The sequence below is a fragment of the Microbacterium sp. 8M genome, from assembly GCF_902506375.1.
Lineage (GTDB): Bacteria > Actinomycetota > Actinomycetes > Actinomycetales > Microbacteriaceae > Microbacterium.
The window spans coordinates 3,141,258-3,252,602 of sequence record NZ_LR733284.1 but is presented as its reverse complement, the minus strand read 5'-3'; the positions used below and the strand labels follow the sequence as shown (position 1 = coordinate 3,252,602).

Genomic DNA, 111,345 nt, shown 5'->3' with positions numbered 1-111,345 from the left:
ACTGGCGCTCCCACTGCTCGGTGTTCGCGGGCAGACCGGCCGTGAAGTAGACGATGTCGCTGCCCGCTACAGCCTCGGCGGTCTGCCGGGCGTCGAGCAGGTCGGCCTTTCGCAGCTCGTCGCCCGCGTTCACCGCATGCGGGTTGCGGCTCACCAGCCGCAGCGGGCCCGACCCGCGGCGATCCAGCTCCCGCGCCAGCTCCACGGCGATCTGACCGTTGGCTCCCAGGATCGTCTGCACGGCTCCTCGACCTCCATCCGTTCCCGCTTCACGGGTCTATGTGTACACTGCTTACATCAGGGTACGGAGGGAAGTAAGCGGTGTCAACATCGACGAGGGCGTATCACCACGGCGACCTGCGCGCTGCGCTGCTGCGGGCTGCGAGCGAGAGCCTCGAAGCGGGAGAGCCGTACTCGATGCGCTCCGTGGCGCGGCGCGCCGGGGTATCGCCTGCGGCGCCGTACCGGCACTTCGCCGACCGGGACGCCCTCGACGCGGCCGTGGCCGTCGAGGGGTTCACCCAGCTCCGCGACGAACTCGCCGCGGCACTCGCGCAGGTGCCTTCGTCGGCATCGGCTGAGGACGCCGTCTCCGCGCTCGGTCTGGCGTACGTCGGATTCGCACTGCGGCGCCCCGCCGTGTTCCGGCTGATGTTCGGCAACCCGTGCGATCCGGCCGATGACGAGCGCGTCCGCGCGGCGGACCAGCTGCACGTGGTCCTGGACCGGGCGATCGCCCGGCTGTTCCCGGAGGTGCCGTCCGCCGGTCTCTCGGTCGCGCTGTGGAGTCTCGCACACGGCCTCGCGTTCCTGCACCTCGACGGCAAGCTGAGCGCGGAGCCTGCGACCGATGTCGGGGACCGCGTGAGCGCGGCGGTCTCTGCGGTCTTCCGGATCGGCAGGGCGATCCCCGAGAAGAACACGGCAGCGAAAGGCTGAACATGACCACCCGGATCCTTCACGTCGTCACCAACGTCGGCCACTACGACGATCCCTCCGAGCACCCGACCGGCCTCTGGCTCTCCGAGCTCGCGCACGCGTGGGAGGTGTTCGCCGAGCACGGCTTCGAGCAGACGCTGGTGAGCCCGAAGGGCGGAGCCGTGCCTCTGGAACCGCGCTCGCTGAGCTTCCCGAACTATGACCGGGTCGCCAAGGCATGGCACTCCGACCCCGCGAAGATGGGGCTGCTGGAGAGCACCGCGAGCCCCGACCAGATCGACTCCGCCGAATACGATGCGATCTACTTCACCGGGGGCCACGCGGTCATGTACGACTTCCCCGACAGCGAGGGCCTGCAGCGGATCACCAGGGAGATCTGGGAGCGCGGTGGCGTCGTCTCCTCCGTCTGCCACGGTTACTGCGGCCTGCTCAACACCCGCCTCTCCGACGGCACGTTGCTCGTCGCCGGCAAGCACCTCACGGGTTTCGCCTGGCAGGAGGAGGTCCTCGCCCGCGTCGACAAGCTCGTCCCCTACAACGCCGAGGAGGAGATGAAGAGCCGCGGCGCCCTTTATCAGAAGGCCCTGCTCCCGTTCGTCTCGTACGCGGTCGTCGACGGGAATCTGGTCACCGGCCAGAACCCCGGATCGGCGAAGGAGACCGCGCAGAAGGTCTCCGCGCGTCTCCGCTCCGCTTGAGCTCGAGGACCGAGGGCCGAGCGAAACGCCGCGCGCATCCCTGACTACGATGGGCGGCGTGGCGGAGTCGGCACCCCGGATCGAGACCTTCGGTATCATCGGCGCAGGCCGGGCCGGAAGCGTGCTCGCCCGGCTGGCGGTGGCCGCCGGCTATCGCGTGCTGATCGCGGGGTCGTCGGATCCGTCGAGGATCGCCCGGACGGCGGCCGCGATCGGGGCGACCGCGGTGGACGTCGCCGAGCTCGTCCGCCGCGCCGACGCGGTGCTGCTGGCGCTGCCCTTGGGCAGGCACACGGAACTGCCGGCGGAACTGCTGCGCGGCCGGCTCGTGATCGATGCCATGAACTACTGGTGGGGTGCGGACGGCCTGCGCGCCGACCTCGATGATCCGCGCACGTCGACCAGCGAGATCGTGCAGCGGTTCCTCGCCGGATCCCGCGTCGTGAAGGCGCTCAACCACATGGGCTACCAGGACCTCGAGGACGATGCGCGTCCCGCGGGCGCCCCCGATCGCAAGGCCATCGCCATCGCCGGAGACGACCCCGCCGACGTGTCGCGGGTGGCCCGGCTCGTCGACGACCTGGGGTTCGATCCCGTGGTCGCCGGAGACCTGGCCGCGGGGATCATGCTGGAACCCGGGGCGGAGGCATTCGGTGCCGACGTCGACGCCGCCGAGCTGCGCGCGATGCTCGAGCGCTTCCCGGCCTCGCAGCGCGGCATCGTCGTCGCGCGGGCGCGGGGCGCCGGCTCACGCCATTGACAGGGCGCGCTCGACGCCGAATACTGCGACACAGCCTGAATCCGAACGACGGCAGAGGGAAGCGGCAATGAAGCTCACGGTCAGCCTGCAGATCACGCTCGACGGCGTCGCCCAGGCGAACGGCGGCAACAACGAGGAGATGGATCCGGGGTTCACGCGCGGTGGATGGGCGATTCCGTTCAACGATGAGGAGGTCGTGCAGGACATCCTCGACACCTGGCGGCGGCCGGACGCCTTCCTTCTGGGCCGGAAGACGTACGACCTGTTCGAGAAGTACTGGGGCAGCCGCAGCGACGACGGCGGATTCGGCGAGGCGATCAGCTCGAAGCCGAAGCACCTCGTCTCCACCACGGTGAAGGATCCGGCATGGGAGCACACCACCGTGATCTCGGGCGACGTGGCGGCGGGGGTGCGCGAGCTGAAGGCCCGGCCCGGCGGCGAACTGCTCGTCGTGGGCAGCGCGGCGCTGGCCCGGTGGCTGCTCGAGAACGAACTCGTCGACGAGCTGAACCTCGTCCAGTTCCCCGTGATCGTCGGGGAGGGGCAGCGCCTGTTCCCGTCGGAGGGCAAGGACTTCGCCCTCGACCTCGTCGACTCCCGGGTGTTCCGCACCGGCATCATCGCCCTCACCTACCGCGTCGGTGGCCGACCTCAGTACGCCTGACGGCTCGTCGATGCTCGTGGCGGCCGCGCCGACGACGGGCGAATGCACCACGACGGGCCGGCGCTCGCAGTCGGCGCCGGCCCGCGCCGGTTCACCCCCAGGCGGCGGCGCGCGGCACCACGAGCACGGGCACGCCGGCGTTGCGGACGATCTTCGTGCCGTGCGAACCGAGGAAGACCCGCGCCAGCGGATTGAGGGAGCTGGATCCGACGACGAGCAGATCGCCCTCGCGCCAGCCGACATCGTCGATGGCGGCGGCCCACGACGCGCCGACGCCGATCGCGAGGCCTTCCACCGTGAGCTCGGGCTCTGTGAGCTCGCCGAGGATCGACGACGTGTGGGCGCGGATGCGCTCCTCCCACTCACCGAGCACCGGGTCCTCGGCGCGGCCGCCCGCACCCGCGAGGATGCCCATCTCGGCGTCGGGCCGCACGGCGAACGACGCGACCCGGAGGCTCACGCGACCCAGCGCCGCCACCGACGCCGCGCCTTCGATGAGGTCCTGTGCGACGGCCGACCCGCCATACGCGACGGTGAGACGGCGGAACCGACCGTCGAGCGGCGCGCGATACCCGACCGGGGCGATGGCCACCGGCACGGGGGAGGCGTGCAGCAGCGCCTCGGACACGGCCCCGAGGGCGACGCGCCCCGGTTCCCCGCGCACGGCCGACCCCAGCACGAGCGCGTCCGGCTTCTCCTGCTCGGCCAGCTCCAGCAGACCGCGCCGGGCAGACGCCGCCTCGTGCACCACATAGCGCGCGGCCACGTGGCCGTCGAGCACGGTGCGGGCATGGTCCAGCACCAGCTCCGCTGCGGCGCGGTTGTGCTGCTGCCACTCGTGGTCGACGCTCGCTCGCGACGGCGGCCACACGGTCGCGACCACCGCCGCGACCACGAGGTCGGTCTGCAGCGAGTTCGCGAGCTCGGCGGCCAGGGCGAGCACGGACGCGGAGCGGCGGCCGGTGTCGACGCCGACGAGGACGCTCATCGCTCGACCCCATCGCGGGCGTGCGGCTGGCGCACGACGGACGTGAACGGCACGTCGGGGTCACCGAGATCGTTGCCGGGCTCGAGGATGGAGCGTCGGCGGCCGTAGAAGAAGTAGAACACCAGGAACACGGCCACCCAGATCGCGAACACCGCGATCGTGATGGGGCGCAGCTGGGTGATGATCCAGATGCAGCCGACGATCGAGAGGATCGGCGTGATCGGGTACAGCGGCACCCTGAAGCCGCGCTCCAGCTCGGGCTCGCGCACGCGGAGGATGATCAGGCCGACCGACACCACGAGGAAAGCGGCGAGGGTGCCGATGCTCGTCATCTCGGCGAGGAAGTTGATCGGGATCACACCGGCGAGCACCGCGACCACGGCCGACACGATGATCGTGTTCCGGATCGGCGTGCGGGTGCGCTCGTTGACCTTCGCGAAGACCTTCGGGACCATCCCGTCCCGCGCCATGGCGAACAGGATCCGGGTCTGCCCGTAGATCGTCACGAGGGTGACGCTGAAGATCGAGATCACGGCTCCGGCCGCGAGCACCGTGCCGGGCCAGGAGCTGCCGATGACGTGGGCGAGGATCTCGGAGAGTCCCGCTTCCTGGTTCTCGAACTGCTTCGGCGCCTGGGCCCCGATGCCGACGACGGCGACGCCGATGTAGAGCGTGATGACGACCAGGAGCGCGCCGATGATCGCCAGCGGCAGGTTGCGGCGGGGGTTCTTCGCCTCCTCTCCCGCGGTCGAGACCGCGTCGAGCCCGACGAACGAGAAGAAGATCACGCCCGCGCCGGCTGCGATGCCGCCGATCCCGTAGGGGGCGAAGTCGGCGAAGTGGTCGGAGTTCCAGCCGGTGACGCCGACGGCGATGAAGAACAGCAGCACGCCGATCTTGATGCACACCATGATCGCGTTCGTCAGCACCGACTCCCGGGTGCCGCGGATGAGCAGGACCGCGCAGAGCGCGACCAGGATCACCGCGGGGAGGTTCACGACGCCGCCCTCCTCGGGTGCGTTGCTGAGCGCTGCAGGCAGGTGCCAGCCGAACAGGTTGCCGATGAGCTCGTTGACGTACTGCGACCAGCCCACCGCCACGGCCGCGGCGGAGACGGCGTACTCGAGCAGCAGGCAGGCGCCGACGACCATCGCGGTGCCCTCGCCGAGTGTCGCGAAGGCGTAGGAGTATGTGGATCCGGAGACCGGAACGGCCCCCGCCAGCTCGGCGTAGCAGAGCGCGGTGAGCCCGGCGACGATGCCGGCGATCACGAACGACCACACCACGGCGGGGCCTGCCAGCGGCACGGCCTGCGACATGATGAAGAAGATTCCCGTGCCGATCGTGGCGCTGATGCCGATCGCCATGAGCGGGAAGAGCCCGATCGTGCGTCTGAGCGGGGAGTCCCCGGACTCCCGGGGTATCGGTTTGCGTCGCAGGAGCTGCTGGGCGATCGATGTCATACGGGTACCTGTTCTTTCCGGGACGACGGCTTCGCTGCGCGTCGCATCGTGGTTCTGATGTGCTGTTCGATCCTGCCGGATCGTGTGGCGGCCGCACGACTCGCGTCGTCCCGGTCGCACTTCTCCTCGACGACCACCCGCACGCCGTCGACCAGCGCGTCGGCGGCCCCGCGGACGTAGCCGCCCGGCATCGCCGCGATGCCGCGCAGGAACGCGATCGTGTCGGCGGTGAGCAGCTCTCCCGGCAGCACGTTCGGGATCCCGGGCGGGTACGCCGCCAGCGAATCGGCGGAGACACGGCCCTCGGCGTCGGCCGCGGCCACGATCTCGGTGTGCGCGAAGGCGGCGTCGCGAGGACGCATCACGGCCTCGCCGGTCTTCGGCAGCGCGACGACTCCGGCGCCGCTGCGGGCGGCGAGCTCGCCGACGGGCTGCAGTGCCTCGAGGGCGGCGACGAAGCGGGCCGGATCCGGAGTCGTGCCGGGGCCGACGAAGGCGACGATGCAGGATCCGGTCGAGATCTCGGTCATGATCCCGGCGGTGCGCAGCAGCTCCTCGCGCACCGCGTGTCCGTAGAGGCCCGCCGCGCCCACGTCGATCGATACGCGCAGCGGGTCGTGGCCGACGATGTCTTCGAAGGCGCCGAAGCCGTCGCTCACGATGGGGAACCGGCCCGTCGCGCGCACCGCGTCGCGCAGCTCGGCGGCGGCGGCGATCGACGCCGCGATGCGGTCGTGGCCGTCTTCGAGCGTCGCGCGCGCCAGATCGAGCGAGGCCAGCAGCAGCGAGCTCGCGCTCGTGGACTGGGTGAACATGAAGGCGCGGTCGATGAGCGGCTCCAGCTCCTCGGCGTACGGGCTCTCGGCCAGGTGCAGCATGGCGGACTGGGTGAGGCTGCCGCCCATCTTGTGGGTGGACGAGACCACGAGGTCGGCGCCCAGCGCGATCGGGTTCGCCGGGAGGTCCGGGTGGAACCCGAAGTGGGCCGCCCACGCCGCGTCGACGACGAGGGGCACGCCGGCCTCGTGGCAGACCTCGGCGATGCCGGCGACATCGGCCACCGCCCCGAAGTAGCTGGGGCTGATGATGTACGCCGCCTTCGCGTCGACGTCCCGGAGCGCTTCGCGCATGGCCGCCGGCGTCACGCCGTGGTTGATGCCGTGATGCTGGTCGATCGTCGGCTGCACGAACCGCGGGTCGAGCCCGCCGAGGATGATGCCGTCGAAGAAGCTGGAGTGCGCGCTGCGCTGCGCGACGACGATCTCGTCCGGGGTGCGGAACGCGGCCAGGGCCAGGGCCGTCATCCGGTTCGCCTCGGAGGCGCCGTTGGTGAGGAACCAGGTGCGGCGGGCGCCCCACGCGCGGGCGGCCGCTTCGCGGGCCTGCTCGAGCGGGTTCTCGACGCCCTTGTCGATGCCGTCCAGCAGCGGTTCCACGTCGTAGCGCAGCACGTCCTCGCCGAAGAAGTCCGCCATCAGCGGGGCGGCCGCGGGGTCGGCGCCGTGCCCCGGCACGTTCAGGCGCTGCAGGTCGCGCGCGGCGAATCGGCGGATGGCGTCGGCGTAGGGGGTCGTGGTCACGGATCGATTCTGGCCGCCGAGGGTACTATGAGGAATGCAGAGATCTCTGTGATCCTCAATAGTCACTATGGAGCGCCGATGCTGGATCTGAGGCAGCTCCGCGCGCTGGAGGCGGTGGCGGAGCACGGATCCGTCGTCCGCGCCGCCGAGGCGCTCCGCTGGAGCCAGCCCACCGTGACCCATCACCTGCGCGGCCTGGAGCGGGTGCTCGGGGCCGAGGTCGTGACGAGCGGATCCGGAGGCACCCGCCTCACCGCCGTCGGCGAGGCGATGCTGTCGCATGCGATCGCCATCCTCGACCGGTCGGAGCGGGCCGTCGACGAGATGACCGAACTCATCGCCTCGGGCCGGCGGCGCATCGCCATCGGCGTGTTCCCCTCGGCCGGCGCGCGGCTGCTGCCGCAGGTGGTGCGGGCGCTGCAGGAGGCCGGATTCCAGCCGGACGTGGTCGAGGCCGAGCTCGACCCGCTGATGACGGCCGTCGTCGGCCTGCGCCTCGACGCTGCGATCGTGTACGACGCGCCGGGGCGACCGACGGTCCTGCCGCCGGGCTTCCGGATGATCCCGGTCCGGCAGGAGCACCTGTCCGTGATTGTGCCCGCGGGGCACCCGCTCGCGGGCCGCACGGGGGTGCCGCTCGCGGGGCTCCGCGACGACGGCTGGATCGCGGGTGCGACCGAGGCGGATCCGGTCGATGCCGCGCTGGCCCGTGCCGCGGAGCAGGCCGGGTTCACGCCGCGCGTCGCGATGCGCAGCGACGACTATGCGGTCGTGGCGGCGTACGTCGCCGCGGAGTTCGGGGTCGCACTGGTGCCGGAGCTCGCCCTGCCGGTGCACCTGGACGCCGTCGCGACCGTCGAGATCGCCGACGCGGTGTTCGAGCGGCGCATCTTCCTGGTCACGGCGCCGACGGTCGGGGCGCCCGCCCGTGCGGCCCTGGAAGGCGCGCTGCGCACCGTTCCGGCAGTCGAGCCGCGCAATCCGCGCCGCGGGCACGGCGCTTCCTGACGCACGCGCCCCGCATTTCCGAGACCCGGCGTCGAGGCGGGGCGGCGAGCCCCAGCTCGGCGCAAGCCCTTGACGCGTCTGCCTCAGTGAACAAGCGTGGAGCGAGGCCGGCGCTCGCGTCTCGATCTGGTGCGAACGCGACCGGAAACGGAGAGCACGGTGATGACGAACCTCGAACCCACCCCCACGACGCCCGCCGACGCAGACGAAAGCGTCGTCACCGACGCGGATCTCGCGAGCATCGATGCCTGGTGGCGCGCGGCGAATTACCTCAGCGCCGGACAGATCTACCTCCTGAACGACCCGCTCCTGCGCCGGCCGCTCGTGCCGGAGGACGTGAAGCCGCGACTCCTCGGACACTGGGGCACCACGCCCGGCCTGAACTTCCTCTACGCGCATCTGAACCGCGTCATCCGCGACCGGTCGCTGAGCTCGATCTTCGTCACCGGGCCCGGCCACGGCGGCCCCGGCATGGTCGCCAACGCCTACTTGGACGGCACCTACTCCGAGGTGTACCCGCACGTCGGGCGCGACGAGGACGGCGTGCGGGCGCTGTTCCGCCAGTTCTCCTTCCCCGGCGGCATCCCGAGCCACGTCGCGCCCGAGACGCCCGGGTCCATCCACGAGGGCGGCGAGCTCGGCTACTCCCTCAGCCACGCTTTCGGCGCGGCCTTCGACAACCCCGATCTCGTGGTCACCTGCGTCGTGGGCGACGGCGAGGCGGAGACCGGGCCGGCGGCGACGGGCTGGCATTCGAACAAGTTCCTGGATCCCGTGCAGGACGGCACGGTGCTGCCGATCCTGCACCTGAACGGCTACAAGATCGCGAACCCGACGGTGCTCGCCCGCATCCCCGAGCGTCGCCTGGTCGAGCTGTTCCGGGGTTACGGCTACACGCCGTTCGTCTTCACGGCCGGCTTCGACGGGGAGGATCCGATCAGCATCCATCGTCGGTTCTCCGCGCTGCTCGAGGCGGTGTTCGACGAGATCGCGAGGATCCGAGCGGAGGCGCGCGCGGGCCGGTACCACTCGGACGACCCGGTCATGGCGACGCCGGAGTGGCCGATGATCATCCTGCGCACCCCGAAGGGCTGGACCGGTCCGCGCGAGGTGGACGGCGTGCGCGTGGAGGGCACGTACCGCGCGCACCAGGTGCCGCTCGCCGGCGCACGCGACACCCCGGAGCACCTCCGGATCCTGGAGGACTGGCTGCGGCGGTACCGGCCCGAGGAGCTCTTCGACGCACAGGGAGCGCCGGTCGCGCTCGTCCAGCGCCTCGCACCGCAGGGGGAGCGCCGGATGAGTGCGAACCCGGTCGCCAACGGCGGGCTGCTGCGCACGCCGCTGGAGCTGCCGGACTTCCGCGAATACGGCGTGGACGTGCCCTCGCCCGGCGCCACCACTGCCGAGGCGACGCGGGTGCTCGGCGCCTGGCTCGCCGAGGTGATCCGCCGCAACCCGCGCACCTTCCGGATCTTCGGCCCGGACGAGACCGCCTCCAACCGGCTCGCCCCCGCCGTCTACGAGGCCACGCAGAAGCAGTGGGGCGCGCAGATCCTTCCCTCGGACGACCATCTCGCTCGCGTCGGCCGGGTGATGGAGATGCTCAGCGAGCACCAGTGCCAGGGCTGGCTGGAGGGCTACCTGCTCACCGGCCGCCACGGTCTCTTCAACTGCTACGAGGCGTTCATCCACATCGTCGACTCGATGTTCAACCAGCACGCCAAATGGCTCAAGGTGACCCGGGAGATCCCGTGGCGCCGCCCCGTATCGAGCCTCAACTACCTGCTCACGAGTCACGTGTGGCGGCAGGACCACAACGGCTTCAGCCATCAGGATCCGGGATTCATCGACCACGTGGTGAACAAGAGCGCCGAGGTGGTGCGTGTCTACCTCCCCTTCGACGCGAACACCCTGCTGTCCACGTACGACCACTGCCTGCGCTCTGTGGACTATGTGAACGTCGTCGTGGCGGGGAAGCAGCCGGCCGCGAACTGGCTGACCATGGAGGAGGCCGTCGCGCACTGCACGCGCGGACTCGGAATCCTGGAGTGGGCGGGCACGGAGGTGACCGGACAGGATCCGGACGTGGTGCTCGCCGCGGCCGGGGACATCCCCACCCTGGAGGTGCTCGCAGCGGCCCAGATCCTGCGAGACGCGCTTCCCGACCTGCGTGTGCGCGTGGTCAACGTCGTCGACCTGATGCGCCTGCAATCCGAGAGCGAGCACCCGCACGGCCTGTCGGACCGGGAGTTCGATGCGATCTTCACCACGGACAGGCCGGTCATCTTCGCGTACCACGGGTACCCCTGGCTGATCCACCGGCTGGCCTATAAGCGCCACGGTCACGACAACCTGCACGTGCGCGGCTACAAGGAGAACGGCACGACGACCACGCCTTTCGACATGGTCATGATGAACGACCTGGACCGGTACCGGCTCGCGATCGACGCGATCGACCGGGTGCCCGGGCTGGCCCAGCGGTGCGCCGGGCTGCGCCAGGAGCTGCAGGACGCCCGGCTGCGTGCACGCGCCTACACCCGCGACCACGGCGAGGACATCCCCGAAGTGGCGGAGTGGACGTGGGATCGCGTGTCCGCAGAATGAATCCGGAGAAATCCATCGGCATCATGCTGTCGAGAAACGAGCGACGGCTCCGACCACATACCGAGGCGGGCATCGGCTCGCCCGACGGAACAGAAGGAGAACGGCCGTGAAGTACATGATTCTGATGCAGGTGCGCCAGGACGTCCTGGATGCGCTCACCGCGGAGCAGATGCAGGCCATCGGGGAGGGGCACCAGGCGTTCATGGACGCGATCACCGCATCCGGCGAGCTGCTGGGCACCATCGCGCTCGCCGACCCCAGCCAGTCGAAGGTCGTTCGGGCGGCCGGCGGCGTCCCCGAGGTGGTCGATGGGCCCTTCGCGGAGACCAAGGAGTTCATGGGCGGCTACTACCTGATCGAGGTGGAGTCCGAGGAGCGCGCCGTCGAACTCGCCCAGCAGATCCCGGACGCGGCGATCGACGGGCTCGCGCTGGAGATCCGCCCGGTGATGTTCTCGGCCGGCCCGGACGCGTGACCCACAGCGACTTCGAGGACCTGTGGCGCAGCACCGCGCCGCAGGTCCTCGCTGCGCTGCTGCGCCGTTACGGAGCCGCACAGCTGGACCTGTGCGAGGACGCCGTGCAGGAGGCGCTGCTGGCCGCGCACCAGCAGTGGCCCGCAGAGGGCGCCCCCGCCGATGCCAAGGGCTGGCTGCTGACCGTCGCGCGGCGTCGTCTGATCGACCGGATCCGCAGCGAGCATCAGCGGCGCGAACGCGAGCACGTCTACGCCGACGCCTGGCGTCCGCTCGCGGAGCCGGAGACGGCGCACACGGACGACAGCGTGCAGATGCTGCGGCTGTGCTGCCACCCCGCCCTGAGCGTGCCGGCGCAGGTGGCGTTGACGCTGCGCGCCGTCGGCGCACTGTCCACGGCGCAGATCGCCCGCGCCTACCTGCTTCCGGAGGCGACGATCGCTCAGCGGATCAGCCGTGCGAAGGCTCGGATCCGCGCCGCGGGGGCCGCCTTCCCCGAGCCGTCCGACGCCGATGATCGTCTGGACGCGGTGCTCTCGGTGCTCTCCGTGATGTTCACCGAGGGGCACACCGCGACAGAGGGGCCAGAGGTCGGCGACGTGCGGTTGAGCGACGAGGCCATCCGCCTGGCCCGGATGCTGCACCGCGAACGCCCGGGCGACGTGGAGGCTGCGGGGCTGCTCGCCCTCATGCTGCTGACCGACGCGCGCCGGGCCGCGCGCACCGGGCCTCGCGGCGAGCTCATCCCGCTCGACGAGCAGGACCGCACCCGGTGGGACCGGGATCTGATCGCCGAGGGCACCGGCATCCTCGACGCCGCGCTCGCCGCAGGGCGCCACGGCCCCTACGCGATCCAGGCGGCGATCGCGGCGCTGCACGACGACGCGCCCAGCACCGAGACAACGGACTGGCCGCAGATCCTGGCGCTCTACCGCCTGCTCGAGCTCGAGACCGGCAACGCGGTCGCGACGGTCAATCGCGCCGTGGCCCAGGCGATGGTGCACGGCCCGGAGTCCGGGCTCGCCGTGGTCGACGGGATCTCCGATCCGCGCGTGCGCGGCGATCGGCGGCGCATCGCCTCGGTGCGCGCACACCTGCTGGAACGCGCAGGCCGCCACGACGAGGCCATCGCCGAGTACCTCGAAGCGGCGCGGGCGACGCTGTCGATCCCGGAGCGGGACTATCTGCGGGCGCGAGCAGCCCGGCTCCGGCGCTGAACCCGGTCTCGCTCACGCCGGCCCGTACGGCGCTGGAGCGGGGTGCAGCGGGCCTCGGCCGTTGCGCAGGCCGCCGTCACGGATCCTTCTCCTCCCGCAGGTCTCCGCCGCGGAGAGCGCCGTCCGGGTCGGGCGACGGGACCTCATCGGATGCCGGGACCTCGGATGCGAGCGCAGGCAAGTCCGCAGTCACCCACCTGATCACTGCCAGATCCCAGGCTGCACCCTTGACGATCGGTCGCCGCGGCAGGTCTACGTCGTCGTCCTCGGACCGGGCGTCGGGCATCTTCTTTCCCCTCGTGCCGCCCCCGGGCATGGGCAGCACGGCGATGCTACGAGGTGCGCCTTCACAGCCTGACGTCCCCGGTGTGAAAACGCCGGTCGCCCACGGACGGACGCTCGGGGTCCCTCGGGGCGCCGCCGTGTTGTAGAACTGGGGTCGGCGGGCTTCGCGGGGAGGTGGCTGTGGCGGACGAGTCGATGTCGCATGCTGAGACGTTTGCGAGCACGCTGCGTCGCGCTCTCGATGCCAGGGGGCTGACGCTCACCGCCGTGCACGCCCTTCTCGCCGACCACGGCAATCCGATCTCGATCGCGACGCTCAGCTACTGGAGATCCGGTCAGCGGCAGCCCGAAGCCGCCGCATCGCTCAGCGCGGTCGACGACCTGGAGCACATTCTGGGCCTGGATCCGGGAACCCTGTCCTCGCTGGTCAACCCCACGGCGCGACTGGGCGTGCAGCCTGAGCCGCTCGTGCCCTTCCAAGAGCGGGCGCGTCGGGAGACGGAGGAGACGTTCGCGGCGCTGGGCGCCGCCGCACAGGCGGACATCCGCGAGATCTCGACCCACATGACCGCGTACACGCATCGGGACGGGACCGTGGACCGGACCGAGTTCGTCTCCGTGGTCCAGGTGGTCCGCGGCGTGGTCACGGAGCTGCCGCTCATCGACGTGGCGCCGGCGGAGACCGATGCGATGAGCAGGATCCTAGACGTGGTCGGAGGGCGTCTCGTGCGCGAGTACCAGCATCCGGGCCGCCTGGTCTCCGGCATCGTGATCGAGCTCGACGAGGCCGCGACCGCGGGGTCCACGTTCACTCTGCAGTTCACGGAGGAGCTTCCCCGGGACTACCCCTCCCGGAGGAGCGCGTGGCATGCGACGGCGCGTCCGACCAAGGAGACCCTGATCCGCGTCGTCTTCCCCGCGGGGGCGGATCCCGATTGGTGTGAGGAGTACGTGGAGTCGGACACGGGCGACGAGGTGTGGGCGCAGCGGGCGGTGATCCACGGCCGCATCGCGCATGCGATGCGGCACGGCTTCGGCCCTGGCGTCCTCGGCCTCCGCTGGGGAGGCTCGTGAGAGCCGCCCCGCCGCAGGACGCGAACACGGACGACAGGGCGGGCGTGATGCGGCTTCCGCGTCACTGCGTCCAGTGGCGCGTCGGGATCCTCTGGCGCCTGTTCCTTCCGGGGGCGGTCACGCCCGCCGGTATTGCGCGGCCATGGGGCAGTCGAACGGGTCGCGCGCGGCCAGGCCCACGCGGTTCAGGTAGTCGATGACGATGGCGTAGGAGCGCCAGAGCGACGTCTCGGTGTACGGGACGTCGTGCGCGTCGCAGAAGTCGCGGACGATCTCGCGGGCCTTGCCGAGGTGCATCCGAGACATGCTCGGGAACAGGTGATGCTCGACCTGATGGTTCAGGCCGCCCATCAGCACGGTCGCCCACCAGCCGCCGCGGATGTTGCGCGAGGTGCGCACCTGCTTCGTGAAGAAGTCCAGCCGCGCATCGGGCGCGATCACGGCCATCCCCTTGTGGTTCGGGGCGAACGAGGCGCCCATGTAGACGCCGAACACCGCCAGCATGACGCCGACGAAGGCGGTCGCCATGCCGAGCGGCAGCAGCAGGAAGATCGGTGTCAGCACGAGTGCGAAGCGCGCCGCGATCATGCCGATCTCGGCCCAGCGGGCCTTCACCGGCTGCCGGCTGACGAGGTGCCTGACGCCGAGGTAGTGCAAGTTGAGGCCCTCGAGCGTGAGCAGGGGGAAGAAAAGCCATCCCTGACGGCGCGTGATCAGTCGTCGGAGCCCGCGCGCCGCGGCGGCGTCCTCGTCAAGGAACGAGATGGTGTCGACCTCGATGTCCGGATCCTTGCCGACGCGGTTCGGGTTCGCGTGATGCCTGCTGTGCTTGGAGTCCCACCAGGAGTAGCTCATCCCGACGACCGCGGCGAGGATGCGCGCGAGCCGGTCGTTCGCCGGACCGCTCGAGAGGATCTGCCGATGGGCCGCCTCGTGTGCGAGGAAGGCGACCTGCGTGAACAGGATCCCGAGCGCGGCGGCCACGAGCAGCTGCAGCCAGCTGTGGCCGAGCAGGACGGATCCGGTCACGACTCCGCCGAACCCGGCCGCGATGACGAAGCCGATCAGGGCGTAGAAGCGCGGAGTGCGGCGCATCAGCCCGGTCTCCCGCACGACGCGGGAGATGTCGACGTAGGCGCGGGCGATCGGCGGGAAATCCTCCTGTCGTGCATACGTCTGGCGCACGGGGCCCAGGCGGGAGGGACGGATGTCGACGGGTGCGGCGGTCATGCGGCGGGGCCTTTGCAGATGTCCGGGGAAGACCCGGGGCGGAAGCCAAGGGCGGACGCCGTTCGCTGAGCCTCACGCTACGCGCACGTGTATGCGCCGAGCGGCATGCGTGCGCCGCGTCGGCTGCGCAGCACGGGATCGGCGTCAGCCGGCGCGCCGGGGATCGATCATCGTCATCCCGGCCACGGTGGCCCGGTCGAACTCGGGCAGGAGCCGTGCGGCCTCCTCGAGCCCGATGGTGCGCTCGATGAGGCGCTGCGGGGCGAGCGCGCCCTGCGCGATCAGCGACATCATCTCGGGGTAGTCGGAGGCGGCCATGCCGTGGCTGCCGAGGAGGTCGAGCTCCCATCCGATCACGCGGTCCATCGGCACCCGCGGGTGGCCGTCGACCGGCGGGAGCAGGCCGATCTGCACGTGCCGCCCGCGCCGCCGCAGACCGAGGACCGCGTCGGCGAGGGTCTGCTCGCTGCCCACGGCGTCGATCGAGACGTGCGCTCCGCCCCCGGTCAGCTCGGCCACGGCGGCGGGGATGTCGGCGCCGTCGGCGAGCAGCGCGTGCTCCGCGCCGACCTCGCGCGCCACGGCCAGCGCCTCCGGATTGCGGTCCACGGCGATCACCCGGGCACCGCGCGCCCGTGCGATCATCACGGCGCTCAGCCCCACGCCGCCGGCGCCGATGACGGCCACCCATTCGCCCTCGCGCGCGCCCGCGCGCCCCACCACGGCGCGGAAGGCGGTGGCGAAGCGGCAGCCGAGACTCGCGGCCGTGGCGAAATCCACCTCGTCGGGGATCGCGACGAGGTTCACATCCGCGGCATGGAGTGCGACGACTTCGGCGAACGAGCCCCAATGGGTGAAGCCGGGCTGCTGCTGGTCGGGGCAGACCTGAGCGTTCCCGGACAGGCACCACTGGCAGCGTCCGCAGCCGCAGACGAAAGGCACCGTCACCCGGTCGCCGACGTGCCAGCGCGTCACCGCGGGCCCGGCCGCGATGATCGTGCCGGCGAGCTCGTGGCCCGGCACATGGGGGAACGCGATGTCGTCGTGGCCTGCCCAGGCGTGCCAGTCGCTCCGGCACATCCCCGTGGCCGCCACCGCGACCAGCACGCCGTCCGCAGGGAGCGCCGGCTCCGGCACGGTCCGCACCTCGGGCACCGCACGGACCTCATCGAACACCACAGCACGCATGGCTTCATCCTCTCAGGCCGCCGCCGCCTTCCTGCTCGGCACGGGACCGCGGGATGTGCGCATCGCATCGACCCCATCCGGACGCTGTAACGAGGTGTTCACGTCCCGCGCGCATCCCGAAACGCCCCGGAAACACAGCGCGCGTCGACGCGAAACGCGCCGGTGGGAACCTGGCTGGACCCGACGCTGCAGGAGCGTTCTCGTTGAGAGAGGAGCGGACCCATGGATCAGGGGAATACCGCCTTCGTTTTGATCAGTGCAGCACTCGTGCTGCTCATGACGCCAGGTCTGGCGTTCTTCTACGGCGGCCTCGTCAAGGCCAAGAGCGTGATCAGCATGATGATGATGAGCTTCGGCGCGATCGGGCTGATCGGCGTGCTGTGGGTCGTCTTCGGCTACGCGATCGCCTTCCCGAGCGGCAAGGGCCTGATCGCGCCCTGGACGATCGACTGGTCGGAGATCGGCCTGAGCAGCCTGCTCGAGGTGCCCAAGGGCGCCGCCTACCCGCCGCTCGCCTTCGTCGCATTCCAGGCGACGTTCGCGATCATCACCGTCGCGCTCGTCTCGGGCGCCATCGCGGACCGCGCGCGGTTCGGATCCTGGATGGTCTTCGCCGGCATCTGGGCGACCGTCGTCTACTTCCCCGTCGCGAGCTGGGTCTTCAACTTCGGCCTGGACAATGACGGCAGCTACGCCTACGGCGGCTGGGTGACCAAGGGCCTGCAGGACTGGCTCGGCGTCGGGGCGATCGACTTCGCCGGTGGCACAGCGGTGCACATCAACGCCGGAGCCGCAGGTCTCGCGCTCGCACTCGTCCTCGGCCGCCGCATCGGCTTCCAGAAGGGCGCCGACGTGCCGCACAACCCGCCGTTCGTGCTGCTCGGCGCCGGTCTGCTGTGGTTCGGCTGGTTCGGCTTCAACGCGGGCTCCGAGCTCGCCGCGGACGGCACCGCCTCGATCGCCTTCGTGAACACCCTCGCCGCCCCGGCCGCCGCGCTGCTCAGCTGGCTCGTGATGGAGAAGATCCGCAACGGCAAGCCCACCTCGGTCGGAGCCGCTTCGGGCGCCGTCGCCGGTCTCGTCGCGATCACCCCTGCCTGCGCCGCCCTCACCCCGATCTGGGCGGTCGTGCTGGGGCTCCTCGCCGGCGCGGTCTGCCAGCTCGCGATCGACCTGAAGTTCCACCTCGGGTTCGACGACTCGCTCGATGTCGTCGGCATCCACCTCATCGGCGGTATCGTCGGCACGCTGTACCTCGGCTTCTTCGCCAACGGCACCGGCCTCATCTACAGCGGCAGCTTCGCTCAGCTCGCGGCTCAGGCGCTCGCCGCCGGCGCGGTCCTGGTCTACTCCTTCGTCCTCGCGGCCGTGATCGGCTTCGTGGTCCAGAAGACCATCGGCTTCCGCGTGAAGGACGAGGACGAGATCGCCGGCCTCGACACCGTCGTCCACGGTGAAGAGGGCTACGTCCTCATCGGAGCGCGGGTCTGATCCGATGACGATGGCAACCTTCGTTCCGGGGCCGGCCCCGACCAGGCTCACACGCCTGCGGGACCTGCCCCGGCGGGGGCTCGTCGCGGGGGGTGGACACGTCCGCGAGATCTGCGGCCAGTGGGGGGTCAACGGGGAGCTGCACTGGATGCTGCAGCTCGTCGAACTGCGGGGGCCGGAGGGTGTGCTCCACCTGCCCCCGGACGCCGCCCACGTGCTCGCCGGCATCGGCGGCCCGCAGGTGGGCGTCGGACCGGGAGCCGCCGTGGGACTGCGCAAGGAGCGCGTCCTGCACTACGCGGGAGCCTTCCTGGAGCTGCGTCGTCCGCAGCTGCGCGCCGCCGAGCTGAGCCGGGTGCTCGTGCTCTCCTCGGTGCCGGCGCGGGCGACGCCCTCCCTGGTCTTCTCCGATCTGCACGGTACGGCTCCGCTGCCCGCGGACGTCCGGGCGATCGTGGTGCGGTCGGGGAGAGTGAGCGCGGGCGGCAGCACCGCCACAGCGATGGAGGCGCTGGTGCTGCCGGACGCGACGAGGGGCGACGGCGCCGTCGCTTCAGGACCCGGGGCCGTCGCCGACGACGCCCGGGTCCTCATGGTCATCGGCTGACGGTCCGAGGGCCGGCGGGCGGAGGGCGGATCCGATCCCGACGGATCCGCCCTGACAGCGCTCGGCCCGGCCGCGTCGCCGCGAAGCGGGTACCGCAGCGCGCAGCGCCGCCTCCGCGAAGCGGGGAAGCGGGCACCGGGGCGATCAGCCCTGCAGGCCCGCCACGATCGCGAGGTGGTCGCTGCCGCCGGCCGCGGTCGTCCTGGCGGCCGCCGTGGTGAAGCCCCGCTGGAAGACGTGGTCGATCCGGACGGCCGGGAACGCCGCGGGCCAGGTGAAGGCGGGGGCCACGCCGCCGAAGCGCACCTCGCCGAGCTCGCCGGCGATCCCCGCGAGAGCCGGATCCGTCGACACCGCGTTGAAGTCGCCCAGCGCGATCAGGCGCGGGCTGCGGTCCTCGCGGATCCGCTCGCCGAGGGCCGACAGCATGCCGTCGCGAGCGCCCTGCACGCCGGGGCGCAGCGACGCGGCGTGCACGACGTACACGCTCACTGCGCCCCCGGGCGCATCCACCTCGACCCGCAGCGCGCGATTCCAGCCCAGGCCCAGATCCAGCGACTCCTGGTCGAGGATCGGATACCGGCTCCACACGCCCACGGTTCCCACGCGGTAGGCGTGCGGGTAGGCGTGGGCGAGTTCGTCCGCGATCGCCGAGCCCGAGTCGGCGTCGAGTTCGGTGAACGCGAGGATCCCCGCGCCGTCGGCCGCGAGGGCGCGCGCGGAGGCCGCTCCGGTGCCGGATCCGGCCTCGACGTTCTGCGTCGCGACCAGCAGCCCGCCGTCGCCCGCGGAGGGGCCGGCCTGCCACGGAACCGGCAGGAACCCCCACAGCGCCACGGTCCAGGCGAGCAGCGGGATCGCGGCGGTCCACGCGGTCCTCGGCCGCACCACCAGCGCGCCGATGACGAGCGGCACCAGGACGAACCCCAGCCACGGCAGCACCACGGCGACGGCGGTGCCGAGCGGGCCGGGCACCGCGCCGAGCAGGACGACGACGGTCAGCGCGACCGAGGCCAGCAGCAGCACGACGATCGCGCCGCGGCGCGGCGCCGCACGCCGAGCCCGGACCGGTTCCTGCGTCGCCTGGGTCATGCCTCCCATCCTTCCGGCACCGTTCTGGGGAACGGCTGACGGTCGCCCGCGGGCACGGGGACCGTCGTCCCCGGGTCGACTGTCGGCCGTCGTGCGCAGAATGGAGGCGAGCCCGACCGAGCGAGGAGCGAGATGGATCCGTTCTGGGAGCCGCGCAGCCGGCGTCGACGACAGCAGCCGATCATCGCCGTGCACCCGGCGGACGACGCACCCGCGCCGAGCGCGGAATGGCCGGCCGGCATCCCCGCGGTCGCCCAGGTGCTGCGCGAGGGGCTGGACCTGGACCCGGGTGTCACGTTCCTGGTCGGCGAGAACGGCAGCGGCAAGTCGACCATCGTGGAGGGCGTCGCGATCGCGTACGGACTGTCGCCCGAGGGCGGGTCCCGGCAGGCCCGGCATCGCACCCGTGCCAGCGAGTCGCCGCTGTCGGACTGGCTCCGCATCCAGCGCGGAGTCGGGGCGAGCAGCTGGGGCTTCTTCCTGCGCGCCGAGACGATGCACTCGTTCTACACGTACCTCGAGGAGAACCCGACGAAGGCGCCGGAACCGCGCTACCACGAGATGAGCCATGGCGAGTCGTTCCTCGCCCTGCTCGAGACCCGCTTCGACGATCCGGGCTTCTACTGCCTGGACGAACCGGAGGCGGCCCTGTCGTTCTCGTCGACGCTGAGCCTCATCGCGGTGCTGCACCGCATCTCCGACGAGGGTGGACAGGTGCTCTGCGCCACGCACTCGCCGGTGCTGGCGGCGCTTCCCGGAGCGCGCATCCTCGAGGTCGGGGAGTGGGGTCTGCGGCCCGTGGAATGGCAGGAGCTGCAGCTCGTCCAGCACTGGCGCTCGTTCCTCGACGCGCCCTCGCGCTACACGCGCCACCTGCTGGACTGAGTCGGTCAGGGCGCGTCGCGCACCGAGACCAGGAACCCGTCGAGATTGCGGAGGTGCGCCCGCACGCTCCGTTCGGCCTCCGCGGCGACCGATGCGGGGTCGTCCGTGGACGTGACGACCGCGTCGCCCTCCAGCCGGTGCCCGACCCAGCGCAGCCGCACCCGCTCCACCGCGTGGATACCGGCGATGTGCGAGAGCGCGTGCTCGGCGCGTTCCACGAGCTCGGGCTCGACCCCGTCGAGCAGGCGACGGCCGATGCTGCGCACCGTGCCGATGAGCAGCACGAAGATCGCGACCGAGATGAGCACGCCGACGATCGGATCCGCGAGCGGGAAGCCGGCCAGCACGCCGAGGCCGCCCAGCACGACCGCGAGCGAGGTGAAGCCGTCCGTGCGGGCGTGCACGCCGTCGGCGACGAGCGCGGCGGAGCCGATGCGGCGGCCGACCCGGATCCGGTAGACCGCCACCGCCTCGTTGCCGAGGAACCCGATGATCCCGGCGACGATGACCCAGCCGATGTTGTGCAGCGGCTGCGGGGTGATCAGTCGCTCGATCGACTGCCACGCGGCGACGATCGCCGACAGCAGCACCACGAACACGATGAACAGACCCGCCAGGTCCTCCGCCCGTCCGAATCCGTAGGTGTACCGGCGCGTGGCCGTGCGGCGGCCGAGCACGAACGCGACCCAGAGCGGGATCGCCGTGAGCGCGTCGGAGAAGTTGTGCACCGTGTCGGCGAGGAGGGCGACCGAGCCGCTGACGAAGAAGACGGCCGCCTGCAGGATCGTGGTGACCAGGAGGATGAGGAGGCTGACCTTCAGCGCTCGGATGCCGGCAGTGGACGCCTCCATCGCGTCGTCGATGGCGTCGGCGGCGTCATGCGTGTGCGGCACGAACAGCCCGTGGAGGAAGCCGCGGAACCCGGCCGGGTGCGAGTGGTGGTGGTCATGTCCCGGCTGCTCGTGCTCGTGCAGCCCGTGCGCGTGGCCATGGCCGCGGTGCGGGTGGTCGTGACCGCCGTGCGGGTGGTCGTGCCGCTCGTGCCGGTGGTCCTGCATCACGACTCCCGGTCGGCGTGGTGGTGTCGCGGTGTTCCGCCCAGCGAGTGCTCGGCCTGGAAGATCGCGTCGGCAACGAGCCGGGACGCGTGCTCGTTCTCGAGGCGGTAGAAGACGCGCTGGCCGTCCTGCCGGGTCGAGACGATGCGCGCGAGGCGCAGCTTCGCCAGGTGCTGGGACACCGCGGCCGGCGACTTGTCGACGATGTCGGCGAGATGGTTCACCGAGAGCTCGCCGGCCTCGCCGAGCGCCATCACGATCCGCACCCGCGTGGCGTCGGCCAGCATCGAGAACACTTCCACGGCCAGCTCCACGTACGGGCTGTCTGGGGAGTATCCGCACGCCTGCTTATCTGCGCTCATACGCAGATACTAAGAGATGCGGATCCCGCTGTCGATTCCTCGGCGAGGCGAGGCGAGGCGATGTCAGAGCACGTGGGCGAGCTTGGCGGGGTTGCATACCTGGCGGAGCCCGTGGATGAGGCCGTCGGCGCCGAACTCGAGCGTGAGCACGTCGGTGCGTCCCGAGTGCGTCAGGGCGATCGCAGGCTCCCCGTTGACGTCGAGCAGCGCCGCGCCGAAGGGCAGCGATGGGTCGGCGGCCGCCTTCTGCAGCACGCCGACGAGGAACCGCCGCACACGGTCGGCGCCGAAGATGGGGTTGCGCGCGGCTCGCACCCTGCCCCCGCCGTCGCTCCACAGGATGGCGTCGTCGGCGAGCAGGGCGAGCACGCCCGAGACGTCGCCGTGCTCGACGGCGGTGAGCAGGGCGCCGAGCGCGGCCGGATCCGCCGTGCGCGTCCGCGCCGGGTCGTCGGCGAGGCGCAGGCGCCGCTCGCCGCGCGAGATCAGCTGACGGACGGCCGCGGGGCTCTTCTCCAGGATCCGCCCGATCTCCACGGCCGACATCCCGAACGCGCGGTGCAGCACCACGGCCGCGCGCGCGTCGGGCGCGAGCTGCTCGGCCATGTGCAGCAGCGCGAGGGAGAGCAGTTCCCGGTCGGCGACCGCGTCCTCGGGAAGACGATCCGTGGCGACCGGCTCGGGCAGCCACGGCCCGATGTACTCCTCGCGCACCGCGGCGAGAGCGCGCACCCGGTCGATCGAGCGGCGCACGCACACCGTCGTCAGCCACGCGGGCCAGGAGCGCACCGGCCGCGGGGTCACCGGATCGTCGGCTTCGACGCGCTCCTGCTGGAGCGCCTCGATCGCGACCTCGGACACCACGTCCTCGGCGTGGCCGTAGTCGCCGAGCATGCGATAGGCGATGCCGATCAGCCGCCCTCGCTCCGCCTGCCACGCGCGCGTGGCGGGGGAGACGAGGGTCATGGCTTCACCGTAGCGCCCCGGTTGCGCCACGGCTCAGACGATCGGGTGCTTGTCGTCGATCGGCGGCGCCATCTCGGTGGCGATGGCCACACGGTTCCAGACGTTGATCGTGCAGATCGCCAGCACGAGCGCGCCGAGCTCGCCCTCGTCGAAGTGCTGCGCCGCGGCGTTCCAGATCTCGTCGGTCACCGTCTCCGGACCGAGACGGGTGACCGCATCGGTCAGGGCCAGCGCCGCCAGCTCGCGCTCCTCGAACAGGCCCTTGGCGTGCTGCCAGGCGCCGACCGCATGCAGTGTGCGCTGCGGGATCCCGCGCCGGGCGCCCTCGGTCGCATGCATGTCGACGCAGAATCCGCACCCGTTCAGGATCGAGGCGCGCAGCTTGATCAGCTCGTACAGCCGCGGTTCCACGCTCTTGCGGGCGTACGCCTCCAGTCCGAGCACCGCGGCGTAGCCGAGCTTGTTGGTGCGGCCCATGTCGATCCGGGTCATCGTCATTCCTCTCCGGCCACGACTGCGACGGATCTCGTCGGCTTGCCTGTGGCTCTCATCAGGGATGTCGGATCCGGTCGCGGAAGTGTGACACCCCCTTCGGGTTGCCATGTCGGATGCCCGGCGTACGATCGGCGCGTGACGTTCTCCGCTTCGATCGCGACGCCCGTGGGCGTGCTCGAGGTGCACAGCGACGGGGTCGCGATCCGCCGGGTGACCTGGCCGCGTGCCCGACGTGCGACGGCTGCCGGCTCCGAGGTGTCGTCCGGTCGCGCGGAGGATCCGCTGCTCGCCGATGCCCTCGCCCAGCTGCGGGGGTATTTCGCCGGCGACCGCTCGACGTTCGACCTGCCGTTCGATCTGGGTGTGCAGTCCGATGTCACGGCGGCCGTGCTGCACGCGCTCTACGACACGGTGGGACTCGGCGAGACGGTGACCTACGGCGAGCTCGCGGCACGCAGCGGCACAGGCGTGCCGGCGCGGGCGATCGGCTCGATCATGGGCGCGAACCCGATCCCGATCATCGTCCCGTGCCACCGGGTGGTCGCCAGCGACGGACTCGGCGGCTACTCCGGAGGGAGGCCGGGCGAGGGGCTGGTGACGAAGCGCTGGCTGCTCGAGCACGAGGGGGCGCTTCCCGCGGCGCTCTTCTGAGTCGCTGCCGGCGCCTGCCCGCGAGCCCGATCCCGACAGCGTCGACCTTCCCGGATCTGTGGAGCACCCCTTCCGTTGCCACTCCACGGCTCACTGCGCGACGAAGAACGGGATCGCACCGGTGAGGATCCCCACGGCGAGCATCACGAGGGACACGACCGCCGCCCGCCAGAGCACCTTGCGGTGGTGGTCGCCGAGGTTGACGCTCGCGAGCGACACCAGCAGCAGGATCGCGGGCACGAGCGGGCTCTGCAGGTGCACCGGCTGGCCGGTGATCGACGCCCGGGCCATCTCGACCGGATCGATGCCGAAGTGCGCCGCGCTCTGGGACAGCACCGGCAGGATCCCGTAGTAGAACGCGTCGTTCGACATGAAGAACGTGAACGGGATCGACAGGATGCCGGTGATGGGCGCGAGGAACGGTCCCAGCGCCGGAGGCAGCACGTTCGTGATCCAGGACGCCATCGCGTCGACCATGCCCGTGCCGGTGAGCACGCCGACGAGCACGCCTGCCGCGATGACCATCGACACCACACCGACGATGCTCGGCGCATGGGCCACGATCTCGGCCGCCTGGTCCTTGAGCTTGCCGAAGTTCACCACCAGCGCCAGGGCGGCGCCGACCATGAACACGTACGGCAGCGGCAGCACGTCGGCGATGAGCAGCACCATCACGGCGACGGTCAGGGCGAGGTTGAACCAGATCAGGCGCGGACGCAGGGTCGCGCGGTTCGGGTCCAGCATCGTGTCGGCCATCGCGGTGTCGGTCGGATCCACTCCGCCTGCCGACACGGGCTCGTGGCCGCCGGCGACGGTGACGATGTTCCCGGTGCGCAGCGACGCGCGTGCTCCCGGCTTGGCGTCGGCGCCGCGGAAGATCGCGGGCACGGAGGCGAACACGCCGCCCTCCGCGGTGCCGGTCAGGCGGGTCTCGTCGAGGGAGCCGAGGCGGTGGCGCTCCTGCAGGCCGAGCATCCACGCGAAGCCGAGGGAGACGATCAGTCCGACCCCGAGCGAGGGCAGCATGGGCACGAAGATGTCGGTCGGCTGCAGGCCGAGCGCGGTTGCGGCGCGCACGGTCGGACCGCCCCACGGCACGATGTTGAGGGTGCCGTTCATGAGCCCGGCGACGCATGTGAGCACCACGGGGCTCATGCCCAGGCGCAGGTAGATCGGCAGCATCGCGGAGGTCGTGATGATGAAGGTCGTGGAGCCGTCGCCGTCCAGGGACACCGCGCCGGCGAGCAGAGCCGTGCCGATCACGACCTTGGCCGGGTCGTCGCCCAGCACGCGCGTGATCAGCCGGATGAGCGGGTCGAACAGGCCGACGTCGATCATGATGCCGAAGAACATGATCGCGAACATCAGCAGTGCGGCCGTCGGCGCCATCTTCCCGATCGCGTCGAGGATCATGTCGCCGAGTCCCAGGCCCGCGCCCGCGAAGAGGCCGAACACGGTGGGCACCAGGATGAGCGCGACCATCGGGGTGAGGCGCTTGGTCATGATCAGCGTCATGAAGACCAGCACCATCGCGAAGCCGAGGATCACGAGCACCCACTCCGGGGGTGCGAAGGCGATGTCGTACGAGGGCTTGTCGTCGGCTGCGGCGAGCAGACCGCTGAGAACCATGGGCATGAGCTGACTCCTTCGTCATCCGTCAGTCGTCTTCGACGGACCTCGTCGAGGTTAGGGAACGGGCACGCAGCGGATCCGGTAAGTCGCATTCCGGCGCGTTGTGCGCGTAGCGTGACTTCTGCGCATATTGCTCAAGGAGGACCGATGCCCCGCTCACGCCGGATGCGATTCGCCACGCGGATCCTTCTGCTGCAGCTGTCGACGGTGGTCCTCGTCGTCGCGCTCTGCACGGGCGTCTACCTGTTCCTCGCCGCGCAGCAGCTGCGCGCACAGGCGGAGTCCTCCGCGCTCGGGATCGCGCGGACCCTGGCCGAGCAGCCTCAGATCCGGGAGGGCGTGGCGACGGCGTCCGCCGACCCCGGAACCCCGCGCGCCGAGGACCTGCGCGACGGCGTGCTGCAGCGCATCGCCACCGCGACCGCCGGCCGCACCGGCGCCCTGTTCGTCGTGATCACCGATGATCACGGGATCCGGCTCGCGCACCCGGATCCGGCGCGGCTGGGCCAGGAGGTGAGCACACCGTTCCAGGACGTGCTGGCCGGGCACGAGGTCGTGGAGTGGGACACCGGCACGCTGGGCGAGTCCGCTCGGGCCAAGGTGCCCGTCCGCAGCGCGACCGGCGCGCCGATCGGCGAGGTGAGCGTCGGCTTCGCACGGGCGGGCGTGTTCGACGACCTCCCGCCCCTGCTCGCGGTGATCGGCCTCGCCGCGGCGGGCTCCCTGCTGCTCGCGGGCGTCGGAGCGGTGCTGCTGCGCCGGCGCTGGGAGCGGCTCACCCTCGGCGTGCAGCCCGAGGAGCTCGTCGCCCTCGTCCAGAACCAGACCGCGGTGCTGGACGGCGTGGCGGACGGCGTGCTCGCGGTCGACGAGGCGGGTGTCGTGCGGGTCTGCAACGCGGCCGCCGAGCGGCTGCTCGACGTCCGGGATGCGGTGGGCCGGCCGCTGGCGCGGATCGGGCTGCCCGACGCGGTGCGCGATGCGGTCTCCGGGGAGCGCACCCTGTCGGAGGCGGTGCTCGGCGACCGCGTGCTCTATCTCGAGACGCGCCCCGTGGAGCGGGACGGGAGGCCGCTCGGCACGGTCGCCGTGATCCGCGACCGCACCGAGCTGGTGGCGCTGTCGGAGCGCCTGGAGACCGTGCGCACCATGACCGCCGCCCTGCGCGTGCAGCGCCACGAGTTCGCGAACCGGATCCACGTCGCCGCGGGGCTGCTCGACGCGGAGCGCGTGCAGGATGCGCGCGACTTCCTCGCCCAGCTCGCGGATCGCGGATCCGTCGACTTCCCCGTTCCCGGCATCGCGCGGCTGCGGGATCCGTTCCTGCGATCGTTCCTCGGGGCGAAGGCGCTCGAGGCGTCCGAGCGCGGGGTCACCCTGCGCATCGCGGAGGAGACGCACCTCCTCGGCGCGGTGAGCGAGGCGGAGGACGTGGCGGCGGTGCTCGGCAACCTCGTCGACAATGCGGTAACCGCTGCCGTCGGCGGTGCGCAGCCGCGCTGGGTCGAGGTGTCAGTGCTGGACGATCGAGACGCCCTGGTGGTCACCGTCGCGGATTCCGGCGCCGGCCTGGACGGGGGCCCTGGCACGGCGCCGGAGGATCTGGACGGGGGCTCCGGCACGACCTCGGAGGATCTGGACGGGGGGCGCACCGGGGCGGGCGGCGAGGCCGAGGCGGGCCCGGTGCACGGGCACGGCGTGGGACTGCGACTGTCCCGCGAGATCGCCCGGCGCGGAGGCGGCGACCTGTGGATCATCGACCGGGGCGGCGGCGAGCACGGCGCCGTGTTCGCCGCGCGGCTCGGCGGCGTGGTGACGCCGACCCGCGGGCGTGACCCGCAGGGCCGCGAAGACGATGCCCGGATCGACGAGGAGGAGAACCGATGACGGATCCGATCCGTGCGCTCGTGCTGGACGACGACTTCCGCGTCGGCCGGCTGCACCACGCGATCGTCGAGGAACGCCCCGGCTATCTCGCCCTGGAACCGGTCCGCACGATCGCCGAGGCGCGTGCCGCCATCCGCGATCTCGCACCCGATCTGCTCCTCGCCGACGTGTACCTGCCCGACGGCGACGGGATCGCGCTCGTCCACGAGGCCGGCATCGACGCGATCCACATCTCCGCGGCCGACGACCCCGCGACGATCCGGCGCGCCCTGCGCGCGGGAGCGCACGCCTACCTCATCAAGCCGTTCGAGCAGCGCGCCCTCGTCGGAGCCCTGGACCGCTACGCCCGCTTCCGCAACCTCCTGGCGGGAACCCGGCCGCTGCAGCAGAAGGACGTGGACCGTGCGCTCGCGATCCTGCACGGCTCGTCGGATCCGGTCTCGACCTCGCGGTCGGCGACGGAACAGCTGGTGCTGGCCGCTCTCGGCGACGACGAGGCGTCGGCCGCCGAGATCGGCGAGCGGGTCGGCATCTCCCGCGCGACGGCGCAGCGGCACCTCGCAGCCCTCGCCGAGCGCGACGCGGTCGAGGTGCGGCTCCGCTACGGCGCGACCGGGCGGCCGGAGCACCGGTACACCCGGAGGGGGTGAGGTGAGACGGCCCTGGCTATCCGCTCAGCCGCGGCCGAAGAGCGCGCCCCCGTTGACCTGCAGGATCTGGCCCGTGGTCCAGCCGCCCTCGGGGCCGGCGAGATACGCCACCGCCCCGGCGACCTCGTCGGGCGTGCCCGCGCGGTTCATCGGCACCTGGGCGAGGCGCGATGCCACGATGTCCGGCGTGCGCCGGCCGTCCCAGAACCCGGTGTCGGGCACGTAGCCCGGAGCCACCGCGTTCACCGTCACTCCCTCGGGCGCGAGGTCGGCGGCGAGCCCCATCATCCAGCCGTGGATCGCGGCCTTCGCCGCTCCGTATCCGTTCGCCCCGCGCAGCGCCGCGATCGAGCTGATGGAGATGATCCGCCCGCCCGGGCGGACGATGCGCGGCAGCAGCGCCTCGGTGAGCAGCACCGCGGTGAGCACGTTCAGCCGCATGTTCGCCTCGTAGTTCGCTGCGATCCCGGCGAGCCCCTCACCGCGATCCAGTACGTTGCCGCCGGCGTTGTTGAGCAGCACCTGCACCGGTCCCTCGACCTCGCCGGCGGCGCGCTCCACCTGCGCCGGATCCTGGAGGTCCGCGGCGATCGTCTGCACTCGCGCAGCGGGCGTCTGCTCGCGGATCCGCGCCGCGGCGGCGTCCAGCACCTCGGTGCGCCGCCCGATCAGAGCCAGGTCGAACCCGTCCCGCGCGAGGCGGAGGGCCGAGGCGAGACCGATGCCGGTGCCTCCGCCGCTGATCACGGCGAGCGGGCGGGCGGATCCGGAGTGGGGGATGCTCATGGCCCCAGCCTAAGCGGGCCGAGCGCCGGGATGGCGGGGCGAGCGCCGGGATGGCGGGGCGAGCTCCAGGACCGCGGGGCGAGTGCCAGGCGCCCTGCACCCCGGCGCGACGAGCGCCCACCGGCCCGGTACCGGCGGAGCGGGCGGTCGCGGCTAGCATGGCGGCGATGAACGACGTGCCCCCCATCGCCGAGCGGCTGAGCCGGATGATCCAGCTGCCGACGGTGTCCGCCGAGCTGGACGAGCGCGGGACCGCGCCCTTCGACGACTTCGTGACGCTCCTGGCCGAGCTCTATCCCCGGGTGCACGCCGCGCTGACCCTCGAGCGGCACACCGAGTTCGGTCTGCTGTTCCACTGGCGCGGTCGCCGTTCCGCGCCCGATGGGCCGCTCGTGCTCATGGCGCACTACGACGTGGTCCCGGTGGACGAGTCGGACGACTGGACGCACCCGCCGTTCGCCGGCGTGATCGAGAACGGATCCGTCTACGGCCGCGGTGCGCTCGACGACAAGGGCCCGCTCATCGTGATCCTCGAGGCCGTCGAGAGCCTCCTCGCCGACGGGTTCACGCCCGCCCGCGACGTCTATCTCTCCTTCGGCGGCAACGAGGAGACCTACGGATCCGCCGCGATCGCGATCGCCGCGGCGCTGCAGGAGCGCGGCGTCGTTCCCTGGCTCGTGCTGGACGAGGGCGGCGCCGTCGTGGACGCGCCGCTGCCGTTCGTGCCGGGACGCGCCGCCATGATCGGCGTCGGCGAGAAGGGCGTGATGACCGTCCGGCTGTCGGCCCGCGGCGACGGCGGGCACGCCTCGGCACCGCCCCGCCGCACCGCGGTGCGCCGCATCGCCCGCGCCGTCGAGCGACTCGGCCCCGGCACCTTCCGGGCGCGCACGCCGCGGGCCGTCTCCCGCATGCTCGCGCAGCTGGCCGGATCCGTCGCGGGTCCCGCGCGGCTGCTGCTGCGCCTGCTCGGGGCGCTCCCGCCGCTGTCGGCGCGGATCTTCGCCGCCCTCGGCGGGGAGGCGGCGGCGCTCGTGCGCACCACGGTGGCGCCCACGATGCAGTCGGGTGGCACGGCGGCGAACGTGCTGCCTTCGCAGGCCTCGGCGACGCTGAACCTCCGCATCGCGCTCGGCGAGACCGTGCAGAGCGCGGCCGCCCGGTTGCGCCGGCGCATCGCGGACCCGCAGGTCGCGGTCGAGGTGCTGGAGGGCAGTGATCCGTCCCCCGAGTCGGCCACCGACAACGCGCAGTTCGCGCTCCTCGCCGAGGCGCTCGGCGTCTCCCACCCGGGCGTGCCTGCGGTGCCGTACGTGATGATGGCCGCCACCGACTCGCGGCACTTCCACCGCTTCGCGCCCGCCGTCTACCGGTTCGCGCCGCTGGAGATGTCCAACGCCCAGCGCGCCGCCATCCACGGCGTCGACGAGAGCGTGGAGATCGCCGCGCTGGAGCGCGGGGAGCGGTTCCACCGGGCGCTCCTGCAGCGGCTACAGTGAGCTGACCCGTCCACGACGCCGGCGTCGGCAGGTCCGCGGAGCCGCGGGTCGAGGACGGGCAGGCCCGTGGAACGACGGGCCTGGGGGTCGGCAGAGAAGGAGCTGCGATGTCGCGAAAGGCCATGGGAGGGGCGCTGGTCGCCGTCGTCGGCTTCCTCGCCTTCGTCGAGTTCACCAGCGGCGTGCTGCAGGGCTACTACACGCCCATGCTCAGCGACATCGCGCGGCACCTGCGGATCCACGACGCCGACGTGAACTGGTTCGAGGGTGCGCAGCTGATGCTGTCGGCCCTCGTGGTGCCGGCGTTCGCGAAGCTCGGCGACATGGTCGGCCGCAAGCGGATGCTCCTGGTCTCCACGGCCCTCACCGCGCTGGCAGGTTTCGCGCTGCCGTTCACCGACGTGTTCGGCGTCTTCCTCGCGGCGTGGGCGCTGATGGGGTTCTACGTGGTGTGGCTGCCCCTGGAGATCGCACTCATCTGGTCTCGGGCCCGGCGCCTCGACGGCAGCTCCGCGATCACCGCGAGGGCGGCGGGCGTGCTCGTGGCCGCGCTCGAGGGCGGCGCGATCATCGGCGCGCTCGCCGGAGGCGCCCTCGTCGACGTGCTGCCGCTCACGGTCGTGCTGCTGGTGCCGCCGGTGCTCATCACCGCGTGCTTCTTCGTGATCCTGTTCGGCGTGCGGGAGTCGCCCGAGAAGACCGGCGGGGCTTTCGACACCGTCGGGCTCGTGCTCATCTCGCTGTCGCTGATCGGGCTCACCGGCGGACTCAGCCTGCTGCGCCTGCCCGGCGGCGTGGCGAACCCGCTGTCCTGGCTGGTGATCGGAGCCGGCGTGGTGCTGCTCGTCCCGTTCGCGGTGTGGGAGCTGCGTCAGCCGGATCCGCTCATCGACGTGCGGATGTTCCGCAGCCCGGCTCTCGGCCCGGTGTTCCTCACGGCGGGCCTGTTCGGCGTGAGCGTGCTCGGCGCCCAGGCCCCGCTGTCGACCTTCGCCCGCACCGATCCCACCGCATACGGGTACGGACTGGGCACGTCCGGCTTCCAGACCTCGCTGATCATCGGCCTGTACCTCATCGCGATGATCGCCGGTGCACTGCTGTTCCCCCTGATCGCGCGCCTGGCCACCCCGCGGGTGACGCTCATCGGCGCCTCGGTGCTCGTGGGCACCGGGTTCCTGCTCTTCCTCCCGTTCCACGGCGCCTACCTGCAGGTGGTGACGAACATGATCGTCGTCGGAATCGGATCCGGGGCTCTCGTCGCAGCCCTTCCCGCGGCCGCGGCCTCGGCCGCTCCGCACACCCAGACCGGCGTCGCGACGGGTCTCACGAACTCCGTGAAGACGGTGGGCGGCGCGATCGCCTCGTGCGTGTTCGGGATCGCGCTCATGCACGCGGTCGCCGGATCCGCCGCGGCCGAGGGCACCGCAGGCTCCTTCTCGGGCTATGTCACCGTCTGGGTGGTGTGCGCGGTGACCGCCCTGGTGGCGGCCGTGCTGCTGCTGTTCGTGCCGAAGCAGGCGTTCACCGATCGCGCCGGCCACGCTGCCGCCGCCGAACCTGCGATCGGCTGAGACGGGGCTGGTCCGGGGCTTCGGTCAGCGCTCCCCGCGCGACAGCTTCGACGGCCACCACACCGCACGACCCACGTCGTGCACGAGGGCGGGGACGAGCAGCGAGCGCACCACGAACGTGTCGAGCAGCACGCCGAACGCGACGATGAACGCGAGCTGGGCGAGGAACAGGATCGGGATCACCGCGAGCGCGGCGAAGGTGGTCGCGAGCACGAGACCGGCCGACGTGATCACACCGCCGGTGATCGCGAGACCGCGGCGCACCCCTTCCCGCGTCCCATGCCGGCGCGACTCCTCCCGCACCCGCGTCATCAGGAAGATGTTGTAGTCGATCCCGAGCGCCACGAGGAAGACGAAGCCGTACAGCGGCACCGCCGGATCCGCCCCGGGGAAGCGGAGGATCCCGTTGAACACGAGCGCCGAGACACCCATCGCGGTGCCGAACGACAGCACGGTCGTCACGATCAGCAGCACGGGGGCGACGATCGCCCGCAGCAGCATCATCAGGATCAGCATGATGACCACGAGGATGACCGGGATGATCAGCGCGCGGTCGTGCAGCGATGCGTCGTCGGTGTCGAGGGACGTCGCGGTGACTCCGCCGACCACCGCATCGGAGCCCTCCAGCGCGGAGCGGAGCCGCCGCACCGTCTCCTCGGCGGCGGACGAGTCCGCAGCGGCGGTGAGAGTGCCCTGCAGCATCACGTCGCCGTCGACCACGGTCGGCTCCGGTGCCGGCGTGCCCGGGCGGCCGACGGGCTGGACGCCATCGTCCGTCACCGGAGCCGTGCCGCTCGGCGAGTCCTCGGCGACCACGGTCACGCCGTCGATGCCCTCGTCGGCGAGCAGCGCGTCGGCCGCCCTCTGCAGGGAGCCCTTCGCCACGACGACCTGGACGGGGCTGCCGGAACCCCCGGGGAAGTGCTCGCCCAGCACCTTCTGCCCGTCGCGCGCCGGCGAGGAGCCGAGCACGAGGTCGGACTGGGGCACGCCGGAGGCGTCCAGCTGCAGCACCCCGAGCGTCCCGGCGGCGAGCACGAGCGTGGTAGCGATCCAGATCACCCGCGAGCGCCGCCGGATCAGGCCGGCGAGCCGCGCCCAGACGCCGGTCGTGGGCATACCGCCCTCCGCCGCGACGGCATCGGGGTCGAAACGCGGTCGCCGCGGCCAGAACGCCGCGCGACCGAACGCCATGAGCAGCGCGGGCAGGAGCGTGAGCGCGGCGAGCATCGCGAACACGATCCCGATCGCAGCGACCGGGCCGAGCGCACTGTTCGACCTGAGGTCGCTCAGCAGCAGGCAGAGCAGGCCGGCGATCACCGTGCCGCCCGAGGCGAGGATCGGCTCGAACGCGCCCTTCCAGGCGGAGAGCACTGCCCGCCCCCGATCCTCCTCCACGCGAAGCGCCTCGCGGAAGCGGGAGACGAACAGCAGCGCGTAGTCGGTGGCGGCGCCGATCACGAGGATGAACAGGATCCCCTGGGTCTGCCCGCTCAGCAGCAGCACGCCCCACTTCGCGAGCCACCACACCACGAGCAGCGCGGTGCACAGGGCGAACATGCTCGTCGCCAGCACGACGACCGGCAGCAGCAGGGACCGGTAGACGAGCACCAGGATCACGAGGACGGCCGCCAACGCGACGCCCAGCAGGATCCCGTCGATGCCTGCGAAGCCCGCGACGAGGTCGGCGCTGAAGCCCGCCGGACCCGTCACGTACACGGTCACCCCGCTCGGGGCCGCGTCGTCGAGGTGCGCACGGATGTCCGTCACGACCTCGCCGAGATCGGCATCGGAGCGGATCGGCACGAACGCCTGCACCGCCTTTCCGTCGTCCGAGGCGAGCGCGGGGGAGACGTCATCGTCCACCCCTGGGATCTCCTTCGTGGCGGCGACCGCCTCGGAGAGCGCGGTGCGCTGCGCCTCGGTCAGCTTCCCATCCGATGCGGCGACGACGATCGCCGGGATCTCGTCGGACCCGGCGAAGCGGGTCTGCAGCTCCTGGACGCGTGCCGAATCGGACGAGGAGGGCAGATAGGCCGTGCGGTCGTTCGACGAGACCTCGTCCACCTTGCCGAACAGCGGTCCGCCGAAGGACGCGGCGACCAGCCAGCTCAGGATGATCAGCGCCGGCAGCAGGATGCGCAGCAGGCGTCCGACGCGGCGGGGGCGTGCAGGGTGCTTCGGCGCGGTCATCGGGATCCTTCCGTCACCTGCAGGATAAGCCGAGTTTAGCTAGCTTGGCAAGTAATTAACTTAGCGTGAAATATGGTCAGGAGTACGATGACGGCATGGCGGCGGATCGGCACAGGCACAGCGGCGCGCCACGCGCCGCGCGCCCTGCCGACGCGTCGGCGCCGGACGGCGTGAAGGCGAGCGCCGTCTACGACATCGAGGCCAGCGACCCGGACGGGATGCTTCTCGACCGGAGCGGCGTCGACGCGGATGCGATCCGTCAGATCACCGGTGTGATGGCAGCGCTCGCGGAGCTCCGCGACGCGGAACAGCGGCTCGCCGAGGCATCCCGCCGCTACATGAAGCTCAACGAGACCGACATGCGCGCCCTGCACTACCTCATCGTGTGCGCGAACACGGGCGCGGTCGCCACCCCCGGCGGGATCGCTCAGCACCTCGGGATCTCGACCGCCTCGACCACCAAGCTGCTCGATCGGCTGGAGCGCGCCGGGCATGTGGTGCGCGCCCCGCACCCGTCCGACCGGCGTGCCCTGGCCATCTCCATCACCCCGGAGACCGCGAAGGCGGCGATGGAGACGGTCGGGCGCCAGCAGGCCCGCCGCTTCCACGCCGCCGCGCGTCTTTCCGCCGAGGAGCGCGACGTCGTCATACGCTTCCTCCGCGACATGACCCAGGAGCTCCGACTCGACGGGGTCGATTGGGCGGAGGAGGGGAAGGCGGGCGTCGCGGGGGACGCGACCGCGGCCGAAAGCGTCACCCGCACGGAGGCGGACGGCGCGGAGCGCTGAGCCGGCGAGCCCAGCGCTCCGAGGCGGATCAGGCCTGGCTCTGGCCCGCCGAGAACATCCAGTCGATGCCGAACTTGTCGGTGAGCATGCCGAACTGGTCGCCCCAGGGCGCGGGGCCGAACTCCTGCGTGATGGTCGCGCCGTCGGCGAGCTTGTCCCACGCGGCGCGGATCTCGGCCTCGTCGGTCCCGCTCAGCGACACCGAGACCCCCTGCGGCGCCTTGTACTCGTAGTGCGCCGGCGTGTCCGACGCCATCAGCACCAGACCGCCCGGGGTGGTCAGCATCGAGTGCATCACGAGCGACTGCTCGGCCTCGTCCTGGACCATGCCCGGCATGTCGCCGAAGGTCATCACCTGCAGGTCGCCGCCGAGCGCCTGCTGGTAGAACTCCATCGCCGCGCGGGCGTCGCCGCGGAACGAGATGTACGGATTGAGGATGGTCATGACTGTTCTCCGTGCTCGGATCGACGACGCCGCACCGGCGCCGCACTCAGTCTGAGGCCGCCCACCGACAACGGCAACGGTGTGTCGCGGATCAGGCGTCGGCCGCGTCCCGGGGCGGGTTGTGCACCACCTCGAGACGGATCCCGTTGTCGTCCTCGAGGAAGGACGCGTAGTAGCGGTCGCTGAAGCGCGGGTACTCCTTGGGTGCCCGCACGGGCGTCCAGCCCGCCCCGAGAGCGATGGCGTGCACGCGATCGACCTCGTCCCGCGAGCCGACGGCGAACGCGAGGTGCTGCCAGCCCACCTTGCCGTGCTCGTGCGGTCCGTCTGCGTTCTCGCGTGCGGGGTAGAGCAGGATCTCGGGCTGACCGTCCTGCCGCCAGTACGCGAGATCTGGAGCGTCATGCGTGCGGGTGTAGCCCAGTGCGCGGAGCACGGGATCGAACTGCGCCGAGGCGCTGGGGACGTGGTCGACACTGATGCCGAGGTGGTCGAGAGAAGCCATGACACCAGCATCCCGGATGCCGCGGACATCCCTCCGGGTGGAGCGAGCGGACGGCGTCACCGCCGTGAGTCATTCCCGCGCGAGACCTTCCAGTATGTTGGTCACCGGCCCGCCGGATCTGTCGACGGCCGCTCCCTCGTCTTCTCGAGGACCCGTTCTCTCTCAAGGACTCCACCATGGCCTCTGCGCATGACTTCTTCCTCGTGGGCGACCACGGATTCGCGCGTCAGTTCGTCGCGTCCACCCTCGGGTCCGAGGGCTTCGTCGTCAGCACCACTCCCACAGGCGGACTGCTCGCCAAGCGCGGCAGCGGAGCCGCGACCCTGTGGCTGGGTGCTCTTGCCGGCAAGAACTTCCAGATCACGTTCGTCGTGGACTTCATGGTCGACGGGCAGGGCCGGCTGGTCGCACGCCTGATCCGCAACATGACCGGCGGCGCGCTCAAGGGCGGCGCGCTGGGCGCTGCCAAGACCGACACGGCGTTCAAGGAGACGGCCAACGCCCTCGCGAGCGCCCTGCACGACGCGGGCATCCTCGCCGAGAGCATCTCGCAGTAGCGGGTCTCCTCCTGCCGTATCGCCCTGCCGTCGTGCTCTCCGGATCGGGATGATCGACCGCCCTGCGGCGCGGAGCTGCTACGGCTGACCGGCGTCCTGCCGCGGCGGGTTGTGCATGAACTCGATCCGGATCCCGTTGTCGTCCTCCACGAAGGAGGCGTAGTAGCGGTCGGAGAAGCGCGTGAACACCTTGGGATCCCGCACCGCCGTCCAGCCCGCTGCGAGCGCGATGTCGTGCAGGCGCTCCACCTCGGCGCGCGAGTCGAGGGCGAACGCGAGGTGCTGCCAGCCGACCCGCCCATGCCGATGCGGTTCGCCGCCGGGCCCGGGGGCGCGGTACAGGATCAGCTCGGTCTCGTCGTCGCGTGACCACGCGATCCCGCCCTCGAACTCCTCGCCGTTGCTGCTGCAGCCGAGGGCCGTCAGCACCGGGTTCCACTGGGCGTACGCACGGTCGAGATCGGCCACGGTGAGGCCGAGGTGATCGAAGAGGGGCATGGATCCAGTCTGCCCGACGGGTGGGAACCGCCCGGTGCGCCAGACTGTCGACATGACCGTCGTAACCCTGATCCGTGCCGCAGAGCTGTCCGATGTCGCGCAGTACGCGTATGCGGCGACCGCACCGGCCGGAGCGCGGTTGATCTTCCTCGCCGGCGCGTGCCCGTTGAACCGCGACGGAAGTACGGTGGCGGTCGGAGACTACGTCGGGCAGGCCGCGGCCTGCATTGAGAACCTGCGGGAAGCGCTCGCCGCGGCAGGGGCCGAGCTGACCGACGTGATCAGCACGCGCGTGCTCGTCGCGTCATCGCGTCGGTCTGATCTCGGCGCAGCATGGGCCGTGGTACGCGACGCGTTCGGCGAGCATGACGTGCCCAGCACGCTGCTCGGGGTGACGGTGCTCGGCTATGAGGAGCAGCTCGTCGAGATCGAGGCGGTCGCCGCCGTCATGGATCCGTCCTGAGCTGCGAAATCGCTACTCCCGGTCGAGGCCGAAAGTGCGCTTCACGAGCGCTTGCACATCGCGATCAAGCCCGTCCATGCGGACGTTGACCGCGTCGAAGCGTGCGTTCATCTCGTTGCGCAGACCGCCGATCTGACCATTCATCTCGGACCGGAGCCCGCCGATCTCGGCACGCACGACGCGGACGAACAGCGTGGAGATGACCGTGAGCATGCCGATCATCAGGGCGGTGAAGGCCCCAATCATCGTCCAGATCTGCGCGTCGTTCATGAATCCCACTCCGTCATGGTCGCACCCATCCCCCGATGATGCCAGCGGCCGCGCAGCGATGCCGACGTGCCCGTGCGATCCGTGAAGAACCGTTCGGATCCGCAGGATGTGTGGATCGAATTCCTTCGAGCCGGCTCAGTGCGGCGCGTGGTATTCGGCCTCGCCGCGCCGCCAATAGCCCTTCACCACCGCCTGGGCCGGGTCGACCCCCCAGCGCTCCAGCAGGGCGCGACCGGGCTTCACGATCGAGGCCTCGGCCGCGATGAAGACGAACGGCGCCTCGCCCGGTCGGTCGGCGGCGCGCTGCGACTCCAGGAAGGACGCCAGGGCGGAACCCGCGGGAGCATCGCCGCGGTGGATCCACTCGATCGGGACCGGGGCGTCGATCGCCAGCTCGTGCTCGGCGGAGCGCACCTCGATCGCGATGCGGGCCGGCACGCCCGCGGGGACCCGCGCCGCGAAACGGCGGATCGCGGGGATCGCGGTCTCGTCGCCCGCGAGCAGCCAGCCGTCGGGCGCGCCCTCCAGCACCATGGATCCGCGCGGGCCGCCGACGCCGATGACCGAGCCCAGCGGAGCGGTCGCCGCCCAGCGAGCTGCGACGCCCTCGTCCCCGTGGACCGCGAACTCCACGTCGAGCCAGTCCTCGCCCCAGGCCAGCGGTGTGTACTCGCGGCTCGGCGCCGCACGCAGTTCCTCGACCGAGTCGGTCGGTGCGTCGACGAAGAACAGCCGCATGTGGTCGTCTGCGCCGAGCGAGTCGAAGCCGGCGAGATCAGGTCCGGACAGCCGCACCCTCACGAAATCGGGGCCGAGCCAGTCCCGCGCGGTGAGGCTGAGCGCGCGGAAGCGCAGCTCGAGAGGGCGTCGCGTCAGGGTGAAGCCGGATTTCGCGAAGTTCATAAGGTAAGGCTAGCCTTAGTGCGACTCAGAGCGAAGTTAGGTAACCCTAACCCGAATCGCCGAGTCTCGCACCGCACATCCCGCAGAACAGGAGCATCTCCATGTCCGTGCCTCGGATCCTCACCGCCACTGCGCTCGGCCTCGCCGCCGCCCTCGCTCTCACCGGATGCGCCTCGGGCCCCGCCGCCGCGCCCGCGGAAACCCCGACCGCCCGCACCGTGACCGTCGAGGACAACAACGGCGAGCACACGCTCTCCGCGCCTCCGGCCTCGGTCGTCGCCACGGACAACCGCACATTCCAGACGCTGGCCGACTGGGGCATCCCTGTGAAGGCGGCGGCCGTGTCGCTGATGCCGGACACCGTGTCGTACGTGAAGGACAAGAGCATCATCGATCTCGGCACGCACATGGAGCCCGATCTCGAGGCTGTCGTCGCGGTCGACCCCGACCTCATCGTGAACGGGCAGCGCTTCACCCAGCACCACGACAAGCTCGCCGCCCTCGTCCCGGACGCGACGATCCTCGAGCTGGATCCGCGCGAGGGGAAGCCTCTCGACGCCGAGCTCAAGCGACAGGTGACGGTGCTCGGCGAGATCTTCGGCAAGCAGAAGGAGGCGAAGAAGCTGGCCGCCGACTTCGACAAGGCTGTGGAACGCGCCAAGAGGGCCTACGACGGATCCAGCGTGATGGCGGTCACGACCTCCGGCGGGAAGATCGGCTATCTCGCGCCGACCGTCGGGCGGACCCTCGGCCCGGTGTTCGACCTGATCGGCCTCACTCCGGCGCTCACGGTCGAGGGGGCCGACGACAACCACAAGGGCGACGACATCTCGGTCGAGGCGATCGCCGCATCGAACCCGTCCTGGATCCTGGTGATGGACCGCGACGCGGTGTTCGCCAAGGACGACCCGTCGTACGTGCAGGCGGCGGACATCCTCGAGAAGAACCAGGCGCTGGCATCGGTCGCCGCGATCCAGCAGAAGCACGTCGTCTACATGCCCACCGACACCTACCTCAACGAGGGCATCCAGACCTACACGACGTTCCTGAACTCCTTCGCCGACGCTCTCGAGAAGAGCGCGAAGAAGAGCTGACGCCACTCTGGAGAACGCGCGTGCTGACTCTTCGCCGGCGCTCGACGACCGACCGGATGCCCCGTCCTGTCGGCCGTCGGGCGCGGCTCTTCGACCCCGCACTGCTCATCGGCGTCCTCGTGGTCGGCGGGCTCCTCGTGCTGTCGCTGTTCGTCGGCGTCTACGACGTGACCGGATCCGCGGGCGGCGCGGAGATGTTCGCGATCACGCGCATCCCCCGCACGACAGCGCTCGTGCTCGCCGGCGCCTCGATGGCGATGGCGGGCCTCGTGATGCAGATGCTGACGCAGAACCGCTTCGTGGAGCCGACCACCACGGGCACGACCGAATGGGCCGGCCTGGGGCTGCTGGCCGTCTCGGTGCTGGTGCCCCAACCGAGCATCCCGCTGCGGATGGCCGGCGCGGTGCTGAGCGCATTCGTCGGCACGATGGTGTTCTTCGCCTTCCTGCGGCGGGTGTCGCTGCGCTCCTCGCTGATCGTGCCGATCGTGGGGATCATGCTGGGCGCGGTCGTCGGATCCGTCTCGACCTACCTCGCTCTCGCCACGAACACGCTGCAGACGCTGGGGGTGTGGTTCGCAGGCAGCTTCACCTCCGTGCTGCGCGGGCAGTACGAGCTGCTCTGGATCGTCGCGGTCGTCGGCGTGATCGTGTTCGTCGTCGCCGACCGGTTCACGATCGCGGGGCTGGGGGAGGAGATCGCGACCAATGCGGGCCTGAACCACGGCCGGGTCGTCCTGCTCGGCACGGTGCTCATCGCCGCGACCACGGGCGTGGTGACCGTGGTCGTCGGCAACCTGCCCTTCGTGGGACTGATCGTGCCGAACGTGGTCTCGATGGTCCGCGGTGACGACCTGCGCAGCAACCTGCCGTGGGTGTGCCTGCTGGGCGTGGGCCTGGTCACGGTCTGCGACCTCATCGGGCGCACCGTCGTCATGCCGTTCGAGGTGCCGGTCTCCCTCGTGCTGGGTCTGGTCGGCGGCGCAGTGTTCCTCGTGCTGATCCTGAGGACCCGACCCCGTGGCTGACGTGCTGACCCCGAGTCCCGCCAGGGCCGGCTCCGCAGACGAGCGCACGTCCGGAGCATTCCCCACCGGCCGCGCGCGACGCCGTTACGCGCTCGTGGTCGCTGTGCTCGCGGTGCTCGCCGGCGCGGCGCTGATCGGCCTCCTCCTGCACGACAACCCCATGCCGTTCGGCACCGACGGCTTCTGGCGCATCGTGCAGCTGCGCGTCACGGGCGTGCTCGTCATCCTCGTGGTCGCCGTCGCGCAGGCCACCGCGACGGTCGCGTTCCAGACCGCGGCGAACAATCGCATCGTGACCCCGTCGATCATGGGGTTCGAGTCCCTGTACACGGCGATCCAGACCGCGGCCGTGTTCGCGCTCGGAGCGGCGGGTGTCACCGCGCTGCAGGGCGTGCCCCAGTTCGCTCTGCAGATCGTGCTGATGACCGGGTTCGCCGTGGCACTGTACGGATGGCTGCTGTCCGGGCGGCGCGGCAGCATGCACGTGATGCTCCTGGTGGGGATCGTGATCGGCGGCGGGCTCGGCGCGGTGTCGACGTTCCTGCAGAGGATGCTCACACCGAGCGAGTTCGACGTGCTCGCCGCGCGCCTGTTCGGGAGCGTCGCCAATGCCGACGCCTCCTACCTGCCGCTCGCGATCCCGCTGTGCCTGACCGGATCCATGCTGCTCCTGCTGCGGTCGCGCCGACTCGACGTGCTGGCGCTCGGATCCGATGCCGCGAACGCGCTCGGGGTCGACCACCGCCGCGAGCAGCTGCGAGTGCTGCTGCTCGTGGCCGTGCTCATGGCGACCTCGACCGCCCTCGTGGGACCGATGACGTTCCTCGGCTTCCTGGTCGCGACGCTCGCCTACCAGCTGGCGGACACGCACGCCCACCGCCTCGTGCTGCCGGTCGCCGTGCTCACCGCGATCGTCGTGCTGGGCGGCGCGTACTTCGTGATGAAGCACCTGTTCGCGGCGCAGGGTGCCGTCTCCATCATCATCGAGCTGGTCGGCGGGTCCGCCTTCCTGCTCGTCCTGCTCCGGAAAGGACGGCTATGAACAAGATCCGGACCCACGGTCCGCACCTCCAGCAGACCGCGGGCGACTCCGGGATCTCGATCGCCGGCGTCCGCAAACGCTACGGGGACGAGGTGGCGATCGGTCCGGTCGACCTGGAGATCCCGGCCGAGGGCGTGACCGCGTTGATCGGCCCGAACGGCGCGGGCAAGTCGACGCTGCTCACCATGATCGGGCGGCTGATCGGGATGGACGAGGGATCCATCCGGATCGCAGGGCTGGACGTGGCCGCCACCCGTTCGAAGGATCTTGCCACCGTCGTGTCGATCCTGCGCCAGGAGAACCACTTCGTGACGCGGCTCACGGTCCGTCAGCTCGTGGGCTTCGGGCGGTTCCCGCACTCCCGCGGCCGCCTCACCCGTGCCGACGAGGATGCGGTCAGCCGGGCGATCGACTTCCTCGGCCTCGGCGAGCTGGAACGACGGTATCTCGACGAGCTCTCCGGCGGTCAGCGGCAGCGCGCCTACGTCGCGATGGTGCTCGCACAGGACACCGGCACCGTGCTGCTGGACGAGCCGCTCAACAACCTCGACATGAAGCACGCGGTCCGGATGATGCGGCACCTGCAGCGGATCTCGGACGAGCTCGGGAAGAGCGTGGTCGTGGTGCTGCACGACATCAACTTCGCCGCGCGCTACGCCGACCGGATCTGCGCGATGAAGGACGGCGAGGTGGTCGCCTTCGGCCCGGTTGCCGACATCATGCGCGGCGACGTGCTCACCGAGGTGTTCGAGACGCCGGTGACCGTGATCGACGGCCCGGACGGACCGCTCGCCGTCTGGCACTGAGCCGCGCCTCCGGCGGCAGGGCCGCCCTCGCCGCAGCGGTGCCTGCGGGGCTCACCGGGAGCGGTGGTCCTCCGGGGCGAGCCGCGGACCGCGTCGCGGCTCGGTCGCGCCGCTCAGGCGGATGAGCCGCACCACCCGCTGCCGATGGCCGGCCCACGGCGCGAGCAGCTCGAGCATGCCGGCGTCGTCGGTGCGGTGGCCGGTGAGGGCGTAGCCGACCTCGTGCGCGAGGTGGTAGTCGCCGACGCTCACGGCGTCCGGATCGCCGAGGGCGCGGATCCGGGTCTCGGCCGCGGTCCACGCCCCGATGCCGGGCAGGCTCGTGAGCGCCGCATCACGGCCCGCTCCGTCGCCGGCGGCGAGCACCGCGCGCTCGAGGCTCGGCGCGCGCTCGGCCGCCCGCACGAGGGTGCGCGACTGCGGCGGCTGCACGCCGGCGCGGTGCCAGGCCCAGGACGGGATCCGGCGCCACCCGTCGGCCTCCGGCGCGACGGCCATGGGGCGCGGCGTGGGGCCGGGGGCGGGGTCGCCGAACCGCGTGACGAGCACGCGCCAGGCGCCGTACGCCTGCAGTCCGGTGACCTTCTGCTCGAGGATCACCCCGGCGAGGGCGTCGAACACGGCGCCGGTGCGGGCGAGCCGCAGCCCCGGAAGGCGCTGCGCGGTGCGCGCCAGCACGGGGTGGGTGGAAGGGTCGAACCCGTCCGGGTCGTCGAGGGCGCCGCAGAGCGCGGGAACCCGGTCCAGCGCCTCCGCCGCGCCAGGTCCCCAGGCGGCCGCGCGCACCTCACCCGACGCGGGGCGGAGGGCGAGCGTGGCGATCCCCGCCGGGGTGCGCAGGGTGAGCCAGATCAAGGAGCCGTCGCGCACGACCGTGGGGTCCTTCGGGCCGCGGCGCAGGATGCCGACCGTCTCATCCAGGTCGAGCGGGCCTCGCGGGCGGTACGCGGTCTCCCGCGCCGGCCACAGGCGTGGGGCGGGATCCGCGGCGAGGGTCATGGGAACACCCTAGATCCGCTCCCTGACGTTCCGCCCGGCGGTGCCGGACTCGCGTCTACGGCTCGTGCGGGGCAGGCGGAATCCTGCGAGCCACCCTTTGTCGTCGAGCCACCCCTTTGTTGCCGAGCGACCCCCTTGCGCACGGTGTGCAGAGGGGTGGTTCGCGTGGAAAGGGGTGGCTCGGCGTGTCGCGGCCGGGCGGGGGGGCGAAGCCCCGCGGGGCAAGCACCCGGGACGGTCAGAACCGGTCGGGGGAGGGGGTGCCCACGCCGTAGCGGATCGCGACGTCGGCGTGCCGGTCGAAGCGGTAGCCCACGCCGCGGACGGTGCGGACGATGTCCTCGTAGCGGCCGAGCTTGGCGCGCAGACGGCGCACGTGCACGTCGATCGTGCGCTCGCCGGGGGCCTCCTCGTCGGAGGTCTGCCACAGCGCCGAGACGAGCTCGCTGCGCTCGATGGTCGAGCCCTCGCGCAGCACCAGGTACTGCAGCAGCTCGAACTCCTTGTAGGTGAACGCGGCGGACTCGCCGTCGATGAGGACGCGCTTGCGGGAGATGTCGACGACGACACCGCCGCCGTCCTGCGGAGCGCGCTCCTCGGCCTCGGCCTTGGAACGGGCGATCGCGCCGGGCTCGTGCAGGGCGAGGCGCACCACGTCGAGGTCGCGGCCGCCCGTGCCCTGCGGGGCGAGCGCGACGGTGGCGTGGGTCTCGGCGTCGGGCGCGAGCTCGGCGAGGGTGCGGCGCAGGGCGTCCACGAGCAGCGGCAGGCTCACGCCGTTCGTGGCGGCCTTGAGCTCGTCGATGCCGACGTAGAGGGCGAACCCGCGGGGGGTGCGGGCCGGCGGCGCGTCGACGACGGGCGCCGGGGTGTCGATCTGGGTGCGCGGCACGGCGTGCAGACGCGGCGCGGCGGCGGGGGAAGCGGCGGGAACGGTGAGGGGACGCTCGAGGACGGCGGTGTTCGACATGATGATGGGTCCTTGAAAGGAAGGAGTCAGTCGGAGACTCAGAGTGTTGCGATGAGACCGGCGAGCCGGCGAAGGAGCACGCGGATGGGTGCTCGAGACTCAGCTCGCGAAGATCACGACGAGCGAGTCAGGCGGGGTGTTGTGGCTTCAGCGACACATTCGGCAACACATGCCAACGCAACCGGGCATCATCATCCCGGTCGTCCCGTTCGCCTCCTGGGCGGACATGGGGCGTGCGTTGGTGGTCATGGGCCCGATTATTACCGACGGTGACCAACAATGTCAAAACGGTCCGGCTCCCACCCTCCGGGCGTAGCGTGATCCCGTGGGTACCACTGCACACTCCTCCCGGTTCGCGCTCACCCGCGAAGCAGACGCGTCTCGCTACACGCTGACCCGCGACGGCGTGCTCGTGAGCGTGCTGGACTATCACGACGACGGGCGCACGATCGCGCTGACGCGGGCCTTCACGATCCCGACTTTCCGCGGATCCGGCTACGCGGCCAGGGTCGTCGAGGGCGCGGTCGACGACATCGCCCGGCGCGGGGACCGGCGCATCGACGCGGTCTGCTGGTACGTCGCCGACTGGTTCGACGCGCACCCGGAACGGGCGCATCTGCTCCGCGTGCGCTGAGCCGTACACGCGTCCGTCCTCGATGTGACGCTTTGTTACGCGAGGACCGCGGCGGCCCTCTCCACCGGGGTGCGGCGCCGTCGGCACGCCTCGGCGGGAATGTCGGACCCCGTCCGTAGCGTGGACGGCATGAGGATCCTGCACACGAGCGACTGGCACATCGGCCGCGGCTTCCACGGGCATTCCACCCTGGAGGCGCTCGCCGAGGTGCTCGACGCGCTCATCGCGCAGGTGCGTGAGAACGACGTCGACGTGGTGGTCGTCGCCGGCGACGTGTTCGACTCGGCCACCCCGGCGGCCGACGCCTACACCCTGCTCACCGACGTGCTCGTCGGGCTCTCCGAGACGGGCGCGCAGGTGATCGTCACGAGCGGCAACCACGACTCCGCCGCCCGGCTCGGATTCCAGGCCCGGCTGCTGCGCGAGGGGATCCGCGTGGTCACCAACGCGCGCACGGTCGGCGAGCCCATCACGATCGCGGATGCGGACGGACCGGTGCGGTTCTTCGGGGTTCCGTACCTCGAGCCCGCGATCGTCCGTCGGCACGCCGCGTTCGCGGCCGGCGCGGACGGACGCCCCCTGCGCACCCAGGCGCAGACGGTCGCACGGGCCATGGAGCTCGTGCGGGCCGGCCTCGCCGAGCATCCCGGCCGCTCGGTCGTGATCGCGCACTGCTTCGCCGCGGGCGTCGACGCCACGACGGGCCTCGAACGGGAGATCCGGCAGGGCGGCATCGACATGGTGCCGGTGTCGGTGTTCGACGGCTTCGACTACGTGGCGCTCGGGCACATCCACGGCCGCCAGGCGCTCACCGACCGGGTCCGCTACGCAGGCGCCCCGCTGCACTACAGCTTCGGCGAGCAGCACAAGCCGCGCGGATCCTGGCTCGTCGACCTCGACGCCGCCGGAGCCGTCGAGGCGACGTGGCTCGAGCTCCCGGTCCCGCGCCGGCTCGTCACCCTCACCGGCACCTTCGCCGAGATCCTCTCCGCCGACCTCGTCGCGGCGCACGCCGAGGACTGGGTGTGCGCGGTGTACACCGACGACCTGCCGCAGACCGAGCCGATGCGCCGGCTGCGGGAGAAGTACCCGTTCTGCGCGCTGGTGCAGCACGAGCCCCTCGTCACGACGGCGCGTGAGGAGCGCTCGTACAGCGAGCGCCTCCGCAGCGCGGTCACGGATGAGGAGCGCATCGACGCGTTCCTCGCCCACGTGCGGGCCGGCGCCGGCGCGAGCCCGCGTGAGCAGGAGCTGATCCGCGAGGTGCTGGACGACCGCGCGCTCGCCGAGGCGCTCGTCTAGCCGGGGCGCGTTCCGTGAGACTGCATCGCCTCGAGATCGAGGGCTTCGGGCCGTTCCTGCGGCGTCAGACGATCGACTTCGACGCCTTCGCCGACGACGGCGTCTTCCTGATCGGCGGGCGAACCGGCGCAGGCAAGTCGAGCATCCTCGACGCGGTGTGCTTCGGACTGTACGGCAACGTCCCGCGCTACGAGGGCGGTGAGAAGCGCCTGCGCAGCGATCACTGCGAACCGGCGGATCCGACCGAGGTGGTCGTCGAGTTCAGCACGGTCGCGGGGCGGTTCCGGGTGACGCGGTCGCCCGAGTACCAGCGGCCCGCGAAGCGCGGCGGCGGGCTCACGAAGCAGGCCTCGGCGGTGTCGCTGGAGGAGTTCACCGGCGGCGAGTGGATCGGGCGCGCGGCGCGCGAGGTCGACGTCGCGCACGCGCTCGACGAGATCTTGCAGCTGAACCTGCAGCAGTTCCTCCAGGTGATCCTGCTCGCGCAAGGACGGTTCGCGCGGTTCCTGCTCGCCGACAGCCGGGAGCGCCAGTCATTGCTGCGCCGGTTGTTCGGCACCGGGCGGTTCGAGGAGTACCAGGCGCGCTTCGACGAGCGCCGTCGCGCCTCGGAGCAGGCCCTCGGTGCCGGGCGTGCGGCCGTGCTCGCCCGCGTCGAGGATGCGGAGCGGCTCGTCGCGGAGAACGACCTGGGCGGCGCCGATGTCCCGGCCGGTGCCCCGCAGGCCGCCGGCGCCTCCGTCGACGAGCGCCTCGAAGCCCTGCGCCGTGCGGGCGCGCGTGCCGACTACCGTGCCGAGCAGCGTCGCCAGGAACGCGACCTGGCGGAAGCGGCGCACCGTGCCGCGACGACGGCCCTCGCCGTGGCGCGCGAGGAGCGCTCGGCCCAGGCCGAACGGGACCGCGCCCGCGCCGCGCTCGCCGCGCTCGACGCCGCCGCCGACCGGATCGCCGCCGACCGCCGCACGCTGGAGCAGGCGCGCGCCGCCGAGGCGCTGCGACACGTGCTCAGCACCGCGGAACGCGCCGTGGACGGCGCCGCCGCGGCCGAGACCGCCGTCGCCGTCGCCGCGGACGCGTGGGCCGCCGTCAGCGCGGACGAGGAGGGCGCGCCCGACGGCTCCTCCGCGCCGGAGCTGCGGGAGTGGGCCGCGGCGCTGATCCGCGCGAGCGGCGCCTGGCAGCAGGCGGCCGAGGCGGAGGATCGGCTCGGCACCCTCGAGGCCGCCGTGGTGGCCGCGCGGGATGAGGTGGAGGCGATCGTGTCGGCACGGGCGGCGCGCGAGGAGGAACGGGCGGCCCTGCCGTCCGCCCTCGAGGCGCTGTCCACGGAGCGCGACGGTCTGCGCCGCGCCGCCGACCGTCTGCCCGATCGTGAAGCCGCGGTGGCCCTGGCCACGACGCGCCTGTCCGCCGCTCGCGAGGCCGCGGCACTGACCGAGCAGCGCAGTGCGGCGGTGCAGGCGGTCGCCGCCCGGGAGCGCGAGGCGGCCGAGGCCTTCGCGCACGCCGCGGAGCTGCGCCGTCGTCGTGAGGCCGGGATGGCCGGCGAGCTCGCCGCAGCCCTGGTGCCGGGGGAGGCGTGCAGCGTCTGCGGCTCGACCGAGCACCCCAGCCCCGCCGCGCTGGCGGATCCTGTCTCCGCCGACGACGTCGCAGAAGCTACCGAGGCGCGGGAGCGCGCCGCCGACCGGGTGCGCACGGCGACGGCCGAGCTCGCCGCGCTCGATGCCGCGCTCGCGGCTGCCACCGCCCGGGCCGACGGACGCACCGTCGACGTCGCGGAGCAGGAGCTGGCGGCGGCGACGGAGCAGCGTGACGAGGCCTCGGCGGCCGGCGCCGCCGCCGAGGACGCCGAGCGGCGCCTCACGGCCCTGCGCGCGCAGGATGGTGCGCTCGAGGCGGAGATCGGTGCACTCGCCGCCCAGCACGCCACCGCGAACGAGCGGCTGGCCCTGGCACGGCAGGAGCTCACCGCTGCGGAACAGGCGGTGGGTGAGGGTCGCGGCGGATTCGCGACCGTCGCCGCCCGGCTCGACGACGCCTCCGCGCGCATCGCGGCAGCGCAGACGCTCGCGGCCGCGGTGGAGGAGCGCGAAGCCCGGTCCACGGCGGCGGCGGCCGCCCGTGCCGAGCAGGAGGAGGCGCTCGCCGCCTCGCCGTTCGACGATCCGGCGGCCGCACGCGCAGCGCTGCGCGGCGCCGCGGAACAGGCGGCGCTCGAGGAGCGGATCACCGCCCACGCTGCCGAGCGCACCAAGGAGCGCGCGATCCTGCTCGAGCTGGAGCTGCGCACCCTCCCCGACGAGCCGATCGACCTCGCGCCGCACGAGGCGGCCGAGGCCGAGGCGCGCACGGCGTGGACCGCGGCCGTCGACGCCGCGAGCCGCGCGGACGCGACCGCGAGCCAACTGCGCTCCCTCGTCGAGACTGCCGCCGCCGAGCACGCGCGCGGTGCGGCGGCGGCCGAGGAGCACGAGATCCTGCAGCAGCTCGCCGACACCGTGGCGGGGCGCGGTGCCAACACCTACCGGATGAATCTGGAGACCTTCGTGCTCGCCGCGGAGCTGGAGGAGATCGTCGCCAGTGCGAACCTGCGGCTGGCCGACATGTCGTCCGGGCGCTACCGGCTGCAGCACAGCGACGCCCGCGCCGCACGAGGAGCGGCGAGCGGGCTGGGGATCGTCGTGTTCGACGCGTTCACCGGGCAGACCCGGCCCGCGCAGTCGCTGTCGGGCGGCGAGACCTTCCTGAGCTCGCTCGCCCTCGCGCTCGGCCTGGCCGAGGTCGTCACCGCCCGCGCCGGCGGGATCCAGCTCGACACGCTCTTCATCGACGAGGGCTTCGGATCCCTAGACGGCGAGACGCTCGACGTCGCCATGCGCACCCTCGACGAGCTGCGCGCCGGCGGGCGCACCGTCGGCGTGATCAGCCACGTGGAGGCCATGCAGGAGCAGATCCCCGCTCAGATCACCGTGCGGGCGACCCCCGACGGCCCGAGCGTGATCGACGCCTGACGGTCTCGGTCCTCGGGCGTCCTTCGTCTCGCTGCGCTCGCTCAGGAACCGAGCGTCCTCCGTCTCGCCGTGCTCGCTCGGGAACCGGGCGGCAGTGACGTTAGACCAGTTCGTACACCGTGGCGTTGGCCATGCCGCCGCCCTCGCACATCGTCTGCAGGCCGTAGCGGATCCCGTTCTGCCGCATGTGGTGCAGCAGCGTCGTGGTCAGCCGGGCGCCGGACGCGCCCAGGGGGTGCCCGAGCGCGATCGCCCCGCCGCGCGGGTTCACGAGCTCCGGGTCCGCGCCCGTCTCGCGCAGCCACGCGAGCACGACGGGGGCGAACGCCTCGTTCACCTCGAATGCGCCGATGTCGTCGAGTGCGAGCCCGGCCCGCTCCAGCACCCTCGCCGTCGCCGGGATGGGTCCGGTGAGCATGAGGATCGGATCGGATCCGACCACGGCGACGCTGTGCACGCGTGCGAGCGGAGTGAGCCCGAGCTCGGCCGCCCGGCCGCTCGTCATCATGAGAACGGCCGCGGCGCCGTCGGAGATCTGCGAGGCGCTCCCGGCGGTCACGACGCCATCGGCGCGGAACGGCGTCGGCAGCGTCGCCAGCCGCTCGACGGTGGAATCCGCGCGGATGCCCTGATCCGCGGTGACGGCGCCCTCGGCGGTCGGGACGGCCACGATCTCCTCGGCGAACAGCCCCTCGGCCGTCGCCGCGGCGGCGCGCTGGTGCGACTGCACGGAGAACTCGTCGAGCTCGGCGCGGGTGAGCCCCCACCTCTCGGCGATGAGCTCCGCGCCCACGCCCTGGTTGCCCAGGTCAGGAAAGCGCCCGTGCATGAGCGGACCGTAGGGGTCCGCGCCGGCGACGCTGGAGAACATCGGCACCCGCGACATCACCTCGACCCCGCCGGCGACGACGACGTCGGCGTAGCCGGCGATGATCGCCGCGGCCGCGCTCTGGATCGCCTGCTGCGAGGAGCCGCACTGCCGGTCGATCGTCATCCCGGGCACGTGCTCGGGCAGCCCCGCGGCGAGGGCGGCGTTGCGCCCCACGTTGAACGACTGCTCGCCCACCTGCGACACGCAGCCCCACAGGACGTCGTCCACGAGCGCCGGATCCACGCCGGTGTCCTCGAGCATCGCACGGATCGGGTGCGTGGACAGGTCCACCGGGTGCACGCCGCTGAAGACGCCGCGCTCGGGCTTGCCGATGCCGACGGCCGTGCGGCGGGCGGCGACGATGACCGCGTCCCGGCCGGAGGTGAGAAGAGGCGTGCTCATCCAGCCATTCTCCCTCCGCAGCGCCGCCCGGGCGCGGGACGGCGTGTCCCGGAGTCCCGCGGGCGCGGCGAAGGGCCGCCGGTCACTCCACGGTGACCGACTTGGCCAGGTTCCGCGGCTTGTCCACGTCATGCCCCAGAAGGACGGCCGCGTGGTACGCGAGCAGCTGCGTCGGGATCGTCAGCAGGATCGGATCCAGCTCAGGCTCGTTCTTCGGCACGACGATCGTCCGGACGTCGAGGTGGCCGAGATCGACCCCGGCGTGCGTGATCGCGATCAGCGGCCCCTTGCGCGCGAGGATCTGCTCGGCGGCGGCGAGGTTGCGATCGGTCAGCTCGTCCTCGGGGATCACGGCGACCGTGGGCATCTCCGGGTCGATCAGGGCGAGCGGGCCGTGCTTGAGCTCGCTCGCCTGGTATGCCTCGGCGTGGATGTAGCTGATCTCCTTGAGCTTCTGCGCGCCCTCACGCGCGACCGGGAAGCCCCGCACGCGACCGATGTAGAACGCGCTCTGCGCCTTCGCTACGTCGTCGGCGACCCCGGCGATCGACTCCGCGCTGTCGAGGATCTCGCGGATCTGCTCCGGGATGCGCTGCAGTCCGCGCAGGATCCGCTGGCCGTCCGCGTGCGACAGGTCGTGCAGGCGGCCCAGGTGCAGCGCCAGCAGGGCGAAGGAGAGCGCCATGTTCGTGAGCGCCTTGGTCGAGGCGACCGAGATCTCCAGGCCGGCGTGCAGATAGATCCCGCCGTCGACGGTGCGCGCGATCGTCGAGCCGACGACGTTCACGACCCCGATCACGCGGCCGCCCTTGCGCTTGATCTCCTCGACGGCGAACGCGGTGTCGGCGGTCTCGCCGCTCTGGCTGACCGCGACGTAGAGCGTGTCCGACTCGATGATCGGCTGGCGATAGCGGAACTCGGAGGCGGCCTCGGCGTCGGCCGGGATGCGCGCCAGGTCCTCGATGAGCTGCGCGCCCAGCTGACCGACGTAGTAGGCGGATCCGCAGCCGAGGATCTTCACCCGGCGGAAGCCGCGCAGCTCGCGCGGATCCAGGCCGAGGCCGTCCAGGCGGGCCGTGGCGAACCGTTCGTCCAGCCGGCCCCGGAGCACCGTCGCGGCGGCCTCGGGCTGCTCGTGGATCTCCTTGAGCATGTAGTGCCGGTAGCCGCTGAGCTCCAGATCCTCCGCGGCGACGCTGATCTCGACCGGCTCCGAGCTGGTCGGGCTGTTGCCGCGGTCGAAGGTGCGGAAGCTCGTCGCGGTGACGGTCGCGAGCTCGCCGTCGTCGAGGTGCACCACCTGGTTGGTGTGCCGGACGAGTGCGGCCACGTCGCTGGCGACCAGCATCTCCTTGTCGCCGACGCCGATGATCAGCGGGGAGCCGCTGCGCGCCAACACGATCCGGTCCGGGTGCTGCTCGTCCAGCACCGCGAGTGCGTAGGTGCCGGTGATCCGGCCGAGTGCGGCGAGCACGGCCTCCTCGAGCGTGGGGGCGTCGGCCTGAGCGATGAGATGCGCGATGACCTCGGTGTCCGTGTCGCTGGACAGCTCGACCCCGGACTGCGCGAGCTGGGTGCGCAGCGCCGCCGCGTTGTCGATGATGCCGTTGTGCACCACGCTGATGCGCCCGTCCTGGCTGCGCTGCGGATGCGCGTTGTGCTCGACCGCGGGGCCGTGCGTCGCCCAGCGGGTGTGCCCGATGCCGACAGTGCCGGACAGGCGCTTGGGCAGTGCGGCCTCGAGCTCGCGCACCCGGCCCACGCGGCGGATCGCCGTCGTGCCCTTGGCTCCGAGGACGGCGAGGCCGGCCGAGTCGTAGCCGCGGTACTCGAGGCGGGTGAGGCCTTCGACGAGGACGGGGGCCGCGGCCTGGTGGCCGATGTATCCGACGATTCCGCACATGGGGAGCTCCTCAGGGGTTCGGTGGCGGTGAAGAAGGCGGCGGCGCGCTCAGCCGTAGACGATGCGGCGCAGCTGCCGTTCGGACAGCTCCGGAGCCGCGACCCGGCGGCCGCGGAGCTCCGCGGCGATGAGCGCGAACGCCTCCGCGTTGCGCGTGCCGTAGAGCTGCAGCTCGGCGTGGCGGCGCCGCACATAGGCCTCGACGGGCTCGTCGTACCAGGCGAGCACGTCGTCGACGACCCGCGCGGCGACGCTCGCCGGCAGACCGGTCGATGCCGCGATCCGGTGGATCAGGTCATCGTCGGTCATGAGTCGAGTATGCGGACCGCGGCTCCCCAACAACAAGAATCTGCCCGATTTCGGGCAGATTCTCTGCCAATCGCCCCGGTTCCGTCCCGGGCGTTCCGATTCACAGCGCGCAAATGGCTCGATCCGACCGGCAGATGCGGTCAAGTGCGCGCTGTGAAGCAGGGCCCGGGGCTCAAAGACCCAGGCTGCGGGCGATGAGCATGAGCTGCACCTCGGTGGTGCCCTCGCCGACCTCGAGGATCTTCGAATCGCGGTAGTGCCGGGCCACCCGGTACTCGTTCATGAAGCCGTTGCCGCCGAACACCTGGGTGGCGTCGCGGGCGTTGTCCATGGCGGCCTCGCCGGCGACGAGCTTGGCGATCGCCGCCTCCTTCTTGAACGGCTTGCCCGCCAGCATCAGCGCGGCGGCGTGGTAGTAGGCGCGGCGGGCGACCTGCGCGCGGGCCTCCATCCGGGCGATCTTGAACGCGATGGCCTGGTGGCCGCCGATGTGGGTGCCGAACGCCTGGCGCTCCTTGGCGTAGCGCACCGCGTCGTCCACGCAGCCCTGCGCGGCGCCCACCGCGAGGGCGGCGATCGCGATGCGGCCCTCGTCGAGGATCCGCAGGAAGTTCGCGTAGCCGCGGCCGCGCTCGCCGAGCAGGTTCTCCGCGGGCACGCGCACGTCGTCGAACGACAGCCCGTGCGTGTCGGAGGCGTTCCAGCCGACCTTGTCGTACGGCGGCGCGACGGTGAAGCCCGGGGTTCCCGAGGGCACGATGATCGTGGAGATCTCCTTGCCGCGGTCGGTCTCGCCGGTGACGGCCGTCACCGTGACGAACGCGGTGATGTCGGTGCCGGAGTTGGTGATGAACTGCTTCGCTCCGTTGATCACCCACTCGCCGTCCGATGCCGATCCTTCCCAACGCGCGGTGGTGCGGGTGCGTCCGGCATCGCTGCCGGCATCCGGCTCGGTCAGACCGAAGGCGCCGAGGGCGGTGCCTGCCGCGAGCGACGGCAGCCAGCGCTGCTTCTGCTCCTCGGTGCCGAAACGGAAGATCGGCATGGCTCCGAGCGAGACGCCCGCCTCGAGGGTGATCGCGACGCTCTGGTCGACCTTGGCGAGCTCCTCGAGCGCGAGGCAGAGCGCGAAGTAGTCGCCGCCCATGCCGCCGTACTCCTCGGGGAAGGGCAGGCCGAACAGGCCCAGCTCCGCCATCCCCGCCACCACCTCGTACGGGAAGCTGTGCTCCCGGTCGTGCTGAGCGGAGACAGGAGCCACCACCTGCTCGGCGAAGTCGCGCACCGTGGCGGACAGTTCGCGGTACTCCTCGGGGAGTTCGGACGGGATCGCCTCGGACACGCAGATCAGCTCCTCAGTGAACGATCGGTAACTGAAATAGATGTTAGCGACCGTTCACTCGACTGTCCAGGATCGGTATCCTTGCGGGATGACCACCGCGAGGGCGCAGGGGAAGGCGCGCACGAGGCAGCTATTCCTCGACGCCGCCGCCCGACTCTTCGCGGACCGCGGATTCCACGCCGTCTCGATCGGCGAGCTCGGCACCGCGGTGGGCGTCTCCGGACCCGCGCTGTACCGGCATTTCCCGAGCAAGGAGGCGATGCTCGAGGAGATCCTGCTCGGCACCAGCGAGTTCCTGCTGCAGGGCGGATCCGAGATCGTCGCCGCAGCGCACGCATCCGACCGGGAGCTGCTGGACGATCTCATCGACTTCCACCTCGCATTCGCTCTGGCGCACCGCGACGTCATCCGGGTGCAGGACCGCGAGCTCGGCACCCTGCCGAAGGCGGCGAACCGTCAGGTGCGCAAGCTCCAGCGCCAGTACCTCGACGTGTGGGCCGAGGTGCTCGGCCGGATCCGGCCCGAGTTGGCCGCAGCCGACCGGCGGGTCACGATGCACGCGGTGTTCGGACTGCTGAACTCCACCGCGCACAACACCGTCGCCGGGTCCGCGAACGAGCGCGCGATCCTCTCCGAGGCGGCCCGGCGCGTGCTCGTCGGAGGCGAGGGTCGTCCTCAGCGCTCGAGCGACAGTTCGTCGCACCCCGTCACGATGCGGGCGTAGCCGAGGACCAGTTCGCGCGCGCGACGGGGGCTCGCGGAGCGGTTGCCGCTGATGATGTGCAGCTCGTACGCGTCCTCGAGCGAGACGAAGTTCTGCGCGAGGTCGATGATCGGACCGGCGAGCCGGAAATGCCCCTGCGCCACCCCGAGCTGCAGCGCGGCGAAGTAGAGCGCGACCTGCCGGTCGTAGAGCGCCTGCAGCAGCGGGCCCATGGTGGGACTGCCCCGGCGGAACAGGTCGATGTCGTGCATCGCGATGACGAGCGCGTCGTCCTCGCCCTTCGGGATGCCGGCGTCGATCATCGCGACCAGCTGGTCCCGCGCGTCCGGGATGTCGGCGAGCGCCTGCAGCCGTCTCGTGTAGAACCGCTCGCACGCCCACGTGTAGACGTCGTCGATGAGCTGATCGAGATCGTTGAAGTGATAGTGCACGGTGCCGGTGGAGACGCCGGCGCGCTCGGCGACGTCCTGGATGCGCAGGTTTGCGATCCCGCGGTCGCGGATCGCGTCGAGCGTCGCCAGGATCAGCTGGTCGCGACGCTCCGGCGTCTTCTTCGCGCTTGCCATACGCCCATCCTCTCAGGGCGGTGAGTCGTCCCGCGGATCCGATCGGGATCCGAGTCGAATGTTACAAGTTTGATTCGCCAGTCAAAAGATTGCGCTCAGCCGTTGACTTAAAACGGATCCTACTTTTGACTGAGCAATCAATTGTTCCAATCGACGAAAGGCTCGACGATGAGTGACGGATTGCAGGAAGGCCTCGACGAAGCCGCGGGCGCGGTCGGGGCGAAAGCCCCGGGGATCGTCCCGGACGCCACGAAGTACGAGCAGCAGCTCTCCCGGGGCCTGACGTTCAAGGAGAACATCCTGATCACGCTCTCGGCGGTGACGCCGGCGTCGAGCGTGTTCATCATCGTGCCGGCGATCATCAACGGCATCGGCGGGGCGTCGGCGCTCGCCTTCCTGATCGGCGCGCTCGTCGGCGTCTTCGTCGCCCTCTGCTACGCCGAGCTCTCCAGCGCCTTCCCGATCACCGGCGGCGAGTACGCGTTCGTCGCGCGCACTCTCGGCAAGCCGTGGGGATTCGGCCTCTTCCTGCTGAACCTCGTGAGCGGCGTGCTGATCATCGGCGTGATCGCGTCGGGCGCGGGGCAGTACCTCGGGGTGCTCTCCGAGGCGCTCGGGGGAGGATGGGTCGGGATCGTCGTCATCCTGGTGACGACCGCGATCGCCTGTCTCGGCATCAAGACGAACGCGTGGGTCACCGGCGTCTTCCTCGTGCTGGAGATCGGCGCGCTGGTCGTGCTCACCGTGGTGGGCTTCCTGCACGTGAGCCAGCCGGTGTCCACCCTGTGGACGGTAGCGACGAGCGGCCCGGGAGGCGTGCTCGTGAGCGCTTCCGCCGGCCTCGTGGTGTCGTACACGGCCACCGCCCTGTTCGCGTTCAACGGCTACGGCGCTGCGGTCTACTACGCCGAGGAGACCAAGAACGCGCGCTCCACGATCGGCCGTGCGATCCTGTGGTCGCTGCTCATCGCGGTGCTCGCGGAGATCATCCCCACCATCGCGGTGCTCCTGGGATCCCGGGACCTCGCGGCGCTGGTCGCTTCCCCCGCGCCGATGACGCAGTTCCTCACCGACCGGGCGGGACCGGTCGTCAACACCCTGGTCAGCGTCGGGATCGCCGTCGCCGTGATCAACGCGGTGCTCGCGATCATCCTGCAGTTCGGCCGTACGCTGTTCTCCTCGGCGCGGGACCGCTCATGGCCCGACGCGATCAACCGGCCGCTGGGCCGGATCCACCCGAAGCTGCGCACGCCGGTGGTCGCGACGATCATCGTCGGCGTGATCGCCGCGCTCTGCCTCTGGCTCGTGCCGTTCACCGTTCTGCTCGTCGCCACGAGCGCGGGCATCGTCATCCTCTACGCCCTGGTCGGCCTCGCCGCGTTCGTGGGGCGGCTCAACCACACCACCGACGCCGCCGAGTACCGGATGCCGCTGTGGCCCGTCGCTCCGATCCTGATGACGCTCGCCACCCTCGCGATCCTCGTCATGAGCCTGATCGCCGACTGGGTGCCCGTCGCGGTCGCCGTGGGGATCTTCGCCGTCGGCCTGCTCTACTACGCGCTCTACCTGCGGGGCAAGCCGGACCGCTGGACGCTGCCGCTGCCCGCGGACGAGGAGCTCGAGGACGAGGTGCGCGGATGAGCCGGGCGCGGGCGCGAGACCTCGGTCTGGTCGGGGGCGGCGTTCCCGGACCGCACAACGCGATCACCGACGTGCCAGGGGTGGAGGTCGGCTACACCACGCTCATCGAGCAGCGGGAGTCCGCCGTGGTGCGCACAGGGGTCACGGCGATCCTGCCGCGCGGCCGTGGCGGCGCGGCGGAACCGGTGGCCGCCGGGGTGCACTCCCTCAACGGCAACGGGGAGATGACCGGATCCGTGTGGATCGCCGAGTCCGGCAGCCTCGGGACCCCGGTGCTGATCACCAACACCCACTCCGTCGGGGCGGCGCACGAGGGCGCCATCCGGTGGATGCTCGAGAACGTGCCCGGGGCGGCGGAGCAGTGGCTCCTTCCCGTCGTCGCGGAGACGTGGGACGGCAGGCTGAACGACATCAACGGTCTGCACGTGCGTCCCGAGCACGCCATCGCGGCACTGGACTCGGCCCGCGCCGGTGCGGTCGCCGAAGGCGCGGTCGGCGGTGGCACCGGCATGATCTGCTACGGGTTCAAGGGCGGATCCGGAACCGCCTCGCGCCGGGTCGGCGTGGGCGACGCGGAGTACACCGTCGGCGTGTTCCTGCAGGCGAACTTCGGCGAGATGCCGGAACTGACGGTGCGCGGGACCCCGGTCGGGTCGAGGCTCCAGCCCGACGCGGCTTCGGGAACTGCCGCCCCGGCCACGCCCGTCGCGGCAGGCGCCGCTGTCCCCCCGCAGGGGGCGGGCAGCGTCATCGTCGTCGTGGCGACCGATGCGCCGTTGCTTCCCGGCCAGTGCACGGCGATGGCGCGGCGGGTCTCGCTCGGCCTCGCGCGCACCGGCACGGCGGGGTCGCACTTCTCGGGCGACATCTTCCTCGCGTTCTCCACGGCGAACCCGGGAGCGCTGGCGAGCAGTTTTCCGGCCGAGGGCGAACGGGTCGTGCTGGATGAGCTGCGCGCCGTGCCCTGGGGGCGGATGGATCCGCTGTACACGGCCGTGGTCGAGGCGACCGAGGAAGCAGTGCTCAACGTGCTCGTCGCCGGCGACGACACCGTCGGTCACAGGCAGAGCGTGCAAGGGCTGCCGATCGAGCGCGTGCAGGACCTGCTGGGAGCGCGGGCGACCGGGTAAGGCGCGGCGACGGGAGCCGGGCAGGGCTGGTTCGCGAGACGGCGATGCGCGCGGAGAACTTTCGGAGAACGATCACGGATCCTCTTGTCCTCCCGCGGCGGCGGATCTACTCTCCCTCTGTCCGGCGCCTGTGCCGGCGCAGACCCAGAGGGAAGGTCATTCGTGTCCAAGCGCTTCGCCATCCTCGCCGTCGCGGCTCTCGCCGTCGCCGGATCGCTCCTCCCCGCCAGCGCCGCGCTCGGCGCCCCGGGCGGGTCCCCGGGCAAGCCGGGCGGAAGTCCGGGGCAGGGCAGCGCGGCCCAGGGCCCCAGCACCATCCCCGGCGGCTTCAAGCACCTCGTCGTCATCTACGAGGAGAACCACTCCTTCGACAACCTCTACGGCAAGTGGGGAGAGGTCGGTGGCGTCGCCGTGCGCGGATCCGAGAGCGTGCCGCAGGTCGGCCAGGACGGCACCCCGTACACGTGCCTGCCGCAGCTGGACGCGAACCTGGCCTCGCCGCCGCTGTCCGACACGTGTCAGGACGCGACGCACGGCATCGCGGCCAGCCACTTCGACAACCAGACCTTCACGATCGACGACTACATCGCGCCGACCGACACCACCTGTCCGCCCGCCGTCGCCGGCACACCGTACAAGCCCAACGGATGGCTGAACGGGACCGGCGCGCCCGGGGGCTGCACCCGCGACCTCGTGCACCGCTTCTACCAGGAGCAGTACCAGCAGGACGGCGGGAAGATGGACCGGTACACCACCGGATCCGACGCCGTCGGCCTGACCCAGGGCCAGTACGACACCACGAAACTGCCGATCTACCAGTACCTGCACGCTGACGGTGCACCGAACTACGTCGTCGCGGACAACTTCTTCCAGGCGGCGTTCGGCGGATCGTTCCTGAACCACCAATGGCTCATCGCGGCGCGCACGCCGCTGGACACCACGGCCACGGTCGCGAACTCCGTGCTCGACGCGAACGGCATGCCGAACAACTACCCGCAGTACACGGCGACCGGTCCGGTCAAGGACACCCAGTGGACGCAGGCGTGCCCCGGCGGCGGCAACGACTATGCGGCGGCCTGCGGCAACTTCGCCATCAACACGATCCAGCCGGCTTCCGCCCCGCACAACAGCGGCACGCAGCTGCCCCTCATCGACGACACGCAGTACCCGAACATCGGTGACCGGCTGAGCGCCGCAGGTCTCTCCTGGAACTGGTACTCCGGAGGATGGGACGACGCGGAAGCCGGTCATCCCGGGGTGAACTTCCAGTACCACCACCAGCCGTTCAACTACTTCGCCGCGTACGCACCCGGCCAGCCCGGTCGCGCGCACCTGCAGGACGAGAAGAACTTCGTCGCGGCGGCGCAGAACGGCACGCTGCCCACCGTGAGCTTCGTGAAGCCCTACGGCGACGAGAACGAGCACCCCGGATACGCGAGCGAGCCGGACGGATCCGATCACCTCGTCGATCTCATCAAGACGATCACGAGCGGCCCGGACGCCAAGGACACGCTCATCGTCGTCACCTACGACGAGTTCGGCGGACAGGCCGACCACGTCGCACCGCCCGTCGTGGACAAGTGGGGCCCGGGCACCCGGATCCCGGCGCTGCTGATCAGCAGCAAGTTCGCGGCGTCGAGCGTCGACCACACCCAGTACGACACGACCTCGATCCTCGCCACGATCGAGAAGTCGTACCACCTCGACCCGCTCGGCAGCCGTGACGCGGCGGTGAACCCGCTCTTCGCGGGGATCAGGCTCGGCCTGGCCGACGAGTGAACCGGGCGCTCCGGCCGCGGTCCGAAGGGGCGGCGGCCGGAGCGGCGCACTCTGTCCGGGTCGTCCCCGCTCTCGGCGATTCCCGCTTGACCCTGACGCGACGTGAGGGTCGAGGCTGGCCTCATGAACGATTACTACGACGCCTTCGAGATCAGCCCCGTGCCTGCCCCCGGCCCAGACGCGGTGCCGCCCGAGCCGTTTCGCGGCATCTACGGAATGCCGTCCTATGTCACGATCCCGACCACGGACCTGGACGCCTCCGTCGAGTTCTGGACCCGCGGCCTGGACTTCTTCGAGCTGTTCCGGACCCCCGGACGGGTCGTGCACCTGCGCCGCTGGGCGTTCCAGGACGTGCTGCTCGTGCTCGCCGATGAGGTGCAGGAGGCGGTGCCGGCCATGAGCATCGGCTTCTCCTGCGTGCTGCAGCAGCTCGATCCGATCGCGGACGCCTGCCGTGCCCTCCGGCCGGAAGCCGTCCGCGGACCGGCGGACACGTTCTGGAACACGCGCGAGCTGGAGGTGATCACGCCCGAGAACGTGCGGGTGGTGTTCACCGCGGCGAAGCCCTTCGTCCCCGGCACGCAGGAGGCGCAGAACCTCGAGGCGATGGGCATCTCCGGTCCCGCCGGATCCGACGGCGGGCACAATGAGGGGGATGACTGATCCCCGCGCCCTCGCCGGCTCCCGAGCAGCCCCGGCATCCGCGGACGGGCTGACCGTCGGCCGCGTCGCGGACGCCCTGGGCCTGACCGTGCGCACGCTGCACCACTGGGACGGGATCGCGCTCGCCCGCCCGTCGCTGCGGACGACGGGCGGGTACCGCCTGTACACGGCACAGGACGTGGAGCGGCTGCAGCGGATCGTCCTCTACCGCGAGCTCGGGCTCGGGCTGTCCGCCATCCGCACGCTGCTCGACGATCCGCAGGCCGCAGCGCCGGCGGAGCTGCGGCGCCACCAGGAGCGGATCCGGGAGCGCATCACACGGCTCGAGCAGCTGGACACCGGCCTGAGCCGCATGATCGCGGCCCACGAGCGCGGGGTGCTGCTCACGCCCGAGCAGCAGCGGGCGGTGTTCGGGCCCGACTGGGATCCGGCGTGGATCGAGGGGGCGCGGGCGCGCTGGGGAACGACGGCGCAGTGGGCGCAGTACGCGGAGCGGTCGGCGGAACGCAGCCCCGAGGAGTGGCAGGCGATCGGCGGCGCCATGACCGAGGTCGAGCAGGCGCTCGGCGACGCGTTCGACGACGGCGTCGCCCCGGGCGACCCCGCCGCGGACCGTCTCGTCGACCGTCACCGCGAGGCGTTCTCCGCCTTCTTCCCCCTCAGCCGCTCGATGCAGGTGTGCCTGGCCCGGATGTACCAGGCGGATCCGGCTTTCGCCGCGCACTACGACGGGATCCGCCACGGTCTCGCGGACTGGTTCCGCGCGATCGTCGATGAGAGCGCCCGTGCGCATGGCATCGATCCGGACACCGCGACATGGGAGTGACCGCTACCGGCCGAGGATCGCCCGGGCCTGACGCAGCACGGGCTCGTCGACCATCCGGCCCTCGAACCGGAACACCCCGGGCTGCCGCTCGGCCTCGGCGAGCACGCGCTCGGCCCACGCCCGCTCCTCCGGCGGCGCGGCGTAGCCCGCCCGGATCACGGCGACCTGGCTCGGATGTATGCACGCGGTGGCGTCGAAGCCGCTCGCCACGGCGTCCGCCACCTCGGCGCGCAGGCCGTCGGCATCGGCGATGTCGAGATGGACCGCGTCGACCGCGGTCCGCCCGAACGCCTTCGCGGCCAGCAGCACGCGGGAGCGCGCATGCCGGGCGACGTCGCGGTAGCGTCCGGCGTGCGGGCCCGCGGTGAGGCGGCTGGACCGCCCGCCCATGCTCGCGACGAGATCCTCGGCGCCCCACATCAGCCCGGCCGTGGCGGGGTGCGCCGCAATCTCCTCGGCGTGCACGACGCCGCGCGCGGTCTCGCACAGGGCCAGCACCCGCAGGCCCGCGGCGTGCAGCGCGTCCAGATCCGCGGCGGACTCGGCCTTGGCCAGCATCGCGGTGCGGTACGGCGTGCGGGCGAGGGCCGCGAGGTCCAGGGCATGATCGGGGGTGCCGGCCGGGTTCACGCGCACGATCGTGCGCTCCGGGTCCAGCGCGGACGCGACGAGCCGCTCGCGGGCGGCCGGCTTGTCGTCGGGCGCGACGGCGTCCTCCAGATCCAGGATCACCCCGTCCGCGGCGGCGAGCGCCTTCGCGTACCGGTCGTCGCGGTCGGCGGGGCAGAACAGCAGCGCGGGGCCGGCGAACGGGCGGCCGCTGAGGGCGTCCGAGGGCGTGGCCATCAGGTGCTCGCCTCCCGGGGGAGGCACTGCATGAGCGTGGACCGGGTCGCCCGCGCGACGACCGTGCCGTCCTGATTGCGGCCCGTGTGCGCGAACTCGACGATGCCCTGCCCCGGCCGCGACGAGGAGAGCCGTTTCGAGACGATCAGGGTCTCCGCGTACAGGGTGTCGCCGATCCGCACGGGTGCGGGGAAGGAGACCTCGGAGAAGCCGAGGTTGGCCACGATGGTGCCCATCGTGAGCTGGGCCACCGAGAGCCCCACGAGCGTGGAGAGGGTGAACATGCTGTTCACGAGGCGCTCGCCGAACTCGGTGCCGGCGCTCCAGGCCGCATCGAGGTGCAGCGCCTGCGTGTTCATGGTGAGCGTGGTGAACAGCACGTTGTCCGCCTCGGTGACGGTGCGCCCGGGGCGGTGCAGATAGACGGCGCCCTCCTCGAACTCCTCGAAGTACAGCCCGCGTTGCTCGATGCGCTTCCCGCGCACTCTGTCTTCCTCTGGTCGCTCTTCCGCTGGTCGCTCGATGCGGCTCATGGCGCCTCCTCTGCATCCGGCGTGATGGTGGCGAGGGTCTGCCCGCGCGCGACCGTGTCGCCCTGTGCGGCGTGCAGGGCCACGGTGCCGGCGACCCCGGCGCGCAGCACGTGCTCCATCTTCATCGCCTCGACCACGAGCACGGGGTCGCCCGCGTCGACGTGCGCGCCGTCCGCCGCGTGCACGAGCACCACGGTGCCCGGCATGGGGGAGTCCAGGTGCGGGCGGCTCTCCGCCGCATCGCCGCCGGCGTGCACGCGTCGCTCCACGGCCACCTCGAACACGGCCCCGCCGTGCGCGATCGAGACCCGTCCGGATCCGGCCACGAGCCCCGCGACCGTGCGCGTGACCCCGTCGATCGTGATGGTGCGGCGGAGGTCGCCGGCGGGCAGCGTCGCGGGTGCCGCCGGGGCGCCGTCGACCGCGACGGTCAGGCCGGATCCGGATCCGGTGACGAGCACCTCCGCGTGATGCTCGCCGCAGGCCAGCGGGTAGCGGCGCGGCGCGGCGGCGCCGAGGCGCCAGCCGTCGCGGCGAGCCCACGGCCCGGTCACACCGGTCCCCGAGCCCGCCGAAGGGGCGTGCGGCGACCTGGAAGTCCCTTCGACGAGCTCAGGGACCGCGCCGTCGAGCAGCAGGGCCGCCTCGGCGAACAGCCGGGCGTCGGGCTCGGCGAACACGAGGTCGTCGAAGCGGCGGGCGATGAGGTCCGTGTCGAGGTCGCCGGCCGCGACCTCGGGCAGCTCGAGCAGCGCCCGCACGAACTCGACGTTCGTGGGGAAGCCGAACACGGCGGTCTCATCGAGCGCCCGGATGAGGCGCCGCCGGGCCTGATCGCGGTCGGCGCCGTGCGCGATGACCTTCGCGAGCATCGGGTCGTAGTCGGTGGAGACGTCGAGTCCATCGGCGATGGCCGTGTCGACCCGGATCCCCTCTCCGGTCGGGTGGATCACGCGCTCGACCCGGCCGCCCGTGGGCAGGAAACCGGCCGAGGGATCCTCGGCGTACACGCGGGCCTCGATGCTGTGACCGTGCAGCCGTACCTCGTCCTGGGTGAACGCGAGCGGCGCGCCCGCGGCGATGCGCAGCTGCTGCTCCACGAGATCCAGGCCCGTGATCTGCTCGGTGACCGGGTGCTCGACCTGCAGCCGGGTGTTCATCTCCATGAAGAAGAACTCGTGCGGCCGTGCGGACTCCACGATGAACTCGACGGTGCCGGCGCCGCGGTAGTCCACGCTGCGGGCCGTCTCGCACGCCGCCGCGCCGATCGCGGCGCGCGTCTGCTCGTCGAGCAGCGGAGAGGGCGCCTCCTCGATGACCTTCTGGTGCCGACGCTGCAGCGAGCACTCGCGCTCGCCGAGGTGCACCACGTTCCCGTGCGCGTCGGCGAGCACCTGCACCTCGATGTGCCGCGGCGTGGTGAGGTAGCGCTCGAGGAACAGCGCGTCGTCGCCGAAGCTCGCCGCGGCCTCGCGCCGGGCGGCCGCGATCGCGCCCTCGAGCTCCGACGCCTGCGTCACGACGTGCATGCCCTTGCCGCCGCCGCCGGCGGACGGCTTGATCAGCAGCGGGAAGCCGATCTCCGGCGCCGCAGCGACGAGCTCGGCGTCGGAGAGCCCGGGGCGGGCGATGCCGGGGACGGTCGGCACACCGCGCGCGGTGACCGCCAGCTTCGCGGTGATCTTGTCGCCCATCGTGCGGATCGCCTCCGCCGTGGGACCGATGAACACGATCCCCGCGTCGGCGCAGGCCTGGGCGAAGGCCGCGTTCTCGGCGAGGAAGCCGTATCCGGGGTGGATCGCCTGGGCGCCCGTGGCGCGAGCAGCCGCCAGCACCGCGTCGATGTCCAGGTAGCTCTGCGCGGCCGGGGCGGGGCCGATCCGCACGGCGATGTCGGCGAGGGCCACATGCCGCGATCCGGCGTCGGCGTCGCTGTAGACCGCGACCGAGCGGATCCCGAGACGGCGCAGGGTCTGGATGATGCGGCAGGCGATCTCGCCGCGGTTGGCGATGAGGACGGTGTCGAACACGTCGACAGGCTCAGTGCGGCGGAGGGCGGTGTCGGTCATCGGATCACATCCGGAAGACGCCGTAGCCGGTCCGCGGCGCGGCCGCGCCGGCGACGGGCGCATCGGTCGAAGGGGCGCGCAGGATCACGTCGAGCGCGAGGCCGAGCACGTCGCGGGTCTGGTCAGGCTCGATGATCCCGTCGTCCCACAGCCGCGCGGTGGAGTAGTACGGGCTGCCCTGCTCCTCGTAGGCGGCGCGGATCGGGGCCTGGAAGGCGGCCTCCTCCTCGGCGGACCAGGATCCGCCCGCCGCCTCGATCTGGTCGCGCCGCACGGTCGAGAGCACCGACGCGGCCTGCGGACCGCCCATGACCGAGACCCGTGCGCCGGGCCAGAGCCACAGGAACCGCGGCGAGTACGCGCGTCCGCACATCGAGTACGTGCCGGCGCCGAAGGATCCGCCCACGACGACCGTGAGCTTGGGCACCGACGTGGTGGCGACAGCGTTGACCATCTTCGCGCCGTGCTTGGCGATCCCGTTCGCCTCGTACTCGCGGCCGACCATGAATCCGGTGATGTTCTGCAGGAACAGCAGCGGCGTGCGGCGCTGCTCGCAGAGTTGGATGAAGTGCGCGCCCTTGAGCGCGGACTCCCCGAACAGCACCCCGTTGTTCGCGATGATCCCGACGCGGTGCCCGTGGATGCGCGCGAACGCGGTGACGAGCGTGGTGCCGTACTCGGGCTTGAACTCCGCGAACTCGCCGCCGTCGACGATGCCGCGGATGACCTCGCGCGCGTCGTAGGGCACCGTGAGCTCGACGGGGACCACGTCGAGCAGCTCGCCGGCGGGCGGATCCACGACCGCCGCCGGCGGTTCGGCCAGGGGCGGTGACTCCGGAAGGGTCGCCACGATGTCGCGGACGATCTGCAGTGCGTGCTCGTCGTTCTCGGCGAGGTGATCGGCCACGCCGGAGATCCGGGTGTGCACCTCGCCGCCGCCGAGCTCCTCGGCCGTGACGACCTCGCCGGTCGCCGCCTTCACGAGCGGCGGCCCGCCGAGGAAGATCGTGCCCTGGTTGCGCACGATGACGGTCTCATCGCTCATCGCGGGCACGTACGCGCCGCCGGCGGTGCTGGACCCCATCACGGCGGCGATCTGCGGGATCCCGTCGCGCGACATGCGGGCCTGGTTGTAGAAGATGCGGCCGAAGTGGTCGCGGTCCGGGAACACCTCGTCCTGCATCGGAAGGAACGCGCCGCCGGAATCGACCAGGTAGACGCAGGGCAGCCGGTTCTCCGCCGCGATCTCCTGCGCCCGCAGGTGCTTCTTCACGGTGATCGGGTAGTAGGTGCCGCCCTTGACGGTGGCGTCGTTGGCGACCACCATGACGTGCCGCCCGTGGATCAGTCCGATACCGGCGATCACGCCGCCGGAGGGTGCGTCGCCGTCGTACATGCCGTAGCCGGCGAGAGGCGCGACCTCGAGGAACGGGCTGCCCGTGTCGAGCAGGTGGTCGATCCGATCGCGGGCGAGGAGCTTGCCGCGCTCGGTGTGCCGCAGGCGTGCCTTCTCAGGGCCGCCGAGCGCGGACTCGGCCCGGCGCACACGCAGCTCGTCGACGAGCTCGCGATACGTGGGCACGGTGCCCGCGGCGGCGACGCTCACCGGCGCGGCGCTCGGCGCGGATGATTCGGACACGGCACCCTCCATTGGGCGACTTCGCAACGGTCGTGGACTCGGAATCAGATTAGCGAGCGTTAACTGAAATGTCCACGGCCGGTGCGGAAGGGAGCTGCCGCTCAGACCCCGTAGTCCTCGAGGATCCGCTCGCGCAGCTGCACGCTGCAGGCCGCCACGGTCTCGTCCCACACCGTGGTCGCGCCGTCCTGCGCGGTGTCCGAGATCGCGCGGAGCACCCGGATCGGCACGCCGAACTGGTCGGCGACCCACACGTACGCGTAGGTCTCCATGTCGACGAGCACGCCGCCGAGTCCTCGGATCCGCTCGACCACGGCCGCGTCGTCGACGAAGCTGTCACCGGTCGCGATGACGAGGCCGTCGCGCCCGGTCGCCACCCGGGGCGGCAGCGAGACATGCTGGCCGATCACGCCGTCGAGGTCCTGCACATCATGCTGGATCGCGGCGGTGATCTCGTACACGCCGCCGGGGAGGCAGGGATCCACGCCGCCCGCGGTGCCGACGACGACGACCTCCTCGTACGCGGTGGCGTCGAGCGCGCGGGTGAGACCGTAGGTCGCCTTCAGCTTCCCGGGGCCTGTGACGAGCCGGTCGAAGCCCGGGAGCTCCGCGGGGAAGGCCTGCAGTTCGGAGGCGAGGGCGGCGACGAGGAGTCTCATGGATCCATCCTCCCGCATGTTCACACACGCGAAACGTCGTCGTTGGATACTGGATCCACGACCGAAGGAGAAGCATGACGCTGCAGCAGGACATCGCCGCCGACCTCGGGGTCCGCCCCGACATCGACCCTGTCGCCGAGATCGACCGGCGCGTCGGCTTCCTCGTCGACTACCTGCGGCACACGGGTGCGAAGGGGTACGTGCTGGGCATCTCCGGCGGGCAGGACTCGACGCTCGCCGGGCGTCTGGCTCAGCTGGCGGTCGAGAAGGTGCGCGCCGAGGGCGGCGACGCGACGTTCATCGCCGTGCGCCTGCCGTACCGGGTGCAGCACGACGCCGACGACGCCGCCGCGGCCATGGCGTTCATCGCTGCGGACGAGGGCGTCGAGGTGAACATCGAGCACGGCGTCGACGGACTCGAGAACGATCTCGAGGCGGCCGGGCTGGAGGACGTCGCCGACTTCCACCGCGGCAACATCAAGGCGCGCTTGCGCATGGTCACCCAGTACGCCATCGCCGGGCAGCGGCAGATGCTCGTGATCGGCACCGATCATGCGGCCGAGGCCGTGACGGGGTTCTTCACGAAGTTCGGCGACGGCGCGTGCGACCTCACGCCGCTCACCGGGCTCACGAAGCGGCAGGGGCGCTCCCTGCTGCTCGAGCTCGGCGCGCCCGACCGCCTCGCCTACAAGGTGCCCACCGCGGATCTGCTCGACGGCACGCCGGGTCGCGCGGACGAGGACGAGCTCGGCCTCACCTACGTGCAGATCGACGACTACCTGGAGGGCCGCCCGGTCGAGGCGAGCGTGGCCGAGCGCATCGAGGCGCGCTACCTCGCCACCGAGCACAAGCGGCGCCAGCCGGTCACGCCCGACGACACCTGGTGGCGCTGAGCCCTGCCGCCCGGCCGTCGGCCGGTGATGTCCTTGCCCCCGTCTAGGGTCGAAGCGACGGCCTGATCGGTCGCCCCCGAACGACAGGAGCCTTCGTGCGTGTGATCATCCCTTCCGGATCCGGCAGCGGCGGATCGGACGACGGCGGCGTCGCGGACGCCCGCCCGAGGGTGATCTGGAGCGCGTCGGATCTGAAGCTCGCGGCGGAGTGCGAGTTCGCCTGGGCGCGGGCCCTCGACGCGAAGCTCGGCCGGGTCGCGCCGGTCGAGGATCCGGAGGACGCCACCCTGGCGCGGGCCGCCGCGATGGGTGACGCGCACGAGCTCGTCGTGCTGGACGACTACGTCACCCGGCTCGGTTCCTCCGAGTCCGGCGGGCCGGGCGTCGTCGCGCTGCCCAAGGTGTCGTCGACCGACGCCGAGGCGCTGGCGGAGGTGGTCGCCGACACCGTGCGTGCACTGCGCTCGGACGCCACCGTGATCTATCAGGCCGCGTTCTCCACGCCCGAGTTCGTGGGATTCGCGGACTTCCTGCGGCGCGACGACGACGGCCGCTGGCGCGTGCAGGACTCCAAGCTCGCCCGCACGGCGCGCGTGACGGCGCTCATGCAGCTGGCGGCATATGTCGACCAGCTCGACCGGCTCGGCATCCCCCGCTCGGACGAGGTCGACCTGATCCTGGGCGACCGCAGCATCTCGACGCACGCCGTGCGCGACCTGCTGCCGCTGTTCCACGTGCGGCGCGCGCGGCTGCGCGCGCTCATCGCCGACCGCCGCGTGGACGAGGGCGCTGCGGGCGCACCGCTCGCCTGGGGCGACGACCGGGGCGACCTGCAGGTCGTCGCCTGCGGGCGCTGCGCCACGTGCGAGGCCGAGGTCGTGGCGCACCGGGATCTGCTGCTCGTCGCGCGCATGCGGCCGGTGCAGCGCGCCCGGCTGCGCGCCGCCGGGATCGAGACCATCGACGAACTCGCCGTCGCCACGGAGGCGCCGGACGGCATGAACGCGGAGACGTTCGAGGGGCTGCGCGCGCAGGCCCGGCTGCAGCTCACCGCGATGGTCGCGGAAGAAGCCGGCCAGATCGCGGTCGACGCACCCCAGGAGCACCCGGTGCCGCCGTTCGAGGTGGTCTCCGCCGCGGCGATCGGGCTGATGCCGCGCCCCAGTCGCGGCGACCTGTTCTTCGACTTCGAGGGCGACCCGCTCTACACCGAGCCGGGGGAGGGGCAGCCCTGGGGGCTGGACTACCTCTTCGGCTGGGTCGACGACGCCGAGCAGTACTCGGCGCTGTGGGCGCACGACTTCGCCGCGGAGAAGCAGGCGCTGCGCGACTTCCTCGACTTCGTGGCCGCGCGCCGCGCCGCGCACCCGGACATGCACATCTACCACTACGCGCCATACGAGACCTCGCACCTGCAGAACATGGCGGAGCGGTACGGCGTCGGCGAGGCGGAGGTCGACCGGCTGCTGCGAGAGGGCGTGTTCGTCGACCTCTACCCGCTCGTGCTGCGCACGGTGCGGGTCGGATCCCGGTCGTACTCGATCAAGAAGCTCGAACCGCTCTACATGGGCGCCGAGGTGCGCACGAGCGACGTGCAGAAGGGCGACGACTCGATCGTCCAGTACGTGCAGGCGCGCGGCCTCGCCGTTGCCGGCCGCACCGCAGAGGCCGAGGCGATCCTCGCCGACCTGGCCGACTACAACCGCTACGACTGCGTGTCGACACGACGCCTGCGCAACTGGCTCGTGGGCCTCGCCCGTCAGGCCGGCGTGCTGCCGGCGCCGCCGGACGAGCCGGAGACCCGCGCGTACGAGCCCGCGCCGCTCTCGCTCGCCCTGCAGGCCGAGGCGCAGCGGGCGCACGACGCCGCCCGGGACGCGGGTGCCACAGGCGCCGCACTGGAGCAGGCCGGCCAGACGCACCGCGTGGCGGCCGCCGCGATCGACTACTTCCCGCGGGAGGCGAAGAGCTTCTGGATCGCGCACTTCCAGCGGCTGCGCGAGCCGGTGACCCTGTGGGAGTCGACGCGTGACGTGCTCCGCGTGGATCCGGATCGCTCGGTGCTCGTCCAGGACTGGGGTCAGGAGGAGGGCGCGCGCGCCATCACCCGGCTCGTCGACCTGCGCGGAGAGGTCGCTCCCGGCAGCACGGTCGGCGTCGGCGGGAGCCCGTTCGCGCTGTACGCGTCTCCGCGGCCGTTCTTCGGGGAGTTCCCGTCGCGCGTGATCCACGTGCCGCATGAGGTCGAGATCGTCGAGGTGCTCGAGGACGGATACCGGGTCCGCGAGCGCTCCGTGGGCGGCCAGACCTGGGATGAGCTGCCGCTTGCGCTCACGCCCGCGGCGCCGCCCCGGGTGAACTCCCTGCAGGCGGCGATCGAGGAGTGGGCGCAGGCTGTGCTCGATGCGGCGCCCGGGTTCCCCGAGGATGCGGCCACGGACGTGCTGCGGCGGGCTGTTCCGCGGACCGTCTCGGGAGCGCCGATCCCCGTCGCCGACGGCGACGCGGCGGACGCCATCGTGCGCGGCGTGCTCGACCTGGACCGGAGCTACCTCGCGGTGCAGGGGCCTCCCGGCACCGGCAAGACCTACACCGCGTCGCATGTGATCGCGCGCCTCGTGAATGAGCACGGCTACCGGATCGGCGTGGTCGCCCAGTCGCACGCGATCGTGGAGAACCTGCTGGACCGCGTCGTCGAGGCCGGAGTTCCCGCGGCCCAGGTCGCGAAGGCGCCGAAGGACCCTCAGACGGATCCGGTATTCACGGCGATCCGCAAGGACGGCATGGCCGGGTACCTCGCCGAGCAGCGTGCCGCCGGTCTCGGCTGCGTCGTCGGCGGCACCGCGTGGGACTTCTCGAACACGAAGCGCGTGGAGCGCGGCGAGCTGGATCTGCTCGTCATCGACGAGGCCGGCCAGTTCTCCCTGGCCTCGACCATCGCCGTGGCCTCCGCCGCGCAGCGCCTGCTGCTGCTCGGGGATCCGCAGCAGCTGCCCCAGGTGAGCCAGGGCACGCACCCGGAGCCCGTCGACACCTCGGCGCTCGGCTGGGTGATGCACGAGCGCGCGGTCATCGACCCCGCGCACGGATCCTTCCTCGCGCGTTCGTGGCGCATGCATCCGGCCGTGGCGGTCCCGGTATCCGAGCTCTCCTACGCGGGTGCGCTCGCGTCGGCGCCGGGAGCGGAACGCCGCACGATCGACGGCGTGGAGCCGGGGCTGCACGTGCGACCCATCCGGCACCGCGGCAACGCCACCCAGGCGCCGGAGGAGGCCGCCGAGGTGGTCCGCATCGTCCGCGATCTCATCGGCCGCAGCTACACCGACGGCATGGAGGGCGCCGCTGCGCGCCCGCTCGGTCCGGCGGACATCATCGTGGTGGCCCCGTACAACGCCCAGAAGCAGCTCATCCTCGACGAGCTGGCAGCGGCCGGGTTCGGCGACGTCGCGGTGGGCACGGTCGACAACTTCCAGGGCCGGGAGGCCGTCGTGTCGATCACATCGCTGGCCGCCTCGAGCGGACGCGACGCCCCGCGCGGCCCGGAGTTCCTGCTGCTGCAGAACCGGCTGAACGTGGCGATCTCCCGGGCCAAGGTCGCCGCGTACCTGGTGCACTCGCCGGCGCTGCTCGACGACCTGCCGCGGACGCCCGACGGCGTGGCGCGGCTCAGCGCGTTCGCGCATCTCGTAGGCGCGGATCGCGACACCGACGTCCCGTCCGATGCGTCCGGGGTGCTCGTCGCCGTCGGCGCGTCAAAGGGCGCCGATGCACTCTGAGGCGGAGATCGCCCGCGCCTCCGCAGCCTGGGTGTGGTTTCCGCGCGACAGCGAGGAGGAGAAGTCCGAGCTGCAGCTCGTCCGTTACCCGGCCCGCTTCGGCGGTGGCGTGCGCGGATCCCAGGTCGCGTCGGATCTGGATGCGGCGTCTGTGCTCGATCGCGCGATCGCGCGCACCCGCGAGTGGGGTGAGGATCGGCTGATCTTCTGGACGAATGCGTCCGACAAGCCCGACCTCGAGGATGAGCTGCGGCGCCGGGGCGCGGTCCACGAAGACACGGTGACGGTCTTCGCGCGGCCGATCCCGGGGGATCCGATCCCGGTTCCGGAGGAGATCAGCACCGTGGTGGTCGGCACGCTCGACCACGTGCGGGATGTCGATGCGATCAACGCTCCGGTCTGGGATCAGCACCCCTTGGACAGAGCCGGTCTGCAGGCCGAGCTGGCGGAGATCGCGGCAGCAGCTGCTTCCGGCACAGGGTTCCGAGTGCTCGCCCGCATCGACGGACAGCCCGTGAGCACAGCCGGCTGCACGATCGTCGGCGACTTCCTCCGGCTCTGGGGCGCAGCCACGCTGCCGGCCTTCCGCGGCCGAGGCGCCTACCGTGCGGTTCTGGCGGAGCGCCTGCGTCTCGGCGCCGCCTTCGGCGCCGAGACGGCGCTCGTCAAGGGGCGGGTGGAGACGTCGGCGCCGATCCTCGCGCGCTGCGGGTTCACTCCGTTCGGCGAGGAGCGCTGCTACGCGCTGACGGTGTAGGCGCACGTGTGGACCGTCGCGTCGCCGGCCTGTTCCATCTGGCGGGCGGTGTCACGGACAGCGGAGGAATCGGCCGGATCCGTCGGCCATTCGTCACAACCGCGGCCACACGGGCCCGGATCAGACCGTGCCGTAGAGGCGGTCGCCGGCGTCGCCGAGACCGGGCACGATGTAGCCCTTGTCGTTCAGGCGCTCGTCGAGGGCGCCGAGCACGAGGGTGACGTTGCGCTCGCCGACGAGCTGCTCGATGGCGGCGACGCCCTCCGGGGTGCCGAGGAGGCAGATCGCGGTGACGTCGTCGGCGCCGCGGTCGAAGAGGAACTGGATCGCGGCGGCGAGCGATCCGCCGGTCGCCAGCATCGGATCGATGGCGAAGCACTGGCGCCCGCTGAGGTCCTCGGGGAGGCGCTCGGCGTAGGTCGTCGGCTCGAAGGTCGTCTCGTCGCGGACCATGCCGAGGAAGCCGACCTCGGCGGTCGGCAGCAGCTTGACCATTCCCTCGAGCATCCCGAGGCCGGCGCGCAGGATCGGCACGACGATCGGGCGCGGCTCCGAGATCTTCACACCCGTGGTGGTGGTGATCGGGGTGGTGATCTCGATGGGCGTGACCCGCACGTTGCGCGTCGCCTCGTAGGCGAGCAGCGTCACGAGCTCCTCGGTGAGCTGGCGGAACACCGGCGACGGGGTGCGCGCATCGCGCAGCACCGACAGCTTGTGGGTGATGAGGGGGTGGTCGGCCACGTGAACGCGCATAGAGACAGAGTATCCGGTGACGGCAGTGCGGCTGGGGAGGGTCTGCGCGACACCGGGAGCTCAAGCGTCCGCTCGGGCTGGTGCGCGCTCCGCGGATCCGGATGGCTCGTGGGTCAGACTGGCCACGTGCGTCGCATCGATATTGCCGCCCCGGAGGGCGTGCGGTGGATCCCTTCCCGGCAGACCGGCACGGGAGTTCTGGTCGTCGCGGGTTCGAGCGGTCGGATCGACGAAGCGCGTGCGCGAGTTCTTGCAGAAAGGGGAGTCCTCGCCGAATCAATGCGATGGTTCGGTGGTCCGGGGCAGCCCCGTGGGCCATGGGATGTGCCCCTCGAAGTCTTTCTGAGACGCATCGACGATCTGAGTCGCGACTGCGACGAGGTGTGGATGATGGGCACGTCCTTCGGATCGGAAGCGGCCCTCCTCTGCGGATCGCTCTCGCCTCGGGTCGCGGGGGTGATCGCCTTCGCTCCGTCCGATGTCGTCTGGGCCGGGTATGACGGCCGACGCGAGACGTCGCACTGGACGCTCGAAGGACGACCTCTGCCCTACGTCCCCATCGATTGGGATGGTTACGTCGAAGAGGATCCGCCTCGCTTCAGGGCCCTGTATGAACGGTCCCTCCGCACGCAGTCGACCCGAGCCGCGGATGCCGCCATCGCCGTGGAGCGCGTTCCGCGTCTGATCCTGGTCGCGGGTGGCGATGACCAGGTCTGGCCGAGCTTGGAGAGCGCCGATCGCATCCGGATCAGGCGCGCCAGGCATGGCCTCGAAACGACCGTCGTCACGACGCCGGACGCGGGACACCGAACGATCCTCCCCGGCGAGCAGCCCGTGACGGCGGGCGTATCGATGGCTCGGGGTGGCTCGGAAGCCGCGGACAGGCGACTCGGCGCGCTCGCGTGGAACGCCATCGAGGCGGCATGGGGCAACCAGCGGCAGTAGGCGATCCGAGTGCGGGTGCTCTGCGCTACAGCGTGCTCCCAGCGAGGAAGTGCCAGCCTTACCACCACCAGATCACCCTCACGGCGAAGCTCTCCGGCGATGTCGAGCGCTCGCCGCGACGGCCGGCGGCGGTGCGGATAGGCTCGTCCCACGGAGGACCCGGTGAGCACAACACGACCCGTCACACTCGATGCGGCGATGGACCGCGCGCTCCGGCTCGCCGCTGACGCCGCTGCCGCGGATGAGATCCCCGTCGGCGCCGTCGTGCTCGACCCGGCAGGGAGGATCCTCGCCGAGGGGCGCAACAACCGGGAGGAGACGGCCGATCCCACCGGTCACGCCGAGATCGTCGCGTTGCGCGCCGCCGCGGCAGCGCAGGGGTCCTGGAACCTCACCGGGTGCACGCTCGTCGTGACGATGGAGCCATGCGTGATGTGTGCGGGCGCGATCCTGCAGTCGCGCATCGGGCGCGTGGTGTTCGGCGCCTGGGACGACAAGGCGGGTGCGGCCGGCTCGTTGTACGACGTGCTGCGCGACCGCCGGCTGCCGTATCGCGCGGAGGTCGTCGGCGGCGTGCGCGAGGACGAGGCCGTGGCGCAGCTGCGTGCGTTCTTCGCCGAACGGCGCTGAGCCGGCAGCGAATGGCTGGGCATCAGCGCCGCCCGGTCAACGGTCAGGCCTTCGGGCGGCGCGCGGCGAGCCGGCCCAGACGCTCCACGGCGAACAGGTAGGCCTGCGCCCGCCGGTCGAAGTAGCCGCGGTGCCGTACGCCGTGCTCGTCGATCGCCGTGCGAGAGGCGTGACCGTCGGTGGCTTCGCCGTGCTTGCCGCCTGAACCCGGGATCGGGCCCCCGTCGGACGAGTAGACGATGGCCCCGACGATGTCGCGCGGATCCACGGGGTGCGCGCCGAGCCGGCCGAGGGGAGCGGTGGCGTCGGTGGACGCCTCGGTGGCGTAGAACGAGAACGCCCTCCGCGAGATCGCCTCTGCCACCGCGTCCGCGGCCATGCGCGTCATCCCCGCAGAGGCGATCGAGAATGCCATCGACACGGGGCCCGCCCCGTCCAGGAGCACGAGCTCGCCGAACAGCGTCGACGAGTACGAATACGCGATCACAGCGATGCGCGCGGTCGGATGGCTGTGCCGCATGCGCACGAGATCCCCGGCCAGTCGTGCGGCGCCCACGGTCGCGTGCTTGGTCGCCAGCGCCGACAGGTGCGTGCCGGAGTCGTAGCCGAACCACGCGACCGTCGCGATCCGGGCGGAGCCGCCGTGCAGCAGGCTCGCGCGGATCGTGTCGGCGCAGAGGTCCTGCGCGATCTCGGCCCAGGCCGGGAAGGCCGCGAGATCCGTGTCGATGCCGTGCAGCACCACCACGATGAGGTCGGCTGCGTCGACGTCGCCGAACGACACGGCGGCGCGGGGCTCCTCGCCCTCGAAGAACAGCGAGGTCAGCTGCGCCTGCGGATCGCGGCGCAGCACCTCTTGCACGAGCTGAAGCTTCCGTCGCGCCTCTGCGGAGACCGTGGGGTCGGCCAGCGCCTCGGCGAGCGGGTCGACCATCGGGGGAGCGGCGGTCAGTCCGCGGCGCGCAGCACGAAGGCGTCCGTGGAGGGGGTCGGATCCAGCGTCGGCCGGTAGATGTCCGGCTCCAGGTAGATCACGCGAGCTGCCGGCACGGCCTCGCGGATCCGGGCCTCGATCGCGTCGATGTCGTCGGCCGCGGCGCGCACGGTCTTGTCCGAGGTGAGCGCGATCTTGGCGGCCACGAGCAGCTCGTCGGGGCCGAGGTAGAGCGTCTTGATGTGGATGAGCTTCTCGACCTCGTCACCCGCGTGGATCGCGTCGACGATGCGGTCGTAGTCCGCCTCGCTGGCGCCCTCGCCCACCAGCAGGCTCTTCGTCTCGATGCCCAGCACGATCGCGATGAGCACGAGCAGGAGGCCGATCATCAGGGTGCCGAGGGCGTCGAACACGGGATTGTGCGTGATGAGGGTCAGCCCGACGCCGAGCAGGGCGAAGAGCAGACCCGCGAGCGCGCCGGTGTCCTCGAGCAGCACGACGGGCAGCTCCGGGGCCTTGGCGCGGCGGATGAACGCCACCCAGGACTGCCCCTTCGGGCGCACGTGGTTGCTCTCCTTGATCGCCGTGCGCAGCGAGAACGACTCCAGCACGATCGAGACGACGAGCACCGCGAGCGGCAGCCACCACCAGGTCTTGTCGAGCTCGTGCGGGTGGATCAGTTTCTGCACGCCCTCATAGACGGCGAACATGCCGCCGACCGAGAACAGGATGATCGACACGACGAACGCGTACACGTAGCGTTCCCGGCCGTAGCCGAACGGGTGCTCGCGGTCGGCGCGGCGCTGCGCCTTGCGTCCGCCGAGCATGAGCAGCAGCTGGTTGCCGGAGTCGGCGACCGAGTGGATCGCCTCGGCCAGCATCGAGGCGGAACCGGAGAGCAGCCAGGCGATGAGCTTCGCGAGCGCGATCCCCATGTTCGCCAGGAACGCCGCCAGGATCGCCTTACCGCCACCGGATGCACTCATGTCACGAGTCTATGTCGCGCCGCCCGCCCGTGACGGCCCCGCCGTGACGGGCCGAGAAGGCGATGCACGCCGGGCGGCGGGCCGCGCGCCGGGCTCGTAGGATGGCGGCATGGTCGACGCGCTCCCCTCACTCGCATTCATCGGCGCCGGTTCGATGGGAGGCGCGATCCTGCGCGGCGTCGTTGCGAGCGGGATCCCCGTCGACGGCGGCATCACCGCCACCAACCGCACCGCGGCTCGGGCGGCGGAGCTCGAAGGCCTGCCCGGCGTGCGCTCGATCGCCCTGGAGCAGCAGCCCGACGGCAATGCGCTCGCGGCTGCCGCGCGCATCGTCGTGGTGGGCGTCAAGCCGGCGATGGTGCCGGACCTGCTCGACGAGATCGGCCCGCACCTGCGCGAGGACGCGATCGTGGTCAGCATCGCCGCCGGCGTGACCCTGGCGACCTTCGCCGCGCACCTGCCCGACTCGACGAGCGTGCTGCGCTCGATGCCCAACACCCCCGCCACGGTGGGCCGCGCGGTCACGGGCCTCGCGGCGGCCGCCGGCGTCACGGACGAGGAGCGTGCGCTCGTGCGCCGACTGTTCGAGACGGTCGGCACCGTGATCGAGGTCGCCGAGGAGCAGATCGACCCGCTCTCGACGATCTCCGGATCCGGTCCCGCGTACGTCTTCCTCCTGATCGAGGAGTTCACGAAGGCCGCGATCGGCAAGGGGTTCGCCGAGGCCGAGGCCCGGCTCATGGCGGAGCAGACCTTCATCGGCGCCACGGCCCTGCTCGCGGCGTCGGAGGCGGACCCGGCAGAGCTGCGCCGCCGCGTCACGAGCCCCAAGGGCACGACCGAGCGCGCCGTCGCCGTGCTCCACGACGCCGACCTCGCGTCCCTGTTCGCGCGCGCCACCGACGCGGCGCTCGCCCGGGCGCGCGAGCTCGCGGCCGGCGCCTGAGCACGGACGCCGGCGCGTCGCTGCCCGACGTCGGCTCGTGAACGTCGACGCCTGACGGTCGCGCCGATCCGCGCGGAGGTCAGGCCTCGCTGGAGACCTCCGCAAGCACCTCGGGCCAGCGGCGGTCCAGGATCCGTCCGCCCAGCACCGTGCCGGCCCAGATCGACAGGCCGCCGAAGAGCACCGCGCCGGCGAGGCTGAGCCAGCCCAGCCACGGGGTCCAGATCGCGGCGATCGCGAGGCCGAAGGCCGTGCCGCCGATGAGCACGCTGAGCGGCGCGATGATGATCATCGCGAGCATCGACTGCACGCCGCCGGACGACCCGCGGCCGAGCGGGTTCGCCTCCGGCGCAGGGGCACGGCCGGGCAGGAACGTGCCCACCCAGGTGCCGACGCCGGCGGCGGCCGCACCCAGTCCGAGTGCGGCGCCGAGGCTCGCGGGGATCAGGTCGGCCCGTCCCGCCAGCATGCTCGCCGCGACGCACAGCACGATCGTGACGGGGACGGCGATGATCCCGAACCCGAGCACACGCCCGGCGCGATCGGCTCGCCCCGGAACTCCGGTATGGATGTGCAGTGCGATGGCGTCGTTGTCGTAGGCGATGCCCATCTGCACGATCGTGCCGATGATCAGCGCGTTGATCGCTGGGATGAGGATCACGGCGGGTCCGAGCGTGAACGAACCGCCGTCCCGTCCGTTCATGAGGGTCATCCCGATCAGGAGTGCGGGCAGCAGCAGCATCATCGTCGTGTTGATGACCTGGCGCGGATCCCGCCGTGCGTAGCGGAGGGTGCGTGCTGCGATCGCCCCGACCGCGGACGCCGGGAGGATCCGGTCGAGCAGCCCACCGGAGCGCACGCGTCCACCGCCGCGGCTCTGGATCGGCGCCACCAGGCGTGCGGCGAGCAGACCGCGCGCGGCGAACCACAGGGCCGCCACGGTGGCGAGTGCGAGGAGGAGGCGCAGCCCGGCGCCGGCCAGGTCGCCGGTGGCGAGTGACGCGGAGACGCCGAACACGGCGCCCAGCGGTGTCCAGCCGGCCGCGTCCGCGATCGCCGGAAGGAGCGCTGCGGGATCGGCGAGCTGGGCGAACGCGCGGATCACGACGTTGATCAGCAGCCCGGAGCACGCCACGACGAGCACGCCGACCGTGATCACGAGGTCTCGCATCCGGCGCCTGGCGAGCCAGCCCGCGAGGAGCCCGCTGACCACGCGGGCGCCGAGCACGCAGGTGGCCAGGGCCAGGGGGATGAGCACCGCGGCAGACACCAGCGCGAGCGGGCTGACCGACCAGCCGACCAGCAGGAGCAGCAGAGCGGCGGTCGTGCCGATGCCGCCGATCGTGGTGGCTCCCGCGACGACGAGGCCCGGCAGCAGCGCGCGGGCCGTGACCGGCAGCAGGGCGAAGCGCTCCGGGGCGAGCGAGTCGTCCACGCTCACCACGATCGACCCGATCCACCACACCAGCACGATCCCCGCCCCCACCACCACGAGCGTGCGCACGGCGGCGTCGGGAGCGGCGATGCGCAGCGCGAGCAGCCCTCCCGCGAGGGCGGTGAGCAGGCCGAGGGCGATCAGTCCCGAGACGACGAGGGAGACGATCATCCACGGGTTGCGCGCGAGCTGGTGCCTCAGCTGTTTCCAGCGCAGGCTTACGAGGAGCGCAACCACGCGAGCGTCTCCGATCCGAGCTCATGGGCGCCGACCAGCGAGAGGAAGCGCTGCTGCAGGGTGTCGCCCGCGCGCACGTCGTCCAGGGTGCCGTTGGCCAGCAGGCGCCCCTCTGCGACGATCGCCACGCGATCGCACAGGGACTCCACCAGCTCCATCACGTGGCTGGACAGCACGACGGTGCCGCCGCCGGCGACGTACGCCCGCAGGATCTGCCGGATGGTCTCGCCCGAGACGGGGTCGACCGCCTCGAGCGGCTCGTCGAGGATGAGCAGCCGGGGCGCATGGATCAGCGCGCACGCGAGTCCGATCTTCTTGCGCATGCCGGCGGAGTAGTCCACGACCAGGGTGCTGCCGGCCTCGGTCAGGCCGAGCGCTTCGCGCAGCTCCGCCGAGCGCACGGCGACGTCAGCCTCGGTCATCCCTCGCAGCAGGCCCGTGTAGCGCAGCAGCTCGGTCCCGCTGAGGCGGTCGAGCATGCGCACGCCGTCCGGAAGCACGCCCATGCGGGCCTTCGCCGCCGCGGGGTCCTGCCACACGTCGGTGCCGAGCACGTGCGCCGACCCGGCGTCCGGCCGCAGCAGCCCCGTGGTCATCGCGAGTGTCGTGGTCTTCCCCGCGCCGTTGGGGCCGAGAAGACCCAGCATGGATCCGGCGGGCACATCGAGCCAGAGGTCGTCGACCGCGACCTTCTGACCGAATTGCTTGCGAAGGCCCCGCAGCGAGAGCACCGGCGGGGCGGCGAGGGGCGCGGTGGAGTCGGTCATCGCCCCATCCGATCATGCGGTCGGCTGCGGCGTCATCCATCGCGCGACGGATATCGGTTCGCCGCGGCGGGAGCCGCCGCGCGCGCCGGGCTCAGCGGTCGAGCGAGGAGAACCGCTCGATGTCGCTGTTGGTGCCCGACACGATGATGAGGTCGTGGTTCGTCACCACGGTGCTGGCCTCGGCGTAATGGAACGGCTTGCCCGGGCTCTTCACGCCCACGACCGTGACGTTGTACTTGCTGCGCACGCCCGACTGGCTCAGGGGCACGCCGCGGATGAACTTGGGCGGGTACATCTTGGCCAGCGCGAAGTCGTCGTCGAAGCGGATGAAGTCCAGCATCCGTCCGCTGACGAGGTGCGCCACGCGCTCCCCGGCCTCGCGCTCGGGGTAGACGACGTGGTTGGCGCCGACGCGGGCGAGGATCTTGCCGTGCGACTGCGAGACGGCCTTCGCCCAGATCTGCGGCACCTTGAGGTCGACGAGGTTCGCGGTGATGAGCACCGAGGCCTCGATCGACGAGCCGACCGCGACCACCGCGACCTGGAAGTCCTGCGCGCCGATCTGGCGCAGTGCGTCGATGTTGCGGGTGTCGGCCTGCACCGCATGCGTGACGCGCTCCGACCACTTCTGCACGAGCTCGAGGTTCGTGTCGATCGCCAGAACCTCGCGGTCGAGCCGGTCCAGCTCCCCGGCGCACGCGGCGCCGAAACGACCGAGCCCGATCACCAGCACCGGGGCGTCGTTGCGCAGCACTTCAACCAACGATGGGCCTTTCCACGGGCAGCGCGTACAGCTGCGTCCGATTGGTCGCGGCCACCGCCGCGGCCAGTGTCACTGTACCAACGCGCCCCATGAAGATCGTGGCTGCGAGGATGTACGTGGCAGGATCCGGCAGGTTCCCGGTGACGCCCGTGGACAGGCCGACGGTGCCGAAGGCGGAGACCACGTCGAAGAGCACCTCGTCCACCGGGAACTTCGTGATCTGGCTGATCGCGATGGTCGAGACGGCCACGATCGTCGCTCCCCAGGCGACGACGCTGAGCGCGACCCGCTGCACGTCGGAGGGGATCCGGCGTCCGAACGCCTGCACCGCGGGGCGCCCCTTCGCCTCGCTGACGACGGCGAGGGCGAGCACGGCGAGGGTGGTGACCTTGATGCCGCCCGCCGTGGACGCCGAGCCGCCGCCGACGAACATGAGCATCGACGCGGCGAGCATGGAGGATCCGTTCAGATCGCCCATGTCGACCACGTTGAAGCCCCCCGACCGGGTCATCGCGGAGAGGAAGAACGCCTGGAACGTCGTGTCCGCGGCGTCCATGGATCCGAACGTCTTCGGGTTGTCGAACTCGAGGAGCAGGAACACGCCGGCACCGATGACGAAGAGCACGATGGTCGTGATCACGGTGAGTTTCGTGTGCAGCGACCAGCGCCGCACGTGCCAGCGCTGCCGTGCCAGGGTGTAGATCACGGGGAAGCCGAGGCTGCCGAGGAACACGCCCAGCATGAGCACGGTGAGCACGTAGTAGTCGTGCGCGAACGGCTCGAGCCCGCCGGGGTTCGGGGTGAAACCGGTGTTCGTGAAGGCCATCGCCGCGTAGAACGGGGCCTCCCAGAGCGCCGTCAGCGGATCCACCCCGCCGGTCAGCAGCGCCGGATAGAGCAGCACCGCCAGCCCGGCCTCGATCGTGAAGGCGGAGATCGCGACCGTCCGCAGCAGCTCGCCGACCTCGCCCAGGCGCACGGTCTGGCTTTCGTTCACGGGACCGCCGTGCGCGCGCATCGGGTTCGTGTCGCCGGCGGCGATGAGCTTGGCCCGCAGCCCGAGCCGCTTGGAGATCGCGAGGCCCAGCACGCTGGCGAGGGTGAGCACGCCGAGACCGCCGATGTTGACGCCGATGAAGATCACGGTGCGTCCGAAGCCGGACCAGTGCGTGGCCATGTCGACCGTGGACAGGCCGGTGACGCAGATCGTGGAGACCGCGGTGAAGAGCGCATCGGCCAGGGGCGTCACCGTGCGATCGGTGGTCGCGATCGGCAGCGACAGCAGCGCGGTCGTGATCAGGATGAGTGCGGAGAACACGATGATCGCGAACCGCGAGGGCGAGGAGGTCGTGAGCGTCTTGAACACCCGGGCGGCGCGGCGGGCGATCTCGGAGAAGGATCGCGCGGGAGTGCTGCGCGCCATTGCCGGCCCCTCCGATCCTCCGTCCGCCAAGCCTTCGTCATGGTACTCCGCCCCCGGCGCGGCTACTGTGAAGGCATGACCGACATCTTCGACGTGATCGCCGACGGCACGAGGCGGGACATCCTGCAGCTCCTGCGCCAGCGGTCGGAGGAGGGGGATGCCGGCACCAGCGTGTCGCAGATCGTGAGCGCGCTCGGGATCAGCCAGCCCACCGTCTCGAAGCACCTCAAGGTGCTGCGCGAGGCCGAGCTCGTCACGGTGCGTGAAGACGGGCAGCGCCGCTTCTACAGCATCGAGGCGGCGCCGCTGGAAGAGGTGGACGACTGGCTCGTCCCGTTCCTCGCCGACGCCTACGGCGACTCGGCCCCGGACATCACGGCGCTCGGGGTCGTCCCGCCGCTGCCGGACGGGGCCGCGCACGCGGCCGAGGTGGTGGGTCGCGCGGCGGCCAGCGCCAAGCACGTCGTGCAGACCGCGCTCAAGCGACTCGGCGCCTGATCCTCTCCACCACAGCCCGCGCCGCGCGGACATCCAGCGGGCGTCTCCGGGGTCGCGTGTTTCACACGGATCACGTGGGTTTACAGCCGTCATCACGAGCCCCTACAGTTGTCGCATCCGCCGCACAACGGGTGCCGCGGAGCGAGGGGGGTAGATGGGGATGCCCGAGCAGCTTCCGGACGTGAAGTTCCTGACCGTCGCCGAGGTGGCGGCCATCATGCGCGTGTCCAAGATGACGGTGTACCGGCTCGTGCACGCCGGCGAGCTCCCCGCGATCCGCTTCGGGCGCAGCTACCGCGTGCCCGAGTCCGCTGTCACGGCCGCGCTGCACAAGCCCATCGCCGACGTCGGCTGAACGCCGGATCCGGTGCCCACGCGCGCGTCGGGTGACCGCGGCGGCGTGCGCTAGACTGTTCCGAGGCATTTTTCCGTGCCCGATCCCGGGCGCCGTCCATGTGCGGTGCCCAGCCCCTGACGTAGTGAGGTTTCCGTGGGTTCTGTCATCAAGAAGCGCCGCAAGCGCATGGCGAAGAAGAAGCACCGCAAGCTGCTTCGCAAGACTCGCCACCAGCGCCGCAACAAGAAGTGAGCGGCCGCGCCTAGCGCGCACACATCACTGAGCGCCCCCGATCGTTCCGATCGCCGGGGCGCTTCGTGCGTTCCGGGTCCTGCGCGCCGTGTCGCGTGCAGGTCTGGAAGAATCGGATCCATGAAGTCGATCACCGTCGCCCAGCTGTCCGAGCGCGCCGACACGCCCCTCATCGATGTGCGCGAGCGCAGCGAGTTCGCCACGGGCCACGTGCCCGGCGCCGTGAACCTGCCGATGTCGGAGATCGGCGACCTGCTGCACGAACTGCCCGACGGTGCCTTCGATGTGATCTGCCAGCTCGGGGGGCGCTCCGCACGCGTGGTGGAGGCGCTGGAGGCTCGTGGGTACGACGTCACGAACGTCGAGGGCGGCACCGCGGAGTGGATCGCCGAGGGACGCGAGATCGAGATCCCCGCGTCGTGATCGCACTGACCCTGATCGGCAAGCCCGATTGCCATCTCTGCGACGTGGCCTCGGACGTGGTCGACGCCGTCGTCGCCGAGCTGCCGGATGCGCTCGCCGAGGACATGGAGATCACGGAGCTGTCGATCCTCGATGACCCTGCGCTGTACGAGAAGTACTGGGAGAAGATCCCGGTGCTGCTGATCGACGGCGAGCTGCACGCGCACTGGCGGATCTCTCCCGACCGGCTCCGCGAGGCGCTCGCCGCGAAGGCGGACGGAACCGCCGGGCACGCCCCGGCACAGGCCGCGGACGCGGCAGAAGGAGCGGAGCGATGACCCTGCGCCACGTGGTGACCTGGAAGATGGCCGCGGAGGATCCGGCGGAGCGGGCCGAGCACGCGGCGGGCGTCGCCGCCCGGCTGCAGGGGCTCGTCGGCGTGGTGTCGTCCATCCGGGCACTTTCAACGGGAGTGAACGCTCTCGACATCGACGGCAACTGGGACGTCACGCTCGTCGCCGACTTCGACGATGCGGCGGGCCTGGACGCCTATCAGGTGCACCCGGCGCACCAGGAGGTCGTGTCGTACGTGCGCTCGGTCGCCGGTGGGCGTTCGGCCGTCGACTTCGAGGTCTGAGCGGCCGCGATCCGGCTCCTGGTAACGGGCCGATCGGGGCGTCCGGCACGGTCCTGCGAGCGGCTGTCTCGTATTCCAGACTTTCTGCGGGCGTCGCGGCGAGCCCGTGCCGCGTGATTCCGCGGCAGCGGGTGCGGTCGATACCGAACCGAGACTCCCGCAGGCCCCTCGTCGTTACACGGCGGTAACCGCACCGTGTCAAGATTGTCGGCAACCCGCACCAGGACGCCCGCGTCCTAGACACAGGAGTCGCACATGGAACGTCGCTCGAAGATCGCCTACGGACTCGCCCTCGCGGCGGCCGCCACCCTCGCCCTCGCCGGCTGCTCCGGCGGATCCGGCTCCACGCCGAGCGAGAGCGCCGCAGGCGGCAAGGACTACGGCCTGGTGGAGGCCGGCACGCTCACGGTGTGTTCGGACATCCCCTACCCGCCGTTCGAGTTCGAGGGCGGTGACAACGGCACCGGCTACACCGGCTTCGACATCGACGTGCTCGGCGCGATCGCGAAGAAGCTCGACCTGAAGCTCGCGGTCCAGGATGTCGGCTTCGACGCCCTGCAGTCCGGCACCACCCTGCAGTCCGGAACCTGCGACGTCGGCGCCTCCGCGATGACGATCACCGAGGACCGCAAGAAGAACATCGACTTCTCCGACCCGTACTACGACTCCCTGCAGTCGCTGCTCGTCAAGACCGACTCCGGCATCAAGGACATCAACGGCCTGTCCGGCAAGAACGTCGGCGTCCAGCAGGGCACCACCGGTGAGAACTACGCCAAGGAGCACGCCAAGGGCGCGAACCTCGTGCAGTACCCGTCGGACGGCGAGCTGTGGCCGGCGATGCAGGCCGGTCAGATCGACGCGATCCTGCAGGACCAGCCGGTGAACCTGGAGCACGAGAAGGCCGACAAGTCGTACAAGATCGTCGAGACCTACAACACCAACGAGTCCTACGGCTTCGCGTTCGCGAAGGGCCAGAAGACCGAGCTGCTCAAGGCCGTCAACGGCGCGCTCAAGGAGCTCAAGGACGACGGCGAGTACAAGAAGATCTACGACTCGTACTTCACGGCCAAGTGATCGGCCGCGAAGAACCGGCAGGAGAGGCTTCACAATGGCGTTGAGGCGCACTCAGAAACAGAAGCTGTACCGGTACACGGTCTACGTCGTGCTGATCGCGATCGTCGTGTGGATCGCGTTCACCGCGAACTGGGCCAAGCTCGGTCCGCTGTTCTTCAACCCCGCGGTCGCGTCCAAGATGCTCCCGAGCATCATCACGGTCGCTCTCGTGAACACGCTGTGGTTCACTGCGGTGGCCTTCCTCGGCGGACTCGTCCTCGGAGTCTTCCTGGCGCTGCTCAAGATGAGCAGCATCGGGCCGTTCCGGTGGATCGCCACGGCCTGGATCGAGCTGTTCCGCGGACTCCCGGCGATCCTCACCATCTTCGCGATCGGGTTCATCGTCCCGATCGCGGCGGGTGTGCCGGGACAGAAGCTCGGCGGACCCGTGGTCCTCGGTCTGATCGGCCTCATCCTGGTCGCCTCGGCCTACATGGCCGAGACGATCCGGGCGGGCCTGCAGGCCGTGCCCAAGGGGCAGACCGAGGCGGCCCGCTCGCTCGGGATGTCGCCGATGAAGACGACCTTCTGGATCGTGGTGCCGCAGGGCTTCCGGATCATCATCCCGCCGCTCACGAACGAGTTCGTGCTGCTGCTGAAGGACACGTCGCTGCTGTTCGTCGTGGGCACGTTCATCTGGTCGAAGGAGCTCACCACCTTCGCCCGTGACGCGAGCACCCAGAACAGCAACGGCACGCCGCTCATCATGGCGGCGATCCTCTACCTGATCGTGACGATCCCGCTGACGCGGTTCACCGCATGGCTCGAGCGCCGGATGGCGAGGGAACGATGAGCACCGACCTGATCAACCTGAGCGCACCCGCGATCGACATCCGCGGGCTCGTGAAGAGCTACGGCGACAACGAGGTGCTCAAGGGCATCGACCTGTCCGTGCACGCCGGCGAGGTCGTCTGCGTGATCGGGCCGTCCGGATCCGGGAAGTCGACGCTGCTGCGCTCGGTGAACCTGCTGGAGCAGCCGACCGGCGGCGAGATCCTCATCGAGGGCATCGACATCACCGACCCGGACGTCGACATCGACCGGGTGCGCACCCGCATCGGCATGGTGTTCCAGAGCTTCAACCTCTTCCCGCACATGTCCGTGCTGGGCAACCTCACCATCGCTCAGCGGCAGGTGAAGAAGCGCGGCAAGGCCGAGTCCGAGAAGGTCGCGCGGGAGATGCTGGAGCGCGTCGGCATGGCGCACAAGGCCGGCGCCTACCCGGGACAGCTCTCCGGCGGACAGCAGCAGCGCGTCGCGATCGCACGCGCCCTGTGCATGAACCCCGACATGATGCTCTTCGACGAGCCCACCTCGGCGCTCGACCCGGAGCTCGTCGGCGAAGTGCTGCAGGTGATGCGCTCACTCGCCGACGACGGCATGACGATGATGGTCGTCACACACGAGATGGGCTTCGCCCGGGAGGTCGGCTCGCGCCTGATCTTCATGGACGGCGGGCACATCCTCGAGGAGGGCGACCCTCGCGAGGTCCTGGCGAACCCGCAGCACCAGCGCACGAAGGACTTCCTGTCGCGCGTGCTGTGAGGCAGAGACGCTCCGAGGTCTTTAACCGGCCTCGGAGCGTCTCATAGGTTTCTCCAAGCCCGGTCAGGGCGCCGACACCGGATCTGCCGAGGCGGCACCCATTACGATGGGGCGTCGCCCCGAGCGGAGGCGGGAAACGGAGCACGCCCTTCATGCCGCGCTGGTTGCTGGAGCTGAACCTCGTCGACGGGCCGGTGCCGTGGATCATCTGGGGGATCGCCGCCACCGCCGTGATCGCGCTGCTGATCCGCCCGCTGCGCCGTCGCTGGGTGGTGCGCGCCCTGATCGGCCTGGCCGTGGGCGCCGCGCTCGGCTGGGGCCTCGCAGCCTGGTCCGACGCGACCAACGCGTTCGAGCTTCCCCTGCCCGCCCCGGTGAAGTGGTGGACGATCGGCGGCTTCGCGGCGATCGGGCTGGCGATCGTGAGCCTGTGGGACTCGCGGTGGTGGCGCAAGGCCGTCGCGATCCTCACCCTGATCGCGTCGGTGCTGTCCATGGGTGTCGGCATCAACCAGGCGTTCGGATTGGACCGCACCCTCGGCGACATCCTCGGCGTCAACACCCTGGGGCCGCTGGATCACTTCGCGTCGCCCCTGAAACCGGGACAGGATCCGCCCGCGTCGCTCGCCGCGATCTGGAAGGCGCCCGCCGACATGCCGGAACGAGGCAGGTTCGGCGCGCTGACCGGTGAGAACGCGCCGCGCTCGTCCGCGGGCTTCACGCCCCGCAACGCGACCATCTATCTGCCGCCGGCCGCGTTGGTGAAGGATCCGCCCGCGCTTCCCGTCGTCGTCTTCATGATGGGGCTGCCGGGCTACCCCAACCCGCACCCCATGGTCGACGTCATGAACGAGTTCGCGGCGAAGCACGACGGCCTCGCGCCGATCGTGATCATCGCCGACCAGCTCGGCGCGCAGAACCAGAACCCGGGCTGCATCGACTCCGCGGCGTACGGCGGCGTGGAGACGTATTTCAACACCGACATCCCGAACTGGATCCGCGGGCATCTGCGCGTCCTGCAGGATCCGAAGTACTGGACCATCTCCGGCTACTCGAACGGCGGCGCGTGCGCATTCATCTACGGCGCGCGGCACCCGGACATCTGGGGCAACATCGCCACGGCGTCCGGTGAGCCCTGGGCGGGCTTCGGGGATCCGAAGTCGGTGGAGAAGGTGTTCCAGGGCGACAAGGCGCTGTTCGACGCGAGCAAGCCCGAGGCGATCCTCGCCGAGCACCCCGGCGCGTACGCCGGGCACTACGCGATCTTCGCGGCAGGCGCGCTCGACAAGAAGTACGGGCCGGCGAACCGCGTCTCGGCGCGCCGCGCCGAGGCGGCCGGCTTCACCACCACCTTCTACCTCGTGCCGAACGCGACGCACACGGGGCCGGGGTTGAAGGGCGGCCTGGAGAAGGCCTTCGAGGTGCTGTATCCGCGGCTGGGGCTCTCCCGATGAGCGGTCGGCTGCGCATCACCGCCGGCGCCGTGGCACGCCGGACCGCGCACTACCTGCGACGGCATCCGTTCGCCGTGGCGCTGAGCGCCCTGCTCGTGATCACGGGCCTCTCGTTCGGCACGCTGTGGGGACGGCGCCCCGCAGGCATCGGCGTCAGCCCGCTCGTGCTGGGCCGGGAGCGCCAGTGGTGGACGCCGCTGACGACGCTGCTTGTGCCGAACTCCTGGGGCGGACTGCTGCTGGCGGTGCTGCTCGCGCTCACCCTGCTCGCCTATGCGGAGCGCCTCATGGGCACCCGCCGGGTGGTGGTGTCGTTCCTCGTCACCGGCATCCTGGGCGTGCTGCTCGGCGTCGGGATCCAGTCGCTGGCCTGGTCCTGGGGGCAGGTGTGGGCGCGCGTCGACGCGCGCGGCGTGGTGTTCGACCCCTCGATCGGGATCCTCGGGGCGATCCTGGCGGGCAGCGCTTACGCACCCGCGCTGTACCGTCGCCGGATCCGCCTCATCGGCCTGTCCCTGCTCGTCACGTTCACGCTCTACGGCGGCGACGCCGACAGCGTGTACCGGCTCCTCGCCGCCCTCGTCGGTCTCCTGCTCGGCGTGCTGCTCACGAGCGGCACCCCGCGCCCGCCCGTCTACCGCAGCTCCTACGGGGAGACCAGGACGCTGGTCGCGGCCATGGTGGCGGTGACCGGGCTCGGGCCGCTGATCGTGCTGCTCACCGGCGTGGGGATCGGGCCGCTGGCGCCGGTGGTCGCCGGCCTGCGCGGCGTGGACATCTCGGGCATCGCAGACGCCTGCGCGCGCAACAACGCGTCCGCTCATTGCGTCGCGGGCGTGACGACGGCCTTCGCGGCGGGCACCGGCGTGGTGCTGATGAGCCTCGTGCCCCTGGTGCTCAGCCTCATCGCCGCGTGGGGCCTGCGCTCGGGGCGCCGGGCGGCGTGGTTCCTGGCGATCGGAGTGAACGCCGTGATGGCGCTGCTGACGGGGCTCAGCGTCGCGGTGCGCTCCCTCAGGGCGTCCACCGACGTGGTTCAGCTCGACCGTCAGTTCCCCGGCTTCTCGGTGCTCGCGATCCTCGTACCGGTCGGGATGTGCATCCTGCTGGCGGTCACGCACCGGCGGTTCGCGGTGCGGGCGTCCCGACGGGCCGCGCGGCGGTTCGCGCTCACGATCGGGATCGCCTTCGTGGTGCTCACGACGACGAACATGATCCTGGTCACCGCGGTGTCGCACTCGCCCTCGTTCTGGTCGTCGCTGCTGACCACCCTGCGCCGCTTCCTGCCGACCATCATCGGCCACCCCGGCGCGCACACGCCGCTCACCGGGCTGGCGCTCGTGCTGCACCGCGACGTCGGCGCGCTGTTCTGGATCGTGTTCGCCATCGCCCTGATCCCGCTGCTGCGCGCGCGCTCGCGCAGCACGGCCGATGAGGCGGAGCGCTTCCGCACCCAGCTCCGCGAGACCGACGGGGGCACGCTCGGGTTCCTCGGCACCTGGGAGGGCAACGAGCACTGGTTCACGCCCGACGGCCGGGGCGCGGTCGCGTACCGCGTGGTCAACGACATCGCGATCGCGGTGGGCGATCCGGTGTGCCACCCCGGCGACGCGGCGAAGACGGTGCGCGGGTTCCTCGACTTCTGCGACGCGAACGCGTGGACGCCCGTGTTCTACAGCACCCACGAGGAGTTCATGCCGGTCTTCCGCGCGCTGGGCTGGCGCAGCATCTCGGTGGCCGAGGAGACCGTCGTGCCGCTGGACCGCTTCGAACTCACCGGCAAGGTGTGGACGAAAGTGCGCCAGCCCTACAACCGCGGCCAGCGCGACGGGCTCACCACGCTCTGGACGACGTGGGAGCAGCTGCCGGCCGGCCTCGTCGCGCAGCTCGACGCGCTCAGCGAGCAGTGGATCGCGGAGAAGGCGCTGCCGGAGATGCGGTTCACGCTGGGCGGTGTCGACGAGCTGAAGGATCCGGACGTCGAGCTGCTGCTCGCGATCGGCCCCGAGGGGGAGCTGCAGGCGGTGACCAGCTGGATGCCGGTGTGGCGCGAGGGCGAGCTGATCGGCCGGACCCTCGACTTCATGCGCCGCGCGGACGGCGCGATGCCCGGCGTGATGGAGTTCGCGATCGCCACGGCCGCCCTGCACATGAAGGAGCAGGGGCTCGCGGTGATGAGCCTGTCGGGGGCGCCGCTCGCCCAGACCGTGTCGGCTCCGGAGTCGTCGGCAGAGGGCGCCGCCGATGCCGACCGGGACACCATCACCCGCCTGCTGGGCTGGCTGAGCCGGGTGCTGGAGCCGGCATACGGCTTCGCCTCGCTGCTGCGGTACAAGGGCAAGTTCAATCCGGAGTACCGCCCGATGCACCTGTACTACGCGGACAACTCCCAGCTGCCCGCGATCGGGCTCGCGATCGGCCGCGCCTACCTGCCGGACGCGTCGCCGGCGGAGTACGTGGCGCTGGCCCGATCGCTGGCGGGGTGAGCCCGGCTCAGCGCGCTTCGTCCGCCTGCTGACGCACCGCCACCGGTTCGGCGTCGACCGAGAGACCGACGACGTCGCCGTAGGCGGGACGGATGCGCGCGGAGTGCTGGACGCGCACCAGGGCGCCGTCCGCGGTGCGCACGAGGGTGCGGCGCATGCTCCCGAGGAACATGCTCTCCTCGACGGATCCGGTCACGACCGCCCCCGCGGCGTCGACGAGACGCACGTTCTCCGGGCGTAGAAGCACGTCGACGTCCCCCGTGGCGGGCGTCTGCAGCGGCAGGTCGGTGCCCCAGACGCGCACGGACGCGCCGTCGGCGACGCCGCGGACCACGCTGGACAGGCCCACGAAGGCCGCGACGTGCGCGGTCGCGGGACGCAGGTACAGCTCCTCCGGCGTGCCGATCTGGTCGATCCGCCCCGCGTTCATCACGGCGATCCGGTCGGAGACGCTGAGCGCCTCCTCCTGGTCGTGCGTCACGAACACGGTGGTGATGCCGAGGCGCAGCTGGATCCGGCGGATCTCGTCGCGCAGCTGCACGCGCACCTTCGCGTCGAGCGCCGACAGCGGCTCGTCCAGCAGCAGCACGCGGGGCTCGGTCACCAGGGCGCGGGCGAGTGCGACGCGCTGCTGCTGTCCGCCGGAGAGCTGATGCGGGTACTTGTCGGCGTGCGCGTCGAGGCCGACCAGGGCGAGGGCGTCCAGCGCCCGCCGGCGGGCCTCGGGCGTGGCGACGCGGCGCCGGCGCAGCCCGAACGCGGTGTTGTCGACGACGCGCAGGTGCGGGAACAGCGAGTACGACTGGAACACCATGCCCAGGTCGCGCTTGTTCGTCGGCACGCCAGAGACGTCCTTGCCGCCCAGCAGCACGGCGCCGCCGTCGGCGCTCTCCAGCCCGGCGAGCACGCGCAGCAGCGTCGTCTTGCCGCAGCCCGAGGGGCCGAGCAGGGAGACGAACTCGCCGGGCGCGATGTCGAGGTCGATCCCGTGCAGCACCTGCGTGCGGCCGTAGCTCTTCACGATGCCGTCGAACTGGACGCGGGTGCCGTCGGCGCGATCGGCGAGCAGGGAGTTGTCCGCGGTGCGGGGGAGCGCGATGTCGCTCATGAGCCGGCCTTTCCGGAGCGGCCGCCGGCGGCGCGTCCGATGATGAGGAGCAGGAGGAAGCTGAACGCGAGGGCCATCAGCGCGAACATCGCCGGGGCCCAGCCGTCCTGTTTCTGCACGACCACGAGAGCGGTCTGCAGCACCTCGCGGTTCAGCAGGGAGGCGATCGTGTACTCGCCCAGCACGACCGCGATCGACAGCAGCGATGCCGCCAGCAGGCCCTGGCGCAGGTTCGGCGCCAGCACGCGCAGCACGACGGTGATCCAGCCGGCGCCGAGCGAGCGCGCGGCCTCGGCGAGCGTGGTCATGTCCACCGCGTCGATCGACGCCTGGATGGAGCGGTAGGCGAACGGCAGCACGGTGATGCCGTAGGCGAACGCGAGCGTCCAGGCGCCGGTGCCGAGCGCGCGCCCGATCTGCAGGTAGATCGGGGTGAGGCCCACGACGAGCACGATCGCGGGGATCGAGATCGGCAGCAGCACCGCGAACTCGAACACCGGCCGCAGCCGCGGGAAGCGCAGGTTCACCAGGATCATCGTCGGCGCGAACAGGAGCAGCACGATGAGCACCGTGACCACGGCGAGGATCAGCGAGTTGCCCAGCCCCGTCCAGATCGGCTGGTAGACCGAGGCCTGCGCGGGGTCGCCGAGCGCGGCCCAGTGCTTCACGGTGAAGGATCCGTCCTGGGCGCGGAACGTGTAGAGCAGGGTCGCGATCAGCGGGATCAGGAAGAACAGGCCGACGACGATCCCGATGATCCAGCGGGTGAGGGCGGAGGCGCCGAGGCGGTTCATGACTGCCACCTCGAAGCCCGGCGCTGGACCAGCGAGTACAGCCACATCACGATCCCGACGATGACGATCATGCCGAGCGCGAGAGCGCCGGCGAGGTTCTCCCGTCCCAGCACGGTCTCGCTGGTGAGGGCGGCCCGGATCTGCAGCGGCACGATCTGCGCCCCCTGGCTCGCGAGCGCCGCGGCCGTCGCGTAGGACGAGAACGCGTTCGCGAACAGCAGCAGGAAGCTGGCGAGGAAGGCGGGGGCGAGCACGGGGATCCCGATCCGCAGCCAGAAGCTGGCGCGCGTGCCGCCGAGCGTGAGGTTGGCCTCGGCCCACTGCGGCTTCAGCGCCGACAGCGCAGGCATGAACGTGATGACCATGAGCGGGATCTGGAAGTACAGGTAGGGCAGGATCAGGCCGGGCAGCTCGTAGATCCACGGGCCGTCGGCGTAGAGGGAGATCCCCGCGTCCTTGAGCAGCTGCGTGATAACGCCCTGCAGCCCGATCGAGGCGATGAACATGAAGGCGAGCATCACCCCGCCGGTCTGGGCGAGCACGCCGGAGGCGGCATCCACGACCGTGCGCACGGCGCCGGCCGGGTTCAGGCCGAGGAGGGCGTAGCAGACGAGGGCGCCGACGACGGCGCCGATCGCGGCGGTGAGCAGCGAAAGCCCCGCCGAGTTCGTGAACGTGAGCAGGATGGTCGGATCCGCGAGCGCGGAGAGATTGCTCCAGGTGAACGCGCCGTCACGGGTGAAGAACCCGGTCGCCACGGCGAGCAGCGTCGGCAGCGCGAGGAACAGCAGCAGGTAGGCGGCGAACGGCACCAGGCCGAGCGCCGCGAGGATGGACGAGCCGCGCCGGGCCGAAGCGCGAGGCTCCGACCCGGCACGGGTGGCGGCGGGCGCCGCAGCGGCGGTGGAGGTCACTGGACCGCCGCGGCCCACTTCTCGCCGAGCAGCTTGCCGGCCGCGGTGCTCTGCGCCTCGGTCGGCACGACGGTCTCCTTGGGAGCCGCGGGGAGGGCGGCGGCGAGCGTCTTGTCGATCGTGCCGGCCTTGGTCATGGCGTCCATGCGCGCGGGGCGGGCGCCGCCCTTGAGCCACAGGTTCTGGCCCTCGTCGCTGTAGAGGAACTCCTGCCACAGTCGCGCGGCCGCCGGGTGCGGAGCGGACTTGTTGATCGCCTGGTTGTAGTACCCGGCGTAGCCGGTGCCCGGCAGCACGACCGTCTTCCAGTTCTTGTTGTCCTTGACGTGGGCGGCGTTCAGGTAGTCCCAGTCGAAGACGACCGGGGTCTCCCCGCTCGCGACGGTCGCGGTCGTGACGTCGACCTTGAGCAGGTTCCCGGCCTTCTGCAGGTCGGAGAAGAAGTCGATGCCCTTCTGGTAGTCGTCGAGCTTGCCGCCCGACTGCACGGTGGCGAGGCCGACCGCGGCGAAGGCCGCACCGGCCTGGGTGGGGTCGCCGTTGAGGGCGACGGCGCCCTTGTACTCGGACTTCTTCAGGTCGTCGAGCTTCTTGGGCTCCGGGAACTTGGAGGAGTCGTAGCCGATCGACATGAACCCGCCGTAGTCGCCGGTGAACAGGCCCGTCTTGTCCTTGAGATTCTCGGGGATCTCGTCCCACTTCTCCACCTTGTAGGCCGCGAACTTGTCGGTGTTCTGCAGCGTCACGGTCAGGCCGAGGTCGAAGACGTCGGGAGCGGTGTCGAGGCCGTCGTTCGTCTTGGCGGCCTGGATCTCCTCGGCGCTGGACGCGTCGGGGGAGGCCTCGTTGATCGCGATCTTCGGATACTTCTTCTTGAAGGCGTCGATGATCTCGCCGTAGTTGGCCCAGTCGTGCGGGAGGGCGATCACGTTGAGCTTGCCCTCGGCCTCGGCGGCCTTCTGAAGGTCGGCAAGGGTGCCGAAGTCCTTGAGGGAGGTCGCGGTGGACGCCTTCGCGCCGGTACCGGCGGTGCCGCTCGGGTCGGCCGAAGCGGATCCGGAGCAGGCGGAGAGCAGGAGCGCGGCGCTGGCGGCCAGCGCGATGCCGGCGCCGATGCGGGCGCGACGGTTGCTGATGAGCATGGTTTCCTCTCGGTGTCCGGCGCGGGCGCCGGGGTCGGGTCGAGAGGAATGTACGGCGGGCGGGTTACCGGTGTGACGGAGACGGGTGAACGAGCGATGAACGCCGGGGATCCTTCGCGCGATCCGGTGTCCATGGCCGCGGTCGCGGGTCGGGGTGGTTGGATCGGAGCATGGATCTTCCCGACGCGATCGACCTCGACGGCGCCACCCTCATCCGCATCGACGCGCCAGAAGATGTCGCCTGCTGGACGGCGGGCGTCGCGGGAGGCGACGGCGGATGGACGGTGAGCATCGTCGCCGAGCCCGCGGAGCCGCCGAGCGACGAAGCACGCGAGACTGCTCAGGGCGTCGTGGCCGAGTTCGCGGCGCTCAGCGACGCCGCGATCCGCTTCCTCGTGCAGGAGCTGCAGGATCCCGGTCTGTCCGACGACGATCGCGCACTGCTGGCGGCCGAGGAGCCGCCGTTCGGGGCACCTGAGGCGGTCGTCTGGCAGGACGGCACCTGGATGATGCGCTTCGCGGAGACCGGCCTGCAGATCGGCGACGAGTACGGCATCGGCGTGATGTTCGCCGGCCGCACCCCGGTCGCGATCGAGGACCTCTCGGATCCGGACGAGGCCTGACCGTTCGTCGAACCGACGATCACGAACCGGTCCCTGAGCGTCCTTCGTCTCGCTTCGCTCGCTCAGGAACCGACTACGGGGCGCTCAGCCGCCGACGGGCGCGCGATACTTGAAGCCGAGATGGGATCCGGCGAAGCCGAGCCGCTCGTAGAACCGGTGCGCGTCGACCCGCTTCGCGTCGGAGGTGAGCTGCACGAGCGGACTGCCGAGCTCGGCGGTCGCCACGTCCATGACCCAGCGCATCAGCGCGGATCCGACGCCGCTCGAGCGCAGCCGCGAGCTCACCCGCACGGCCTCGACGAGCAGCCGGGTGGAGCCCTGACGGGACATGCCGGGGATGCGGGTGAGCTGGAAGGTGGCGACGACCGCGCCGTCGTGCTCGGCGACGAGCAGATCGTTGGAGCCGTCGGCGAGCACCGACTCCAGACCCGCCGCATAGGCGGGCAGGTCGTCATCGGAGGCCGTGTCGCCGCGGGCGGCGCTGATCTCGTCGTCGGCGAGCAGCGAGACGATGGCTGCGGTGTCGTCCGGGCGGGCGCGACGGAGCATCACCCTCCCGATCCGGGTGTCCAGCGGAACGGGAAGGGTGAGCTCTGTCAGCATGCTCGGCTCAGGCCTCGACCGTCTCGAGCGCCTCGTCGGGCTCTGCGACGACGTCGACGCCGGCCTCCTTGCGCTGCTCCGGGGTGATCGGGGCGGGCGCGGCCGTGAGCGGGTCGAAGCCGTTGCCGGTCTTCGGGAACGCGATGACCTCGCGGATCGACTCCGTCTTCGACAGGTGCTGCAGGACCCGGTCCATGCCCAGCGCGATCCCGCCGTGCGGCGGGGCGCCGAACTTGAAGGCGTCCAGCAGGAAGCCGAACTGCTCCTGAGCGACCTCGTCGGAGATGCCCATGACCTCGAAGACGCGCTTCTGCACGTCCTCCCGGTGGATGCGGATGGATCCGCCGCCGAGCTCGGAGCCGTTGCAGACGATGTCGTACGCGTAGGCGAGGGCGGATCCGGGGTCGGTGTCGAAGGTGTCCTCGAACTCGGGCTTCGGGCCGGTGAACGCGTGGTGCACGGCGGTCCAGGCGCCCGCGCCGACGGCCACATCGCCCGAGGCGACCGCGTCGGCGGCGGGCTCGAACATGGGCGCGTCGACGACCCAGGTGAAGGCGAACACGTCGGGGTCGAGGAGGCCCAGGCGGCGGCCGATCTCGACGCGGGCGGCCCCGAGCAGCGCGCGGGACTCCTTGGCGGAACCGGCGGCGAAGAACGCGCAGTCGCCGGGCTTCGCGCCCACGAGGGCGGCGAGGCCCGCCTGCTCGGTCTCGGACAGGTTCTTCGCGACGGGGCCGCCGAGGGTGCCGTCCTCGTTGAAGAGGACGTAGGCGAGCCCGCGGGCGCCGCGCTGCTTGGCCCAGTCCTGCCAGGCGTCGAGAGCCTTGCGCGGCTGCGAGGCGCCGCCGGGCATGACGACCGCGCCCACGTAGTCGGCCTGGAACACGCGGAACGTCGTCTCGGAGAAGTACTCGGTCGCCTCGACGAGCTCGAGGCCGAAGCGCAGGTCCGGCTTGTCGGATCCGTACTTCGCCATCGCCTCCGCGTAGGTGATGCGCGGCAGGGGGGTCTGCACCTCGACGCCGATCGTGGCCCACATCGCGCGGATGACGGCCTCCATCATCTCGATGACGTCCTCCTGGTCGACGAAGGCCATCTCGATGTCGAGCTGGGTGAACTCCGGCTGACGGTCGGCCCGGAAGTCCTCGTCGCGGTAGCAGCGCGCGATCTGGAAGTACTTCTCCACGCCGCCCACCATGAGCAGCTGCTTGAACAGCTGCGGGCTCTGCGGCAGGGCGTACCAGCTGCCCGGATGCAGGCGCGCGGGCACGACGAAGTCGCGAGCGCCCTCGGGCGTGGAACGGGTCAGGGTCGGCGTCTCGACCTCGGTGAAACCGCGCTCGTGCAGCACGTCGCGCAGCGCCTTGTAGACCTGGGAGCGCAGCTGCAGCGGCGCGATGGCGGCCGGGCGGCGCAGGTCGAGGTAGCGGTGCTTGAACCGCACGTCCTCGCCCACCGGGTCGGTCTCGGCGAGGCCCGACGACACCTGGAACGGCAGCGGTGCCGACTCGTTGAGCACGACCACGTCCTGCGCGACGATCTCGATCTCGCCGGAGGGCAGGTTCGGGTTCTCGTTGCCGGCGGGACGGCGGGACACCTCGCCGGTCACCTGCAGCACGAACTCGCTGCGCAGCGGGTGCGCGATCTCCTCGTCGCGGATGACCACCTGGGCGATGCCGCTGGCGTCCCGCAGATCGATGAAGGCGACTCCTCCGTGATCACGACGGCGATCGACCCACCCCGCGAGGGTGACGGTCTGACCGATGTGCTCGGCTCGCAGGGAGCCTGCCGTGTGGGTGCGAAGCACGGATTACGCCTTCCAAGGAGGGAAAAGGGATACCGGCCATTCTACGGGGACGCGCCGTGTGCCCCGGAGGGAGCGGGCCCGGGCGGATCACTAGACTCGCCGCAGCAGCACCATCCACTCACTTCGGAGGGCCAGACCATGCACCTCGTTCCGACCGACGACCCGACCGACGCCGCAGGCAACGTCTACGCGGCGATCTTCTCCGGCACCACCAGCGTCTGGGCGCTGATCTTCTACATCCTCCTCGCGATCGCCCTGTGGAAGGTCTTCACCAAGGCCGGCTACCCGGGGTTCCTGGCGATCATCCCGATCGTGAACCTCGTGTTCCTCGTCAAGGTCGCCGGGATGAGCGGCTGGTTCTCGCTGCTCTACCTGATCCCGATCGTGAACATCATCTTCTCGATCGTCGTGGCGGTGAAGGTCGGCAAGAACTTCGGCAAGGGCGGCGTGTTCTCGTTCTTCCTGCTCTGGCTGTTCTCGTTCATCGGGTACTTCATCATCGGATTCGGATCCGCGCAGTACCGTCGCGCCTGATCGGGCGGCCGCACTGAGCTGATGCCCGCATCCCGACTGCACCTCGTCCGGCACGGCGAGGTCGACAACCCTGCGCACGTGCTGTACGGGCGTCTTCCCGGCTACCACCTCAGCGAGGCGGGCCGGCGGATGGCGCAGGCCGCGGCCGACCACGTCGCCGCGCTGGGCCGGCCCGTGTCGGGCCTGCGCTGCTCACCGCTGGAGCGCACGCAGGAGTCGGCGGAGCCGTTCGCCGCGGCGTTCGCCCTGGCGCCGCGCCTCGAGGAGCGGATCATCGAGCCGTGGAACGTGTTCGAGGGCACGCGGATGCGCCGTGCCCTGATGAACCCGTGGAACTGGCGGCACCTGCGCCGCCCCTCGGTGCCGAGCTGGGGCGAGCCGTATGCCTCGATCGCGGCCCGCATGCGCGCCGCCATGGACGACGCCTGGCACGAGGCCGACGGCGGCGACGTGGTGTTCGTGTCGCACCAGGCGCCGATCTGGATCGCGCACCTGTCGATCGCCGGGCTGCCGCTGCGGCACGATCCGCGCTCCCGCCGCTGCGCGCTGTCGAGCGTCACCTCGTTCGAACGGGTCGGCGACGTGTGGCGCGAGGTCGCCTACGCCGAGCCCGCGGACGCCGGGATCGACCTCGGGGCGGTCTGACCCCGGCGCGGTCCGGCTTCGGAGGGTTCAGCTCCCGTCGACCAGGGTGTCGCGCACGGCGACCACCCCGCGCAGCGTCTCCTCGTGCGAGGTGCTGAGCGGGGAGAGGCCGAGGCGGATCCCGTCCGGGAACCGGAAGTCGGGGATCACGCCCTCGCCCCACAGGCGCTGCGTCACCGCCTGGAAGTCGGGGTGACCGATCGTGATGTGCCCGCCGCGCAGGGCGCTGTCGCGGGGGCTCAGCAGCCGCACGCCGAGCGGGGCGAGCAGCTCGTCCGCGGCGCGCACGGCGAAGTCGGTGAGCGAGACGGACTTGGCCCGGACCGCATCGATGCCGGCCTCGGCGATCAGGTCGAGCATGGCCTGCATGGCGAGCATGCTCGTCACCGGCGGCGTGCCGCTGAGCAGCTGCCGGATGCCCGGGGTCGGTGCATACTGCGGCCCCATGGCGAAGATGTCCGCGGCGCTCCACCAGCCCTGGATGGGCTGCCGGATCTGCGGCTGCAGGTCGTGGCGCACATAGGCGAAGGCCGGGGATCCGGGTCCGCCGTTCAGGTACTTGTACGTGCAGCCGACGGCGAGGTCCGCTCCGCAGGCGTCGAGTTGCACCGGCACGGATCCGACCGAGTGGCACAGATCCCACAGCATCAGCGCGCCGGCGTCGTGCACCCGGGCGGTGATGGCCGCCATGTCCGCCAGCGCGCCGGAGCGGTAGTCCACGTGGCTCAGCACGACCAGCGCCGTGCGGTCCGAGAGCTCGGGCGCGAGATCGTCCACCGTCACACCGCGCACGGGATCCGGCCGCACCCACGCCAGCTCCATGCCCAGCTCATCCGCGACACCCGCGGCGATGAAGCGATCGGTCGGGAAGTTCCCCTCCTCGATCACGATCCGGGTGCGCGCCGGGTCGCCGGCGGCGGCCGCCGCGGCGCCGGCGCGGATGAGCTTGTACAGCAGCACGCTCGTCGAATCGGCCACGATCGTCTGGCCCGCGGCGGCACCGAGGGTCACCTCGGCGATCCGGTCGCCCAGACGCTCGGGGAGCGCCATCCACTGCTCGTCCCAGGAGCGGATGAGGCGGGTGCCCCAGTCCTCGCGCACGAACGCGGCGAGCCGCTCCGGCAACACCGCCAGCGGCCGGCCCAGCGAATTGCCGTCGAGATACGCCTGCACCCCAGGCGCCTCCAGGAACGCGTCCAGGTGCGCGCGGAGCGGATCGGCCGCGTCCAGGGCGCGCGCGGTGGCGAGCAGCCCGGCGGCGGTGTCGGTGGAGACGGGGGCGGGGTCGCTCATCGGATGCCCTCCGGGTCGGCGGGTTCGAGGTGGACGGGTTCGAGGTCGAACGGGTCGGCGTCGCGAGCGGGCATCCGGAATCGCCGGCCGTCGGTGGCGGCGACGGGCACGAGGGCGCGGATCAGCGCCGCGCCGCGGATGCCGGCGTCCCGCAGCGCGTCGAGCTCGCCGGGGTTCAGGTCGACCGGGGTGTCGCCGTTGCCCATGTCGGTGCCGTAGCGCACGGTGCCGCCGTGGGCGTGGAACCGGCGCACGTTGTCGATCGCGATCTCGCGCGCCTCGCCGTCGTGGATGCCGAGGGTCGAGATCCAGGCGATCCGGCCGGCCTGCCGCGCCACCTCGTCGTCGCTCAGCCGCTCGGTGAACGGCGCGTGCGCGAGGGCCCGCACGCCGAGCCGCGGCATGCGCTGCGCCTCGCCGGGCCCCTCGGCGTGAGCGACGACAGGCAGGCCGAGCTCGTCGGCGGCGCGGACGATCCCGGCGACGAGCTCGTCGCTGAACACGGGGCCCGCCGTGCTGTTGCTGGCGACCTTGATGACCGATGCCCCGGCGCCCTTCATCTCGGCGACGGCGGCCGCCGCGTCCTCGAGCGTCGCGACCTCGCGGACGGATCCGGCCGGCGCCCAGTCGCGATCCGAGGGATACCCGCCGGGCGGGGTGAGGAAGGCGCCGGCGTACGCGATCGAGATGCCGCCGGGGTCGTGCCCGAAGCGGGCCGAGACGGCGCCGGCGATCCGGGCGATCTCGTCGGGCGCGGATCCGAGATCGAGGCCGCGGCCGAGCCGGGTCGACTCCAGATGGGTGATGTCCACGAGCTGCAGGTGCACGTGGTGGTCGGTGAAACCGCCGATGTAGAGGGGTTCCGCCATGCGGTCACCGCCCGATCTCGGTGCGCACGGCGTAGAGCTCCGGGAAGAACGTGAGATCGAGCGCCCGCTGCAGGAAGTCGACCCCGCTGGATCCGCCCGTGCCGATCTTGCGTCCGATCGTGCGGGTCACGGTGCGCAGGTGGCGGAAGCGCCAGAACTGGAAGTTGTCCTCGACGTCGACGAGTTCCTCGCACGCCTCGTACAGGTCCCAGTGCTCGTGCGGGTGCTCGTAGACCTCGGTGAGCACCGGCACCAGCGAGTCGTGCATGCGATACGGCTGGCGCACATCGCGCTCGAGGATCTCGGCGGGGATCGGCAGACCCCGCCGCGCGGCGAAGCGGAGGAACTCGTCGTACAGCGTGGGACGCTCCCACTCGGCGGTGAGCAGCGCGAGGTTCTCGGGATGATCCCGGAACACGCTGAGCATCCGCTCGTTCTTGTTGCCGAGGGCGAACTCCACGGCGCGGTACTGCACCGACTGGAAGCCGGAGGAGTTGCCGAGGTCGCCGCGGAACTGCGCGTATTCGGTCGGCGTCAGCGTGGCCAGCACCGACCACTGCTGCGTGAGCACCTCCTGGATGTGCTTCACGCGGGCCATGTGCTTGAGCGCCGAGCGCAGGTCGTCCTCGGCGAGACGGTCGCGGGCCGTGCCGAGCTCATGCAGCACGAGCTTGAGCCACAGCTCGGTGGTCTGATGCTGGATGATGAACAGCATCTCGTCGTGGTGCTGCGGGACGCTGACGGGGTGCTGGGCGCTGAGCAGCCGGTCCAGATCGAGGTAGGAGCCGTACGTCATCCGATCCTTGAGATCGGTGACGATGCCCTCCTCGAGCGCGCGTTCGTTCGCGGTCCTGCTGTCCGGCACCGGGCGACCTCCTCGTCGTGATCACGTCCAGTATTCCATCGGCCGCTGAGGAGGATCCTGAGGCGGGCTAGGGTGGGAGCGACAGCGCCTAGGGTTCCGGGGTCCGCCCGACTGGTCCGAGCGGCGCCACGTCGGCTCTTCGTGGGGGCGGCGTCATCTGAACGGACAAAAGCCTGGAGGAACCACGTCCGTCGCGCCCGCGGCGGACCGGAGGTTCCCATGTCGCTCGTCGCTTTCGTCCTCGTCTTCTCCGCGGCCTTCGCCCACGCCGGCTGGAACGTGATCGCGCACGGCGTGAGCCGCGCGGGCTATCCGTTCCTGTGGTGGGGCGCCCTGTCGAGCACGCTCGTCTGGATCGGGGTGGTCCCGTTCACGGGCGGCCTCGGGACCGCCGACCTCGGCGCCTTCGCGCTCGGCGTGCTCGTGTCCAGCGCGCTGCACGTCGCGTACATGGTGGTGCTCCAGCACGGCTACCGCGTGGGCGCTCTCTCGACCGTGTACGCCACCGCGCGCGGGACGGGGCCGTTCCTCTCGGTGATCGTCGCGATGCTGCTGTTCGGCGAGCGGCCGTCGCCGCTCGCCCTGGTCGGCGTGGCGGTCGTGATCGGGGGGATCGTCGCGATCGGCTTCGTGGATCGCGCGGGGTCCGCCTCTGCGGTGTCCTCGGCGCCGGGCGACTCCGCCCCGGTCGGTGCGGCGCGCCGCGGGATCGACCCCGGGCTCCTGTTCGGGCTGCTCACCGGCGTCGCGATCGCGGGCTACACCGTCTGGGACGCGTTCGTCGTGCGGTCGCTGTCGCTGAACCCGGTGGCCTTCATGGTCGGCACGACGCTCGCGCAGCTCCCGTTCTACTCGGTGGCCGTGCGCGGGCGCTGGAAGGGCGTGGCGGCGCTGGGACGCGCGCAGTGGCGTCGGATCCTCGCCTTCGGGATCCTCTCTCCGCTGTCGTACATCCTCGTCCTGCACGCCGTGCAGCTCGCGCCGGTCGCGCTCGTCGCACCGCTGCGCGAGGTGAGCGTGGTGCTGGTGAGCCTGTTCGGCGCCCTCGTCCTCCACGAGGGCAGTCCGGCGTGGCGGATCGGCGCCTCGGCCGTCGTCGTCGCCGGGATCGCGCTGCTCGCGGTGTGAGCCGCCGGATGCTCAGGCGCCGACGGCGCGCAGGTACTGGCCGTCGGGGGAGATCCCGGAGCCGGAGACCGTGAACCGCACGATGCTGGAGAGGTACCGATCCTCGCTGGCCTCGAAGACCCGGCCGTCGGCATCGCGCGAGGTGCGGCTGAGGCGCAGGATCGGCGTGCCCAGCGGCACCTGCAGCAGCGTCGCATCCTGCTCGTCGGCGGCCACCGCGTCGATCTCGTGCTGCAGGCCCACGATGGGATGTCCCTGCGACGCCAGGAACTCGGTGATCGAGATCGCGTCGGTATCGACGGAGAGCAGCAGCCGGCCGACCTCCTCGGTGTAGCAGAGCCTCTCGAGCATGGTGGGGCGGTCGTCGAGGAAGCGCAGCCGGGTGACGCTCACGATGGTGTCGTCCGGATCCACGCCGAGCGCCTGGGCCTTCTCGGCGCCGGCGCGGCGCAGGCTCAGCTCCTGGGTGCGCGCGCCGGGGCGTGCGCCCAGTTCGCGCGCCCACCGGGTGAACGGCACCGACACGTCCACCGCCTGCGTGGCCTTGCGTTCGACGACCCGAGCGGGGCGGCCGCGGGTGGTCTCGATGAGGCCCTCCGCGCGCAGCGCCGCGAGGGCGTTGCGGATCGGGCCTCGCGAGGTGCGCCAGCGGTCGGCGAGCTCGGCCTCGGTGGGCACGGCGTCACCCGGTCGCAGGCTGCCGGAGGCGATCCTGGCGCGCAGGTCGTCGGCGATCTGGGTGTAGACAACCTCGGGCACATAGGCATACTACTTCGTCATCACCTGCGGAGACATCCGCGTTCCTGCGGTGTTCACTCAGGAGAATCGCGGGTGAACAGTCGGGGAACAGGCTCGAGATAGGTATACATCTCGAGCTCGACCTTGAGAGAGTCGTCGAGGATTCCCTCCGCACCAGAACCCGAAAGGTCCTCATGAAGCTTCGCGCTCTCACCCTCGCGGGCGGCGCCGCCGTGCTCGCCCTCGGTCTCGCCGCGTGCTCCGACACCGCCGGCGCCGCCACCGGCACCGACACGCCTGCCGCCGCGAACGGCGGCTACGCCGTCGACGCGAACACCCTCGTCTTCGGCGTCGTGCCCGACTCGGTCGACACGCAGACCAACTATCAGCCCCTCATGGACTACATCGCCAAGGAGACCGGCAAGAAGGTCGAGTACCACGAGTCGACCGACTACGCGGCGCTCATCGAGGCCGCCGTGGCCGGCAAGGTCGACGTCGCCTCGTTCTCGGGCTTCACCTACATCACCGCCACCAACGCCGGCGCGAAGCTGACCCCGATCTCGTCGATCGTCACCAAGCAGGGCCAGGAGCCGGGCTACTACTCCGAGGCGATCGTGCCGAAGGGGTCCTCGATCACCTCGATCAAGGACTTCAAGGGCAAGAAGGTGTGCTTCGTGGATCCTTCCTCGACCTCGGGCTACCTGTTCCCCAGCTACAACCTGCTCAAGGACGGCATCGACCCGAAGACGGGAGTCACCCCGGTCTTCGCGGGCAAGCACGACGTGAGCGTGCAGAAGGTCGGCGAGGGCACGGAGTGCGAGGCGGGCTTCGCCGAGGACTCCGAGGTCGCCAAGAGCGACAAGGTCACGGTCGTCGACAAGACGATGGTGCCGGGGGCCCCGCTGGTCTACAACTCGGCGCTGCCCAAGGAGACCGCGGACAAGGTCGTCTCCGCCCTCAAGGAGATCACGATCGACGACATCGTCAAGGCGGGCATCAAGGGCGCGGACAGCGACGCGTTCAAGGCCACGTTCTACGCCACCAAGCCGGTGGACGACAAGTACTACGACATCATCCGCGACATCTGCGAGAAGACGAAGGCCGACCAGTGCAAGAAGTGATCTGAGGATCCCTTCCCGGGCCGCCGGCATCCTCCGGCGGCCCTCCTGCCTACCCCCGACCCAGGAGCCCGACATCATGAGCACCCCCGACTCGCCCGACCCGGTCATCCGCCTCGCCGGCGTGACCAAGCGGTTCGGAACCACGACCGCATTGAAGGGCGCCGACCTCGAGGTGGCGCGCGGGGAGATCGTCGTCCTGCTCGGCCTCTCCGGATCCGGCAAGTCGACGCTGCTGCGGCACCTCGACGGCTTGGAGACGCCGACCTCGGGTGCGGTCGAAGTGCTCGGCTCCTCCGTGCCCGCGCTGAAGGGCAAGGCGCTGCGGGCGCTGCGCAGCCGTGTGGGCTTCATCTTCCAGCAGTTCGAGCTCGTGCCATCGCTGACGGTGCTGGAGAACGTGCTGACCGGGTCGCTCTCCGCGGTCCGCGGGCCGCGGCTCGGCCTCTGGGGCTACGCGAAGGACGCGAAGCTGCGCGCCCTGGGGCATCTGGAGCGCGTGGGGCTGCTGGAGCGCGCCTACCAGCGCAGCGACACCCTGTCCGGCGGGCAGCAGCAGCGCGTCGCGATCGCCCGCGCCCTCATGCAGCGCCCGGAGATCCTGCTCGCCGACGAGCCGGTGGCCTCGCTCGATCCGGAATCGAGCGACCAGGTGATGGCGCTCATCCGCGAGATCGCCGCCGATCAGGGCCTCACCGTCGTGTGCAGCCTGCACCAGGTCGACCTCGCGATCAGCTGGGCCGACCGCATCGTGGGCCTGCGGCACGGCGAGGTCGTGCTGAACACCCCGACGAGGGATCTGAGCAAGGCCGAGGTCATGGAGATCTACGGCCGGGTCGCCACCACCACGGCCGACCTCACCGCGGTCGCCCACGAGCTCATCGAGCAGGGCATCGCGACCCCCGCCACGGCCGCGTCGACCGGAACGGCCGTAGCGGCCGGCCCCGTGGCCACCGGGGCGCGCGCATGACCGCGGTCGCCGCACCCCGGCGCGAGGGGTACGTCGGCGGGCTGCTCTCCCGCGCTCCGCGCCCGGGCGTCTCGCCCGAGCGGGTCGCGGCGTCGCTCACCCTCGTCGCGCTCGTCGGGCTCGGGATCGCATCGCTCGTGCAGAGCGGCTTCTCGCTCACGGGCGTGTTCCAGAGCTGGGGCAACGCCCAGCGCTTCATGACCCGCGTGGGGGCCTTGAGCTTCCCTGCCCCGCTCGACCTGCTCTGGCTCATCGCCCTCACGGTCGGGCTCGTGCTGGTCGGCACCCTGGTCGCCGCCGTGCTCTCGGTGCCCATCGCCTATCTCGCCGCCGCGAACACGACCCCTGGCCCGGTCTGGCGCGGCATCGCCCGCTTCCTCGGCGTGCTCACCCGCTCGATCCCCGACGTCGTGCTGGCGATGGCGTTCGTGCTGATCTTCTCGCTGGGCACGCTCCCCGGCATCCTCGCCATCGGGATCCACTCGATCGGCATGATCTCGAAGATGTTCGCGGACGCGATCGAGCAGATCGACGAGGGCCCACGTCTCGCGATCCGCGCCGCCGGCGGCACGAAGCTGCAGCAGTTCACGGCGGGAGTGCTGCCGCAGGTGCTGCCCAGCTGGGTGGCCACCGTGCTGCACCGCAACGACATCAACCTGCGCGGCAGCGTCGTGCTCGGTTATGTGGGCGTCGCGGGCCTGGGCCTGGAGATGTCGTACGCCTTCAAGGCCCTGAACTACGGACGCGGGCTCGGGATCGCCCTCGTGATCTTCGTGCTCTGCGTCGTGATGGAGATCGTCTCCAGCGCGGTGCGCGGGGCGATGCTCGGCGAGACCGCGCAGACGCGTTCGTGGATCGATCGGATCCTGCATCCGCGCCTGCTCGGAACCAGGACACCGGCCTCGCCGGCGGCGCCTGGGAGCGTCGCCACACCCGGCTGGGCGACGTCGCCGGCCGCCGCGGTGCGCCGGCCGTGGACGTCCGAGCGCCGCCGCAACACGATCGCCGGATGGATCGCCGTGGCGATCGTCGCCGGCAGCGTGCTGGTGTGTCAGATCCAGTGGGGCGACCTTCTCACGGTGTGGGCGAAGATTCCGGAGACCGCGGCGAAGTTCTGGCCGCCGAGCTTCGGCGCCTACGACGCGTCGGTCATGCTCGGGGCGATGCGCGACACGATCGCGATCGCGCTCGCCGCCACGGTGCTCACGCTGCTGCCCTCGCTGCTGCTCGGATCGTTCGCCGCGCGCAACGTCGCCCCGAACGGCACGGTGCGCGGGACCGCCCGATTCCTGCTCGTCGGCATCCGCGGCATCCCCGAGCTCATCCTCGCGATCGTGCTCATCGTCGTCACCGGGCTCGGGCCGACCGCCGGCATCGTCGCGCTCGCCGTCGGCGGGATCGGCCTGCTCGGCAAGCTGATCGCCGACTCGTTCGAGGAGGTCGACCGCGGGCCGGAGCGTGCGCTGCGCGCGGTCGGGGCGACCCGGTTGCAGACCTACACTGCCGCGACCGTGCCGCAGGGGACGCGCGCCCTCATCGGGCACAGCTTCTACATGCTCGACACGAACATCCGCGCCGCGACGATCCTCGGCATCGTCGGTGGCGGCGGGGTCGGCTACTACCTGCTGAACGCGGGACAGGGCTCGCGCTACCCGGTGGTGACGGCGATCGTGCTGATGATCCTCGCCACGGTGCTCGTGGTGGAGGGACTGGCGATGTGGATGCGGAGGGTCTTCCGATGAGCGCGTTCGACTCGGGGCTGTGCCCCGTGCGCGACCGCCTCGACGTCGCGGTCGTCGGATCCGGGATCGTCGGACTCGGCGCGGCTTATGCGGCCGTGCGCCGCGGCCTGCGCGTGGTCGTGGTGGATCGCACCGACCGCCCGGTGGGCGCGACGATCCGCAACTTCGGGCACCTCTGCATCGGCGCCCAGGACGGGCCCGCACGTGCGTACGGCGAGGCCTCCAGGGCGCTGTGGCTGCGCCTCGCCGCCGACGCCGGCTTCTGGGTGCGGGAGAGCGGCACGCTGGTGGTCGCCCGCGCCGACGACGAGCTCGCGCTTCTGGGGGAGGCGGCGGATGCCGAGTCCGCCCGCGGCGAGGAGGGCATCCGGCTGCTCACCGCCGCCGAGATCGCCGCGCTCGCCCCCGTGCGGTCGGACGTGGCGCGGGGCGGCGCGCACGTGCTCGGCGACCTGCAGGTGAACCCGCGCGAGGCCGCGGGCGCGATCGTGCGCCACCTGGTCGCTCTCGGCGTGGAGTTCCGCTTCCGCACCGCCGTCACCGCCGTGCGCACCGGCGTGGTGCGGACCACCCGGGGCGACGTCGCGGCCGACCACGTGGTCGTCGCGGTCAACCACGACCTGGACCAGCTGCTGCCCGAGGTCGCGGAGCGCGCCGGCGTCATCCGCTGCGCCCTGGACATGATGCGCGTCTCCGCCGACCTGCGGGCGCCGCTGTCGGCTCCGCTGCTCACGGGCTGGTCGCTCGTGCGCTACCGCCGGTTCGCGGAGCTCCGGTCGGCGACGGCGCTGCGCGAGCGGCTGCACGCCGAGCGGCCGGAGCTCGCCGCGCTCGACCTGAACCAGATGTACACGCAGCTCCCCGACGGGACTCTGCTCGTGGGCGACTCGCACCACAAGGCCGTGCAGCCGGGCCCGTTCCAGCCGGAAGCGGCCTTCGACGCGTTCCTCTCCGAGGCGGAGGCGCTCTTCGACGTGCGCGACATCCGCGTGCTGGAGCGCTGGCAGGGCGTCTATGCCGCAGCCGGCTCGGAGTTCCTCGTCGAGGAGGTCGCACCGCGCGTGCTCGCGCTCGCCGCCACCACGGGCATCGGCATGACCACGGGGCTCGGCCTCGCCGAGCTCGAGACGTCGCGCGTCTTCGGCTGGGACGCGGCAGAATCCGCACCCGGATCCGCATCGATCGTCGGATCCGCAGCCCCGCACACGTCCGCCACCGCCGGCGGCATCGGATCGCCCGCCACCGCCGGCGGCTTCGCACAGCCCGCCACCGCCGGCGGCATCGGAACGTCCGCCACCGCCGGCGGCTTCGCACAGCCCGCCACCGCCGGCGGCATCGGAACGTCCGCCACCGCCGGCGGCATCGCACAGCCCGCCACCGCCGGCGGCATCGGAACGTCCGCCACCGCCGGCGGCATCGCACAGGAGGAGAACGCATGAGCCCGCACACCCCGATCGAACTGGTCGTGCTCGACATGGCGGGCACCACCGTGCTCGACGACGGCGTCGTGGAGCAGGCGTTCCAGCGCGCCGCCGAGCGCACCGGTGTCGCCGCGCGCATCGGCGGGGACGACGCGCTGCAGTACGTGCGCGACACCATGGGGCAGTCGAAGATCGACGTGTTCACGCACCTCGCCGGCGGCGACGTCGCCGCCGCGGAACGGGCGACCGCCCAGTTCGAGGCCGCCTACGCCGAGATCGTGGCCGAGCAGGGGGCGACGGAGATCCCGGGCGCCGCGGATGCCATCCGTGCGCTGCGAGCCGCGGGGCTCAAGGTGTGGCTGACCACCGGCTTCGCCCCCGTCACCCGCGACGCGCTGCTGGATGCCCTGGGCTGGCATGACCTCGTCGACGGGGCGCTCTCCCCGGTGGACGCAGGACGCGGCCGGCCGGCGCCCGACCTCGTGCTCACCGCATTGCTGCGCGCGGGCGCGACGTCGGTGCGGGCGGTGGCCGTCGTCGGGGACACCGTCAGCGACGTGGAATCCGGTCGCAGGGCCGGCGCCGGGTTCGTGGCCGGCGTACTGAGCGGAGCGCACGACGCGGCCGCGCTCGCAGCGGCGGAACCCGACGCGGTGATCCCCGACGTGACGGCCTTGGCCGCGGTGCTCGCCGAGCGTGGGCTCGTCCCCGCCCTGACGCCGAGCGCGGCGGGCTGACGTGCGCGCGGCCCTGGTCCGCCCCGCCGAGGGAGTGCACCGGCACGACGTGCCCCTGCGGCCCGCCGCCGTCGCGATGGCGTGGCTCGGCGTCGGCATCCCGCACGAGGTGCTCGCCGTTCCGGGCGTGGCACTCGGCCGGCACGACGTGCTGATCGCCGTGGAGATGTCGACGATCTGCGGATCCGACATCCACACCGTGCAGGGACGACGCCACGCTCCGGCACCGCTCATCCTCGGACACGAGAGCGTCGGCCGGATCATCGCGATCGGCGACGAGGGCGCGCGCGCCGTGGACGGTGCGGAGCTGCACGCCGGCGACCGGGTGGTCTGGTCGGTGACCGTCTCCTGCGGGCACTGCGACCGCTGCCTGGCAGGCCTCAGCCAGAAGTGCCGGACGCTCGCGAAGTACGGGCACGCGCGCATCGAACCGCGCTGGGAGCTCACCGGCGGGTTCGCCGGTCACGTGCACCTGCGGGAGGGGACGGCGATCGTGCGCGTGCCGGAGGCGCTCCCCGCGGCCGCCCTGGCACCGGTCTCGTGTGCGACCGCGACGGCCTGGGCCGGCATCGCGCGGGGCGCCGCGCTGCGCGGCCGCGGCCGTCCGGATCCGGCTGCCGCCGGCTCGGAGGAGACCGCCGTGCTCGCGTGCGAGCGCGTGCTCGTACTCGGCGCGGGGCTGGTCGGGCTGACGGCGGCTGTGATCGCCGCTGAGCTGGGCGGGCAGGTGCGCATCGTGGATCCGGATCCGGGCCGGCGCGCGTTCGCCGAGCGGTTCGGGCTCGCCGCGCTCGCCCCGGACGACGTCGCGGAGGAGGGGTTCGACCTCGTGGTGGAGGCATCGGGGCACGCCGTGCGCGCGGCGCTCGACGCCGTCGACGTGGGTGGTGCGGTGGTGCTGCTCGGCAGCGTCTTCCCGGCGGAGCCGGTGCCCCTCGACGCCGAGCGCATCGTGCGCGGCCTCATCGCGGTCGCGGGGGTGCACAACTACACGGGCGCCGAGCTGCAGGCCGCAGCCGCGTTCATGGGCGGGCGAGGGCGTGCGTATCCGTTCGCCGATGCCGTGGGCGCCGTGCATCCGCTGGCAGCGGTGGACGCCGC

At 71.4% G+C, this 111,345-nt stretch carries 108 protein-coding genes (2 of these 108 running past the window's edge); 60 read left to right on the top strand and 48 right to left on the bottom strand.

All coding sequences use genetic code 11. The annotated features are described in order from the left end of the window. Nucleotides 1-241, bottom strand: partial view of an NAD-dependent epimerase/dehydratase family protein gene (locus AERO9AM_RS15385; RefSeq protein WP_159576936.1) — the 5' end (the start) only. It extends 707 nt beyond the left edge of the window; the window shows 241 of its 948 coding nt (coding positions 1-241); it begins with the start codon at nt 239-241; its stop codon lies off the left edge, out of view. A gap of 80 nt (nt 242-321) precedes the next feature. Between AERO9AM_RS15385 and AERO9AM_RS15380 the strand changes: the two genes are divergently transcribed. The 4 genes from AERO9AM_RS15380 (at nt 322) to AERO9AM_RS15365 (ending at nt 3,061) form a co-directional block, all read left to right on the top strand. Further along, complete coding sequence (locus tag AERO9AM_RS15380; RefSeq protein WP_159576935.1) at nt 322-939, top strand: TetR/AcrR family transcriptional regulator; 618 nt, start codon at nt 322-324, stop codon at nt 937-939. Nucleotides 940-941: 2 nt separating this feature from the next. Then, on the top strand, nt 942-1,637 hold the full coding sequence (locus AERO9AM_RS15375; RefSeq protein WP_159576934.1) for a type 1 glutamine amidotransferase domain-containing protein: 696 nt from the start codon (nt 942-944) through the stop codon (nt 1,635-1,637). Between the two features lie 49 nt (nt 1,638-1,686). Then, a complete protein-coding gene (locus tag AERO9AM_RS15370; protein WP_159576933.1) occupies nt 1,687-2,397 on the top strand; it encodes an NADPH-dependent F420 reductase in 711 nt (236 codons plus the stop codon). A 67-nt stretch (nt 2,398-2,464) separates the two neighbouring features. Beyond that, on the top strand, nt 2,465-3,061 hold the full coding sequence (locus AERO9AM_RS15365; RefSeq protein ID WP_159576932.1) for a dihydrofolate reductase family protein: 597 nt from the start codon (nt 2,465-2,467) through the stop codon (nt 3,059-3,061). 91 nt (nt 3,062-3,152) lie between these two features. On the opposite strand, the gene AERO9AM_RS15360 is transcribed toward AERO9AM_RS15365, so the two are convergent. From AERO9AM_RS15360 to AERO9AM_RS15350, 3 genes are read right to left on the bottom strand one after another with little or no spacing between them, the layout of a single operon-like run. Next, complete coding sequence (locus AERO9AM_RS15360) at nt 3,153-4,049, bottom strand: universal stress protein (RefSeq protein WP_159576931.1); 897 nt, start codon at nt 4,047-4,049, stop codon at nt 3,153-3,155. Further along, a complete protein-coding gene (locus tag AERO9AM_RS15355) occupies nt 4,046-5,512 on the bottom strand; it encodes an amino acid permease (protein WP_159576930.1) in 1,467 nt (488 codons plus the stop codon). Before AERO9AM_RS15355 ends, AERO9AM_RS15360 begins: the two co-directional genes overlap by 4 nt. Beyond that, the gene (locus AERO9AM_RS15350; RefSeq protein ID WP_236602639.1) at nt 5,509-7,092 is read right to left on the bottom strand and encodes an aminotransferase class I/II-fold pyridoxal phosphate-dependent enzyme; all 1,584 of its coding nucleotides are present in this window, start codon (nt 7,090-7,092) and stop codon (nt 5,509-5,511) included. The genes AERO9AM_RS15355 and AERO9AM_RS15350 overlap by 4 nt, the downstream gene beginning before the upstream one ends. Nucleotides 7,093-7,170: 78 nt before the next feature. Here AERO9AM_RS15350 and AERO9AM_RS15345 point away from each other — a divergent pair, with 78 nt between their 5' ends. The 5 genes from AERO9AM_RS15345 to AERO9AM_RS15325 all read left to right on the top strand — a co-directional run bounded on the left by AERO9AM_RS15345 (nt 7,171) and on the right by AERO9AM_RS15325 (nt 13,758). After that, nucleotides 7,171-8,100, top strand: coding sequence for a LysR family transcriptional regulator (locus AERO9AM_RS15345; protein WP_159576929.1), 930 nt, complete (start codon nt 7,171-7,173; stop codon nt 8,098-8,100). A gap of 162 nt (nt 8,101-8,262) precedes the next feature. Next, nucleotides 8,263-10,707: a phosphoketolase family protein gene (locus tag AERO9AM_RS15340; protein ID WP_159576928.1), complete on the top strand. Its 2,445-nt coding sequence runs from the start codon at nt 8,263-8,265 to the stop codon at nt 10,705-10,707. 115 nt (nt 10,708-10,822) lie between these two features. Next, entirely contained in the window at nt 10,823-11,182 is a 360-nt protein-coding gene (locus AERO9AM_RS15335; protein ID WP_236602715.1) for a YciI family protein, read from the top strand. Beyond that, a complete protein-coding gene (locus tag AERO9AM_RS15330; RefSeq protein ID WP_159576926.1) occupies nt 11,179-12,399 on the top strand; it encodes an RNA polymerase sigma factor in 1,221 nt (406 codons plus the stop codon). Before AERO9AM_RS15335 ends, AERO9AM_RS15330 begins: the two co-directional genes overlap by 4 nt. A 480-nt stretch (nt 12,400-12,879) precedes the next feature. Then, nucleotides 12,880-13,758: a helix-turn-helix domain-containing protein gene (locus AERO9AM_RS15325; protein ID WP_159576925.1), complete on the top strand. Its 879-nt coding sequence runs from the start codon at nt 12,880-12,882 to the stop codon at nt 13,756-13,758. 117 nt (nt 13,759-13,875) lie between these two features. On the opposite strand, the gene AERO9AM_RS15320 is transcribed toward AERO9AM_RS15325, so the two are convergent. After that, a complete protein-coding gene (locus AERO9AM_RS15320; RefSeq protein ID WP_159576924.1) occupies nt 13,876-14,988 on the bottom strand; it encodes a fatty acid desaturase family protein in 1,113 nt (370 codons plus the stop codon). A 144-nt stretch (nt 14,989-15,132) separates the two neighbouring features. Further along, nucleotides 15,133-16,176 (bottom strand): zinc-dependent alcohol dehydrogenase family protein, encoded by a 1,044-nt coding sequence (locus tag AERO9AM_RS15315; RefSeq protein ID WP_159576923.1) that lies wholly within the window; start codon nt 16,174-16,176, stop codon nt 15,133-15,135. Between the two features lie 222 nt (nt 16,177-16,398). Here AERO9AM_RS15315 and AERO9AM_RS15310 point away from each other — a divergent pair, with 222 nt between their 5' ends. Together AERO9AM_RS15310 and AERO9AM_RS15305 are read left to right on the top strand one after the other, a co-directional pair. Continuing rightward, nucleotides 16,399-17,667, top strand: coding sequence for an ammonium transporter (locus tag AERO9AM_RS15310; RefSeq protein WP_159576922.1), 1,269 nt, complete (start codon nt 16,399-16,401; stop codon nt 17,665-17,667). 10 nt (nt 17,668-17,677) lie between these two features. Next, complete coding sequence (locus AERO9AM_RS15305; RefSeq protein ID WP_159576921.1) at nt 17,678-18,274, top strand: hypothetical protein; 597 nt, start codon at nt 17,678-17,680, stop codon at nt 18,272-18,274. A 144-nt stretch (nt 18,275-18,418) separates the two neighbouring features. Here AERO9AM_RS15305 and AERO9AM_RS15300 read toward each other — a convergent pair whose 3' ends face one another. After that, nucleotides 18,419-19,366 carry an endonuclease/exonuclease/phosphatase family protein gene (locus AERO9AM_RS15300; RefSeq protein WP_159576920.1) on the bottom strand — a complete coding sequence of 316 codons (948 nt, stop codon included), beginning with the start codon at nt 19,364-19,366 and terminating at the stop codon, nt 18,419-18,421. A gap of 132 nt (nt 19,367-19,498) precedes the next feature. On the opposite strand from AERO9AM_RS15300, the gene AERO9AM_RS15295 reads away from it, so the two are divergent. Further along, the gene (locus tag AERO9AM_RS15295) at nt 19,499-20,251 is read left to right on the top strand and encodes an AAA family ATPase (RefSeq protein ID WP_159576919.1); all 753 of its coding nucleotides are present in this window, start codon (nt 19,499-19,501) and stop codon (nt 20,249-20,251) included. Between the two features lie 5 nt (nt 20,252-20,256). On the opposite strand, the gene AERO9AM_RS15290 is transcribed toward AERO9AM_RS15295, so the two are convergent. The 4 genes from AERO9AM_RS15290 to AERO9AM_RS15275 form a co-directional block, all read right to left on the bottom strand. Beyond that, a complete protein-coding gene (locus AERO9AM_RS15290; protein ID WP_159576918.1) occupies nt 20,257-21,309 on the bottom strand; it encodes a cation diffusion facilitator family transporter in 1,053 nt (350 codons plus the stop codon). After that, nucleotides 21,309-21,671: an ArsR/SmtB family transcription factor gene (locus AERO9AM_RS15285; protein ID WP_159576917.1), complete on the bottom strand. Its 363-nt coding sequence runs from the start codon at nt 21,669-21,671 to the stop codon at nt 21,309-21,311. Before AERO9AM_RS15285 ends, AERO9AM_RS15290 begins: the two co-directional genes overlap by 1 nt. 63 nt (nt 21,672-21,734) lie before the next feature. Then, nucleotides 21,735-22,637, bottom strand: a complete 903-nt coding sequence (locus AERO9AM_RS15280) for a sigma-70 family RNA polymerase sigma factor (RefSeq protein WP_159576916.1) — start codon at nt 22,635-22,637, stop codon at nt 21,735-21,737. Nucleotides 22,638-22,670: 33 nt separating this feature from the next. Next, the gene (locus AERO9AM_RS15275; RefSeq protein ID WP_159576915.1) at nt 22,671-23,129 is read right to left on the bottom strand and encodes a carboxymuconolactone decarboxylase family protein; all 459 of its coding nucleotides are present in this window, start codon (nt 23,127-23,129) and stop codon (nt 22,671-22,673) included. Nucleotides 23,130-23,267: 138 nt separating this feature from the next. On the opposite strand from AERO9AM_RS15275, the gene AERO9AM_RS15270 reads away from it, so the two are divergent. Further along, nucleotides 23,268-23,783: a methylated-DNA--[protein]-cysteine S-methyltransferase gene (locus AERO9AM_RS15270; RefSeq protein WP_159576914.1), complete on the top strand. Its 516-nt coding sequence runs from the start codon at nt 23,268-23,270 to the stop codon at nt 23,781-23,783. Nucleotides 23,784-23,873: 90 nt separating this feature from the next. On the opposite strand, the gene AERO9AM_RS15265 is transcribed toward AERO9AM_RS15270, so the two are convergent. Further along, on the bottom strand, nt 23,874-25,418 hold the full coding sequence (locus AERO9AM_RS15265) for a CitMHS family transporter (RefSeq protein ID WP_159576913.1): 1,545 nt from the start codon (nt 25,416-25,418) through the stop codon (nt 23,874-23,876). 144 nt (nt 25,419-25,562) lie between these two features. On the opposite strand from AERO9AM_RS15265, the gene AERO9AM_RS15260 reads away from it, so the two are divergent. Together AERO9AM_RS15260 and AERO9AM_RS15255 are read left to right on the top strand one after the other, a co-directional pair. Next, nucleotides 25,563-27,302 carry a sensor histidine kinase gene (locus AERO9AM_RS15260; protein WP_236602638.1) on the top strand — a complete coding sequence of 580 codons (1,740 nt, stop codon included), beginning with the start codon at nt 25,563-25,565 and terminating at the stop codon, nt 27,300-27,302. Further along, nucleotides 27,299-27,952, top strand: a complete 654-nt coding sequence (locus AERO9AM_RS15255) for a response regulator (RefSeq protein ID WP_159576912.1) — start codon at nt 27,299-27,301, stop codon at nt 27,950-27,952. The genes AERO9AM_RS15260 and AERO9AM_RS15255 overlap by 4 nt, the downstream gene beginning before the upstream one ends. Before the next feature lie 24 nt (nt 27,953-27,976). Here AERO9AM_RS15255 and AERO9AM_RS15250 read toward each other — a convergent pair whose 3' ends face one another. Further along, nucleotides 27,977-28,738, bottom strand: a complete 762-nt coding sequence (locus AERO9AM_RS15250; protein WP_159576911.1) for an SDR family NAD(P)-dependent oxidoreductase — start codon at nt 28,736-28,738, stop codon at nt 27,977-27,979. Nucleotides 28,739-28,905: 167 nt separating this feature from the next. On the opposite strand from AERO9AM_RS15250, the gene AERO9AM_RS15245 reads away from it, so the two are divergent. Further along, nucleotides 28,906-30,237 (top strand): M20/M25/M40 family metallo-hydrolase, encoded by a 1,332-nt coding sequence (locus AERO9AM_RS15245; protein WP_236602637.1) that lies wholly within the window; start codon nt 28,906-28,908, stop codon nt 30,235-30,237. 107 nt (nt 30,238-30,344) lie between these two features. Further along, a complete protein-coding gene (locus AERO9AM_RS15240; RefSeq protein ID WP_159576909.1) occupies nt 30,345-31,808 on the top strand; it encodes an MFS transporter in 1,464 nt (487 codons plus the stop codon). 24 nt (nt 31,809-31,832) lie between these two features. Here the strand turns inward: AERO9AM_RS15240 and AERO9AM_RS15235 are convergent, their stop codons facing one another. After that, a complete protein-coding gene (locus AERO9AM_RS15235) occupies nt 31,833-34,001 on the bottom strand; it encodes an MMPL family transporter (RefSeq protein ID WP_159576908.1) in 2,169 nt (722 codons plus the stop codon). 95 nt (nt 34,002-34,096) lie between these two features. Between AERO9AM_RS15235 and AERO9AM_RS15230 the strand changes: the two genes are divergently transcribed. Continuing rightward, on the top strand, nt 34,097-34,789 hold the full coding sequence (locus AERO9AM_RS15230) for a MarR family winged helix-turn-helix transcriptional regulator (RefSeq protein ID WP_159576907.1): 693 nt from the start codon (nt 34,097-34,099) through the stop codon (nt 34,787-34,789). A 28-nt stretch (nt 34,790-34,817) separates the two neighbouring features. Here the strand turns inward: AERO9AM_RS15230 and AERO9AM_RS15225 are convergent, their stop codons facing one another. Further along, nucleotides 34,818-35,234 (bottom strand): VOC family protein, encoded by a 417-nt coding sequence (locus AERO9AM_RS15225; protein WP_159576906.1) that lies wholly within the window; start codon nt 35,232-35,234, stop codon nt 34,818-34,820. A 91-nt stretch (nt 35,235-35,325) separates the two neighbouring features. After that, on the bottom strand, nt 35,326-35,739 hold the full coding sequence (locus tag AERO9AM_RS15220) for a VOC family protein (protein WP_159576905.1): 414 nt from the start codon (nt 35,737-35,739) through the stop codon (nt 35,326-35,328). Between the two features lie 176 nt (nt 35,740-35,915). On the opposite strand from AERO9AM_RS15220, the gene AERO9AM_RS15215 reads away from it, so the two are divergent. Next, on the top strand, nt 35,916-36,296 hold the full coding sequence (locus AERO9AM_RS15215; RefSeq protein WP_159576904.1) for a hypothetical protein: 381 nt from the start codon (nt 35,916-35,918) through the stop codon (nt 36,294-36,296). A gap of 78 nt (nt 36,297-36,374) precedes the next feature. Here AERO9AM_RS15215 and AERO9AM_RS15210 read toward each other — a convergent pair whose 3' ends face one another. Next, the gene (locus AERO9AM_RS15210; RefSeq protein ID WP_159576903.1) at nt 36,375-36,794 is read right to left on the bottom strand and encodes a VOC family protein; all 420 of its coding nucleotides are present in this window, start codon (nt 36,792-36,794) and stop codon (nt 36,375-36,377) included. Between the two features lie 52 nt (nt 36,795-36,846). Between AERO9AM_RS15210 and AERO9AM_RS15205 the strand changes: the two genes are divergently transcribed. Continuing rightward, nucleotides 36,847-37,257, top strand: a complete 411-nt coding sequence (locus AERO9AM_RS15205) for a RidA family protein (protein ID WP_159576902.1) — start codon at nt 36,847-36,849, stop codon at nt 37,255-37,257. 12 nt (nt 37,258-37,269) lie between these two features. Here AERO9AM_RS15205 and AERO9AM_RS15200 read toward each other — a convergent pair whose 3' ends face one another. Next, a complete protein-coding gene (locus tag AERO9AM_RS15200) occupies nt 37,270-37,527 on the bottom strand; it encodes a hypothetical protein (protein WP_236602636.1) in 258 nt (85 codons plus the stop codon). A gap of 135 nt (nt 37,528-37,662) precedes the next feature. Further along, nucleotides 37,663-38,430 carry a siderophore-interacting protein gene (locus AERO9AM_RS15195; protein WP_159576900.1) on the bottom strand — a complete coding sequence of 256 codons (768 nt, stop codon included), beginning with the start codon at nt 38,428-38,430 and terminating at the stop codon, nt 37,663-37,665. A gap of 101 nt (nt 38,431-38,531) precedes the next feature. Here AERO9AM_RS15195 and AERO9AM_RS15190 point away from each other — a divergent pair, with 101 nt between their 5' ends. Genes AERO9AM_RS15190 through AERO9AM_RS15175 form a run of 4 tightly spaced genes read left to right on the top strand, consistent with a single transcriptional unit; the run spans nt 38,532 to nt 42,400 of the window. Then, nucleotides 38,532-39,524, top strand: a complete 993-nt coding sequence (locus tag AERO9AM_RS15190; RefSeq protein ID WP_159576899.1) for a siderophore ABC transporter substrate-binding protein — start codon at nt 38,532-38,534, stop codon at nt 39,522-39,524. A gap of 56 nt (nt 39,525-39,580) precedes the next feature. Beyond that, nucleotides 39,581-40,552 carry an ABC transporter permease gene (locus tag AERO9AM_RS15185; protein WP_159576898.1) on the top strand — a complete coding sequence of 324 codons (972 nt, stop codon included), beginning with the start codon at nt 39,581-39,583 and terminating at the stop codon, nt 40,550-40,552. Next, nucleotides 40,545-41,594, top strand: a complete 1,050-nt coding sequence (locus AERO9AM_RS15180) for an iron chelate uptake ABC transporter family permease subunit (protein WP_201298659.1) — start codon at nt 40,545-40,547, stop codon at nt 41,592-41,594. The genes AERO9AM_RS15185 and AERO9AM_RS15180 overlap by 8 nt, the downstream gene beginning before the upstream one ends. Next, entirely contained in the window at nt 41,591-42,400 is an 810-nt protein-coding gene (locus tag AERO9AM_RS15175) for an iron ABC transporter ATP-binding protein (protein WP_159576897.1), read from the top strand. The genes AERO9AM_RS15180 and AERO9AM_RS15175 overlap by 4 nt, the downstream gene beginning before the upstream one ends. Nucleotides 42,401-42,451: 51 nt before the next feature. Here the strand turns inward: AERO9AM_RS15175 and AERO9AM_RS15170 are convergent, their stop codons facing one another. Together AERO9AM_RS15170 and AERO9AM_RS15165 are read right to left on the bottom strand one after the other, a co-directional pair. Continuing rightward, nucleotides 42,452-43,399 carry a DNA-3-methyladenine glycosylase family protein gene (locus tag AERO9AM_RS15170; RefSeq protein ID WP_159576896.1) on the bottom strand — a complete coding sequence of 316 codons (948 nt, stop codon included), beginning with the start codon at nt 43,397-43,399 and terminating at the stop codon, nt 42,452-42,454. 238 nt (nt 43,400-43,637) lie between these two features. Next, on the bottom strand, nt 43,638-44,369 hold the full coding sequence (locus AERO9AM_RS15165) for a winged helix-turn-helix domain-containing protein (protein WP_159576895.1): 732 nt from the start codon (nt 44,367-44,369) through the stop codon (nt 43,638-43,640). Between the two features lie 325 nt (nt 44,370-44,694). Between AERO9AM_RS15165 and AERO9AM_RS15160 the strand changes: the two genes are divergently transcribed. From AERO9AM_RS15160 to AERO9AM_RS15150, 3 genes are all read left to right on the top strand, one after another. After that, entirely contained in the window at nt 44,695-45,003 is a 309-nt protein-coding gene (locus tag AERO9AM_RS15160) for a GNAT family N-acetyltransferase (RefSeq protein ID WP_159576894.1), read from the top strand. 129 nt (nt 45,004-45,132) lie between these two features. Further along, nucleotides 45,133-46,305: an exonuclease SbcCD subunit D gene (locus AERO9AM_RS15155; protein ID WP_159576893.1), complete on the top strand. Its 1,173-nt coding sequence runs from the start codon at nt 45,133-45,135 to the stop codon at nt 46,303-46,305. Between the two features lie 14 nt (nt 46,306-46,319). After that, nucleotides 46,320-49,322, top strand: coding sequence for an AAA family ATPase (locus AERO9AM_RS15150; protein ID WP_159576892.1), 3,003 nt, complete (start codon nt 46,320-46,322; stop codon nt 49,320-49,322). A gap of 100 nt (nt 49,323-49,422) precedes the next feature. Here the strand turns inward: AERO9AM_RS15150 and AERO9AM_RS15145 are convergent, their stop codons facing one another. The 4 genes from AERO9AM_RS15145 to AERO9AM_RS15130 form a co-directional block, all read right to left on the bottom strand. Further along, on the bottom strand, nt 49,423-50,595 hold the full coding sequence (locus AERO9AM_RS15145; protein ID WP_159576891.1) for a thiolase family protein: 1,173 nt from the start codon (nt 50,593-50,595) through the stop codon (nt 49,423-49,425). 82 nt (nt 50,596-50,677) lie between these two features. Beyond that, entirely contained in the window at nt 50,678-52,498 is a 1,821-nt protein-coding gene (glmS, locus tag AERO9AM_RS15140; RefSeq protein ID WP_159576890.1) for a glutamine--fructose-6-phosphate transaminase (isomerizing), read from the bottom strand. Nucleotides 52,499-52,546: 48 nt separating this feature from the next. After that, a complete protein-coding gene (locus AERO9AM_RS15135; RefSeq protein WP_159576889.1) occupies nt 52,547-52,807 on the bottom strand; it encodes a hypothetical protein in 261 nt (86 codons plus the stop codon). Between the two features lie 172 nt (nt 52,808-52,979). After that, nucleotides 52,980-54,149, bottom strand: coding sequence for an acyl-CoA dehydrogenase family protein (locus AERO9AM_RS15130; protein WP_159576888.1), 1,170 nt, complete (start codon nt 54,147-54,149; stop codon nt 52,980-52,982). An 88-nt stretch (nt 54,150-54,237) separates the two neighbouring features. Here AERO9AM_RS15130 and AERO9AM_RS15125 point away from each other — a divergent pair, with 88 nt between their 5' ends. Beyond that, complete coding sequence (locus AERO9AM_RS15125) at nt 54,238-54,873, top strand: TetR/AcrR family transcriptional regulator (protein ID WP_159576887.1); 636 nt, start codon at nt 54,238-54,240, stop codon at nt 54,871-54,873. On the opposite strand, the gene AERO9AM_RS15120 is transcribed toward AERO9AM_RS15125, so the two are convergent. Continuing rightward, nucleotides 54,825-55,439: a TetR/AcrR family transcriptional regulator gene (locus AERO9AM_RS15120; protein WP_159576886.1), complete on the bottom strand. Its 615-nt coding sequence runs from the start codon at nt 55,437-55,439 to the stop codon at nt 54,825-54,827. The two genes, AERO9AM_RS15125 and AERO9AM_RS15120, sit on opposite strands and share 49 nt — an antisense overlap. Before the next feature lie 168 nt (nt 55,440-55,607). On the opposite strand from AERO9AM_RS15120, the gene AERO9AM_RS15115 reads away from it, so the two are divergent. From AERO9AM_RS15115 to AERO9AM_RS15095, 5 genes are all read left to right on the top strand, one after another. Then, the gene (locus AERO9AM_RS15115) at nt 55,608-57,080 is read left to right on the top strand and encodes an APC family permease (protein WP_159576885.1); all 1,473 of its coding nucleotides are present in this window, start codon (nt 55,608-55,610) and stop codon (nt 57,078-57,080) included. Further along, a complete protein-coding gene (locus tag AERO9AM_RS15110) occupies nt 57,077-58,210 on the top strand; it encodes a DmpA family aminopeptidase (RefSeq protein ID WP_159576884.1) in 1,134 nt (377 codons plus the stop codon). Before AERO9AM_RS15115 ends, AERO9AM_RS15110 begins: the two co-directional genes overlap by 4 nt. A gap of 162 nt (nt 58,211-58,372) precedes the next feature. Beyond that, nucleotides 58,373-59,989 (top strand): alkaline phosphatase family protein, encoded by a 1,617-nt coding sequence (locus AERO9AM_RS15105; RefSeq protein WP_201298658.1) that lies wholly within the window; start codon nt 58,373-58,375, stop codon nt 59,987-59,989. A gap of 123 nt (nt 59,990-60,112) precedes the next feature. Beyond that, entirely contained in the window at nt 60,113-60,652 is a 540-nt protein-coding gene (locus tag AERO9AM_RS15100) for a VOC family protein (protein WP_159576883.1), read from the top strand. After that, the gene (locus tag AERO9AM_RS15095; protein ID WP_159576882.1) at nt 60,645-61,478 is read left to right on the top strand and encodes a MerR family transcriptional regulator; all 834 of its coding nucleotides are present in this window, start codon (nt 60,645-60,647) and stop codon (nt 61,476-61,478) included. The genes AERO9AM_RS15100 and AERO9AM_RS15095 overlap by 8 nt, the downstream gene beginning before the upstream one ends. A 3-nt stretch (nt 61,479-61,481) precedes the next feature. On the opposite strand, the gene AERO9AM_RS15090 is transcribed toward AERO9AM_RS15095, so the two are convergent. From AERO9AM_RS15090 to AERO9AM_RS15070, 5 genes are all read right to left on the bottom strand, one after another. After that, nucleotides 61,482-62,324, bottom strand: a complete 843-nt coding sequence (locus AERO9AM_RS15090) for an HpcH/HpaI aldolase/citrate lyase family protein (RefSeq protein WP_159576881.1) — start codon at nt 62,322-62,324, stop codon at nt 61,482-61,484. After that, nucleotides 62,324-62,809, bottom strand: a complete 486-nt coding sequence (locus tag AERO9AM_RS15085) for a MaoC family dehydratase (RefSeq protein ID WP_236602635.1) — start codon at nt 62,807-62,809, stop codon at nt 62,324-62,326. Before AERO9AM_RS15085 ends, AERO9AM_RS15090 begins: the two co-directional genes overlap by 1 nt. Nucleotides 62,810-62,853: 44 nt before the next feature. Further along, entirely contained in the window at nt 62,854-64,926 is a 2,073-nt protein-coding gene (locus AERO9AM_RS15080; protein ID WP_159576879.1) for an acetyl/propionyl/methylcrotonyl-CoA carboxylase subunit alpha, read from the bottom strand. Between the two features lie 4 nt (nt 64,927-64,930). Continuing rightward, the gene (locus tag AERO9AM_RS15075; RefSeq protein ID WP_159576878.1) at nt 64,931-66,577 is read right to left on the bottom strand and encodes a carboxyl transferase domain-containing protein; all 1,647 of its coding nucleotides are present in this window, start codon (nt 66,575-66,577) and stop codon (nt 64,931-64,933) included. 89 nt (nt 66,578-66,666) lie between these two features. Then, nucleotides 66,667-67,224: a phosphorylase family protein gene (locus AERO9AM_RS15070; RefSeq protein WP_159576877.1), complete on the bottom strand. Its 558-nt coding sequence runs from the start codon at nt 67,222-67,224 to the stop codon at nt 66,667-66,669. Between the two features lie 74 nt (nt 67,225-67,298). Here AERO9AM_RS15070 and nadE point away from each other — a divergent pair, with 74 nt between their 5' ends. The 3 genes from nadE to AERO9AM_RS15055 all read left to right on the top strand — a co-directional run bounded on the left by nadE (nt 67,299) and on the right by AERO9AM_RS15055 (nt 72,650). Next, the gene (gene nadE / locus AERO9AM_RS15065) at nt 67,299-68,117 is read left to right on the top strand and encodes an ammonia-dependent NAD(+) synthetase (RefSeq protein WP_159576876.1); all 819 of its coding nucleotides are present in this window, start codon (nt 67,299-67,301) and stop codon (nt 68,115-68,117) included. A 170-nt stretch (nt 68,118-68,287) separates the two neighbouring features. After that, a complete protein-coding gene (locus AERO9AM_RS15060) occupies nt 68,288-71,893 on the top strand; it encodes a TM0106 family RecB-like putative nuclease (protein ID WP_236602713.1) in 3,606 nt (1,201 codons plus the stop codon). Next, on the top strand, nt 71,883-72,650 hold the full coding sequence (locus AERO9AM_RS15055; RefSeq protein ID WP_159576875.1) for a GNAT family N-acetyltransferase: 768 nt from the start codon (nt 71,883-71,885) through the stop codon (nt 72,648-72,650). The genes AERO9AM_RS15060 and AERO9AM_RS15055 overlap by 11 nt, the downstream gene beginning before the upstream one ends. Before the next feature lie 120 nt (nt 72,651-72,770). On the opposite strand, the gene upp is transcribed toward AERO9AM_RS15055, so the two are convergent. Further along, a complete protein-coding gene (gene upp, locus AERO9AM_RS15050; RefSeq protein ID WP_159576874.1) occupies nt 72,771-73,403 on the bottom strand; it encodes a uracil phosphoribosyltransferase in 633 nt (210 codons plus the stop codon). 126 nt (nt 73,404-73,529) lie between these two features. Between upp and AERO9AM_RS15045 the strand changes: the two genes are divergently transcribed. Both AERO9AM_RS15045 and AERO9AM_RS15040 read left to right on the top strand, forming a co-directional pair. Then, nucleotides 73,530-74,348, top strand: coding sequence for an alpha/beta fold hydrolase (locus AERO9AM_RS15045; protein ID WP_159576873.1), 819 nt, complete (start codon nt 73,530-73,532; stop codon nt 74,346-74,348). Between the two features lie 198 nt (nt 74,349-74,546). Continuing rightward, nucleotides 74,547-74,978, top strand: a complete 432-nt coding sequence (locus tag AERO9AM_RS15040; protein WP_159577574.1) for a nucleoside deaminase — start codon at nt 74,547-74,549, stop codon at nt 74,976-74,978. Between the two features lie 43 nt (nt 74,979-75,021). Here AERO9AM_RS15040 and AERO9AM_RS15035 read toward each other — a convergent pair whose 3' ends face one another. After that, nucleotides 75,022-75,912, bottom strand: coding sequence for an alpha/beta hydrolase (locus tag AERO9AM_RS15035; protein WP_159576872.1), 891 nt, complete (start codon nt 75,910-75,912; stop codon nt 75,022-75,024). A 14-nt stretch (nt 75,913-75,926) separates the two neighbouring features. After that, complete coding sequence (locus AERO9AM_RS15030; RefSeq protein ID WP_159576871.1) at nt 75,927-76,898, bottom strand: cation diffusion facilitator family transporter; 972 nt, start codon at nt 76,896-76,898, stop codon at nt 75,927-75,929. A 109-nt stretch (nt 76,899-77,007) separates the two neighbouring features. Between AERO9AM_RS15030 and proC the strand changes: the two genes are divergently transcribed. Then, nucleotides 77,008-77,844: a pyrroline-5-carboxylate reductase gene (gene proC, locus AERO9AM_RS15025; protein ID WP_159576870.1), complete on the top strand. Its 837-nt coding sequence runs from the start codon at nt 77,008-77,010 to the stop codon at nt 77,842-77,844. A gap of 79 nt (nt 77,845-77,923) precedes the next feature. Here proC and AERO9AM_RS15020 read toward each other — a convergent pair whose 3' ends face one another. From AERO9AM_RS15020 to AERO9AM_RS15005, 4 genes are all read right to left on the bottom strand, one after another. Continuing rightward, complete coding sequence (locus AERO9AM_RS15020) at nt 77,924-79,516, bottom strand: hypothetical protein (protein ID WP_159576869.1); 1,593 nt, start codon at nt 79,514-79,516, stop codon at nt 77,924-77,926. Next, nucleotides 79,498-80,283, bottom strand: coding sequence for an ABC transporter ATP-binding protein (locus AERO9AM_RS15015; RefSeq protein WP_159576868.1), 786 nt, complete (start codon nt 80,281-80,283; stop codon nt 79,498-79,500). Before AERO9AM_RS15015 ends, AERO9AM_RS15020 begins: the two co-directional genes overlap by 19 nt. A 91-nt stretch (nt 80,284-80,374) precedes the next feature. Then, a complete protein-coding gene (locus AERO9AM_RS15010) occupies nt 80,375-81,046 on the bottom strand; it encodes a potassium channel family protein (RefSeq protein WP_159576867.1) in 672 nt (223 codons plus the stop codon). Beyond that, complete coding sequence (locus tag AERO9AM_RS15005) at nt 81,039-82,469, bottom strand: TrkH family potassium uptake protein (RefSeq protein WP_159576866.1); 1,431 nt, start codon at nt 82,467-82,469, stop codon at nt 81,039-81,041. Before AERO9AM_RS15005 ends, AERO9AM_RS15010 begins: the two co-directional genes overlap by 8 nt. Before the next feature lie 75 nt (nt 82,470-82,544). On the opposite strand from AERO9AM_RS15005, the gene AERO9AM_RS15000 reads away from it, so the two are divergent. The 11 genes from AERO9AM_RS15000 (at nt 82,545) to AERO9AM_RS14950 (ending at nt 91,193) form a co-directional block, all read left to right on the top strand. Continuing rightward, nucleotides 82,545-82,967: an ArsR/SmtB family transcription factor gene (locus AERO9AM_RS15000; protein WP_159576865.1), complete on the top strand. Its 423-nt coding sequence runs from the start codon at nt 82,545-82,547 to the stop codon at nt 82,965-82,967. A gap of 160 nt (nt 82,968-83,127) precedes the next feature. After that, nucleotides 83,128-83,322 (top strand): helix-turn-helix domain-containing protein, encoded by a 195-nt coding sequence (locus tag AERO9AM_RS14995; protein ID WP_159576864.1) that lies wholly within the window; start codon nt 83,128-83,130, stop codon nt 83,320-83,322. Nucleotides 83,323-83,457: 135 nt separating this feature from the next. Beyond that, nucleotides 83,458-83,556 carry a 30S ribosomal protein bS22 gene (locus tag AERO9AM_RS14990; RefSeq protein WP_003792170.1) on the top strand — a complete coding sequence of 33 codons (99 nt, stop codon included), beginning with the start codon at nt 83,458-83,460 and terminating at the stop codon, nt 83,554-83,556. A 120-nt stretch (nt 83,557-83,676) separates the two neighbouring features. Further along, nucleotides 83,677-83,979, top strand: a complete 303-nt coding sequence (locus AERO9AM_RS14985) for a rhodanese-like domain-containing protein (protein WP_159576863.1) — start codon at nt 83,677-83,679, stop codon at nt 83,977-83,979. Beyond that, nucleotides 83,976-84,296, top strand: a complete 321-nt coding sequence (locus AERO9AM_RS14980; RefSeq protein WP_159576862.1) for a glutaredoxin family protein — start codon at nt 83,976-83,978, stop codon at nt 84,294-84,296. Before AERO9AM_RS14985 ends, AERO9AM_RS14980 begins: the two co-directional genes overlap by 4 nt. Then, entirely contained in the window at nt 84,293-84,595 is a 303-nt protein-coding gene (locus tag AERO9AM_RS14975) for a Dabb family protein (RefSeq protein ID WP_159576861.1), read from the top strand. The genes AERO9AM_RS14980 and AERO9AM_RS14975 overlap by 4 nt, the downstream gene beginning before the upstream one ends. A gap of 255 nt (nt 84,596-84,850) precedes the next feature. After that, entirely contained in the window at nt 84,851-85,669 is an 819-nt protein-coding gene (locus AERO9AM_RS14970) for a basic amino acid ABC transporter substrate-binding protein (protein WP_159576860.1), read from the top strand. A gap of 34 nt (nt 85,670-85,703) precedes the next feature. Further along, nucleotides 85,704-86,501: an amino acid ABC transporter permease gene (locus AERO9AM_RS14965; protein ID WP_159576859.1), complete on the top strand. Its 798-nt coding sequence runs from the start codon at nt 85,704-85,706 to the stop codon at nt 86,499-86,501. Next, nucleotides 86,498-87,253, top strand: coding sequence for an amino acid ABC transporter ATP-binding protein (locus AERO9AM_RS14960; protein WP_159576858.1), 756 nt, complete (start codon nt 86,498-86,500; stop codon nt 87,251-87,253). The genes AERO9AM_RS14965 and AERO9AM_RS14960 overlap by 4 nt, the downstream gene beginning before the upstream one ends. A 152-nt stretch (nt 87,254-87,405) precedes the next feature. Next, nucleotides 87,406-88,707, top strand: coding sequence for an alpha/beta hydrolase (locus tag AERO9AM_RS14955; protein WP_159576857.1), 1,302 nt, complete (start codon nt 87,406-87,408; stop codon nt 88,705-88,707). Beyond that, nucleotides 88,704-91,193, top strand: a complete 2,490-nt coding sequence (locus AERO9AM_RS14950) for a bifunctional lysylphosphatidylglycerol flippase/synthetase MprF (protein ID WP_159576856.1) — start codon at nt 88,704-88,706, stop codon at nt 91,191-91,193. Before AERO9AM_RS14955 ends, AERO9AM_RS14950 begins: the two co-directional genes overlap by 4 nt. 7 nt (nt 91,194-91,200) lie before the next feature. On the opposite strand, the gene AERO9AM_RS14945 is transcribed toward AERO9AM_RS14950, so the two are convergent. The 4 genes from AERO9AM_RS14945 to AERO9AM_RS14930 are packed head-to-tail and all read right to left on the bottom strand — an operon-like array spanning nt 91,201 to nt 95,151. Further along, a complete protein-coding gene (locus AERO9AM_RS14945; protein ID WP_159576855.1) occupies nt 91,201-92,301 on the bottom strand; it encodes an ABC transporter ATP-binding protein in 1,101 nt (366 codons plus the stop codon). After that, complete coding sequence (locus tag AERO9AM_RS14940; protein WP_159576854.1) at nt 92,298-93,095, bottom strand: ABC transporter permease; 798 nt, start codon at nt 93,093-93,095, stop codon at nt 92,298-92,300. Before AERO9AM_RS14940 ends, AERO9AM_RS14945 begins: the two co-directional genes overlap by 4 nt. After that, on the bottom strand, nt 93,092-94,009 hold the full coding sequence (locus AERO9AM_RS14935) for an ABC transporter permease (protein ID WP_442923265.1): 918 nt from the start codon (nt 94,007-94,009) through the stop codon (nt 93,092-93,094). The genes AERO9AM_RS14940 and AERO9AM_RS14935 overlap by 4 nt, the downstream gene beginning before the upstream one ends. Then, the gene (locus tag AERO9AM_RS14930; protein ID WP_159576852.1) at nt 94,006-95,151 is read right to left on the bottom strand and encodes an ABC transporter substrate-binding protein; all 1,146 of its coding nucleotides are present in this window, start codon (nt 95,149-95,151) and stop codon (nt 94,006-94,008) included. Before AERO9AM_RS14930 ends, AERO9AM_RS14935 begins: the two co-directional genes overlap by 4 nt. A gap of 170 nt (nt 95,152-95,321) precedes the next feature. Between AERO9AM_RS14930 and AERO9AM_RS14925 the strand changes: the two genes are divergently transcribed. Next, complete coding sequence (locus tag AERO9AM_RS14925) at nt 95,322-95,774, top strand: hypothetical protein (protein WP_159576851.1); 453 nt, start codon at nt 95,322-95,324, stop codon at nt 95,772-95,774. 84 nt (nt 95,775-95,858) lie between these two features. On the opposite strand, the gene AERO9AM_RS14920 is transcribed toward AERO9AM_RS14925, so the two are convergent. After that, complete coding sequence (locus AERO9AM_RS14920) at nt 95,859-96,377, bottom strand: GNAT family N-acetyltransferase (RefSeq protein ID WP_159576850.1); 519 nt, start codon at nt 96,375-96,377, stop codon at nt 95,859-95,861. A 7-nt stretch (nt 96,378-96,384) separates the two neighbouring features. Continuing rightward, a complete protein-coding gene (aspS, locus tag AERO9AM_RS14915) occupies nt 96,385-98,184 on the bottom strand; it encodes an aspartate--tRNA ligase (protein ID WP_159576849.1) in 1,800 nt (599 codons plus the stop codon). Nucleotides 98,185-98,322: 138 nt separating this feature from the next. Here aspS and AERO9AM_RS14910 point away from each other — a divergent pair, with 138 nt between their 5' ends. Both AERO9AM_RS14910 and AERO9AM_RS14905 read left to right on the top strand, forming a co-directional pair. After that, nucleotides 98,323-98,718: a DUF5684 domain-containing protein gene (locus tag AERO9AM_RS14910; RefSeq protein WP_159576848.1), complete on the top strand. Its 396-nt coding sequence runs from the start codon at nt 98,323-98,325 to the stop codon at nt 98,716-98,718. Nucleotides 98,719-98,739: 21 nt separating this feature from the next. Beyond that, a complete protein-coding gene (locus AERO9AM_RS14905; protein ID WP_159576847.1) occupies nt 98,740-99,363 on the top strand; it encodes a histidine phosphatase family protein in 624 nt (207 codons plus the stop codon). A 27-nt stretch (nt 99,364-99,390) separates the two neighbouring features. Here AERO9AM_RS14905 and AERO9AM_RS14900 read toward each other — a convergent pair whose 3' ends face one another. Genes AERO9AM_RS14900 through kynA form a run of 3 tightly spaced genes read right to left on the bottom strand, consistent with a single transcriptional unit; the run spans nt 99,391 to nt 102,390 of the window. Then, nucleotides 99,391-100,656 (bottom strand): kynureninase, encoded by a 1,266-nt coding sequence (locus AERO9AM_RS14900; RefSeq protein WP_159576846.1) that lies wholly within the window; start codon nt 100,654-100,656, stop codon nt 99,391-99,393. Next, entirely contained in the window at nt 100,653-101,525 is an 873-nt protein-coding gene (locus tag AERO9AM_RS14895; protein WP_159576845.1) for an amidohydrolase family protein, read from the bottom strand. The genes AERO9AM_RS14900 and AERO9AM_RS14895 overlap by 4 nt, the downstream gene beginning before the upstream one ends. Before the next feature lie 4 nt (nt 101,526-101,529). After that, nucleotides 101,530-102,390, bottom strand: a complete 861-nt coding sequence (gene kynA, locus AERO9AM_RS14890; RefSeq protein WP_268892387.1) for a tryptophan 2,3-dioxygenase — start codon at nt 102,388-102,390, stop codon at nt 101,530-101,532. Nucleotides 102,391-102,609: 219 nt separating this feature from the next. On the opposite strand from kynA, the gene AERO9AM_RS14885 reads away from it, so the two are divergent. After that, entirely contained in the window at nt 102,610-103,518 is a 909-nt protein-coding gene (locus AERO9AM_RS14885; RefSeq protein WP_159576844.1) for an EamA family transporter, read from the top strand. A gap of 12 nt (nt 103,519-103,530) precedes the next feature. Here the strand turns inward: AERO9AM_RS14885 and AERO9AM_RS14880 are convergent, their stop codons facing one another. After that, nucleotides 103,531-104,277: a GntR family transcriptional regulator gene (locus AERO9AM_RS14880; RefSeq protein ID WP_159576843.1), complete on the bottom strand. Its 747-nt coding sequence runs from the start codon at nt 104,275-104,277 to the stop codon at nt 103,531-103,533. A 173-nt stretch (nt 104,278-104,450) separates the two neighbouring features. On the opposite strand from AERO9AM_RS14880, the gene AERO9AM_RS14875 reads away from it, so the two are divergent. The 6 genes from AERO9AM_RS14875 to AERO9AM_RS14850 all read left to right on the top strand — a co-directional run. Then, complete coding sequence (locus AERO9AM_RS14875) at nt 104,451-105,377, top strand: phosphate/phosphite/phosphonate ABC transporter substrate-binding protein (RefSeq protein ID WP_159576842.1); 927 nt, start codon at nt 104,451-104,453, stop codon at nt 105,375-105,377. 76 nt (nt 105,378-105,453) lie between these two features. After that, nucleotides 105,454-106,344: a phosphonate ABC transporter ATP-binding protein gene (gene phnC / locus AERO9AM_RS14870; protein WP_159576841.1), complete on the top strand. Its 891-nt coding sequence runs from the start codon at nt 105,454-105,456 to the stop codon at nt 106,342-106,344. Then, nucleotides 106,341-108,086, top strand: a complete 1,746-nt coding sequence (phnE, locus tag AERO9AM_RS14865) for a phosphonate ABC transporter, permease protein PhnE (protein ID WP_159576840.1) — start codon at nt 106,341-106,343, stop codon at nt 108,084-108,086. The genes phnC and phnE overlap by 4 nt, the downstream gene beginning before the upstream one ends. Next, nucleotides 108,083-109,525 carry a TIGR03364 family FAD-dependent oxidoreductase gene (locus AERO9AM_RS14860; protein WP_201298657.1) on the top strand — a complete coding sequence of 481 codons (1,443 nt, stop codon included), beginning with the start codon at nt 108,083-108,085 and terminating at the stop codon, nt 109,523-109,525. Before phnE ends, AERO9AM_RS14860 begins: the two co-directional genes overlap by 4 nt. After that, nucleotides 109,522-110,244 carry a phosphonatase-like hydrolase gene (locus AERO9AM_RS14855; protein WP_159576839.1) on the top strand — a complete coding sequence of 241 codons (723 nt, stop codon included), beginning with the start codon at nt 109,522-109,524 and terminating at the stop codon, nt 110,242-110,244. Before AERO9AM_RS14860 ends, AERO9AM_RS14855 begins: the two co-directional genes overlap by 4 nt. 1 nt (nt 110,245) lies before the next feature. Further along, a protein-coding gene (locus AERO9AM_RS14850; protein WP_159576838.1) for an alcohol dehydrogenase catalytic domain-containing protein crosses the window boundary here: on the top strand, nt 110,246-111,345 show its 5' portion. 58 nt of this gene lie beyond the right edge of the window; 1,100 of the gene's 1,158 nt are visible here — the first part of the coding sequence; it begins with the start codon at nt 110,246-110,248; its stop codon lies beyond the right edge, outside the window.

Bases quoted from the DNA above. Each gene is read 5' to 3' on its own strand.
- AERO9AM_RS15080 (WP_159576879.1), bottom strand. From the start codon at position 64,926: ATGACCGACACCGCCCTCCGCCGCACTGAGCCTGTCGACGTGTTCGAC.
- AERO9AM_RS15185 (WP_159576898.1), top strand. From the start codon at position 39,581: ATGCCCCGTCCTGTCGGCCGTCGGGCGCGGCTCTTCGACCCCGCACTG.
- AERO9AM_RS15090 (WP_159576881.1), bottom strand. From the start codon at position 62,324: ATGGCCACGCCCTCGGACGCCCTCAGCGGCCGCCCGTTCGCCGGCCCC.
- AERO9AM_RS15005 (WP_159576866.1), bottom strand. From the start codon at position 82,469: ATGGCGCGCAGCACTCCCGCGCGATCCTTCTCCGAGATCGCCCGCCGC.
- AERO9AM_RS15345 (WP_159576929.1), top strand. From the start codon at position 7,171: ATGCTGGATCTGAGGCAGCTCCGCGCGCTGGAGGCGGTGGCGGAGCAC.
- AERO9AM_RS15255 (WP_159576912.1), top strand. From the start codon at position 27,299: ATGACGGATCCGATCCGTGCGCTCGTGCTGGACGACGACTTCCGCGTC.
- AERO9AM_RS15095 (WP_159576882.1), top strand. From the start codon at position 60,645: ATGACTGATCCCCGCGCCCTCGCCGGCTCCCGAGCAGCCCCGGCATCC.
- AERO9AM_RS14885 (WP_159576844.1), top strand. From the start codon at position 102,610: ATGTCGCTCGTCGCTTTCGTCCTCGTCTTCTCCGCGGCCTTCGCCCAC.
- AERO9AM_RS15055 (WP_159576875.1), top strand. From the start codon at position 71,883: ATGCACTCTGAGGCGGAGATCGCCCGCGCCTCCGCAGCCTGGGTGTGG.
- AERO9AM_RS15370 (WP_159576933.1), top strand. From the start codon at position 1,687: ATGGGCGGCGTGGCGGAGTCGGCACCCCGGATCGAGACCTTCGGTATC.
- AERO9AM_RS15205 (WP_159576902.1), top strand. From the start codon at position 36,847: ATGACCGTCGTAACCCTGATCCGTGCCGCAGAGCTGTCCGATGTCGCG.
- AERO9AM_RS15220 (WP_159576905.1), bottom strand. From the start codon at position 35,739: ATGGCTTCTCTCGACCACCTCGGCATCAGTGTCGACCACGTCCCCAGC.
- AERO9AM_RS15310 (WP_159576922.1), top strand. From the start codon at position 16,399: ATGGATCAGGGGAATACCGCCTTCGTTTTGATCAGTGCAGCACTCGTG.
- AERO9AM_RS15250 (WP_159576911.1), bottom strand. From the start codon at position 28,738: ATGAGCATCCCCCACTCCGGATCCGCCCGCCCGCTCGCCGTGATCAGC.
- AERO9AM_RS14965 (WP_159576859.1), top strand. From the start codon at position 85,704: ATGGCGTTGAGGCGCACTCAGAAACAGAAGCTGTACCGGTACACGGTC.
- AERO9AM_RS14955 (WP_159576857.1), top strand. From the start codon at position 87,406: ATGCCGCGCTGGTTGCTGGAGCTGAACCTCGTCGACGGGCCGGTGCCG.
- glmS (WP_159576890.1), bottom strand. From the start codon at position 52,498: ATGTGCGGAATCGTCGGATACATCGGCCACCAGGCCGCGGCCCCCGTC.
- AERO9AM_RS14930 (WP_159576852.1), bottom strand. From the start codon at position 95,151: ATGCTCATCAGCAACCGTCGCGCCCGCATCGGCGCCGGCATCGCGCTG.
- nadE (WP_159576876.1), top strand. From the start codon at position 67,299: ATGACGCTGCAGCAGGACATCGCCGCCGACCTCGGGGTCCGCCCCGAC.
- AERO9AM_RS15015 (WP_159576868.1), bottom strand. From the start codon at position 80,283: ATGACCGACTCCACCGCGCCCCTCGCCGCCCCGCCGGTGCTCTCGCTG.
- AERO9AM_RS15070 (WP_159576877.1), bottom strand. From the start codon at position 67,224: ATGAGACTCCTCGTCGCCGCCCTCGCCTCCGAACTGCAGGCCTTCCCC.
- AERO9AM_RS14925 (WP_159576851.1), top strand. From the start codon at position 95,322: ATGGATCTTCCCGACGCGATCGACCTCGACGGCGCCACCCTCATCCGC.
- AERO9AM_RS15215 (WP_159576904.1), top strand. From the start codon at position 35,916: ATGGCCTCTGCGCATGACTTCTTCCTCGTGGGCGACCACGGATTCGCG.
- AERO9AM_RS15245 (WP_236602637.1), top strand. From the start codon at position 28,906: ATGAACGACGTGCCCCCCATCGCCGAGCGGCTGAGCCGGATGATCCAG.
- AERO9AM_RS15295 (WP_159576919.1), top strand. From the start codon at position 19,499: ATGGATCCGTTCTGGGAGCCGCGCAGCCGGCGTCGACGACAGCAGCCG.
- AERO9AM_RS15210 (WP_159576903.1), bottom strand. From the start codon at position 36,794: ATGCCCCTCTTCGATCACCTCGGCCTCACCGTGGCCGATCTCGACCGT.
- AERO9AM_RS14905 (WP_159576847.1), top strand. From the start codon at position 98,740: ATGCCCGCATCCCGACTGCACCTCGTCCGGCACGGCGAGGTCGACAAC.
- AERO9AM_RS15355 (WP_159576930.1), bottom strand. From the start codon at position 5,512: ATGACATCGATCGCCCAGCAGCTCCTGCGACGCAAACCGATACCCCGG.
- AERO9AM_RS15115 (WP_159576885.1), top strand. From the start codon at position 55,608: ATGAGTGACGGATTGCAGGAAGGCCTCGACGAAGCCGCGGGCGCGGTC.
- AERO9AM_RS14995 (WP_159576864.1), top strand. From the start codon at position 83,128: ATGCCCGAGCAGCTTCCGGACGTGAAGTTCCTGACCGTCGCCGAGGTG.
- AERO9AM_RS15125 (WP_159576887.1), top strand. From the start codon at position 54,238: ATGACCACCGCGAGGGCGCAGGGGAAGGCGCGCACGAGGCAGCTATTC.
- AERO9AM_RS15100 (WP_159576883.1), top strand. From the start codon at position 60,113: ATGAACGATTACTACGACGCCTTCGAGATCAGCCCCGTGCCTGCCCCC.
- AERO9AM_RS14960 (WP_159576858.1), top strand. From the start codon at position 86,498: ATGAGCACCGACCTGATCAACCTGAGCGCACCCGCGATCGACATCCGC.
- AERO9AM_RS14975 (WP_159576861.1), top strand. From the start codon at position 84,293: ATGACCCTGCGCCACGTGGTGACCTGGAAGATGGCCGCGGAGGATCCG.
- AERO9AM_RS14860 (WP_201298657.1), top strand. From the start codon at position 108,083: ATGAGCGCGTTCGACTCGGGGCTGTGCCCCGTGCGCGACCGCCTCGAC.
- AERO9AM_RS15300 (WP_159576920.1), bottom strand. From the start codon at position 19,366: ATGACCCAGGCGACGCAGGAACCGGTCCGGGCTCGGCGTGCGGCGCCG.
- AERO9AM_RS15030 (WP_159576871.1), bottom strand. From the start codon at position 76,898: ATGAGTGCATCCGGTGGCGGTAAGGCGATCCTGGCGGCGTTCCTGGCG.
- phnC (WP_159576841.1), top strand. From the start codon at position 105,454: ATGAGCACCCCCGACTCGCCCGACCCGGTCATCCGCCTCGCCGGCGTG.
- AERO9AM_RS15265 (WP_159576913.1), bottom strand. From the start codon at position 25,418: ATGCCCATGGTTCTCAGCGGTCTGCTCGCCGCAGCCGACGACAAGCCC.
- AERO9AM_RS15340 (WP_159576928.1), top strand. From the start codon at position 8,263: ATGACGAACCTCGAACCCACCCCCACGACGCCCGCCGACGCAGACGAA.
- AERO9AM_RS15195 (WP_159576900.1), bottom strand. From the start codon at position 38,430: ATGAACTTCGCGAAATCCGGCTTCACCCTGACGCGACGCCCTCTCGAG.
- AERO9AM_RS14895 (WP_159576845.1), bottom strand. From the start codon at position 101,525: ATGGCGGAACCCCTCTACATCGGCGGTTTCACCGACCACCACGTGCAC.
- AERO9AM_RS15165 (WP_159576895.1), bottom strand. From the start codon at position 44,369: ATGTCGAACACCGCCGTCCTCGAGCGTCCCCTCACCGTTCCCGCCGCT.
- AERO9AM_RS15225 (WP_159576906.1), bottom strand. From the start codon at position 35,234: ATGACCATCCTCAATCCGTACATCTCGTTCCGCGGCGACGCCCGCGCG.
- AERO9AM_RS15110 (WP_159576884.1), top strand. From the start codon at position 57,077: ATGAGCCGGGCGCGGGCGCGAGACCTCGGTCTGGTCGGGGGCGGCGTT.
- AERO9AM_RS15325 (WP_159576925.1), top strand. From the start codon at position 12,880: ATGTCGCATGCTGAGACGTTTGCGAGCACGCTGCGTCGCGCTCTCGAT.
- AERO9AM_RS15040 (WP_159577574.1), top strand. From the start codon at position 74,547: ATGGACCGCGCGCTCCGGCTCGCCGCTGACGCCGCTGCCGCGGATGAG.
- AERO9AM_RS15235 (WP_159576908.1), bottom strand. From the start codon at position 34,001: ATGACCGCGCCGAAGCACCCTGCACGCCCCCGCCGCGTCGGACGCCTG.
- AERO9AM_RS14945 (WP_159576855.1), bottom strand. From the start codon at position 92,301: ATGAGCGACATCGCGCTCCCCCGCACCGCGGACAACTCCCTGCTCGCC.
- AERO9AM_RS15075 (WP_159576878.1), bottom strand. From the start codon at position 66,577: ATGGAGGGTGCCGTGTCCGAATCATCCGCGCCGAGCGCCGCGCCGGTG.
- AERO9AM_RS15035 (WP_159576872.1), bottom strand. From the start codon at position 75,912: ATGGTCGACCCGCTCGCCGAGGCGCTGGCCGACCCCACGGTCTCCGCA.
- AERO9AM_RS15170 (WP_159576896.1), bottom strand. From the start codon at position 43,399: ATGACCCTCGCCGCGGATCCCGCCCCACGCCTGTGGCCGGCGCGGGAG.
- proC (WP_159576870.1), top strand. From the start codon at position 77,008: ATGGTCGACGCGCTCCCCTCACTCGCATTCATCGGCGCCGGTTCGATG.
- AERO9AM_RS15320 (WP_159576924.1), bottom strand. From the start codon at position 14,988: ATGACCGCCGCACCCGTCGACATCCGTCCCTCCCGCCTGGGCCCCGTG.
- upp (WP_159576874.1), bottom strand. From the start codon at position 73,403: ATGCGCGTTCACGTGGCCGACCACCCCCTCATCACCCACAAGCTGTCG.
- AERO9AM_RS15145 (WP_159576891.1), bottom strand. From the start codon at position 50,595: ATGAGCACGCCTCTTCTCACCTCCGGCCGGGACGCGGTCATCGTCGCC.
- AERO9AM_RS15275 (WP_159576915.1), bottom strand. From the start codon at position 23,129: ATGACCCGGATCGACATGGGCCGCACCAACAAGCTCGGCTACGCCGCG.
- AERO9AM_RS15335 (WP_236602715.1), top strand. From the start codon at position 10,823: ATGATTCTGATGCAGGTGCGCCAGGACGTCCTGGATGCGCTCACCGCG.
- AERO9AM_RS15240 (WP_159576909.1), top strand. From the start codon at position 30,345: ATGTCGCGAAAGGCCATGGGAGGGGCGCTGGTCGCCGTCGTCGGCTTC.
- AERO9AM_RS15200 (WP_236602636.1), bottom strand. From the start codon at position 37,527: ATGAACGACGCGCAGATCTGGACGATGATTGGGGCCTTCACCGCCCTG.
- phnE (WP_159576840.1), top strand. From the start codon at position 106,341: ATGACCGCGGTCGCCGCACCCCGGCGCGAGGGGTACGTCGGCGGGCTG.
- AERO9AM_RS15290 (WP_159576918.1), bottom strand. From the start codon at position 21,309: ATGCAGGACCACCGGCACGAGCGGCACGACCACCCGCACGGCGGTCAC.
- AERO9AM_RS14875 (WP_159576842.1), top strand. From the start codon at position 104,451: ATGAAGCTTCGCGCTCTCACCCTCGCGGGCGGCGCCGCCGTGCTCGCC.
- AERO9AM_RS15260 (WP_236602638.1), top strand. From the start codon at position 25,563: ATGCCCCGCTCACGCCGGATGCGATTCGCCACGCGGATCCTTCTGCTG.
- AERO9AM_RS15175 (WP_159576897.1), top strand. From the start codon at position 41,591: ATGAACAAGATCCGGACCCACGGTCCGCACCTCCAGCAGACCGCGGGC.
- AERO9AM_RS15305 (WP_159576921.1), top strand. From the start codon at position 17,678: ATGGCAACCTTCGTTCCGGGGCCGGCCCCGACCAGGCTCACACGCCTG.
- AERO9AM_RS15280 (WP_159576916.1), bottom strand. From the start codon at position 22,637: ATGACCCTCGTCTCCCCCGCCACGCGCGCGTGGCAGGCGGAGCGAGGG.
- AERO9AM_RS14920 (WP_159576850.1), bottom strand. From the start codon at position 96,377: ATGCTGACAGAGCTCACCCTTCCCGTTCCGCTGGACACCCGGATCGGG.
- AERO9AM_RS15155 (WP_159576893.1), top strand. From the start codon at position 45,133: ATGAGGATCCTGCACACGAGCGACTGGCACATCGGCCGCGGCTTCCAC.
- AERO9AM_RS15375 (WP_159576934.1), top strand. From the start codon at position 942: ATGACCACCCGGATCCTTCACGTCGTCACCAACGTCGGCCACTACGAC.
- AERO9AM_RS15135 (WP_159576889.1), bottom strand. From the start codon at position 52,807: ATGACCGACGATGACCTGATCCACCGGATCGCGGCATCGACCGGTCTG.
- AERO9AM_RS15285 (WP_159576917.1), bottom strand. From the start codon at position 21,671: ATGAGCGCAGATAAGCAGGCGTGCGGATACTCCCCAGACAGCCCGTAC.
- AERO9AM_RS14910 (WP_159576848.1), top strand. From the start codon at position 98,323: ATGCACCTCGTTCCGACCGACGACCCGACCGACGCCGCAGGCAACGTC.
- AERO9AM_RS14940 (WP_159576854.1), bottom strand. From the start codon at position 93,095: ATGAACCGCCTCGGCGCCTCCGCCCTCACCCGCTGGATCATCGGGATC.
- AERO9AM_RS15365 (WP_159576932.1), top strand. From the start codon at position 2,465: ATGAAGCTCACGGTCAGCCTGCAGATCACGCTCGACGGCGTCGCCCAG.
- AERO9AM_RS15000 (WP_159576865.1), top strand. From the start codon at position 82,545: ATGACCGACATCTTCGACGTGATCGCCGACGGCACGAGGCGGGACATC.
- AERO9AM_RS15120 (WP_159576886.1), bottom strand. From the start codon at position 55,439: ATGGCAAGCGCGAAGAAGACGCCGGAGCGTCGCGACCAGCTGATCCTG.
- AERO9AM_RS14900 (WP_159576846.1), bottom strand. From the start codon at position 100,656: ATGAGCGACCCCGCCCCCGTCTCCACCGACACCGCCGCCGGGCTGCTC.
- AERO9AM_RS15315 (WP_159576923.1), bottom strand. From the start codon at position 16,176: ATGCGTGCTGTGGTGTTCGATGAGGTCCGTGCGGTGCCCGAGGTGCGG.
- AERO9AM_RS15230 (WP_159576907.1), top strand. From the start codon at position 34,097: ATGGCGGCGGATCGGCACAGGCACAGCGGCGCGCCACGCGCCGCGCGC.
- AERO9AM_RS15190 (WP_159576899.1), top strand. From the start codon at position 38,532: ATGTCCGTGCCTCGGATCCTCACCGCCACTGCGCTCGGCCTCGCCGCC.
- AERO9AM_RS14855 (WP_159576839.1), top strand. From the start codon at position 109,522: ATGAGCCCGCACACCCCGATCGAACTGGTCGTGCTCGACATGGCGGGC.
- AERO9AM_RS14950 (WP_159576856.1), top strand. From the start codon at position 88,704: ATGAGCGGTCGGCTGCGCATCACCGCCGGCGCCGTGGCACGCCGGACC.
- AERO9AM_RS15360 (WP_159576931.1), bottom strand. From the start codon at position 4,049: ATGAGCGTCCTCGTCGGCGTCGACACCGGCCGCCGCTCCGCGTCCGTG.
- AERO9AM_RS14985 (WP_159576863.1), top strand. From the start codon at position 83,677: ATGAAGTCGATCACCGTCGCCCAGCTGTCCGAGCGCGCCGACACGCCC.
- AERO9AM_RS14970 (WP_159576860.1), top strand. From the start codon at position 84,851: ATGGAACGTCGCTCGAAGATCGCCTACGGACTCGCCCTCGCGGCGGCC.